The organism is Microbulbifer rhizosphaerae (genome assembly GCF_014191725.1).
Classification (GTDB): Bacteria; Pseudomonadota; Gammaproteobacteria; order Pseudomonadales; family Cellvibrionaceae; genus Microbulbifer; species Microbulbifer rhizosphaerae.
Genome location: NZ_JACHWZ010000010.1, coordinates 1 through 115,343, shown reverse-complemented (window position 1 = coordinate 115,343; position 115,343 = coordinate 1). Strand labels below are relative to the sequence as shown.

The 115,343-nt window shown below is 60.7% G+C and carries 97 protein-coding genes (1 of these 97 running past the window's edge); 34 read left to right on the top strand and 63 right to left on the bottom strand.

Going from position 1 to position 115,343, the window contains the following annotated elements; translation table 11 throughout:
- The 5 genes from gstA to FHS09_RS11825 all read right to left on the bottom strand — a co-directional run.
- On the bottom strand, window positions 1–219 hold the 5' end (the start) of the coding sequence (gstA, locus tag FHS09_RS11845) for a glutathione transferase GstA (protein WP_183460135.1). 390 nt of this gene lie to the left of the window's left edge; only the first 219 of its 609 coding nucleotides appear in the window; it begins with the start codon at window positions 217–219; the stop codon falls past the left edge of the window.
- Between the two features lie 198 nt (window positions 220–417).
- Entirely contained in the window at window positions 418–843 is a 426-nt protein-coding gene (locus FHS09_RS11840; protein ID WP_221191967.1) for a secondary thiamine-phosphate synthase enzyme YjbQ, read from the bottom strand.
- Window positions 844–901: 58 nt separating this feature from the next.
- Window positions 902–1,873 carry a glutathione S-transferase family protein gene (locus tag FHS09_RS11835; RefSeq protein ID WP_183460133.1) on the bottom strand — a complete coding sequence of 324 codons (972 nt, stop codon included), beginning with the start codon at window positions 1,871–1,873 and terminating at the stop codon, window positions 902–904.
- 66 nt (window positions 1,874–1,939) lie between these two features.
- Window positions 1,940–2,341 (bottom strand): DoxX family protein, encoded by a 402-nt coding sequence (locus FHS09_RS11830; protein ID WP_183460131.1) that lies wholly within the window; start codon window positions 2,339–2,341, stop codon window positions 1,940–1,942.
- A gap of 280 nt (window positions 2,342–2,621) precedes the next feature.
- The gene (locus FHS09_RS11825) at window positions 2,622–3,509 is read right to left on the bottom strand and encodes a LysR family transcriptional regulator (RefSeq protein ID WP_183460129.1); all 888 of its coding nucleotides are present in this window, start codon (window positions 3,507–3,509) and stop codon (window positions 2,622–2,624) included.
- A 112-nt stretch (window positions 3,510–3,621) separates the two neighbouring features.
- On the opposite strand from FHS09_RS11825, the gene FHS09_RS11820 reads away from it, so the two are divergent.
- The 3 genes from FHS09_RS11820 to FHS09_RS11810 all read left to right on the top strand — a co-directional run bounded on the left by FHS09_RS11820 (window position 3,622) and on the right by FHS09_RS11810 (window position 7,784).
- Window positions 3,622–4,491 carry a pirin family protein gene (locus tag FHS09_RS11820; protein ID WP_183460127.1) on the top strand — a complete coding sequence of 290 codons (870 nt, stop codon included), beginning with the start codon at window positions 3,622–3,624 and terminating at the stop codon, window positions 4,489–4,491.
- 139 nt (window positions 4,492–4,630) lie between these two features.
- Window positions 4,631–5,923 (top strand): cation:proton antiporter, encoded by a 1,293-nt coding sequence (locus FHS09_RS11815; RefSeq protein ID WP_183460125.1) that lies wholly within the window; start codon window positions 4,631–4,633, stop codon window positions 5,921–5,923.
- 19 nt (window positions 5,924–5,942) lie between these two features.
- Window positions 5,943–7,784, top strand: a complete 1,842-nt coding sequence (locus tag FHS09_RS11810; RefSeq protein ID WP_183460123.1) for a monovalent cation:proton antiporter-2 (CPA2) family protein — start codon at window positions 5,943–5,945, stop codon at window positions 7,782–7,784.
- A 62-nt stretch (window positions 7,785–7,846) separates the two neighbouring features.
- On the opposite strand, the gene FHS09_RS11805 is transcribed toward FHS09_RS11810, so the two are convergent.
- Window positions 7,847–8,323 (bottom strand): AsnC family transcriptional regulator, encoded by a 477-nt coding sequence (locus tag FHS09_RS11805; RefSeq protein ID WP_183460121.1) that lies wholly within the window; start codon window positions 8,321–8,323, stop codon window positions 7,847–7,849.
- A gap of 106 nt (window positions 8,324–8,429) precedes the next feature.
- Between FHS09_RS11805 and FHS09_RS11800 the strand changes: the two genes are divergently transcribed.
- Window positions 8,430–9,377 carry an EamA family transporter gene (locus tag FHS09_RS11800; protein WP_183460119.1) on the top strand — a complete coding sequence of 316 codons (948 nt, stop codon included), beginning with the start codon at window positions 8,430–8,432 and terminating at the stop codon, window positions 9,375–9,377.
- Between the two features lie 66 nt (window positions 9,378–9,443).
- Here FHS09_RS11800 and FHS09_RS11795 read toward each other — a convergent pair whose 3' ends face one another.
- From FHS09_RS11795 to FHS09_RS11735, 13 genes are all read right to left on the bottom strand, one after another.
- Entirely contained in the window at window positions 9,444–10,259 is an 816-nt protein-coding gene (locus FHS09_RS11795; protein WP_425487772.1) for a class II aldolase/adducin family protein, read from the bottom strand.
- A 585-nt stretch (window positions 10,260–10,844) separates the two neighbouring features.
- Window positions 10,845–11,387, bottom strand: a complete 543-nt coding sequence (locus FHS09_RS23395) for a transposase (protein WP_221191966.1) — start codon at window positions 11,385–11,387, stop codon at window positions 10,845–10,847.
- 128 nt (window positions 11,388–11,515) lie between these two features.
- Window positions 11,516–12,040 (bottom strand): hypothetical protein, encoded by a 525-nt coding sequence (locus tag FHS09_RS11785; RefSeq protein WP_183460117.1) that lies wholly within the window; start codon window positions 12,038–12,040, stop codon window positions 11,516–11,518.
- A 4-nt stretch (window positions 12,041–12,044) separates the two neighbouring features.
- Window positions 12,045–13,055: a DUF5675 family protein gene (locus FHS09_RS23260; protein WP_183460115.1), complete on the bottom strand. Its 1,011-nt coding sequence runs from the start codon at window positions 13,053–13,055 to the stop codon at window positions 12,045–12,047.
- Between the two features lie 50 nt (window positions 13,056–13,105).
- The gene (locus FHS09_RS11775) at window positions 13,106–13,603 is read right to left on the bottom strand and encodes an FG-GAP repeat domain-containing protein (RefSeq protein WP_183460113.1); all 498 of its coding nucleotides are present in this window, start codon (window positions 13,601–13,603) and stop codon (window positions 13,106–13,108) included.
- A gap of 614 nt (window positions 13,604–14,217) precedes the next feature.
- Window positions 14,218–16,047 (bottom strand): glutamine--fructose-6-phosphate transaminase (isomerizing), encoded by a 1,830-nt coding sequence (gene glmS / locus FHS09_RS11770; protein WP_183460111.1) that lies wholly within the window; start codon window positions 16,045–16,047, stop codon window positions 14,218–14,220.
- 153 nt (window positions 16,048–16,200) lie between these two features.
- On the bottom strand, window positions 16,201–16,959 hold the full coding sequence (locus FHS09_RS11765) for a DeoR/GlpR family DNA-binding transcription regulator (RefSeq protein WP_183460109.1): 759 nt from the start codon (window positions 16,957–16,959) through the stop codon (window positions 16,201–16,203).
- A 149-nt stretch (window positions 16,960–17,108) separates the two neighbouring features.
- Window positions 17,109–18,275, bottom strand: a complete 1,167-nt coding sequence (locus tag FHS09_RS11760) for a dihydrolipoamide acetyltransferase family protein (protein WP_183460107.1) — start codon at window positions 18,273–18,275, stop codon at window positions 17,109–17,111.
- On the bottom strand, window positions 18,272–19,267 hold the full coding sequence (locus FHS09_RS11755; RefSeq protein WP_183460105.1) for an alpha-ketoacid dehydrogenase subunit beta: 996 nt from the start codon (window positions 19,265–19,267) through the stop codon (window positions 18,272–18,274). The genes FHS09_RS11760 and FHS09_RS11755 overlap by 4 nt, the downstream gene beginning before the upstream one ends.
- Window positions 19,267–20,358 (bottom strand): pyruvate dehydrogenase (acetyl-transferring) E1 component subunit alpha, encoded by a 1,092-nt coding sequence (pdhA, locus tag FHS09_RS11750; protein WP_183460103.1) that lies wholly within the window; start codon window positions 20,356–20,358, stop codon window positions 19,267–19,269. The genes FHS09_RS11755 and pdhA overlap by 1 nt, the downstream gene beginning before the upstream one ends.
- Before the next feature lie 247 nt (window positions 20,359–20,605).
- Window positions 20,606–21,967 (bottom strand): bifunctional UDP-N-acetylglucosamine diphosphorylase/glucosamine-1-phosphate N-acetyltransferase GlmU, encoded by a 1,362-nt coding sequence (glmU, locus tag FHS09_RS11745; RefSeq protein WP_183460101.1) that lies wholly within the window; start codon window positions 21,965–21,967, stop codon window positions 20,606–20,608.
- Window positions 21,968–22,103: 136 nt separating this feature from the next.
- Window positions 22,104–22,769 carry a DUF6515 family protein gene (locus FHS09_RS11740; protein WP_183460099.1) on the bottom strand — a complete coding sequence of 222 codons (666 nt, stop codon included), beginning with the start codon at window positions 22,767–22,769 and terminating at the stop codon, window positions 22,104–22,106.
- Between the two features lie 271 nt (window positions 22,770–23,040).
- Window positions 23,041–24,255 (bottom strand): permease, encoded by a 1,215-nt coding sequence (locus FHS09_RS11735; protein WP_183460097.1) that lies wholly within the window; start codon window positions 24,253–24,255, stop codon window positions 23,041–23,043.
- A 110-nt stretch (window positions 24,256–24,365) separates the two neighbouring features.
- On the opposite strand from FHS09_RS11735, the gene FHS09_RS11730 reads away from it, so the two are divergent.
- Window positions 24,366–25,256, top strand: coding sequence for a cation diffusion facilitator family transporter (locus FHS09_RS11730; RefSeq protein WP_183460095.1), 891 nt, complete (start codon window positions 24,366–24,368; stop codon window positions 25,254–25,256).
- Window positions 25,257–25,262: 6 nt separating this feature from the next.
- Here the strand turns inward: FHS09_RS11730 and FHS09_RS11725 are convergent, their stop codons facing one another.
- The 21 genes from FHS09_RS11725 to rpmH form a co-directional block, all read right to left on the bottom strand.
- On the bottom strand, window positions 25,263–26,060 hold the full coding sequence (locus tag FHS09_RS11725) for a formate/nitrite transporter family protein (RefSeq protein WP_183460093.1): 798 nt from the start codon (window positions 26,058–26,060) through the stop codon (window positions 25,263–25,265).
- Between the two features lie 150 nt (window positions 26,061–26,210).
- Window positions 26,211–27,368: an NPP1 family protein gene (locus FHS09_RS11720; RefSeq protein ID WP_183460091.1), complete on the bottom strand. Its 1,158-nt coding sequence runs from the start codon at window positions 27,366–27,368 to the stop codon at window positions 26,211–26,213.
- Between the two features lie 187 nt (window positions 27,369–27,555).
- Window positions 27,556–28,944, bottom strand: a complete 1,389-nt coding sequence (locus tag FHS09_RS11715) for a DUF1570 domain-containing protein (RefSeq protein ID WP_183460089.1) — start codon at window positions 28,942–28,944, stop codon at window positions 27,556–27,558.
- A gap of 354 nt (window positions 28,945–29,298) precedes the next feature.
- Window positions 29,299–29,718: a F0F1 ATP synthase subunit epsilon gene (locus tag FHS09_RS11710; RefSeq protein ID WP_183460087.1), complete on the bottom strand. Its 420-nt coding sequence runs from the start codon at window positions 29,716–29,718 to the stop codon at window positions 29,299–29,301.
- A gap of 131 nt (window positions 29,719–29,849) precedes the next feature.
- Window positions 29,850–31,247, bottom strand: coding sequence for a F0F1 ATP synthase subunit beta (atpD, locus tag FHS09_RS11705; protein ID WP_183460085.1), 1,398 nt, complete (start codon window positions 31,245–31,247; stop codon window positions 29,850–29,852).
- A 60-nt stretch (window positions 31,248–31,307) separates the two neighbouring features.
- Window positions 31,308–32,168: a F0F1 ATP synthase subunit gamma gene (gene atpG / locus FHS09_RS11700; protein ID WP_183460083.1), complete on the bottom strand. Its 861-nt coding sequence runs from the start codon at window positions 32,166–32,168 to the stop codon at window positions 31,308–31,310.
- A 104-nt stretch (window positions 32,169–32,272) separates the two neighbouring features.
- The gene (gene atpA / locus FHS09_RS11695) at window positions 32,273–33,817 is read right to left on the bottom strand and encodes a F0F1 ATP synthase subunit alpha (RefSeq protein WP_183460081.1); all 1,545 of its coding nucleotides are present in this window, start codon (window positions 33,815–33,817) and stop codon (window positions 32,273–32,275) included.
- A gap of 42 nt (window positions 33,818–33,859) precedes the next feature.
- Window positions 33,860–34,396 (bottom strand): F0F1 ATP synthase subunit delta, encoded by a 537-nt coding sequence (locus FHS09_RS11690; protein WP_183460079.1) that lies wholly within the window; start codon window positions 34,394–34,396, stop codon window positions 33,860–33,862.
- A gap of 12 nt (window positions 34,397–34,408) precedes the next feature.
- Window positions 34,409–34,879 (bottom strand): F0F1 ATP synthase subunit B, encoded by a 471-nt coding sequence (locus FHS09_RS11685; protein WP_183460077.1) that lies wholly within the window; start codon window positions 34,877–34,879, stop codon window positions 34,409–34,411.
- Between the two features lie 72 nt (window positions 34,880–34,951).
- Complete coding sequence (atpE, locus tag FHS09_RS11680; protein WP_020413895.1) at window positions 34,952–35,197, bottom strand: F0F1 ATP synthase subunit C; 246 nt, start codon at window positions 35,195–35,197, stop codon at window positions 34,952–34,954.
- Window positions 35,198–35,262: 65 nt separating this feature from the next.
- Window positions 35,263–36,189 carry a F0F1 ATP synthase subunit A gene (gene atpB, locus FHS09_RS11675; protein ID WP_183460075.1) on the bottom strand — a complete coding sequence of 309 codons (927 nt, stop codon included), beginning with the start codon at window positions 36,187–36,189 and terminating at the stop codon, window positions 35,263–35,265.
- A gap of 47 nt (window positions 36,190–36,236) precedes the next feature.
- Window positions 36,237–36,611, bottom strand: coding sequence for an ATP synthase subunit I (locus FHS09_RS11670; RefSeq protein ID WP_183460073.1), 375 nt, complete (start codon window positions 36,609–36,611; stop codon window positions 36,237–36,239).
- A gap of 218 nt (window positions 36,612–36,829) precedes the next feature.
- Window positions 36,830–37,726: a ParB/RepB/Spo0J family partition protein gene (locus tag FHS09_RS11665; protein WP_183460071.1), complete on the bottom strand. Its 897-nt coding sequence runs from the start codon at window positions 37,724–37,726 to the stop codon at window positions 36,830–36,832.
- A gap of 12 nt (window positions 37,727–37,738) precedes the next feature.
- Entirely contained in the window at window positions 37,739–38,545 is an 807-nt protein-coding gene (locus FHS09_RS11660; protein WP_183460069.1) for a ParA family protein, read from the bottom strand.
- A gap of 55 nt (window positions 38,546–38,600) precedes the next feature.
- On the bottom strand, window positions 38,601–39,251 hold the full coding sequence (gene rsmG, locus FHS09_RS11655) for a 16S rRNA (guanine(527)-N(7))-methyltransferase RsmG (RefSeq protein ID WP_183460066.1): 651 nt from the start codon (window positions 39,249–39,251) through the stop codon (window positions 38,601–38,603).
- 77 nt (window positions 39,252–39,328) lie between these two features.
- The gene (gene mnmG, locus FHS09_RS11650) at window positions 39,329–41,218 is read right to left on the bottom strand and encodes a tRNA uridine-5-carboxymethylaminomethyl(34) synthesis enzyme MnmG (RefSeq protein WP_183460064.1); all 1,890 of its coding nucleotides are present in this window, start codon (window positions 41,216–41,218) and stop codon (window positions 39,329–39,331) included.
- A 658-nt stretch (window positions 41,219–41,876) separates the two neighbouring features.
- On the bottom strand, window positions 41,877–43,253 hold the full coding sequence (gene mnmE / locus FHS09_RS11645; protein ID WP_183460062.1) for a tRNA uridine-5-carboxymethylaminomethyl(34) synthesis GTPase MnmE: 1,377 nt from the start codon (window positions 43,251–43,253) through the stop codon (window positions 41,877–41,879).
- A 78-nt stretch (window positions 43,254–43,331) separates the two neighbouring features.
- Window positions 43,332–44,990, bottom strand: coding sequence for a membrane protein insertase YidC (yidC, locus tag FHS09_RS11640; protein ID WP_183460060.1), 1,659 nt, complete (start codon window positions 44,988–44,990; stop codon window positions 43,332–43,334).
- A 9-nt stretch (window positions 44,991–44,999) separates the two neighbouring features.
- Window positions 45,000–45,233 carry a membrane protein insertion efficiency factor YidD gene (yidD, locus tag FHS09_RS11635; protein WP_183460058.1) on the bottom strand — a complete coding sequence of 78 codons (234 nt, stop codon included), beginning with the start codon at window positions 45,231–45,233 and terminating at the stop codon, window positions 45,000–45,002.
- Complete coding sequence (gene rnpA, locus FHS09_RS11630; RefSeq protein WP_183460056.1) at window positions 45,230–45,655, bottom strand: ribonuclease P protein component; 426 nt, start codon at window positions 45,653–45,655, stop codon at window positions 45,230–45,232. Before rnpA ends, yidD begins: the two co-directional genes overlap by 4 nt.
- 28 nt (window positions 45,656–45,683) lie before the next feature.
- Complete coding sequence (rpmH, locus tag FHS09_RS11625; RefSeq protein ID WP_020413885.1) at window positions 45,684–45,818, bottom strand: 50S ribosomal protein L34; 135 nt, start codon at window positions 45,816–45,818, stop codon at window positions 45,684–45,686.
- Window positions 45,819–46,305: 487 nt separating this feature from the next.
- On the opposite strand from rpmH, the gene dnaA reads away from it, so the two are divergent.
- The 6 genes from dnaA (at window position 46,306) to FHS09_RS11595 (ending at window position 53,629) form a co-directional block, all read left to right on the top strand.
- Window positions 46,306–47,808, top strand: a complete 1,503-nt coding sequence (gene dnaA / locus FHS09_RS11620) for a chromosomal replication initiator protein DnaA (RefSeq protein WP_183460054.1) — start codon at window positions 46,306–46,308, stop codon at window positions 47,806–47,808.
- 34 nt (window positions 47,809–47,842) lie between these two features.
- Window positions 47,843–48,949 carry a DNA polymerase III subunit beta gene (dnaN, locus tag FHS09_RS11615; protein WP_183460052.1) on the top strand — a complete coding sequence of 369 codons (1,107 nt, stop codon included), beginning with the start codon at window positions 47,843–47,845 and terminating at the stop codon, window positions 48,947–48,949.
- 122 nt (window positions 48,950–49,071) lie between these two features.
- Window positions 49,072–50,199, top strand: a complete 1,128-nt coding sequence (gene recF / locus FHS09_RS11610) for a DNA replication/repair protein RecF (RefSeq protein WP_183460050.1) — start codon at window positions 49,072–49,074, stop codon at window positions 50,197–50,199.
- Window positions 50,200–52,620, top strand: coding sequence for a DNA topoisomerase (ATP-hydrolyzing) subunit B (gyrB, locus tag FHS09_RS11605; RefSeq protein ID WP_183460048.1), 2,421 nt, complete (start codon window positions 50,200–50,202; stop codon window positions 52,618–52,620).
- 165 nt (window positions 52,621–52,785) lie between these two features.
- The gene (locus tag FHS09_RS11600) at window positions 52,786–53,046 is read left to right on the top strand and encodes a hypothetical protein (RefSeq protein WP_183460045.1); all 261 of its coding nucleotides are present in this window, start codon (window positions 52,786–52,788) and stop codon (window positions 53,044–53,046) included.
- Window positions 53,030–53,629, top strand: a complete 600-nt coding sequence (locus FHS09_RS11595) for a helix-turn-helix domain-containing protein (protein ID WP_183460026.1) — start codon at window positions 53,030–53,032, stop codon at window positions 53,627–53,629. Before FHS09_RS11600 ends, FHS09_RS11595 begins: the two co-directional genes overlap by 17 nt.
- 76 nt (window positions 53,630–53,705) lie before the next feature.
- Here FHS09_RS11595 and FHS09_RS11590 read toward each other — a convergent pair whose 3' ends face one another.
- Together FHS09_RS11590 and FHS09_RS11585 are read right to left on the bottom strand one after the other, a co-directional pair.
- On the bottom strand, window positions 53,706–54,386 hold the full coding sequence (locus FHS09_RS11590) for a phosphoadenosine phosphosulfate reductase domain-containing protein (RefSeq protein WP_183460024.1): 681 nt from the start codon (window positions 54,384–54,386) through the stop codon (window positions 53,706–53,708).
- A gap of 117 nt (window positions 54,387–54,503) precedes the next feature.
- Window positions 54,504–54,941 (bottom strand): GNAT family N-acetyltransferase, encoded by a 438-nt coding sequence (locus FHS09_RS11585; RefSeq protein ID WP_183460022.1) that lies wholly within the window; start codon window positions 54,939–54,941, stop codon window positions 54,504–54,506.
- A 149-nt stretch (window positions 54,942–55,090) separates the two neighbouring features.
- Between FHS09_RS11585 and FHS09_RS11580 the strand changes: the two genes are divergently transcribed.
- Both FHS09_RS11580 and FHS09_RS11575 read left to right on the top strand, forming a co-directional pair.
- Entirely contained in the window at window positions 55,091–55,735 is a 645-nt protein-coding gene (locus FHS09_RS11580; RefSeq protein ID WP_183460020.1) for a DUF2239 family protein, read from the top strand.
- 443 nt (window positions 55,736–56,178) lie between these two features.
- Window positions 56,179–58,341, top strand: a complete 2,163-nt coding sequence (locus tag FHS09_RS11575) for a TonB-dependent receptor family protein (protein WP_183460018.1) — start codon at window positions 56,179–56,181, stop codon at window positions 58,339–58,341.
- 131 nt (window positions 58,342–58,472) lie between these two features.
- On the opposite strand, the gene FHS09_RS11570 is transcribed toward FHS09_RS11575, so the two are convergent.
- The gene (locus tag FHS09_RS11570) at window positions 58,473–59,651 is read right to left on the bottom strand and encodes an RsmD family RNA methyltransferase (protein ID WP_183460016.1); all 1,179 of its coding nucleotides are present in this window, start codon (window positions 59,649–59,651) and stop codon (window positions 58,473–58,475) included.
- A gap of 157 nt (window positions 59,652–59,808) precedes the next feature.
- On the opposite strand from FHS09_RS11570, the gene FHS09_RS11565 reads away from it, so the two are divergent.
- The 5 genes from FHS09_RS11565 (at window position 59,809) to FHS09_RS11545 (ending at window position 64,881) form a co-directional block, all read left to right on the top strand.
- A complete protein-coding gene (locus tag FHS09_RS11565; protein ID WP_183460014.1) occupies window positions 59,809–59,931 on the top strand; it encodes a S41 family peptidase in 123 nt (40 codons plus the stop codon).
- A gap of 449 nt (window positions 59,932–60,380) precedes the next feature.
- Window positions 60,381–60,758, top strand: coding sequence for a BlaI/MecI/CopY family transcriptional regulator (locus tag FHS09_RS11560; RefSeq protein WP_183460012.1), 378 nt, complete (start codon window positions 60,381–60,383; stop codon window positions 60,756–60,758).
- A 15-nt stretch (window positions 60,759–60,773) separates the two neighbouring features.
- Window positions 60,774–62,516, top strand: coding sequence for an ankyrin repeat domain-containing protein (locus FHS09_RS11555; protein ID WP_183460010.1), 1,743 nt, complete (start codon window positions 60,774–60,776; stop codon window positions 62,514–62,516).
- 296 nt (window positions 62,517–62,812) lie between these two features.
- A complete protein-coding gene (locus FHS09_RS22560; RefSeq protein WP_246394935.1) occupies window positions 62,813–63,328 on the top strand; it encodes an alpha/beta fold hydrolase in 516 nt (171 codons plus the stop codon).
- 269 nt (window positions 63,329–63,597) lie between these two features.
- Window positions 63,598–64,881, top strand: coding sequence for a serine hydrolase (locus tag FHS09_RS11545; RefSeq protein WP_183460008.1), 1,284 nt, complete (start codon window positions 63,598–63,600; stop codon window positions 64,879–64,881).
- A gap of 196 nt (window positions 64,882–65,077) precedes the next feature.
- On the opposite strand, the gene FHS09_RS11540 is transcribed toward FHS09_RS11545, so the two are convergent.
- Window positions 65,078–68,065, bottom strand: a complete 2,988-nt coding sequence (locus tag FHS09_RS11540; protein WP_183460006.1) for a S8 family serine peptidase — start codon at window positions 68,063–68,065, stop codon at window positions 65,078–65,080.
- 452 nt (window positions 68,066–68,517) lie between these two features.
- Between FHS09_RS11540 and FHS09_RS11535 the strand changes: the two genes are divergently transcribed.
- Window positions 68,518–69,693, top strand: coding sequence for an efflux RND transporter periplasmic adaptor subunit (locus FHS09_RS11535; RefSeq protein WP_183460004.1), 1,176 nt, complete (start codon window positions 68,518–68,520; stop codon window positions 69,691–69,693).
- A gap of 12 nt (window positions 69,694–69,705) precedes the next feature.
- Window positions 69,706–72,849: an efflux RND transporter permease subunit gene (locus tag FHS09_RS11530; protein ID WP_183460002.1), complete on the top strand. Its 3,144-nt coding sequence runs from the start codon at window positions 69,706–69,708 to the stop codon at window positions 72,847–72,849.
- A 30-nt stretch (window positions 72,850–72,879) separates the two neighbouring features.
- Here FHS09_RS11530 and gmhB read toward each other — a convergent pair whose 3' ends face one another.
- From gmhB to glyQ, 3 genes are all read right to left on the bottom strand, one after another.
- A complete protein-coding gene (gene gmhB, locus FHS09_RS11525; RefSeq protein ID WP_183460000.1) occupies window positions 72,880–73,428 on the bottom strand; it encodes a D-glycero-beta-D-manno-heptose 1,7-bisphosphate 7-phosphatase in 549 nt (182 codons plus the stop codon).
- 197 nt (window positions 73,429–73,625) lie between these two features.
- The gene (gene glyS, locus FHS09_RS11520) at window positions 73,626–75,707 is read right to left on the bottom strand and encodes a glycine--tRNA ligase subunit beta (RefSeq protein ID WP_183459998.1); all 2,082 of its coding nucleotides are present in this window, start codon (window positions 75,705–75,707) and stop codon (window positions 73,626–73,628) included.
- A complete protein-coding gene (gene glyQ, locus FHS09_RS11515) occupies window positions 75,707–76,663 on the bottom strand; it encodes a glycine--tRNA ligase subunit alpha (RefSeq protein ID WP_183459996.1) in 957 nt (318 codons plus the stop codon). The genes glyS and glyQ overlap by 1 nt, the downstream gene beginning before the upstream one ends.
- A 146-nt stretch (window positions 76,664–76,809) precedes the next feature.
- On the opposite strand from glyQ, the gene FHS09_RS11510 reads away from it, so the two are divergent.
- A complete protein-coding gene (locus FHS09_RS11510) occupies window positions 76,810–77,709 on the top strand; it encodes a lysophospholipid acyltransferase family protein (RefSeq protein WP_343057474.1) in 900 nt (299 codons plus the stop codon).
- A gap of 15 nt (window positions 77,710–77,724) precedes the next feature.
- Here the strand turns inward: FHS09_RS11510 and FHS09_RS11505 are convergent, their stop codons facing one another.
- From FHS09_RS11505 to def, 10 genes are all read right to left on the bottom strand, one after another.
- The gene (locus FHS09_RS11505) at window positions 77,725–78,357 is read right to left on the bottom strand and encodes a glutathione S-transferase family protein (RefSeq protein WP_183459994.1); all 633 of its coding nucleotides are present in this window, start codon (window positions 78,355–78,357) and stop codon (window positions 77,725–77,727) included.
- Window positions 78,358–78,394: 37 nt separating this feature from the next.
- On the bottom strand, window positions 78,395–79,543 hold the full coding sequence (locus tag FHS09_RS11500; RefSeq protein ID WP_246394934.1) for an ABC transporter permease: 1,149 nt from the start codon (window positions 79,541–79,543) through the stop codon (window positions 78,395–78,397).
- Between the two features lie 58 nt (window positions 79,544–79,601).
- Window positions 79,602–80,762 (bottom strand): ABC transporter permease, encoded by a 1,161-nt coding sequence (locus tag FHS09_RS11495; protein WP_183459990.1) that lies wholly within the window; start codon window positions 80,760–80,762, stop codon window positions 79,602–79,604.
- Complete coding sequence (locus FHS09_RS11490; protein ID WP_183459988.1) at window positions 80,759–81,454, bottom strand: ABC transporter ATP-binding protein; 696 nt, start codon at window positions 81,452–81,454, stop codon at window positions 80,759–80,761. Before FHS09_RS11490 ends, FHS09_RS11495 begins: the two co-directional genes overlap by 4 nt.
- A gap of 105 nt (window positions 81,455–81,559) precedes the next feature.
- Window positions 81,560–82,594 (bottom strand): efflux RND transporter periplasmic adaptor subunit, encoded by a 1,035-nt coding sequence (locus FHS09_RS11485; protein ID WP_183459986.1) that lies wholly within the window; start codon window positions 82,592–82,594, stop codon window positions 81,560–81,562.
- 101 nt (window positions 82,595–82,695) lie between these two features.
- A complete protein-coding gene (locus tag FHS09_RS11480; RefSeq protein ID WP_183459984.1) occupies window positions 82,696–84,147 on the bottom strand; it encodes a TrkH family potassium uptake protein in 1,452 nt (483 codons plus the stop codon).
- 76 nt (window positions 84,148–84,223) lie between these two features.
- Window positions 84,224–85,609: a Trk system potassium transporter TrkA gene (gene trkA / locus FHS09_RS11475; RefSeq protein ID WP_183459982.1), complete on the bottom strand. Its 1,386-nt coding sequence runs from the start codon at window positions 85,607–85,609 to the stop codon at window positions 84,224–84,226.
- Between the two features lie 25 nt (window positions 85,610–85,634).
- On the bottom strand, window positions 85,635–86,942 hold the full coding sequence (rsmB, locus tag FHS09_RS11470; RefSeq protein ID WP_183459980.1) for a 16S rRNA (cytosine(967)-C(5))-methyltransferase RsmB: 1,308 nt from the start codon (window positions 86,940–86,942) through the stop codon (window positions 85,635–85,637).
- Between the two features lie 3 nt (window positions 86,943–86,945).
- Entirely contained in the window at window positions 86,946–87,908 is a 963-nt protein-coding gene (fmt, locus tag FHS09_RS11465) for a methionyl-tRNA formyltransferase (RefSeq protein WP_183459978.1), read from the bottom strand.
- 33 nt (window positions 87,909–87,941) lie between these two features.
- The gene (gene def / locus FHS09_RS11460; protein ID WP_183459976.1) at window positions 87,942–88,448 is read right to left on the bottom strand and encodes a peptide deformylase; all 507 of its coding nucleotides are present in this window, start codon (window positions 88,446–88,448) and stop codon (window positions 87,942–87,944) included.
- Between the two features lie 169 nt (window positions 88,449–88,617).
- Between def and FHS09_RS11455 the strand changes: the two genes are divergently transcribed.
- From FHS09_RS11455 to FHS09_RS11440, 4 genes are all read left to right on the top strand, one after another.
- Entirely contained in the window at window positions 88,618–89,685 is a 1,068-nt protein-coding gene (locus tag FHS09_RS11455; protein ID WP_183459974.1) for a LysM peptidoglycan-binding domain-containing protein, read from the top strand.
- Between the two features lie 19 nt (window positions 89,686–89,704).
- Window positions 89,705–90,844, top strand: coding sequence for a DNA-processing protein DprA (gene dprA, locus FHS09_RS11450; protein ID WP_183459972.1), 1,140 nt, complete (start codon window positions 89,705–89,707; stop codon window positions 90,842–90,844).
- Between the two features lie 26 nt (window positions 90,845–90,870).
- Window positions 90,871–91,407 (top strand): tellurite resistance TerB family protein, encoded by a 537-nt coding sequence (locus FHS09_RS11445; RefSeq protein WP_183459970.1) that lies wholly within the window; start codon window positions 90,871–90,873, stop codon window positions 91,405–91,407.
- Window positions 91,408–91,748: 341 nt separating this feature from the next.
- Window positions 91,749–92,645 carry a LysR family transcriptional regulator gene (locus tag FHS09_RS11440; protein WP_183459968.1) on the top strand — a complete coding sequence of 299 codons (897 nt, stop codon included), beginning with the start codon at window positions 91,749–91,751 and terminating at the stop codon, window positions 92,643–92,645.
- A gap of 36 nt (window positions 92,646–92,681) precedes the next feature.
- Here FHS09_RS11440 and FHS09_RS11435 read toward each other — a convergent pair whose 3' ends face one another.
- The 5 genes from FHS09_RS11435 to FHS09_RS11415 form a co-directional block, all read right to left on the bottom strand.
- Window positions 92,682–93,887, bottom strand: coding sequence for a hypothetical protein (locus tag FHS09_RS11435; protein WP_183459966.1), 1,206 nt, complete (start codon window positions 93,885–93,887; stop codon window positions 92,682–92,684).
- A gap of 117 nt (window positions 93,888–94,004) precedes the next feature.
- Complete coding sequence (locus tag FHS09_RS11430; RefSeq protein WP_183459964.1) at window positions 94,005–94,856, bottom strand: outer membrane lipoprotein-sorting protein; 852 nt, start codon at window positions 94,854–94,856, stop codon at window positions 94,005–94,007.
- Window positions 94,837–97,257 carry an efflux RND transporter permease subunit gene (locus FHS09_RS11425; protein WP_183459962.1) on the bottom strand — a complete coding sequence of 807 codons (2,421 nt, stop codon included), beginning with the start codon at window positions 97,255–97,257 and terminating at the stop codon, window positions 94,837–94,839. The genes FHS09_RS11430 and FHS09_RS11425 overlap by 20 nt, the downstream gene beginning before the upstream one ends.
- Entirely contained in the window at window positions 97,254–98,567 is a 1,314-nt protein-coding gene (locus tag FHS09_RS11420; RefSeq protein WP_183459960.1) for an aminotransferase class I/II-fold pyridoxal phosphate-dependent enzyme, read from the bottom strand. The genes FHS09_RS11425 and FHS09_RS11420 overlap by 4 nt, the downstream gene beginning before the upstream one ends.
- Window positions 98,568–98,569: 2 nt before the next feature.
- Window positions 98,570–104,632, bottom strand: a complete 6,063-nt coding sequence (locus FHS09_RS11415; protein ID WP_183459958.1) for a type I polyketide synthase — start codon at window positions 104,630–104,632, stop codon at window positions 98,570–98,572.
- A gap of 270 nt (window positions 104,633–104,902) precedes the next feature.
- Between FHS09_RS11415 and purE the strand changes: the two genes are divergently transcribed.
- Genes purE through FHS09_RS11385 form a run of 6 tightly spaced genes read left to right on the top strand, consistent with a single transcriptional unit; the run spans window position 104,903 to window position 108,666 of the window.
- A complete protein-coding gene (gene purE, locus FHS09_RS11410; protein WP_183459956.1) occupies window positions 104,903–105,415 on the top strand; it encodes a 5-(carboxyamino)imidazole ribonucleotide mutase in 513 nt (170 codons plus the stop codon).
- Window positions 105,416–105,988 carry an L-threonylcarbamoyladenylate synthase gene (locus tag FHS09_RS11405; RefSeq protein ID WP_183459954.1) on the top strand — a complete coding sequence of 191 codons (573 nt, stop codon included), beginning with the start codon at window positions 105,416–105,418 and terminating at the stop codon, window positions 105,986–105,988.
- Between the two features lie 18 nt (window positions 105,989–106,006).
- On the top strand, window positions 106,007–106,912 hold the full coding sequence (hemF, locus tag FHS09_RS11400; RefSeq protein ID WP_183459952.1) for an oxygen-dependent coproporphyrinogen oxidase: 906 nt from the start codon (window positions 106,007–106,009) through the stop codon (window positions 106,910–106,912).
- A gap of 13 nt (window positions 106,913–106,925) precedes the next feature.
- Window positions 106,926–107,372: a hypothetical protein gene (locus tag FHS09_RS11395; RefSeq protein ID WP_183459950.1), complete on the top strand. Its 447-nt coding sequence runs from the start codon at window positions 106,926–106,928 to the stop codon at window positions 107,370–107,372.
- Window positions 107,369–108,247, top strand: a complete 879-nt coding sequence (aroE, locus tag FHS09_RS11390) for a shikimate dehydrogenase (protein WP_183459948.1) — start codon at window positions 107,369–107,371, stop codon at window positions 108,245–108,247. Before FHS09_RS11395 ends, aroE begins: the two co-directional genes overlap by 4 nt.
- 17 nt (window positions 108,248–108,264) lie before the next feature.
- Complete coding sequence (locus FHS09_RS11385; RefSeq protein ID WP_183459946.1) at window positions 108,265–108,666, top strand: hypothetical protein; 402 nt, start codon at window positions 108,265–108,267, stop codon at window positions 108,664–108,666.
- Between the two features lie 135 nt (window positions 108,667–108,801).
- Here FHS09_RS11385 and FHS09_RS11380 read toward each other — a convergent pair whose 3' ends face one another.
- Window positions 108,802–110,244: an MATE family efflux transporter gene (locus FHS09_RS11380; RefSeq protein ID WP_183459944.1), complete on the bottom strand. Its 1,443-nt coding sequence runs from the start codon at window positions 110,242–110,244 to the stop codon at window positions 108,802–108,804.
- A gap of 478 nt (window positions 110,245–110,722) precedes the next feature.
- On the opposite strand from FHS09_RS11380, the gene FHS09_RS11375 reads away from it, so the two are divergent.
- The 3 genes from FHS09_RS11375 to FHS09_RS11365 all read left to right on the top strand — a co-directional run.
- A complete protein-coding gene (locus FHS09_RS11375) occupies window positions 110,723–111,211 on the top strand; it encodes a hypothetical protein (RefSeq protein ID WP_183459942.1) in 489 nt (162 codons plus the stop codon).
- A gap of 111 nt (window positions 111,212–111,322) precedes the next feature.
- Window positions 111,323–112,438: a DUF4062 domain-containing protein gene (locus FHS09_RS11370; RefSeq protein WP_183459940.1), complete on the top strand. Its 1,116-nt coding sequence runs from the start codon at window positions 111,323–111,325 to the stop codon at window positions 112,436–112,438.
- A gap of 1,886 nt (window positions 112,439–114,324) precedes the next feature.
- The coding region (locus tag FHS09_RS11365) for a reverse transcriptase domain-containing protein (RefSeq protein ID WP_221191963.1) at window positions 114,325–115,343 on the top strand (1,019 nt) is incomplete at its 3' end.

Sequence of the window (115,343 nt, the reverse complement as noted above, 5' to 3'; positions counted from 1 at the left end):
CATAAACTGCACGATCGTCGGCCCCTCGGTGAGCACTTCACCGCCTTCCAGTTGCAGGGTGGGGACATACCCCTTTGGGTTGATCTCGGTGAAGTCGGCGCCGCTCTCCAACATGTGGCTCTTCAAGTCCACCTTGCACAAGTCGATATCCAACCCGGCCTCGCGGGCAACGATATGGGGGGAGAGAGAACAAGCGCCAGGGGCGTAATAGAGGTTCATTGCAATACTCCTTTTCAGTGGTGGCTGCGCTTGAGTATAGGCGCTTGCCCAGCGCTAAAAATTGGGGAATCACTGCGGGTAGGAAATCCGGATAGGAATGGCGGCTGTACTGCTGCGTGTGCTTTTCGCATATTTATCGAGGAGATATAAAGGTGCGCAAGGCGCACCCATAGAGGATCGCGCAGGTGATGCTTGCGCTCAATCGCCGATAATTTTTACCAGCACGCGCTTCCTGCGCCTGCCGTCAAACTCGCCGTAAAAGATCTGCTCCCAGGGCCCGAAATCCAGCTCGCCGCCGGTGACCGCAATCACCACTTCGCGACCGAACAGCTGGCGCTTGATATGGGAGTCGGCGTTGTCCTCGCCGGTGTCGTTGTGGCGGTACTGGTCGATGGGGCCGTAGGGCACCAGCCCGTCGAGGAATTTTTCGAAGTCGCGGTGCAGGCCGGGTTCATCGTCGTTGACAAACACCGAGGCGGAGATATGCATCGCATTGACCAGGCACAGGCCTTCGCGGATGCCGCTCTCACCCAGGGCCTCCTCTACCTGTGGGGTGATGTTGATAAATTCGGTGCGTTTTTTGGTGTTGAACCAGAGTTCCTTGCGGTGGGATTTCATTCTCATTGCCCCCTCGGTTGATCGGTGGGCCGAGGCGCTGGCGCGCCCGGCCCAGCCTATCGTATCAACCGCGATGGTGGGGAGCCGAATAGTCCAGCTCCGGCCCCCTGGGCACTACGCCGGTGGGATTGATATTGCCGTGACTGCCGTAGTAGTGGGTTTTGATATGGTAAAAATCCACCGTGCCGGCGACGCCGGGCCACTGGTACAGCTCGCGCAGGTAGCCCCAGAGGTTTTCATAGTCCGCCAGGCACTGCTTGTTGCACTTGAAGTGGCCGTGGTAGACGGCGTCGAAGCGGATCAGGGTGGTGAACAGGCGCCAGTCCGCCTCGGTGATCCGGTCGCCAGCCAGATAGCGATTGTTTCCCAGCCGCTGTTCCAGTTGCTCCAATGTGCTGAACAGCCGTTCGTACGCGTGCTCATAGGCTTCCTGGGTAGTGGCAAAGCCAGCACGATAGACGCCGTTGTTTACATTTTCGTAGACGATGCCGTTGGTTGCATCGATATCACCGCGCAGTTCCCGCGGGTAGTAATCGTCGTCATTGCCGGTGAGCCCATTAAAGGCACTGTTGAACATGCGGATGATTTCCGACGACTCGTTGCTGACCACGCGCTCGCGCTGTTTGTCCCACAGCAGCGGCACGGTAACCCGGCCGCTGTAATCGCTGCGGTTCCTGGTATACAGCTGATGCAGGTAGTCGGAGTCGTAGAGGGCGTCGCCGCTGCTGCCTTCATCGGTATCGAAGGTCCAGCCGTGCTCGAGCATATAGGGGCTCACCACCGACACGCCGATGATGTCTTCAAGCCCTTTCAGTTTGCGGAAGATCAGCGTGCGGTGCGCCCAGGGGCAGGCGAGGGAGACATAGAGGTGGTAGCGATCCTTTTCCGCCGGAAAACCGCCCTCGCCGCTGGGACCGGCACTGCCATCCGCAGTGATCCAGTTGCGCAGCTGCGCGGCCTCGCGCACGAATTCGCCGTGGCTTTTTTCCGTATCGTACCAACGGTCAAGCCACTGGCCTTTCACCAGTAAACCCAAGGCTATCTCCTCGTGAATGGATTGTTCATGGGAAGCGCGCGGGTTTCCGCCCGCGCGCACGGATCGCTATTTATTCTTGCGCCTGAAGATGTGATCCAGGCTGAGCCTGCCGCCACCGACGCAGGCCAGGATAATGAAGCCGCCGGCAATACTGATGTTTTTCATGAAGTTGATCATCTGCATCTGGTCGTCGGGCACATAGTGGAACATCGCGGCGGTGGCCAGGGTGAACAGCGCCAGCAGCAGGGCCGCCCAGCGGGTGAAGAAGCCGAGCAGTACCGCCAGGCCGCCGCCCAGCTCCACCAGGATCACCAGGGGAAGCAGTGCACCCGGGACACCGGCAGATTCCATGTAGGCCTGGGTGTCCGCGTATCCGCCGATCTTGCCCCAACCGGCGAGGACAAACATTACCGCCATCATTGCGCGGCCGAGCAGTTTGCTCCAATCGCAGAAATTTCCTTCAGTCATTGCTGAATCCTCAGTGAGATCAGTCAATAAGTAATAGCGCAACTGCCGTCAGTCTAGTTCTATTTTTTACTGAAAAAACCGCAAAAATTCGCGGAAAACTTTCGATTTAATAGATTTCCTCTTCAGAACAAGAAATTTGACTCCGGCCATCTTTTCTATGCTCCGCCTTTGGTGGCCCACTGCCTGGCCCGGAGGACGCGCCCGCTTTCGCGGGCGCATAGAAATGGAGAGCTTAGGCCGTCGACTATCGGCAAGCGGCCGCTGCCAATGGAATAGGGGCCTAATCCATCGACCCCAGGCCCTGCCGCAGCACATCGATCAGGTAGCCGGCGGCGGGGCCGCATTTGTCGGCGTCGGCGTACACCAGATAGACGGTGACACTGCGCTCCCAGGGCTCCTCGGTGGACAGTGGCAGCAGCCGGTCCGCAGACAGTGAATCGCGGATACGCGTCTCCGGCAGCCAGGCGAAGCCGAGGCCGCGCTCGATCAGGTCGATGGAGGTCTGTACGTTGGTGACCGTAATGCGCTGGTCGGAACCCAACCAGCCGGCATCCTGGCGATTTTTAACCGCCGAATCGCGGATCACTATCTGCCGGCAACTTTTCAGGTCCTTGCGCGCCACCGGACGGCCCAGATGATGCAGGGAATGTTGCGGGTGGGCCACCGGCAGGAAGCGCACCCGGGCCACCGGTTCGCCGACAAACCCCTGGGGCACCCGCGCGGATAGGATAAAGTCCGTCTGTTGCTGGAGCAGCAGCTCCTCGGCCCCGGACAGCACCGTTTCGCGCAATTCCAGGCGGGTGTGGGGAAACTGCTCGGCGAAGCGCTCCACGGCACCCAGCAGGCACTCGTAATCGAAGATCACGTCCACCGCCAGGGTGAGCACCGCTTCCTCGCCGCCGGCCAGGCTGTCGGCCACCGCCTCCAGGGCCTCCGCCTCGTTGAGCAGGCCGCCGGCGCGGGCCAGCAGGATGCGCCCGGCGTCGGTCAGCTCCGCCTTGCGCCCGCGCACCTCCAGCAGCGCCACCCCCAGGCTCTCCTGCAGCTTGTGCACCGCATGGTTGATGGATGACTGGCTCTTGTGCACCGCCTGCGCGGCCTGGGAGAAGCCGCCGTGCTCCACCACCGACTGGAACATGCGCCACTGCTCGAGGGTTACCTTGGCCATAGGGATTCTCTATTCACGCTTTATTAACCGATTTATTCGAACATAAGATGCGAGTATTTGCCATTTTTTATCGAATAAGGCGGCATATACTGGCATCAAACCGGAGGTATTTATGCAAGACTTTACGCTCAGACCCGGTGCCCGCCCGCTACTGCGGGGCGTCGCCAGCCAGGCTTCCGCCGACGGCGCAGGGGTGAAAATCCAGCGCGTGGCCGGCTTCCAGAGCCCGGACTTCAGCCCTTTTCTGATGCTGGACGAGATCCGCTCGGACAACGCCGACGACTATATCGCCGGCTTCCCCCCGCACCCGCACCGGGGCATCGAGACCCTCACCTATATGCTGAACGGCGAATTCGAGCACCGTGATCACCTGGGTAACCGCGGCGCCGTATCCACCGGCGGCGCCCAGTGGATGCGCGCCGGGCGCGGCATTGTGCACTCGGAGATGCCGGCGGCGGGAGAGGGCGGAATGCACGGCTTCCAGCTGTGGATCAATATGGCCGCGGCGGACAAAATGAATAAACCCACTTGGCGGGATATCCAGGCGGCGGAGATTCCGGAACTGCCGCTGGACGGGCAGGGCTCACAGATTCGCCTGATCGCCGGCAGGTGGACGATCGATGGCGAGGACAAATCCGCGCCGCTGACGGACGCGGCGGCCGAGGCGGCAGTGGCGGATATCCGTCTGGCGGAGGACGCCGAGGTGGAGCTGCCGCTACCGGCGGAGCACAGCGCGCTGGTGTTCGTCTATCGCGGTGCGCTGGTCACTGAACGCGGCGCCATTCCGCGGGGCAATATGCTGTTGTACGGCGCCGGCGAATCGCTACAATTGCGCGCCCAAGACCAGGGAGCCGGCCTGCTGTGCCTGCACGGCCTGCCCCTGCGCGAACCCATCGCCCACTACGGCCCCTTCGTGATGAACAGCCGTGAGGAAATCGAACAGGCGCTGCGCGACTACAATAACGGCACACTCACCGACTGACCGCCTTCACTTGTAGGAAAGCGGGCCATGCCCGCGATCGGTTTTTGTTAAAACCACCGCCGATCGCGGGCATGGCCCGCTCCTACAGAGATAGTCCGGCATCCCAGCAACCCCCGAGAAGTGAGCCCGTACGCGCGATATGGAAGTCTATTACACCTTTTGTTTCCTCGCGGCCATCTCGGTGCTCCTGGGCTTCCTCAACCAGTATGTGCTGCGTGCGCAGACCACCATCGCCATCACCGCGGGGGCCCTGGGCCTGTCGCTGGTGGTAATCCTGCTGGGTAAGCTGGACCTGGTGGAGCTGCGCGACTGGGCCGATCAGTTGCTGCCGCTGCTGAACCTGCAGGACCTGCTGCTCAAGGGCATGCTCGGCTTCCTGCTGTTCGCCGGCAGCCTGCATATCGACTTGCTGGAGCTGCGCAACCAGAAACTGGAGATCACTCTGCTGGCGGTGGTGGGCACGTTGATCTCCACCTTTGCCGTGGGTGTGCTGCTCTACTGGTTCCTGCAGTTTGTAGGCATGCCTGTGGCCTTCGTCTACTGTCTGCTGTTCGGCGCGCTCATCTCCCCCACCGACCCCATCGCCGTGCTGGCGATTATCAAGAGCCTCAAGGCCCCGGAGCAGATCGCCATTCAGGTGGAGGGGGAGTCCCTGTTCAACGACGGCTTCGGCCTGGTGATTTTCACGGTGATCTTCGCGGTGGCATTCCAGGGCGGCCAGCCCACATTGCCGGCAGTGGCAGAGCTGTTTGCGGTGGAGGTGCTCGGCGGGGTGGCGCTGGGACTGGCCATCGGCGGCCTGTTCCACTGGCTGATCTGCTCCACCGACGACCACAGCCTGGAGCTGCTGCTGACCCTGGTGATCCCCACCGCGGGCTTTTCCCTGTCCAATGTTCTCGGTGTGTCCGGCGCCCTGGCGATGGTGGTGAGCGGCATCATTATCGGCAACTTCACCCGCGAGCAGGGATTTTCCCGGGTGAGCCAGCACGAGCTGGACAACTTCTGGAGCACCACCGAGGACTTTATGAACGGCCTGCTGTTCCTGCTGGTGGGGCTGTTCCTGATCACCATCAACCTGCGCGCCTTCGACTACCTGCTGATCGCCGCCGCCATCGTCATAGTGCTGCTGGCACGGACCCTGGCAGTAACCGTCCCCTTTACATTCCTGAAGATTCACCGCCGGTACCATCCCTACAGCGAGCGCATCCTGATCTGGGGCGGCCTGCGCGGCGGCCTGGCGCTGGCCCTGGCGATGTCCATTCCCGCCGGCCATATCACCATCCAGGACCAGGACCTGCGCCACCTGTGGGTAGTGATGACCTACGGCGTGGTACTCTTCTCCATCGTGGTGCAGGGCTCCACCATTGCGCCACTGATCCGGCGCAGCCGCGACATCGCCGAGCCGGAGCGGGCCGGCGCCGCCCCCGAATAACACACAAACAACAATCGCTATGGAAAACAATTTCCTGCTGCAGGCAGCAATTTACCTGGCTGCCGCGGTGGTCGCCGTCCCCCTGTCCAAGCGCCTGGGCCTGGGCTCGGTGCTCGGCTACCTGCTCGCCGGTGTACTGATCGGCCCCTACGCGCTGGGGCTGGTGGGGGACGCCAGGGAGGAGATGCACGTGGCCGAGTTCGGCGTGGCGCTGATGCTGTTCCTGATCGGCCTGGAGCTGCAGCCGCGCAAGCTGTGGCAGCTGCGCGGCGCCATCCTCGGTATGGGCGGTGCGCAGGTACTGCTCACCGCCGCCGTGGTGGCCACACTGTTGCTGCTGCTGTTCGCGCAGGACTGGCGCACCGCCGTGGCCATCGGCCTGATCCTGGCGCTGTCTTCCACCGCCATCGTGTTGCAATCCCTGAGCGAGAAAAAGCTGCTCAAGACCCAGGGTGGTCGCAGCGCTTTCGCGGTGCTGCTGTTACAGGATATCGCCGTCATCCCGATACTCGCGCTGCTGCCACTGTTGGCGGGAACCGCGCCGGAAGCGGAGGCCGGCGGACTCGAGGGCTGGCGCTACGCACTGGCGGTGGTCGGCACCATCGCCGCTTTCGCCCTGGCCGGGCGATATCTGCTGGGGCCTCTGCTGCGCCTGGTGGCGGGTAGTGAACTGCGCGAGATGTTTACCGCCAGCGCGCTGTTGATCGTGGTGGCGTCGGCGGCGGTCATGCTGTGGCTGGGGTTGTCCCCGGCCCTGGGTACTTTCCTCGCCGGAGTGATCCTGGCGGAGAGCGAGTTCCGCCACGAGCTGGAGGCGGATATCCAGCCGTTCAAGGGACTGCTGCTGGGGCTTTTCTTCCTCGCCGTCGGTGCCAACCTGAACCTTCACTTGGTAATGGAGTACCCGCTGCTGCTGCCGGGCCTGGCGCTGCTGCTGGTAGTGGCGAAGTGTGCGGTGCTGTTTGCGCTGGCGCGCGCGGCGGGCATGTCCCGCGGTGAGGACTGGCTGTTTGCGCTGTCCCTGGCGCAGGCGGGGGAGTTCGGTTTCGTGCTGGTGTCCTTCGCCGCCGGGCAGCGGGTGCTGGACGGCACTACCGGCAACCTGTTGGTGGCGCTGATCGCCTTGTCCATGGTGCTTACGCCGGTGCTGCTGCTGGTCTACGAGCGCTTTATCCAGCCCCGCTACTTGCGCGGCGGCGAGAGAGAGCGAGAGGAGGAGGAACCGCCAGTGGATTCTGGCTCGCCGGTGATCATCGTCGGCTACGGCCGCTTCGGGCAGATCGCCGGTCGCTTGCTCAACGCCTGCGGCTTCGACACCACCCTGCTGGAACGCAACGCGGAACAGCTGGACATGGTGCGCCGCTACGGTATCCAGGCCTACTACGGCGACGCCTCGCGGGAGGACCTGCTGCGCGCCGCCGGCGCCCGCAACGCCCAGTTGGTGATCCTCACCCTGAGTGACCAGGCGGCCTCCCTGGAAATCGTCGCCCAGTTGCAGAAACACTTTCCCCACCTGGCCATCCTCGCCCGGGCCCGCAACCGCATGCACCACTACGCGCTGATGGAGGCGGGCGTGCCCTATATCTTCCGCGAGACGGTGGACTCGGCCCTGAGCATCGGCGAGAAGGCGTTGGAGCTACTGGGCCTGAGCCCGCTGCAGGCCCGGCGCGTGGCGCGCAAGTTCAAGCAGCACGACCAGCGCATGCTGGAATCCCTGTTCCCCTACTGGCGCGACGAATCCCGGCATATCGCCGAGACGCGAATCTACCGCGAACAGCTGCTGCAGGCGCTGCGCGAGGATCGGCGCGACAAGGACCTGCACCTGGATCACTACTGGGAGGATTCCAGGCCCGGGCTTTAGAGCATACAGCGTGCAATCGTGGCCCTCACGTTTGCCCTGTGAACAGGAAATGGTGCCGGGCGTCATTCCGCCACCGAACAGAAAGGCGGCAGCCTGCGCTCGACAGGAGAGGATTGAATCACCGAGGTGTTGGTCATTGCGTACGGGATAATCCGGTCGATCAACTCTTCTAAGGCTTCCACCGAGCGCACATGGGCGCGCGCGATAAAGCAGTCGTCGCCGGTTGTGCGGTCGCACTCCACAATCTCCGGGAGTTCCCGGAGTATCCCCAGCACCTTGTGCAACTGGCCGGGAACCGGCCGGATACGCAGGCACACGGCCAGCGGCAGCCCGAGCGCTTTCGGGTTGATCCGCGCGGAATAGCCCTCGATCACACCCGCCTCTTCCAGGCGTTTGACCCGCTCGGACACGCTCGGCGGGGATAGCCCGACGAGCCGGGCGAGCTCCGCAACACTGGTGCGAGCGTCGGCCGCCAGTGCGGTGAGCAGCCCGGCGTCGACGGCGTCGAGACCGCCATTTTCATATCGAAGTCTTTTCACCACTTTCTCCTTTTTATTCTGTAAAAATTCACCAGATTCGCCGTTGGATCGATATATATCGCGGCGCTTTCGGCTTTTATCATGCGGCCAAAAAGGAGTGGTGGCCATGCCGCATTGCCGTTCAGTATTCACCCGGGCCGCGGAAGCCGTTCCGCCGCCGGCCTGGTTCGGCGTCAGCGCCGTATTCCACTACCTTGGCCCATCCTTCGCCGTGCTGCTGTTTCCGGCGGTGGGCGTGCTCGGTGTCGCCTGGTTCCGCATTGCAACTGCCGCGCTGATCTTCGCCGCCATCACCCGACCCTGGGTGACGATCCGCAAAGCGGACACGAAAACCCGGCTGCGGCTGCTGGGAATGGGTTCTTGCCTGGCAGTGATGAACACTTCCTTTTATCTGGCCCTGGATCGCCTGCCCATGAGCCTGGTGGCGGCAATGGAGTTTGTCGGCACCATCGCCGTGGCCCTCTATGGATTGCGCACGAACCGAAACGCACTGGCGCTCGCGCTGGCGGTGTTCGGTGTCTTTCTGCTGATCGACGTGAAGTGGGCGACCGACCCGGTCGGATTGATGTGGTCAGCCCTGAACGCCGCACTGTTTATCGGCTACATCCTGCTCGGACACAAGGCGGCGCAGGGCGGCGCGAGCCGCGGGATCGAACAGCTCGGCGCCGCCATGGCGATCGCTTTCGCAATCCTGATGCCGATCGGTCTCGCACAGGCAATCAAGGCTTTCGGCGCCATCGAACTCGTGCTGGCGGGCATCGGGATCGGCATCTGTTCCTCGGTCATTCCCTACGTCTGCGATCAACTTGCGATGTCGCGCCTGCCCAGAGCATCGTTCGCATTATTGCTGTCATTGCTACCGGCGACGGCAACGGTTATCGCAGGGATTGTTCTGGCGCAAATTCCCACGTATCGCGATATTGCCGGCATTGCGCTCGTGATGGTGGCCGTTGCCATACATCGGCAGTCTCCGATGGGAGAGGAGAGAAAAGCAGAGAAGCGGGGCACTGCAACAGGCGGGAAGTCCCCAGCGCCCGAAGAATACCCGAGCTAGCGGGCTCGGCATCTTCCGACGCCCCGCCGTATAGAATTGTGCCTGGATAGAGTTCTGCGCTCCCGGTTATTCAAACATTTCCGGCTGCTCGTCGCAGATCACGTTATATAGCGGCTGGAAGCTGAAAAGTCCCGCCAACTCGGTCCCCACCACCGCCCGGGTGCGGATCGCCACTTCCGGGTCGATCAGCTTCGGCGTACCGGCAGCCTCCGCCAACAGCTGCGCCTGGCAGCTGCGCTCCATGGTGATATACCACCAGGCGGCCTCGTCCACCGATTTGCCCACCGTGAGCAAGCCGTGGTTCTGCAGGATCAGCGCCTTCCTGTTGCCCAGCGCCTTTGCCAGCGCCTCGCCTTCACCCATCTCCAACACCACGCCGGAGAAGGTGTCGAGCAGGCCGTGGTCGCCGAAGAAGGCGCAGGCATCCTGGGTGATAGGGTCCAGCAATCGGCCCAGGGTGGACCAGGCCTTGCCACACAGGGAGTGGGCGTGAGCGGCGGCCACCACATCCGGGCGCATTTTGTGGATATGCGAGTGGATGGTGAAAGCCGCGCCGTTCAGGTAACCGTCCCCCTCCACCACCTCGCCCTTGTGATTCACCAGCAGCAAATCCGACAGTTTCAACAGCTTGAAGGAAACACCCATAGGATTAACCCAGAAGTGATCCTCGTGTTCCGGATCGCGCACAGTGATATGGCCCGCCACCCCCTCGTCGAAACCGAATTTGCCGAAAAGGCGGAAGGCGGCGGTGAGTTTTCGCTTGCGCTCCTCGCGCACTTGGTCCGGCGGCTGGGTAGTCTCTCCCAACAGCATATTCACATCGCCGTTCATCAGGATGGGGTTGGAATCTTCCGTGTTTTTGCTTTTTTCCGCAGTGGTCATAGGCCGGCCCTCTCGTCCAATTTGGGGTACCGCAAAGGTTGGGTTATAGCATGGCTGGGAACGGGGGGCGAGGGACGGCCCCCATCCCTACAAACAGATATACTGCCGCGCAAAATGCCGTTTAAGGAGGAATCGAGTGTCAAGCGCAGAGTACACCGAAGTCGATGAACTGGATTTTCCGAGAGGGCTCACTCACTTGTTGATGAAGCGGCCAATCCGTATTCAGAAGCCAATGGCTCTTGTTCACCGGCAAATAGTCGCTAAGGGATTGAATTTAAAGGAGACAACATTGAGACTTTGAGCCAGAAACACATAAGGCCATCAGAGCGTCAGGCTCGTTTTACTTTGGATTCAAAGCAAAAATGCTGGTTATCTATTTGATTTTAATGAGAAAATTCTTACATATAGTATTATGCGCCAGTATACAAGAGCCTGGTGATAACGAGCCAGTATAACTGTTAGAGCACATGCTTAATTCTCTTATTACATGGTGGAGACGAAAGCAACAGTTGCGTCGCGAGGCGCTCCTTTTCGAGCGCGAGGTATTAGTTACCTTCGACGACGTTGCTGTATCCGTCGCTTACCCTAGTGGCGAGGTTCAAACCATACCGTGGTCGTCTGTCCTGCGCGTCGCCATCGAGACCAATGACAGTGGCCCATGGGGCGCGGACGTATGGTGGCTGCTGGAGGGCGCCGAGGCGCGAGCAACTTGTCCACCGTTGCCCCAGAACGCGCTCGGGCGCTGGACCAAGGCCAATCCCGGGGATCTACAACCAACTTGGCTTTAACAGGATTGAGCTCAACATAGCGGACCGTAGCCAGCAAGTAGGGCTCATCCATCGGAAAGGAATGAAAGCGTTCCTGCCAAAGATGCCCCCGCCAACCTTCGCGGAGATTTATCCGCCTTGTATAGCGACGATGTGTTTCGGAAATAGTCGCGCGCAACCCATCTTCTGACGAAGGCACCAATACCAGATGGACGTGGTTCGGCATCAGGCACCAAGCCCAGACTTCTGTATCGCGCATCCGACAAGCATCCGCCAATAGATCGATATACGCTTGATAGTCCTCGTCGCAAAAGAAGGTTTGCTGACCCGATTTCCCCGCTGGGTGACATGATGTGGACATCCGGGAAGAACCACGCGGGCTATTCGTGCCATCTACCTGTCTCTCCAAATTGACTCAGCTATTACGTATACTGTCCCCGGAATTCGTGTCCCCGGAATTCCCAGTTTTCCATTACATTTCGCCAAGTTTTATTGATCTCTTGAATTCTTTGGTTTCTTTCTGAATGAAAGAATCAGTTTCTCCAATTCTGCTTGACTCGAAACCTCTGAGAAAAGCTCCGCTGCCCGAACACTATCTATCTCTCGAATATCTTTATGAACAGCCCATTTCGATCCGCCTATATATATGGTTCTATCCCACGCTTTCGGATAATTACCTTCCTCGGCGCTAAAAAAATCGTAGTAAGACAAATGCGGATAACTAGGCAAAATTTCGATAATAACTTTTTTGGCATCTAAATATGAAACTTTCTTTCCAATCCAAATACCACCCAGCTCATTATACTCTGGATCTTCTGGAGTAATGCAACATTCCGCTCCAAGCTTCACTACAAACCCTTTTCCCTCTAACATGGGTATAATATTGTTAATATCGGCTATCCCAAATTCTATTACCACTGCAGCGTTAGTCTTATTATCTTTACTCTCATTTCCATGCATAATCGACGGAAAGATAGACGCAATTATGGTTAGAATTATGAAGCAATTCTTCACAAAATCACTCCCCCTTTACAACATTATTTTCAATCCAGATCCAACCATAACTGAATAGAAATTTCCTATTCCCCCCTGTCGAATATGTTAGAGCGTTCTGTATTTCTTTTAATGCAGCTAAAGAAGATGCGCTCGCGTCGCCAGCAAAGGTCCCTGTTTCTCCGGATGTTTTGCCAACTAAGATACATCCAGTAGAACCATACGCTCCGCCAGAGTTGTGGACCAATATCCCGGATCGGCCAAAGCTAGAACTATCTATACTCGGCACATTCTTGTATTTTTGCCATTTATTTGCTCCCGTTATTGAAAACTTATATGTTCCCTCAGGGATTCGTTTAGGGTTGTTAGTGCAAGCTTCACCAGCTTTAGACGGAGTTGATGAATCTGGCCCACCTCTTTCCAAGGTATATCCGCTGAGTTCCAAACCATTAGATCCACCAACTGTATATTCACCACTTGTATAATTTAACTGTTTTTTGCATGTTCCAGAATAATAACTATCTTCATATGTTCTAGTTACATACATATCTACTCTTGTTATGTCCTCAACTTCAGTACTACAAACTTCTGGCTGCGTAACGCAGTGCACGTCGTGAAGCACAATTCGCATAAGCAAATCGTCCCAAAACGGATCATTTTCATCCAAGATATCCTCATCCGGACTTACAATAGGAATTTCTGCACCCCCAATTTCGATATCCATTTTTATTTCTATATCGTCAATCAGGTCCTGGAGCGAACCATGCTGCGCTTTGCCGAAAGTTACGGCGTCTGAATTGAAGTACTCATTGAAATCATCGTATACCAAGGTGTATTCAGTAGCCTCAGCGTAAATGTACCATTCACCGTTTGTGTACCAACAATCATACTGGGTCGAACAACCGTAGGGTTCATTTGCGGAATCGTATATTTCGTCATATTCCTCAAAAAACGATGTGCCTCCCGGGGCCGTATAACCCCAAAACATGAGATACCCCACTCGCCACCATGCCACAAAGGTTTTACCTTCCTCCACGGAATACCAGTCATTTACCAGTGATGCGTTTTCGAAATAGTTTTCATTTTCTATCCACCGATAGGCATCAGCGAAGAAAGTCTTGAAATCAGAGTCAACCTTTCTGACTTTACTCGGTGCGAATTTTGGCCGGTTGGAGAAAAAACAATCTGGTTATATTGACCCAGTACGCTGCCTTCAATCCCACGGATAAAAATGTCTTTGTACCCATCAAAATTCAAATCGCTCGTAAGCACGAGCAATTCCGTGGCAGTGTTCCACCCCAACACTTGGCTTCGCTGTGGGGACGACAGATCACTAACAACTGTATAGCTACCATTAGCCTGTTGCCTCAGAACAAAATCCTTGACTGGTGCTGGCAACACAATTGGCGTGGCGATATCTCCATGCAATATCACTACCTGTGGTTTCTGGCGGATATAGAGATCAGTTAGGCCGTCGCCGTTGAAATCGCCCTTGCGGACTTCGTAGTTTTCGTCGAAACCCTGACCCAGGGACAGGGCCGGGATCAGGCATAGAAGGAGAGAGAGGAGTAGTTTGGTTTTCATGGCAACGGCCTGTCGCTATGCTGCCGCGGTACTCCGTGCGGCAGGGGATTATTGGTTGTTTCCGTTGACGGGCGGGGGCTGCAACGGAGCCCCCACTGTTGCATAAGTTAGTCTGCAAATGCCACAGCTACAATCTTTGGTCTATTGGCGGAGCACCCTCCACCATATATTGCAAGCTTCACCGGTTTCCCCGCTATATAGGCGCTTATCAACATCGACCGCGCTATATCCGATGCATTTGGAGACATATGGTAGCTGGCAGTAGTGGGACAACCTGCGGGATTAGTGAGGCTACTTTGATCGGTTTTAAGGTATACGCCTTCACCGCTACCCAGTTTTCCAAAAAGGTGATTTTAACCTTGCCGGTATTCTGATTAGCGTATGCATTAGCCGAAAAGGTTAGCGCTATTGCGATCACAAGACGGAAGACGGACGCTTTAGACATTTTTATTTCCTTTTTCTATTTTTCGCCTGCAAGCAGGCTCCTGCGGTGATTTTGGCAAGCTAGCAAGCTGCCTATGTTGTAGTCAAGTGTGTTGGTGTCGACGCAACTGGTCGACCTGCTTTCCCTCTCCCCCAACCCCTCTCCCGCAAGCGGGAGAGGGGAGCGTTGGTTACTCCACCGTCACCGACTTGGCCAGGTTGCGCGGCTGGTCCACGTCGGTGCCTTTGAGCAGGGCCACGTGGTAGCTGAGCAGCTGTAGCGGCACGGTGTACAGGATCGGTGCCAGGCTCTCGGGGGCGTCCGGTACTTCCACCACGGTGATGCCCGGCTCGCTGGCGAAGCCGGCTTTGGGGCTGGTGAACACAAACAGCTCGCCGCCGCGGGCGCGCACTTCCTGCAGGTTGGATTTGAGCTTTTCCAGCAGCTCGTCGTTGGGGGCGATGGCGATTACCGGCATATCCGCGTCCACGAGGGCCAGCGGGCCGTGCTTGAGTTCGCCCGCGGGGTAGGCCTCGGCGTGGATATAGGAGATTTCCTTCAGCTTGAGCGCGCCCTCCAGTGCGATGGGGTATTCCACACCGCGGCCGAGGAACAGGGCGTGGTGCTTCTCGGCGAAAGCCTCGGAGGTAGCCTTTACCAGCTTGTCCAGGCCGGTGAATTGCTCCATCAGTTCCGGCAACTGGTGCAGGGCCCCGACCAGTTCCGCCTCCCGCTCCGCGGACAGGCCGTTGGCCCTGGCCAGGGCGATACAGAACAGCTGCAGCGCGACTAATTGAGTGGTGAACGCCTTGGTGGAGGCCACGCCGATTTCCGGGCCCGCCTGGGTCATCAGCGACATTTCCGATTCGCGCACCAGGGAGCTGTTGGGGACATTGCAGATGGCCAGGGAGGCCAGGTAGCCCAGTTCCTTCGCCTGGCGCAGCGCGGCCAGGGTGTCGGCGGTCTCACCGGACTGTGAGATAGTGACGAACAGGGTGCCGGGGCGCACCGCGGTTTTGCGGTAGCGGATCTCGCTGGCCACCTCCACTGAACAGGGCACACCCGCCCAGTCTTCCAGCCAATAGCGGGTCACCAGGCCGGCGTGGTAGCTGGTTCCGCAAGCGACAATCTGCACTTGCTTCACCTGGGGCAGCAGTTCGTTGGCGCGGGTGCCCAGGGCCTCGGCGAGCACGCTTTTCGCACCGATGCGGCCGGCGAGGGTGGCGGCTGCCACTTCCGGCTGCTCGAAGATTTCCTTCTGCATATAGTGGCGGTAACGGCCCTTGTCCGCGGCGTCGTGGCCGCCGTCCAGTTTGTGCACCGGGCGGCTGACTTCCTTCCCACTCCTGTCGCGGATGGCGATGCCGGCGGCGGTGATCTCCGCCACGTCGCCCTCCTCGAGGAAGATAAAGCGGTCGGTTACCTGGCGCAGGGCCATGGGGTCGGAGGCGATAAAGTTTTCCTCGATACCCACACCCACCACCAGTGGGCTGCCGGAGCGGGCACAGACCAGGGTGCCCGGTTCGTCGGCGCTGATCACCCCCAGGGCGTAGGCGCCGTCGAGTTGCCCGATGGCGGTGGTTACCGCCTCCACCAGGCTGTGGCCCTCGGCCGCCAGGGAGTGGATCAGGTGCACCACCACTTCGGTGTCGGTATCGGAGTCAAACTGGTAGCCCCGCGCCTGCAGGTCCACGCGCAACGGCTGGTGGTTTTCGATAATGCCGTTGTGCACCAGGGCGATATGTTCCGAGCGGTGCGGGTGGGCGTTGCCGTCCGATGGAGCGCCGTGGGTGGCCCAGCGGGTGTGGGCGATGCCCAGGCGGCCGATGGCAGGGTCGGCAACGAGCCGGGACTCTAGGTCCGCCACCTTGCCCTGGCTCTTGCGCAGTTGCAGCTGGCTGTCGCCGTCCAGCAGGCAGACGCCGGCGGAGTCGTAGCCGCGGTACTCCAGACGACGGAGCCCTTCCAGCAGGATTTCATTGACATTGCGCTGGGCCAGCGCGCCGACGATTCCACACATGTTCGTTTCCTCTCTCGAATGTTACAAAGTGGCCGCGATCAGGCGTGCCAACTGCAATACCGCTGACTCGTGCCATCCCTGGCACTCACCCTCCGGGCGCCTGCGGCGTCCAAATCGGCTATCCTGCCGATTTGTCGCGGCCATGGGCCGCTCCTACAGGGGGGCGCGGATTACCCGCACGCCTTGGGATTCCAATTTCCGCTGTGCTTCTTCCTGCAGGCCGCTGTCGGTCACCAGGGTGTCCACCTGGCCCCAGGGCAATTCCAGGTTGGGGATGCGGCGGCCCACCTTGGTGGACTCCGCCAGTACCACCACCTCCCGCGCTACGTCGGCCATCACCCTGGAGAGGCCTATCTGTTCGTTGAAGGTGCAGGTGCCGCGCTCCAGGTCGATGCCGTCGGCGCCGATAAAGGCCCGGTCGAAGTCATAGCCTCGCAGCACCTGTTCCGCCACCCGGCCCTGGAAGGCTTCGAAATGGGGGTCCCAGGTGCCGCCGGTCATCAGCAGGGTGGGTTCGTTCTCCAGTTCGCGCAGGGCGTTGGCCACGTGCAGTGAGTTGGTCATCACTACCAGCCCGCGTTTTCGATCCAGCTCGGGGATCATCGCCGCGGTGGTGCGGCCGTAATCGATCACTATGCGGTGGTGGTCGGGAATCAGCGCCGCGCCGGCGCGGCCGATGGCGCGCTTCACCTCTGAGGGGGCCTCCTCTGCCACCATTTCCCGAGGCACCGGAATGGCGCCCCCGTGGCGGCGCAGCAGCAGGCCGGCGCTCTCCATGGCGGTGAGGTCCTTGCGAATCGTAACTTCTGAAGTTTCGAACTGGCGTGCCAGCTGTTCCACACTGGCCTCGCCGGCTTCGTTGAGCTGTTCCAGTATGCGGTGTCGGCGTTGAAGGGTGTTGCGTTTGGACATGATCAGTTAAGTTTCGATTTGAAACTTAACGATAGCAAACCGAAAGAGCAATTCCCACAGCAATTTTTCTGCAACCCGGTGGGAGCCAGCCTTGCTGGCGAAAAGGAGAGGCGGCGGGATTTATCGCCTGCAAGGCAGGCTCCCACAAATCAGCCAGCCAGGGCCCGCATCAGGGCCTTTAGGAAACGCGCCAATTCGCCACCGGTAACCGCCCGGTGGTCGGCGCTGACGGAGAGGGGGAGGAGGGAGCGCACGGCGGGTTTGTCGTCCACCGCCACCACTCCCTGAAAGACTCGGCCGGCTCCCAGGATCGCCACAGTAGGCGGCAGCACCACCGGTGTGGCGTAGCGGCCGGCCATGCCGCCGAAGTTGGACAGCAGTATGGTGGCGCCCTGCAGGTCCTCCCGGGCGATGCCGGTCTCGCGGGCCTGCTCTTTGTAGTCCTCTATCTGTTCCAGCAACTCTTCGTCGGAGCGCGCGGCCACATCCCTGAGTACGGGCACGTAGAGACCGCGGGGAGAATCCACTGCCAGGCCGATATTGACCGTTTCTGAGGGGGAAAGTGAGTCGTTTTCGTAGAGGGCGTTCAGGTTCGGTTCGGCGGCGCTGGCCTCTTGCACGGCGCGGATCAGGCGCAGGGTGGCGGACTGCTCGCCCCACCAGGGGGAGATGTCCACCTGGTCGCACAGGGTCATGGGCGCCACCTGGTCGCGGGCCCGGCTCATGGCCAGGGCCATGGCGCGGCGGGCGGGGGAGGCCTCTTTCGCGGGTGCCTTGCCCGGGCGCTTCTTTTCCTTCTCCTGCTTCGGCTTCCGTTCTGCCAACTCGCGGACCTCGTCGGCGGTGAAGCGCTCTCCCTGGGGTTGGTGTTGGCTGAGATCGACTCCCAGGCGGCGGGCGAGGGCGCGGACTGCGGGGGTTGCGGTGCGGTGCACCGGCGTGCGGGGGGCGGTTTCTTCGCCCAGGGTTTGTCCGCTTTGCTGGATTCTGCCGACTACCGTGCCGGCGTCGGAGGGCTTTTCTTCGGAGGGAGGTTGATCGCGGCCAACGGCCGCTCCTACAGAGGTGGATTGCTCTGCCTTCTCTTCGACGAAGCCCACCAGCGGCTGGCCCACGTCGATGGTGTCGTCTTTGGCGGCGTAGAGCTTTTCCACGGTGCCGCTCCAAGGGGAGGGCACATCCACCAGGGCCTTGGCGGTCTCTACGGTGACCAGGCCCTGGTTGACGGCGACGGTTTCGCCCTCGGCCACGTGCCATTCGCGGATTACCGCATCCTGCAGGCCCTCGCCCAGATCCGGCAGCTTGAAGATTTTCATTTCGCCCCCTCACCTGGATAGTCCATCGTGGCGCGGGCCGCAGTGAGCACTTGCTCCGTGTCGGGCAGGTAGTTGTTCTCCAACTGGTAGTAGGGCATCACTGTGTCGTAACCGGTGACCCGCTGCACCGGCGCCTTAAGCAGGTCGAAAGCGTATTCGCCGATCTGCGCAGCGATCTCCGCGCCCAGGCCGCCAAAACGCGCCGCCTCGTGTACCACCACGCAGCGGCCAGTCTTCTCCAGCGAGTCGATTACGGTGTGGATATCCAGCGGCTTAAGGGTGGCCGGGTCGATGACTTCCGCCTCTATGCCCTCTTCAGCCAGTTGTTCCGCGGCCTCCAGGGTCTCCTTCAGCGAGGCACCCCAGGAGATCAGGGTGATATCGGTTCCCTCGCGCAGCACGAAACAGCGGTCCAAGGGCAGGGCCTCACCGTTGTCCGGCACCTCCTGTTTGGCGGCGCGATAGATGCGCTTGGGCTCCAGGAAGATCACCGGGTCTGGGTCGCGGATCGCCGCCAGCAGCAGGCCGTAGGCCCGCGCGGGGGAGGAGGGCACCACCACCCGCAGCCCGGGAATATGGGCGAAGATTGCCTCGGTGCTCTCGGAGTGGTGTTCCGGCGCATGGATGCCCCCGCCAAACGGCGCGCGGTAGACAATCGGACAGGATAGGCGCCCGCGGGTGCGGTTCCGGTAGCGCGCGGCGTGGTTGAGGATATGGTCCAGACCGGGGTAGATGAACCCCATAAACTGGAACTCGGCCACCGGACGCAGCCCCTGGGTTGCCATGCCCACGGCGATGCCGGCGATCATGGTTTCCGCCAGCGGAGTGTCCAGAACCCGCTCGGGGCCGAAGGTTTTCTGCAGGCCCTCGGTAGCGCGGAAGACGCCGCCGTTGACGCCCACGTCCTGGCCGAATACCACCACCCGGGGGTCCGCTCCCAGTTCGTGGGCCAGGGCCTGGGTGACCGCCTCCAGCAGGGTGATCTGCGCCATCACTGCTCCCCGGCCAGTTGGTCGTACTGTTCCAGAAAGGCCTCCGGCAGCCGGGCGTAGAGGTGGTCGAACATCGCCGTGGGTTTGTCTTTCGCGCGTTCGGAATAGGCGCGCAGCGCTTTCTCCATCACTTCCGCCAGCTCCCGCTGCAGTTCCCCCTCCTGTTCGTCGCTCCACAGGCCCTCGTTGCGCAGGTAGCGGCCGAGGCGGATCAGGGGCTCGCGCTTCCAGGCCTCGCGCACCTCCTCCTCGGGCTGGTAGCGGCTGGCGTCATCGGCGGTGGTGTGGTCGCAGAGGCGGTAGCTGGTGGCTTCAATCAGGGTGGGGCCCTCGCCATTGCGCGCGCGCTCGATGGCATCCGCCACCGCGGAGCGCACCGCGATCACGTCGTTACCATCCACCTGCAGGCCGGGGATGCCGGCGGCAATGGCCTTCTGGGCGATGGTTTTCGACGCGCTCTGGGCGCTGCGGGGCACCGAGATGGCCCATTGATTGTTGTTGATCACGAACACCGCCGGCAGCTTCCAGACACCGATCAGGTTCAGGGCCTCGTGGAAATCGCCCTTGGAGGTGGCGCCGTCACCGGCGCTGGCCACCGCCACCCGCGGCGGTTCGTCCAGCTGTTCGCGCTTGTACTTGAGGGCGAAGGCCACGCCGGCGGCGTGCAGCAGCTGGGTGGCGATGGGGACGCAGAGGGGCAGGTCCTCGCGGGCGTGGCGGAAGTCCTGCCCGCGCTCGTCGCCGCCCCAGATGGCAAGGATCTCCTCGATCTTTACGCCCCGCTCCAGCAGGGCACCGCTTTCCCGGTAGTAGGGGCAGTAGACGTCGCTTTTCTCCAGGGCGCTGCCGGTGCCCACGCCGATGGCCTCCTGGCCCAGGCTGGAGGGGTAGGTTCCCAACTGCCCGGTGCGCTGCAGCTTTACCGCGCGGTCATCCACCAGCCGCGCCAGGGACATCTGCCGGTAGAAGGCGAGCAGGGTGTCGGGAGTGGCGAAGTCCGGGAGTTCCTGGGTGGCCCGGCCCGCCTCATCCAGGTACTGCAGGTGCGCAATATCGAAGGAGGCGAGCAGGTGCATTCTGGGTTTGTGCATCGGGCAATTCCTTATGTTCCCGAAGCGAAAGTGTAACGGATGGGGAGCAGCCCACCGGCCCGATGAAGAGGAGTTTTCCGCCTGATTCGCAGGGGAGAATTCGCCCCTGCGACATATTCGTCATTCCGGCGCAGGAACGTCATGCCGGACTTGATCCGGTACCGAAACCCAGTTGCCACTGAGCTGGATACCGGCCTCCGCCGGTATGACGAATCAACGGGGGCGCAATTTGAAACTGAGCTTTGGCTCAGCTTTTCTTGGAAGGCCGCTGCCAGCCGGTGATGTTCCGCTGCCGGCCGCGAGCCACCGCCAGTTCCTCGTCCCCCACCTCCCGGGTGATGGTGGAGCCGGCGCCCACCGTCGCCCCGGCGCCCACGCTCACCGGGGCAACCAGTGCGGTGTTGGAGCCGATAAAGGCGCCGTCGCCGATCTCGGTGCGGAATTTGTTTACGCCGTCGTAGTTGCAGGTGATGGTGCCGGCGCCGATATTGACCCCCTCTCCCACAATGGCATCGCCCACGTAAGAGAGATGATTGACCTTGCTGCCGCGGCCGATCTGCGCCTTCTTGGTCTCGACGAAGTTGCCCACCTTGGCGCCCTCGGCCAGCTCGGTGCCAGGGCGCAGGCGCGCGAAGGGACCGACGGTGCAGGCTTGGCCCACACGGGCGTCCTCGATCACAGAGTTGGCCTCCACGCGCACGCCGTCGGCGAGTGTGCAGTTTTTCAGCAGGCAGTTGGGGCCGATTTCCACGCCGTTGCCAAGGGTAACCTCGCCCTCGAATATGCAGTTGATATCGATACAGACATCGGTGCCGCAGTTCAGCCTGCCGCGAATATCGAGGCGCGTCGGGTCCAGCAGGGTGACGCCGGCGGCCATCAATGCTCCCGCCTGGCGGCGCTGCAGGGCGCGCTCCAGCTCCGCCTGCTGGGCGCGGCTGTTGATCCCCGCCACCTCCAGCGGGTCGCTGGCGCGCACGCCGGTGACCGCGATGCCCTCGGCTACCGAGCGGGCCACCACGTCGGTCAGGTAGTACTCCTTTTGCGCGTTGTCGTTGGACAGCTGCGGCAACCACTCCGCCAGCAGCTCCGCCGGCGCGGCGAGGATGCCGGTGTTGATCTCGCGGATCGCCAGGGTATCGGCGTCGGCGTCTTTTTCCTCAACAATCTCCAACACGCGCCCGGCGTCGTCCCGCACTATGCGTCCGTAGCCGGCGGGGTTGGCCACCTCCACCGACAGCAGCGCCGGCCCCTTGTCGGAAGCGGAGAGTAGAGATTGCAAAGTGCCGCTCCTTACCAGCGGCACATCGCCGTAGAGCACCAGCACGGTCGAACCCTTGCGGAAGTTGGGGATCGCCTGGGCCACCGCGTGGCCGGTGCCCAGCTGCTCCGCCTGCTCGACAAACTGTACTCCGCTGTCGGCAAATCGCTCCCGCACCAGGTCCGCGCCGTGGCCCACCACCACGGTGATGGAAACCTCGCCCAATAGCCGGGCGGCGTCGATCACCCGTGCCAACATGGGTACGCCGCCAATGGGGTGCAGCACCTTGGGCAGGTCGGAGTGCATGCGGGTGCCTTTGCCGGCGGCGAGGATAACGATATCGATGGTCATGATTGGGAAATAACATTACTGATGAGGGCGCTCATTGTGCAGACTGGGCCGGCGGGGGACAAGTCGCTCCAGCTGGTCCTGATGATGGGGGATTTTCACATGGCGCTACTCATTTAATCCCGCCGCCCCCGCATTTCTATTGGGAAAGCCGCAGGCAGCGTTCATATTCATCCCAGTAGCCGCCCGGCTGGCGGCGGTAGGGGCCAACCATGGCGCGGCGCGACTGGTCGCTGGCTATGCGGCGGCAGGCCGATTTGAGATCGCGATAGCTGCCAAAAGGGCCGCCGTCGCGATAGCGGTAGCGGCCGTAGTTGGGGTAAAGATTGTCACGGTCCGCGCCGTAGTTGGGATAGGACGGGTAGGCCGGGGGTATTTCCTGGGGTTCCGGAGCCGGGGCTTGTGGAGCCGGAGGTTGTGGAGCTGAACGCTTCGGAGCCGGAAGTGCATAGAGTTCCGTCGGCGCAGTGTAGTCGCGCCAGCCAGGGGGCGGGGTGACCACCGTATAGTCGCCACCACGCGGGTCGTACAGGAAAAAGGTGCCGTCGGAGGTAATAGAGTAGCGGTCGCCGCTGATGGTGACATTGCTGGCGCCGCCGGGAACCGAAGGTACCCGCGCACCCAGCGGCGGCTCAACCCGTCGGTAACCGCCATTTTCCGGGCGATAGAAAGAACCGTCCCAATAGTAATAGGTCTCGCCGCGCACCAATAGCTGCGAGGCGCCAGTGGGGACCTCTGGCGCCCCGCCCTGGGGCCAGGCGAGCGCGGCAGTGAGACAGAACAGAAGTGCAATGGCGTAGCGCATAGCGGCATTCCCGCGGTTGCATACTGTTCAAAGTTTATGCTGCGGCAGTGCCAATCCCCAGAATGGAAGAAAGAACCAAACCGACGATAGGTCGGCTCTGCAGAAATCCCCCCGGAGTTTCCGCTGCCTTCCGAGACGGCACGGCCTGATCTCGGTAAGCCGTTCCCCTGGGTTTCTGTACAGGAGCGGGATAGAGGTTCCGCGAAGTACATGAATATCAGATACCGTGACGATATCGATCAATGGCGACAAGTTTCAGTTCTGCCAGCGATCAAATTCCTTCGATCACGAAGGGCAAACTGATTCCACAGATCAACCAAGTAATAGCGATACATGCCAGCCCCAACAGTAGCCTGTCATTCAGGCGATCCGTCTTAAATCCCGGCAGGCCGCGATCCCGCCAACGCCAAACCAGAAAAAACAGGCTCAGCGCGATAAATACCAGATCAAGAAACAGGGTGTAATCGACCGAAAAATACTCCCTGTTGGTGAGACTTCTGGCCGCGTCGGCCTCCGGCAGCATCCCCAGGGCGGCAAAGCCGTAGTGCATGGCAATCGCGCTGGCGATCAGAATAACCAGAAATACACCGAGGATATAAAGCGCCATCTTCCAGCCGTAGTACTGCGCCTGGATGCGCAATACCGGCAACACCACCAGGTCGCTGAAAATAAATGCCATGATGCCGGCGAAGCTGACGCCATTTCCAAACAGTACGGCAGCCAGCGGGATATTGCCCATGGAGCCGATAAAGGTAAAAAAGGCCGCCACCGGCCCCACCAGGCTCTGCAGCAATACTTCCCAGAACGCCGTATCGCCGCCGCCGGCGCCGACGAAGAGCGCCTGGAAGAATTTGCGCGGCACAAATGTGGCGATAATGCCGGCGACGGTAAAACCGATGGTGACATCCCGCCACACCATATGCCATTCCATCACGTAGCGATCGGCCACCCGCCGCCAGCCCTCGCGGCTGCGGATCAGCTTTTTCCAGTCGGGTATTTTCTCTTCATCACCGTTACCCTCCGCTTCGCGGGCCCGGTCGCGCGCCTTATCGATCAGCTTTTTCGGCGCGGTGAGGGAAACCACCAGCCACATCAGCAGGATCAGCAGCAGGCCCCCCAGATATTCCCCGACCACGAACTGCCAGCCGAGAAACAGCGCAATCACGATACCCAGTTCGATCACCAGGTTGGTAGACGCAAGCAGGAAGGCGAGGGAGGGAATAAATCTCGCGCCTTTCGAGAAGAGCGCGCGGGTGGTCGCCAGGGCGGCGAAGGAACAGGAACTGGAGATAAAGCCAAAGAAACCCGCCAGCGCGATATCCCGGGCCCCGGATTTGCCCATGGTCTGCCGCATGCGCCGCCGCGATACGAAGACCTGGATCATACTGCTGATCAGGTAGCCCAGGCCAAAGGCCCAGAACGCCATCCAGAACAATCCCAGGGTAGTGGTTGCCGCCTGGTGCCAATTGGCGAGTAGACTCTGCATAGGCAGGATGCTTTGGATTACCGGGAAATCAATCTGTGAGTGTAGCCATGTCACCAGTCCAGGCCCTCGATATGCCCGGATTGGTAACGTCTTATTAAAGGAGCTAACTGGTGGAAAGGAAGGGCTTGTGGTTGTCGGTACTGGGCTGCCTGGGCATGGCGGCGCTGGGGTTTACCTTCGCACACCTGGCGGACTCTGACGCAATTTTTCTCGACGGCGTCTTCTCGCTGGTGAACTTTGTAATGTCGCTGGTGATGGTCCGCGTGGCGCAGCTGATCAAACGCAGGGCCGACCAGCACTTTCCATTCGGCTACGCCAGTTTCGAGCCGGCGTTCAATGTACTGCAGAGCATGGTGATCCTGGGCGTGATGCTGATGGCATTGTCATCGGCGGTGATGGCGCTGTACGGGGGAGGGCGCTCGTTGGAGGCGGGCATTGCTACCTTTTACGCGGCCATCGCGGCCAGTGGCTGCCTGGCGATCTACCTGATATTGCGCCGCATCGGCAGGGCCAGCGGTTCCTCACTGCTCCAGGTGGACTCCTTTGCCTGGCTGGTGGACACAGCCCTTAGTGTAGTGGTGCTCTGCGCCTTTGCCTTTGTATGGCTGTTCGGGGACCTGCTGGGCGGCTGGCTGCCCTATGCGGACGCCTGGTTGGTTATCGTCATGGTGGCTGTGATGCTGCCGATACCTGCGGGTATTCTGTACAAAAACCTGATGGAGGTTTTGCTGTCCGCCCCCTCCGGCAGGATGCAGCGGAAGATCCACAAGGCCTTCTCCGCGGCCATGGCCGGAATTCCCGGTAGGCGCTGGGAGCTGAGCATGACCAAGACGGGCCGTTCCCTGTACCTGCACGCGCGGATCCTGCTCGAGGAAGACCAATATCACGCGCCGGTGGAACAGGCGGACGCCTGGCGCGAACTGCTGACTGAGCGCATGAACAAATTTGTTGCCGAGCGGGAGTTCGACGTGGTCTTCACCACCGACCCCGACTACCTCTGACACAGCTCACCGCTGTTTGGAAGTAGCGATATAGCCGTATTTCAGCAGGCCAACGAAAATCGAGCCACCGACGATATTGCCGAGAGTCGCAAGGCCCAGGAACCGGAGGATGCCGACAATACCAACACCGCCTTCGGTGCCGAACCAGGCACTGAAAATGGCCACCGCGCCGGCTATGCAGTGCGCCAGGCCGCCAAAGCCGATTAGAAAGGTGATTACGCTGATCACCACTATGCGGCCGATGGTATCGGAGGAGGAGGTGACAACCCAACCCAGCAATCCCATCAGCCATCCCGCAAAAATGGCGCCGAGAAACATACCGGAGTCGCTGTCGACGACCATTTTGGCTTCGTAGTAATCGAAAACACCGCCGTCGATATGTTGACTGAGCGCCACAAAACGTACGAAAATCAGGCTGAAAATCATCGCCCCCAGCATATTGCCGGCGTAAATCACCGACCAGATACGCCCAAGGCTGCGCCAGCGCTGCCGACCATCCAACACCGGGAGAATCGCGAGGGTGGTGTGCTCGGTGAAGAGGTCGGAACGGCCGATAATCACCATCACAAAGCCGATCGGGTAGCTGAGCGAGGTGATAAAGTACAGCATCTCTCTATCTACCTGCGTGTAAAAATGCGTATAGAAAGCCGCCATCAGAAAGAAACTGAACCCTATCTCCAGCCCCGCAGCAATAGACGATAGGAACAACGACCGGTTGTCCCGCTCGTACTCATGCAGACTGGCCTCCATCTGCTCCTGCAGAATTTCCCGGTCTTTTTTCGGCTTATCGGATTCGCTGGACATGGTTGCCACCCGCCTCCAAAGACACCCCGGCGGGGGGGCCGCCGGTTTATCAAAGGTTAGCTCTGTGGGGCTGGCAATGAGATAAAGGCCGGTAGTAGACCTTTCCATAAGGCGCGGAATTTATTCCGCAGGTCAAGTTTCCCGGCGGGATCAGGGGACCATCGTCCAGCGTTGATTGCTGCCGCCCCAGTCCGACCAGGTCCCGACGTTGTCACCGGGATAAGTTCCGTAGCCGTCAATCACCTGCTGTGCCGCGGCGCGCATGGCGATAGAGCCATTGTCATTCAGTGTGAAACGCTGGTGATCATTGCCGTTGCAGGCCCAGATAATCAGGTTGGCGCCATTTTCAAAGACACCGCCGTTGTCCAGGCAGTAATCCGAGTCGTGCTTGCTGCGGATCTCTCCGGTGTCAGCATCGTAGCTCCATTTCTGCCAATTGCTGCCATTGCAGTACCACTGATGGACATCGGTGCCGGACTCCATTGTGCCGCTGGTAATATCCAGGCACAGATCGGAAGCATTGTTCACCAGTTGGACATATTCGTTAACTTCTGGATATCCCGATGGCCGGTATCGGTTTATATCCCTGAGGAAAGAGCTGTTTCTTACCGGGAGGTTGGCCGATCCATAGTCGAATCCGTTCAAGCGGTTGCGCATCTCCCTGTTGTCCAGGCCATCGCCGTAAAACTGGTACCAGCTGACAATCTCGGGGGTCACAAAAGCGCCGTAGGGGTTTTCCGCATATTCGTTGTCCTTGGCGAAGCGTAAGGCGTGGGTGCCGATTCCGTCTTTGTGGTAGACGATTTTCAGATGGCCGTTTTCAAATGGCAATTGGAAGGCGGGAGCAGTGGTCAGCTCTCCATGAGCACTGTAGCTTCCGTGGGTTACCATGCCATTGGTGGTCCAGACCGCGACGTACTCCCAGTCGTGGCGGTGCCCGCTTTTGATGCCGTCGAGTATCTGGTCTTTTTCAAAATACAGCGCATAGAAGTGGCCACAGTAAGTGGCGCCGCCGCTTTCCGTACAGACATAACGATGGACGGTGTTGGAGGTATCGAGAAAATTGCCTGACCGACAGTCCCCGGTAATGCTACCCGTGGGTTTCAGGCCACCATTTTGCTGTCCGTCGCGGCTGATCCCGGCGCTCGGCAGGCAGCCGTCGGTGTCGAAGTCGAATACCGGGGCAATGGAGACGACATCGACCTCTGTGGGCAAGGCTTTGTCCAGTTTTGCAAAGTCGCTGGCGTGGGTCGGTACAGCGATGGTGGCACCAAAAAGCAGTGCAGAAAAGGCCCTGTTGAAGCTCATAAAGATCCCTCCCTGTAGATAAGCTTGAGCGGCAGACAGGCTTTTTATGGTAGAGAGGGAGTATGTTAAAGAGATAACAGTAAATGTAAATCTCCATTACATTTTAAAAACAGTGAGGCAGCCTACTACGTACCCTTAATTTATCGCAAGCCACAATGTAACAACGAGCGCGGAGCAACACCAGGTCTCAACCGGACTTCTTCTCCCCGGCCTCCTCCTCGGAATCGTAGGGCGAGGCTTCGGCTTCCAGGGAATCCAGAATTTTCTTCGCCCTAGAGCGCTGTTCTCCGGAATGACTCCAGGCCACCACATTTTCCAGGAAAGGCCGGGCCAGATCGGCTCTGTCGATAGATTCCAAGTAAAAGCCGAGTTTGGTATTGAGGAACAGGTTGCCCGGCTCACGCTGATAGGCGGCCATCATGGTTTTGAATGCCTCCAAGCGCTCACCGTTCAACTGCTGTGCTATCCAAAGAGCGCGATAACCGGGCAGGTGCGCGGGGTTCATCTCAATCGCGGCCTTTGCGTTCTGCACAGCCCCTCGATAGAGGATGTCATCCCACTCACTAGCCTTTTTCTTCGCATGCAGTTTTCCCGCATAGTAAAGCGCGAGATTGGCTGCTGTGCGGTAGTCTTCAATCTTGGCCGATTTGGTTATATCCGCCATTCGTGCGGCGGCCGGCTCGTCTCCGGTACGGAGTTTGATTTCTGCCAACAGGGCGTAGTTTTCCTGCCAGCCAGCGGATTTCTTATCGGCTTTATTCAGGTATTCCTCCGCCAGTTCACCATTGTCCAGGGTCCACGCCTTTTCCCCCAGTAGAAAATTCCGTTCGTTGTTGCTCAGCTTGCGCGTTTGAATACCCTCTTGGTACTCGGGGATAGTCACCTTGCGGCTGCGCAACTGGCCCCGCGCATACCGGTTCAGCTCCGCCTGCATTTCATCCAAGGATTTACCGTAATGTTCTTCAAAAGCTTTCAATGGATCTTCGCCATTTTTAAGGGCATGGAAGTAATTGCTGGTTTCCTGATCGTAGGATTTTCCTGCGTAACCCGCTCCAAACTGCAGATAGTGGGTGAGGAGCCAGGCCCCCGCGTAATAGCTGTTGGCGTAGAGGGGGCTGTAATTTTCAGTATCCGGTTTCAGTATTTCCCGAAGGGGCAGCGGCCTTGAGCCGGCTCCCTTGCCACTGAAGGCATACAATCTCCACTTGGGCACTTCCCCTATCCACACGCCATCTTTCGTAAGCCTGGCACTGGCGAGAAACTCGGCAAAGCCCTCTGAAAACCACTTGGGGTAGGTGGACTGACCGCGCTGGCGCATAAGGTGATGCACATATTCATGAAAGGTCACTCCGCCATCCGAAAGACTCCCGACGTTCGCTTTTGCGAAAATCAACGGCCCTTCCCAGGTATCAGTATAAATGCCTGCAATATGGTCTTTTCCGACAAATTCCTTGAATTGCCTGGAGCTGTTGAAATAGAAAACCTGCAAGCGCTGATTTTCCAGCGTGACTTCCTGTCTGGTGACAAAAAGAACCGCTTGGCGAAACCTCTCCATATCCCGAAGCAGGTTGCTCACCCGCTTCTCAGAAGCATCAGAATAAACAGTAAAGTACTCAGACCGATATTCGTGCCAATCTCTGGCCGCGGCGAGGGGAGGAAAGAAGGCCGAAAGCAATATAAGGGAAGTGAGGAGGCTTCTGAGAGAACTTTTGCAGCTCATGGACGGACCTATTCTTTTTATTGAAACTCAACGGGTTGCTATTGGGGGCCCATGACCAGCACCCACTCAAATAAAGGTGTACCTTCAGGTACAAAAAAAGCAGCCGAAGCTGCTTTTAATTGCCTGCAAGCAGGCTCTCCTACGGCGGGCCTCTGGCACGCATGCGGAGCTGGAGCCTTCAGCGCTCAAAAAAAGCTCCGCGGTCCCGGGTTACTTACCGGCGGCCTTGCGGATTGCCTGCAGGGTGCGCAGGCGGGCTTCGGCTTCGGCCAGTTGGGCGGAGATGCGGGCGTAGTCGATTTCCGAGGGAGCTTTGTGCAGGGCGTGGGCCGCTTCTTCGCGGGCCTTTTGGGCGGCTTCCTCGTCGATTTCACGCTCGGCGATATCCGCGAGGATGGTGACGGTGCCCGGCTGGACCTCGGCGTAGCCGCCGCTGACGAACAGCACTTCCTCTTCACCACCTTTCTTGATGATGCGCACCGGTCCCGGTTTGAGCGCGGTGAGCAGTTGCGCGTGGCCGTAGGAGATGCCCAGCTCTCCTTCGATACCGCTGACAACCACCATCTCCACCAGGCCGGAGAAGAGGGATTGCTCGGCGCTTACTATGTCGCAATGTATAGTCATAGCCATCAGGCTACCTCATTCTCTGGTTTTAGGCTCTGAACAAATTCGATCGCGGCCATGGGCCGCTCCTACATGCCCTCTCCCGTGCCCGGAAGAGGGGGTCCAGAGTTACTCACAGTTCGCCTGCAGGAAGGCTCCTACTTCTTATTGGCTTTTTCCACCGCTTCGTCGATGGTGCCGACCATGTAGAAGGCCTGTTCCGGCAGGTGGTCGTAGTCGCCATTGAGAATGCCCAGGAAGCCGCGGATGGTCTCCTTGAGGGATACGTATTTGCCCGGCGCTCCGGTGAATACTTCCGCCACGTGGAACGGCTGGGACAGGAAGCGCTCGATCTTACGGGCGCGGGCCACTGTCTGCTTGTCGTCCTCGGACAGTTCGTCCATCCCCAGGATGGCGATGATGTCCTTCAGCTCCTTGTAGCGCTGCAGTACGGACTGCACGCCGCGGGCCACTTCGTAGTGCTCCTGCCCGATTACCAGCGGGTCCAGTTGGCGGGAAGTTGAATCCAGCGGGTCAACGGCCGGGTAGATACCCTTGGCGGCGATGTCGCGGCTCAGTACCACAGTGGAGTCCAGGTGGGCAAAGGTGGTGGCCGGGGACGGGTCGGTGAGGTCGTCCGCCGGTACGTAAACCGCCTGGATGGAGGTGATGGAGCCGGTCTTGGTGGAGGTGATACGCTCCTGCAGAACACCCATCTCCTCCGCCAGGGTCGGCTGGTAACCCACCGCAGACGGCATACGGCCGAGCAGGGCGGATACTTCGGTACCGGCCAGGGTGTAGCGGTAGATGTTGTCGACGAACAGCAGTACGTCGCGACCCTCGTCGCGGAATTTCTCCGCCATGGTCAGGCCGGTCAGGGCGACGCGCAGGCGGTTGCCGGGCGGCTCGTTCATCTGGCCGTAGACCATCGCCACCTTGGATTTGCCGAAGTCCTCAACGTTGACTACGTTGGCTTCCTGCATCTCGTGGTAGAAGTCGTTACCTTCACGGGTGCGCTCGCCCACGCCGGCGAATACGGACAGGCCGGAGTGCTCGGTGGCGATATTGTTGATCAATTCCATCATGTTGACGGTCTTGCCCACGCCGGCGCCGCCGAACAGGCCCACTTTACCGCCTTTGGCAAACGGACAAACCAGGTCGATCACCTTGATGCCGGTTTCCAGCAGTTCGGTGGAGCTGGACTGCTCTTCATAGGTGGGGGCTGCGCGGTGGATGGACATTCTTTCCTTTTCACCGATCGGCCCGCACTCGTCGATGGGGTTGCCGAGTACGTCCATGATGCGGCCCAGGGTTTCGTGGCCCACCGGCACGGAAACCGGGGCGCCGGTATTTTTTACCGGCAGGCCGCGGCGCACGCCCTCGGAGGAACCCATGGCGATGGCGCGAACCACGCCGTCGCCCAACTGCTGCTGCACTTCCATGGTGAGATTCTTGTCTTCCACCACCAGTGCGTCGTAAACGTTCGGCACGGAGTCGCGTGGAAATTCCACGTCGATTACCGCTCCGATAACTTGCACAATTTGCCCGTTACTCATTTCCGGATCCTCAACTTTAAATTCTGTCTTCGGCAGCCCGTTCGCCTGCGAATATCAGGGTCAGACCGCTGCGGCGCCGCCCACAATCTCGGACAGCTCCTGGGTGATGGCCGCCTGGCGCGCCTTGTTGTACACAAGCTGCAGCGCGTCGATCAGCTCGCCGGCGTTGTCGGTGGCGCTCTTCATTGCGATCATGCGCGCGGCCTGCTCGCAGGCCTTGTTCTCCACCACAGCCTGGTACACCTGGGACTCGATATAACGCGCCAGCAATCCGTCCAGCAGTTCTTTCGGGTCCGGCTCGTAGAGGTAGTCCCACTCGTGCTTGAGTTCTTCGTCCTCGGCCTTGGGTAGGGGCAGCAACTGCCGTACCCGCGGCTTCTGCGACATGGTGTTGACGAACTCGTTGGACACCAGGAAGAGGCGGTCGATATCGCCCTCCGCGAAGCGGTCCAGCATTACCTTGACCGAGCCCACCAGTTTGTTGGCCTGGGGCTCATCGCCCAGGTCGCGCAGGGCGGCGACCACGGTGCCGCCGATGGCGTTGAAGAAAGCGGCCGCCTTGTTGCCCACCGCGCAGATTTCCACTTCGGCGCCTTTTGCCGACCAGGCCTGCATATCGCGAATGGCCGCCTTGAACATGTTGATGTTCAGGCCGCCGCAGAGCCCGCGGTCTGTGGATACCAGGATGTAACCGACCCGCACAGTCTCGCGCTCCTGCAGGTAGATATGCTGGTATTCGGTCGAGGCGTTGGCGACGTGGCCGATCACCGAGCGTATGCGCTGGGCGTAGGGACGCCCCAGTGCCATGCGATCCTGAGCCTTGCGCATCTTACTCGCCGCGACCATTTCCATCGCGGAGGTAATTTTCTGCGTGCTCTTGATGCTGGCAATTTTTGTGCGTACTTCTTTTCCGCCTGCCATAGTGATTTACCTTTTTTTGCCCTCTCCCCCGGCCCCTCTCCCGCAAGCGGGAGAGGGGAGGAGATGTGTGCCCTCACCCGCATGGGAGAGGGGAGGGAAAATGATTACCAACTGCCGGTGGCGACGAATTTCTCGATCGCCGCCTTGAAGCCGCTTTCGATTTCGTCGTTGTAGTCGCCGCTGCTGTTCACTTTCTCCATCAGCTCTGCGTGTTCGCTGTTCATGTAGGAGAGCAGGGCGGATTCGAAGTCGAGCACCTTGGCCACTTCCACGTCTTTCAGGTAACCCTTGTCGGCGGCGTAAACAGACACAGCCATCTCGGCGATGGACAGTGGGGTGTACTGTTTCTGCTTCATCAGTTCGGTAATACGCGCGCCGTGGTCCAGCTGGGCCTTGGTGGCCTCATCCAAGTCCGAGGCGAACTGGGAGAAGGCCGCCAGCTCGCGGTACTGGGCGAGAGCGGTACGGATGCCGCCGGACAGCTTTTTGATCACCTTGGTCTGCGCGGCACCGCCCACCCGGGATACGGAGATACCCGGGTTGATGGCCGGGCGTACACCGGCGTTGAACAGATCCGTCTCGAGGAAGATCTGGCCGTCGGTAATGGAAATCACGTTGGTGGGTACAAACGCGGAAACGTCGCCGGCCTGGGTCTCGATGATCGGCAGCGCGGTCAGGGAGCCGGTCTTGCCTTTCACTTCACCGTTGGTGAACTTCTCCACGTAGTCGGCGTTGACACGCGCAGCGCGCTCCAGCAGGCGGGAGTGCAGGTAGAAGACGTCACCGGGGTAGGCTTCGCGGCCCGGCGGGCGCTTCAGCAGCAGGGAGATCTGGCGGTAGGCCCAGGCCTGCTTGGTCAGGTCGTCGTAGATGATCAGGGCATCTTCACCGCGGTCGCGGAAGTACTCGCCCATGGTGCAGCCGACATAGGGAGCCAGGAACTGCATCGCAGCCGGGTCGGCGGCGCCGGCGGCAACCACGATGGTGTGGTCCATGGCGCCGTGCTCTTCCAGCTTGCGCACCACGTTGGCGATGGAGGATTGCTTCTGGCCCACGGCAACGTAGATACACTTAATGCCGGTGCCTTTCTGGTTGATGATGGCGTCGATCGCAACCGCGGTCTTACCGATCTGGCGGTCACCGATGATCAGCTCGCGCTGGCCGCGGCCGATCGGGATCATGGTATCCACCGCTTTCAGGCCGGTCTGTACCGGCTGGTCAACGGACTGGCGAGCGATAACGCCGGGCGCCACCTTTTCCACCGCGTCGGTCAGTTTGTTGTTCAGCGGACCCTTGCCGTCAATCGGGTTGCCCAGGGCGTCCACCACGCGGCCCAGCAGTTCCGGACCCACCGGGGTCTCCAGAATACGGCCGGTGCAGCGGCACTTCTGGCCTTCCGCCAGGGATTTGTAATCGCCCAGGATTACCGCGCCCACGGAATCGCGCTCCAGGTTCAGCGCCATACCGTAGACGCCGCCCTCGAACTCGATCATCTCGCCGTACATCACCTCGGCCAGGCCGTGGATGCGGATGATGCCGTCGGATACGGATACGATGGTGCCCTCGTTCTGGGCCTGGGTGGCCACATCGAGACTGTCGATGCGGCTCTTGATAATTTCACTGATCTCAGAGGGATTCAGTTGCTGCATGCTCTGTTCCTCGGATTTTCCGGCTCGGGCCGGAAAATTAAATTAGGAGTTTATTGCCTCGGCGAGTTTGGCCAGACGGCCGCGCACTGTGCCGTCGATCACTGTGTCACCGGCGCGCACAATCGCGCCTCCCAGCAGGCTTTCGTCCACCGAGCTGTGCAGATGCACCTCGCGTTCAAATTTCGCGCTGAGCGCCCGGGTCAGTTTCTGCGCCTGGGCATCGCTGAGGGAGCGCGCGGAGACGACTTCCACTTCAAGGGTGGCCTCCGCCTGCGCCTTCAGCTCCTCGAACAGCGCGGAAATTTCCGGCAGCAGTTGCAGGCGGTGATTTTCCGCCAGCAGCCGGATAAAGTTCTTTCCGGGCTCGTCGAGGTCGTCTGAACAGATCGACAGGAATTTGTCCGCGCGCTGATCGCCGGTGAGCTGCGGGTTGTCCAGCAGCTCGCGCACTTTCTCGCTCTGGCTGACCGCGGCCGCAGTGGCGAGCAGCGAGCTCCAACCGCCGAGGTCGGAGGCTTGCTGCGCGTAACTGAACGCCGCTTTGGCGTAAGGCCGGGCCAGTGTGCTGAGTTCCGCCATGGGGTTCCTCGCTTACAGCTCGGCTGCCAGTTGGTCGATCAGATCATCGTGTGCCTTGGCATCGACATTGACCGAGAGAATTTTCTCCGCGCCGGCGATAGACAGGGCGGCCACACGGCTGCGCAGCTGCTCCTTGGCACGGTTCAGTTCCTGTTCGATCTCGGCTTTCGCCGCGACCTTCAGGCGATCTCCCTCCGCGTGCGCAGCCTGCTTGGCTTCGTCGATAATCTGGTTGGCGCGCCGGTTGGCGCCCTCGATTATTTCCGCCGCCTGCTCTTTGGCTTCCTTGAGTTGGTCGGCGGCCTTGCGCCGCGCCAGCTCCAGGTCTTTGCCCGCGCGCTCGGCCTCTTCCAGGCCGGTGGCGATCTTCTGCTCGCGCTCCTGCATCACGCCGAGCAGCGGAGGCCATACGAACCTCCAGCAGAACCATACGAAGGCCAGGAAAGTGATCGACTGGCCGATTAGAGTCAGGTTGATATTCACACCGACACCTCTTGCTCTTTGCTCTTTATCAAAAAAGAACTTTGGGGGTTAAGGGCAATTGGAACGATGGAATTACACCAGACCAGGAGCGACGGCGAAGATCAGGTACATGGCGATACCCACACCGATCATCGGAACGGCGTCCAACAGGCCCGCCATCAGGAACATTTTGCCCTGCAGTGCCGGAGCCTGTTCCGGCTGGCGAGCCGAGCCTTCCAGCAGCTTGCCGCCCAGGGTGCCGAAACCGATGGCGGTACCCAGTGCGCCCAGACCGATCAGCAGTGCGCTCGCGATGTAAACCAGACCAAGTGCTTCCATTGTGTTCTCCATCTAAAAGTTAAGAGTTGTTTTAAAGGTTGTGTAAAAAGTGAACTATCAAAAAATTACTGGTCGTGTTCGTGCTCTTCGTCCCGGTGGTGGGCCATCGCCATATACACCGTGGTCAGCACCATGAACACGAACGCCTGCAGGGTGATCACCAGAACGTGGAAAATTGCCCAGCCCATATGCATCAGCATCGCGCCCGCGAAGCCCAGCACGCCCACGCCGAAGACGATGGCGATCAGGATAAAGATCATCTCACCGGCGTAGAGGTTGCCGAACAGACGCAGGCCCAGGGAGATGGGCTTGGCCACCAGGGAGACCACTTCCAGCAGGAAGTTGAACGGAATCAGCAGCAGGTCGAAATACCACTTGCCGGTGTGGAAGGGGTGCAGAGTCAATTCCTTGATAAAGCCCAGGATTCCCTTTTCCCTGACGCTGAAGAAAATCATCAGTGCGAATACCGCCAGCGCCATGCCCAGGGTGGCGTTGGGATCGGTGGTGGGAACCACCTTAAAGAACAGGTGCGGGTTGCCGGACACGCCGGCCGCGGCCCTGGGCAGCCAGTCCACCGGGACCAGGTCCATCAGGTTCATCAGAAAGACCCACACGAAAATGGTCAGCGCCATGGGGGCGACCATGCTGTTGCGATGGGGGAAGGTTTCCTTCACCAGGCTGTCGATAAAGCCGGTAACCAGCTCGACAAAGCTCTGCAGCCCGTGGGGCACACCGGCAGTGGCCTTTCTCGCCGCATAGGAAAACAGGAAGCAGAACACCAGGCCCAGGCCGATGGACCAGCCCAGGGTGTCCAGGTGGACCGCCCAGAAGCCCATGTCCGCGGCTTCCTGGGTGGAGTGGGCGAGAGTCCAGGTGCTCTCACTGAGAACGGTGCCGTCGGCGCGGGTATAGCCCGCGGGCAGCTTGCCGTAAGCCATGTTCTGCAGGTGGTGTTGGATATAATCCGTCGCGGTTTGAGCTTCGACTGCCATAGGTCCTCAGCACTCGTTCGTAAATTGTCTTTTCCGTTGCGCCCGCTTTATTTCACCAAGCGCGCCGCCAATAGCCACTGCACAAGCAGGCAGAGGCCATAGCTGATAAACACTGTGGCCGCGTTCAGCGGCCGGACCGCGGCAAACACCGCGGCAAACCCTACCAGGGTCAGGACAAACTTGCCCGTCTCCGCGTGGTAGAAGGATTCCACTACTTGGCCGGCGGCGCGCGCGCCGCTGTGGCGTCTCTCGCCATGAAAGACGCGAAAGCCGAAATAGGCGTTGGGCAGCGCGCACAGGACACCGCCGATAAAGGCGGAGAGCGCAATCACCGGTTTGCCGCAAAAGTGCAGGGCCGCACTGACCAGCGATACCAGCAGCAGCTGTACCGCGGCAATAACTAACACCGGGGGTTTGTACATAGGCGGGGTAAGCCGGCCCTGGTTACTCAGGTTTTGTGCGCTGTCCGCCCAAGATTTGGGCGTGCGAATTATAGGAGCAACCGTATCGCTGGTTCAACCGCCAAATATCGCCAACTTTGTCAATTTTCGGGGTTTTTCCCCGCGAGAAGCCGGGATAGTGAGCGCTTACAAACCGGGATGCTATGCACGAAAACCGGGCGGCTATTTATTCTTGTGGTTCAGTCTTCGCAATACCCCATGTGCGCCAGTATGCCATCCAGTTCGTCCAAACTGCTGTACTTGAGTACCAGCCGGCCCACGCCCTTGTCGTTGTGGTCGATGGACACCGGCACGCCAACTTTTTCCGACAGGCGCTCTACCAGGCGGCGGATATTCGGGTCTTCGGTTTTGGCGGGAGCAGGGCTCTGCGCCTGTTGCTGCAGGCGGCGCACCAGCGCTTCGGTCTGGCGCACGGTCAACCCACGGTCGACCACCTGGCGCGCCGCGCTGCGCTGGGTTTCCCCGGCGAGCCCGAGCAGGGCCTTGGCGTGTCCCAACTCCAGATCACCGCGCTCGAGAAAGGTGCGCACCTCCTCGGTGAGACTCAGCAGGCGCAGCAGGTTGGTCACCGCACTGCGGGATTTGCCCACCGCCTCGGCCACCTCCTGCTGGGTGAGTTGGAATTCGTCCTGCAGCCGCTTGAGGGCTGCGGCCTCCTCCACCGGGTTCAGGTCCTCCCGCTGGATATTCTCGATCAGCGCCATGGCAATGGCGGCTTCGTCCGGCACCTCGCGCACCAGCGCCGGCACCCGGTCGAGTTCCGCCAGTTGGGCGGCGCGCCAGCGGCGCTCGCCGGCGATGATCTCGTATTTGTGTTCACCGATAGGGCGCACCACGATGGGCTGCATGATGCCCTGGGCGCGGATAGAGTCCGCCAACTCCAGCAGGGATTCCATGGGGAAGTCCCGGCGCGGCTGGTAGCGACCCCGCTGCAGGAATTCGATGGGCAGCTCGCGCAGCTCCCCGTCCACCCTTGCCGCACCGCCCTCGCCGTTGGCCATGGCAATCGCCTGGCTGGCTTCGCCACTGATCAGATGGGATAGATTCTTGCCCAAACCTTTGCGCCGGGTGGCCATAGTGTGTACCTCTTAAACGGCTTCGGCCACCGGGCCGCTGTGACTGGGATTGCGGTTGGCGGCGTGGCGGCGGGTCATCTCGCCGGCCAGCGCCAGGTAGGCGATGGCGCCCTTGGAGTGGCGATCGTACTCCAGCGCCGGTTTGCCGAAACTGGGGGCCTCCGCCAGACGCACGTTGCGCGGGATACAGGTGCGGTAGAGTCGATCGCCGAAATATTCGGACAGTTGGTCGGACACATCGCTGGTGAGACTGTTGCGCGGGTCGTACATGGTGCGCAGTATGCCCTCGATCTTCAGCTCCGGGTTGGCGGCGCGCTGGATCTGGGTGATGGTGTCGACCAGCGCGGACAGCCCTTCCAGTGCGTAGTACTCACACTGCATGGGAATCAGCACGCCGCTGGCGGCACAGAGGGCGTTGACCGTAAGCATGTTCAAGGAGGGCGGGCAGTCGACCACGATGTAGTCGTAGTCGCCGTTCAGATCGCGCAGCGCGCGGCGCAGGCGGGACTCGCGCCCGTCCATGTCCAACAGTTCCACCTCGGCGGCGGATAGATCGCCGTTGGCGGGCATCAGGTCGTAGCCGCTGGCGGTGGTCACAATCGCCTTGCGCGCCGGCAGCCCGGCGACGAGTACGTCATAGCTGGACAGTTGCAGTTCGTTTTTGTCGACACCGCTGCCCATGGTGGCGTTGCCCTGGGGGTCCAGGTCGATCAGCAGGACCCGGCGGCGACTGGCCACAAGAGAGGCGGCCAAGTTGACGCAGGTGGTGGTCTTGCCCACACCGCCTTTCTGGTTGGCCACGGCAAATATCTTGCTCAAGGTTATTGTTCCCTGTTGTTAACAGCGGCTGACAAATATCTGGTCTTGGAAAATTTTAAGCGGGATCGTCGCCAGCTGGGCAGCTGAGCACGATAAGGTGGCGCTCCGCATCGCAACCCGGTACCGACAGGGGGTGCACCTGCTCGACCTTAATCCCTTTTGGAAGCGCGCTCAACTCGTCTTGCGGCAACCGACCCTTCATAGCGTAAAACTTTCCCCCGGGCGCTAGCAAGTGCTCACTTCCCGCAATCATATCGGCCAGGGAGGCGAAGGCCCGGGAAACCACGCCGTCGAACTTCTCCGCCGGTGAAAATTCCTCCACCCGCTCGTTGATCACCTGCACATTGGCCAGCGGCAACTGGCTGGCCACCTGGAACAGGAAGCGTGCCTTCTTGCCATTGCTGTCCAGCAGGGTGACCTGGCGCCCGGGGTGGACTATCGCCAGCGGAATTCCCGGCAGGCCGCCGCCGCTACCTACATCGATCAGGGAGCTTGCGTCGTGGCCGCACAGGTTCACCACGCTGAGGCTGTCGATGATATGGCGCTCAAGCATCTGCGCCGGATCGCGGATGGCCGACAGGTTGTAGGCCGCGTTCCAGCGCGCGAAGAGTTCCAGGTACTGGAGCAACTTGTCCTGCTGCTCCGGGGACAACTCCACCGACAGCTGCCCAGCGGCTTCGAGCAGGCGGGGGCGGAAAGTTTCCATTTGCAGTGAGGTCGTCAAATTTCCAACTCGGTTTCGTGTTGCCCTGTAGGAGCGGCCGCTCCTACACAAGACGGGGGTTATACGGCTTTTTTGCGGGTGAGCAGGCCGCGCTTTTTCAGCTGGATCAGCAGCAGCGACACCGCCGCCGGGGTGACCCCGGGAATCCGCGATGCCCGCGCCAGGGTGTCCGGGCGGGTCTCGCTCAGCTTTTGCTTCACCTCGCTGGACAGGCCGGAGACCGCGCCGTATTCGAAGTCCGCCGGAATAGGGGTGTCCTCGTAGGCCCGCAACCGCTCGATTTCCTCCCGCTGGCGATCGATATAGCCGGCGTATTTGGCGGCAATCTCCACCTGCTCAGCCACCCGCTCATCCTCCACCGGCTCGCCCTTGAGGGCTGCCACATTGGCGTAACCCAGCTCCGGGCGCCGGAGCAGATCCATTAGGCTGTACTCCCGTGCCAGCGGTTGTGGCAGTCGGGTTTCCACCGCGGAGGCCTGCGGGGTATGCGGGTGTATCCAGGTTTCCCGCAGCCGCTGTTCCTCGCGCTCAATGGCCTCGCGCTTTTCGCTGAAGGCCCGCCAGCGGGCATCGCCCACCAACCCCAACTGACGCCCCAGTTCGGTGAGGCGCAGGTCCGCGTTGTCCTCGCGCAACAGCAGCCGGTACTCGGCGCGGCTGGTGAACATGCGGTAGGGCTCCCGGGTGCCGCTGGTGATCAGGTCGTCCACCAGCACGCCCAGATAGGCCTGGTCCCGGCGCGGCGCCCAGGCCTCACGCTGCTGTGACTTGAGTGCCGCGTTGGCCCCGGCCAACAGCCCCTGGGCGGCGGCTTCCTCGTAGCCGGTGGTGCCGTTGATCTGGCCGGCAAAAAACAACCCCTGGATGAATTTGGTCTCCAGGGAGGGCAGTAGGTCCCGCGGATCGAAGAAATCGTATTCGATGGCATAACCTGGGCGGGTGATGTGCGCCTTTTCAAAACCTTTGATCGAGTGCACCAGTTCAATCTGCACATCGAAGGGCAGGCTGGTGGAGATGCCGTTGGGGTAAAGCTCGTTGGTGGTCAGCCCCTCCGGCTCGATAAATACCTGGTGGCCGTCCTTGTCGGCGAAACGGTGCACCTTGTCCTCGATGGACGGGCAGTAGCGGGGGCCAATGCCCTCGATCACCCCCGAGTACATCGGCGATCGGTCCAGCCCCCCGCGGATTACCTCATGGGTCTTCGCGTTGGTATGGGTGATCCAGCAACACACCTGCCGCGGGTGCTGGGCGCGGCGGCCCAGGTGGGACATCACCGGCGTGGGGGTATCACCCCACTGCTCCTCCAGGCCGGAGAAGTCCACCGAGCGGGCATCGATCCGCGGCGGCGTACCTGTCTTCAGCCGCTCGACGCGAAACGGCAGCTCCCTCAGCCGCTGCGCCAGGGCGATGGACGGGGGGTCCCCGGCGCGACCGCCGGAGTAGCTGTCGAGGCCGATATGGATTTTTCCCCCGAGAAAGGTCCCCGCGGTGATCACCACAGTCCTGGCACGGAAGCGCACGCCGGCGTTCGTGACCACTCCGGTGACCCGCTCGCCCTCCACAATCAGGTCGTCCGCTGCCTGCTGGAAGATTTCCAGGTTTTCCTGCCGCTCCAGGATCGCGCGGACCGCGCCCCGGTACAGGGCTCGGTCCGCCTGGGCGCGGGTGGCGCGCACCGCCGGCCCCTTGCGCGCATTGAGCACGCGGAACTGGATGCCGGCCAGATCGGTGGCCTCGGCCATGGCGCCGCCCAGGGCGTCCACCTCTTTCACCAGATGGCTTTTGCCGATGCCGCCGATGGCCGGATTGCAGGACATCTGCCCCAGAGTCTCTATGTTGTGGGTCAGCAACAGAGTAGAGGCCCCCATACGCGCGGCCGCGAGCGAGGCTTCGGTGCCTGCGTGACCGCCGCCGATCACGATCACGTCATAGGTTTTGGGGTAGTCCATAGGTTTCCAGGCCAGGCCCTGCACAAGTAAAAATGGGCGCACATTTTATAGCCAGCGGGTGGAATGCGGCAAACAGTGTAACAGCGCAGGCCGGCGACTTTCTGATTAAATTTCAACCGTCTATTTGCTGTTTATCATTCATACACTAGTTAACTTATACATATCTTGTATTGGTAGAGTTTTATATTAGTTGTTGTTATTAGGGGGGGCTGTTTTCGGTATAACTGAAGAAATATCAATAAAATCAATCGCTTATACTGTATGTCAGGCTGCTGATAACCCCTGCCCCGGAGCGGGGGCAACCGCGGTAGGGGGTTGTGGACCGGCGGGATAACTTTTCCCTGTTTTTCTCCCCCAGGAAGTTATGCCCGCCCGAGCTCTCAGGTTTTGACGGAGTTGTACCCACTTTTATTCACAGCAGACCGGCAAAGCCAGGTGATTGTTGGAAAGTAGTGAGAGTTCCTGTGGGTTGTCTGTGAGCAAGTGGGGGCATCTGGATAAGACTGTGGATTGCTGTGCGCAACTTTTGTGTTCAGCGCGTGGGTTTGGTGGGGGCGGGCTTCGTTCGCCAGGAGCCTGTGGATAGTTTGAGGGTGACGGCGCGCGATTACCCGGTGCCGAGTCCGATAAAAAAATAGGGAAGGGAAGGCTCCCTGGGCTATTTGCCGATGCAGAAACTGCCAAAGATTTTTCCGAGCAGCTCGTCCGCGGTCACCGCGCCGGTGATTTCTCCGAGGGCCTGCTGGGCCCGGCGCAGGTCTTCCGCCAGCAGTTCGCCGGCGCCGGCGGAGCGCAGCTGTGCGGCGCCCTGTTGGATAAAGGCCCGCGCCTCGGCCAGGGCTTCTAGATGGCGGCGGCGGGCGCTGAAGCTGCCCTCGGCGGCGCCGCTGTAGCCCATACAGTGCTTCAGGTGGTCCCTCAGTGACTCCAGCCCTGCACCGGTTCTGGCGCTGATGGCGATTACCGGAACGCCGTCTGTATGCGCCAGCAACCCCGCGGTGTAATCGGTGAGGTCGATCTTGTTCAGCACCAGGGTGAGTTTTTCCGGGTCCGGCAGCTGCGCGGTGAATTCCGGCCAGGCCTGCTCCGGGTCCAGGGAGTTGGCCCGCTCCGCGTCCACCACCAGCAGCACACGGTCCGCGCCCCGTATCTCCTCCCAGGCGCGGGCTATGCCGATCTGTTCCACACGGTCGGGGGAGTCCCGGAGGCCGGCGGTGTCGGCGATATGCAGGGGCATGCCTTCGATGTCGATATATTCACGCAGGATATCCCGGGTGGTGCCGGCGAGTTCGGTGACGATGGCGGCCTCCCGGCCGGCCAGGGCATTGAGCAGGCTGGACTTGCCGGCGTTGGGGCGCCCGGCGATGGCCACCCGCATACCCTCGCGCACCACGCTGCCGCGGCGGGCCTCGGCCTCCACCTGCGCCAACTGGTGCAAAAGGGCGTCCAGATCCGCGGCGACTTTGCCGTCTGCGAGAAAATCGATTTCTTCTTCAGGAAAATCTATCGACGCTTCGACGTAGATGCGCAAATGGGTAAGATTTTCCACTAAGCTTTCTATTTTTTCGGAAAATATGCCCTGCAGCGAGCGCATGGCATTGCGGGCCGCCTGGGCGCTGCCGGCCTCTATCAGGTCGGCGATGGCCTCTGCCTGGGCCAGATCGATCTTGTCGTTGAGAAAAGCACGCTCGGAAAACTCACCGGGCCTCGCCTGGCGGGCACCCAAGTCGATGGCTGCGTGCAGCAGTTGGTCCAGAATCACCGGACCGCCGTGGCCTTGCAGCTCTACCACGTCCTCACCGGTAAAGGAGTGGGGGCCGGGGAAGAAGAGGGCGATGCCCTGGTCGATCAGTTGCCCACGGTGGTGGAAGTTGCGATAGTGCGCGCGGCGCGGCTGCAGCTCCCCTTCTCCACAGATGGCGCGGGCGAACTCCCGGGCTTGCGGGCCGGAGAGGCGGATCACACCGATACCACCGCGGCCCGGGGCGGTGGCGACGGCAGCGATGGTGTCTCTGTGGAGGTTTTGCTCTGGCATGGGCAAAGTTTACTCTACCGGAAAATGCACAGGGGCCGCTTTTGCGGCCCCTGGATGGTATGAACTCGCTACAGGTTACTAAGCGTTGCCAGCCGCCTCTACCTGCTTGTTGATATACCAGGTCTGGGCGATGGAGATCAGGTTGTTGGCGATCCAGTAGAGCACCAGCCCGGCGGGGAACCACAGGAAGAAGAAGGTCATCATCACCGGCATCAGCTGCATGATTCTCGCCTGGGTCGGATCGGTGGGCTGGGGGTTCAGCTTCTGCATAAACCACATTGTGGCGCCCATAATCACCGGCAGAATAAAATAGGGGTCCTTGACCGAGAGGTCGTGGATCCACAGTATCCAGGGCGCGTGGCGCAGCTCCACGGTTTCCATCAGCATCCAGTAGAGGCCGATAAACACCGGCATCTGCAGCAGGATCGGCAGGCAGCCGCCCATGGGGTTGATCTTCTCCCGGCGGTAGAGCTTCATGGTCTCCTCCGCCAGCTTCTGCCGGTTGTCCTTGTACTGCTCCTGCAGCTTCTTCATCTGCGGCGCGAACTTGCGCATGCGCGCCATGGACTTCAAGCCGGCGGCGGACAGCGGGTAGAGCAGGGCCTTGATAAACACCGTGAGCAGGATGATCGACCAGCCCCAGTTGGCGACGATATGCTCGTGGATAAAGTTGAGCACCCGGAACATGGGCTTGGCCAGCCACCAGAGCCAGCCGTAGTCCACGGTGAGGTCCAGGTAGGGGGAGATCTCCTCCAGGCGGAAGACATCCTTGGGACCTGCGTAGAAAGAGGCGCTGAGTTCGCCCTGTTCGCCGGCGGGAATCTGCACCTGCGGCGAGGTAAAGCCCATGCGGAAGAGGCCGCCGGGCAGTTCGCGAAGCTCGAAGGTATTGTTCTCGTCCTGGGGCGGAACCCAGGCGCTGATAAAGTAGTGCTGGACCATGGCCACCCAGCCGCCCTCGATGGTCTCGCGGATGGGCTTCTCGGCAATCTCCTCGAAATCCTGTTTCTGGTAGTTCTCCTCCGCGGTGTGCAGGGCGGCGCCGAGGAAGGGGGCCATGCCGATGCCTACGTCCACCGGCGGTTCGGCGCTATCCCGTTTGATCTGTCCGAACATGGCCGCGGCCCAGGGCTGGGCGCCAGAGTTGTCCACCAGGTAGGAAACCTCAACCAGATAATCGCCGCGGGTGAAGCGGAAGCGCTTGGTGATCCGGGCGCCGTTCTGCTGCAGGGTCAGGTCGACGTCCAGGGTGTCCTCGCCCTCGCGCAAGGCGTAATCCGTTTCCGCGCTGCTGAACAGCGGTCGTCCGGCGGCGCTGTCGGTGCCGTTTTTGCCGATCAGGCCGCTCTGGGCGATATAGGTGTGATCGCGGGTCTGGTTGAGCAGGATAAACGGGCGGTCCGGGGTGTTCAGCTCCTCGTAGAACTTGCGCAGCGCAACCTTGACGATATCTCCGCCGCGAGGGTCGATCAGCAGGCTGAACACGTCGGTCTCCACCCGGATCAGCTGGCGTTCTCCGGCCGCCGCCGGGGCGGTCTCGCCGTCTTGCTGCAGTTGCGGCACGTCGCTGGCGCTGCTGTCAGGTGACTGTTTTGGCGGCACCTGGGTGTCGCTGCGCACGACTGTCTCCCGGTCCACCGCCGGTGCGCGCTGCTCTTTGAATTCGTTCCACTGGAATATCAGTGCCAGTACAACTGCGGCGATGCCGCCCAGCAGCGTGTAGCGTTGCCAATCCATCTCGAGTGCCTAGTGATCTGTGGTGTGTGGGGCGGGGGGAACCGGGTCCATACCGCCGGGGTGCCAGGGGTGGCATTTTATAAGGCGCCGCACGCTTAAATAACCCCCCTTTAAGAATCCGTGGGTTTTTAATGCCTCTTCAGCATAATGCGAGCAACTGGGGTAGAAGCGGCACTGGTTGCCGACCCAGGGACTGGCCAGGTAGCGATAGGCGTGGATCAGCCTGATTGCCAGCCAGTTCACGCCTTCCTCCTCCCGCTGTCCTTTCCCCCACTCTTGCCGTTGCCGCCTTGTGGCTGCTGGGCCCTCTGGGCCAGCTTGCGCCACAGTTTGTCGAGCAGCGCGGCCAGTTCCGCCCGGTCCAGTTCGCCGGCGCCGGTACGCGCGAGGACCACGGCATCCAGCGGCGGAAGCTGGTGCTGGCGCAGGCGGAAGGTTTCGCGGACGATGCGTTTGATGCGGTTGCGGTCGCTGGCGTTGCGGACGTGCTTCTTGGCGATCACCAGTCCCAGGCGCGGGTGGTCGAGATCGTTGGGGCGGGCGAGAATCAGTAGGTTCGGGTGTGCGGCGCGCACCCGGGTATCGCTGAAGACGGCGCGATACTGTGCCGCGTCGAGCAGGCGCAGCGGCTTGGCAAATCCGAAGTCGCCGCGCGTCTGTTGCATAGGGGAACTGCCCCGGGTGGGACAGGACTTATGCGGACAGAACTTTGCGGCCTTTGGCGCGACGGCGGGCCAGAATCTTGCGGCCGTTCTTGGTTGCCATACGGGCGCGGAAGCCGTGGGTGCGCTTGCGCTTCAGATTGCTGGGTTGAAAAGTACGTTTCATTGTCTTGCTACCTGAGACTTTTTTTACCTGGAAATTTGGTCGCGGCCGGCCCCTGAGGGGGGAGCAATGCGCTGCGAAGGCGGCGGATTGTATAGAAAGGGACCTATGAAAGCAACGCGCAGGTCGGGGAAATAAGATTCCCCTGCACCGGCTGCGGAGGGGGATTCTGTCTGTCGCCAGCGCAAGTGGTTGACCTGGCGGCAGTATCCGATCCTGCCCACCGATTGATACCAAGTTATTCACAGATTGTTGTGGATAAGTTTAGGTAAAGTCGCCGGTCTCACTGTTTAAAAACTGTGCAAGTGCTTGATTGTAAGGGACTTTTAGCATGATATTTTTGCTGGTTTGGGCTTTGTCTTGTGGATAACCCGGCGGGCTAAAGGTATACTCGCCCCACTCTTATTCACGGCCTCGCACGGTGGTTCTCGCCGGTTTTGCCGTTATCTCTCTTCTTTATACAAAATGCTCTTGGGGTCTGGGGGGTTTCTTGTCCGAATCCGTGTGGAAGCAGTGTGCCACCTGTTTACAGGATGAACTGCCAGCGCAGCAGTTCAATACTTGGATCAGGCCGCTGCGGGTGAGCCCCGCCACCGGTGCCGGTGAGTTGCGTCTTCTGGCTCCCAACCGTTTTGTGCTGGACTGGGTGGGCGACAAGTTTCTGAAGCGGATTCGCGAGTTGGTTCAGCAGTTTGCCGGTGGCCAGCCGCTGCAAGTGGTGCTGGATATCACCGAGCGGCGCCCGGCGCGCTTCCAGCGAAGCCGTGCGGCGATGGAAAACTCGCAGCGGATCGAGAGTGGCTATCCGTCAGACAGCCAGCAGTCCCGCGTGTCACAGGCCAAACAGATCGCGGCGGAAGAGGCCACCGCGGACCAGGTCAGCAGTGGCGAACTGGCCCTGACCGACCTGCGTCCCGGCCAGCGGACCGCGGAGCCGACCCGCAAGGTGGAGGTGGAGGGCGCCATCAAGCACGGCAGCTCCCTCAACCGGAACTTCACCTTCGCCTCCTTTGTGGAGGGCAAATCCAACCAGTTAGGTCTGGCGGCGGCGCAACAGATTTCCGACAATCCCGGCGGTGCCTATAACCCGCTTTTTATCTACGGAGGCGTGGGGCTGGGCAAGACCCACTTGATGCACGCGGTGGGCAACGCGCTGCTGGACCGGAACCCCAACGCCAAGGTGGTGTACCTGCATTCGGAGCGCTTCGTTGCGGACATGGTCAAGGCGCTGCAGTTGAATGCGATAAGCGATTTCAAGCGCTACTATCGCTCGGTGGATGCACTGCTGATCGACGACATCCAGTTCTTCGCTGGCAAGGAGCGCTCCCAGGAGGAGTTTTTCCACACCTTCAACGCCCTGCTGGAGGGCGGCCAGCAGATCATTCTCACCTGTGACCGCTATCCCAAGGAGATCGATGGTCTGGAGGAGCGTCTCAAGTCCCGATTCGGTTGGGGGCTCACGGTGGCGGTGGAGCCGCCAGAGCTGGAGACGCGGGTGGCCATATTAATGAAGAAGGCGGAGCAGGTGGGGGCAGACCTGCCCCACGACTCCGCCTTCTTTATTGCCCAGCGCATCCGCTCCAACGTGCGCGAGCTGGAAGGGGCGCTGCGCCGGGTGATCGCCAATGCCCAGTTCACCGGCCGCGCCATCGACGATATCCTGGTGCGCGAGGCACTCAAGGACCTGCTGGCGCTGCAGGATCGCCTGGTGAGTGTGGACAATATCCAGCGGGTGGTGGCGGAGTACTACAAAATAAAGGTGGCGGACCTGTTGTCCAAACGGCGCAGTCGTTCGGTGGCGCGCCCGCGCCAGGTAGCCATGGCCCTGGCCAAGGAACTCACCAATCACAGTTTGCCGGAAATCGGCGATGCCTTTGGTGGGCGCGACCACACCACGGTGCTGCATGCCTGCCGCAAGATTCGCGAGTTACAGGAGTCGGACGGGGATATCCGCGAGGATGTGAAACTTCTGACCCGCTCCCTGACCACTTAAAACGAATAATCGACAAGACAAGGCGGAATTATCCATGAAATTTACTGTGAGCCGGGACGGCCTGCTGAAACCGCTACAACTGGTGGCCGGCGTAGTGGAGAAGCGCCAGACACTGCCGGTACTCGCCAATGTGCTGATGCAACTGCAGGGGCAGGAGCTCTCTCTCACCGGTACCGACCTGGAAGTGGAGATCGTCGGTCGCCTGCCGGTGGACGGGGTGGAAATGGAAGGGGAAGTGACGGTCCCGGCGCGCAAGCTGCTGGATATCTGCCGCTCCCTGCCGGACGGCGCCGAACTTAAGTTCGAGCGCGACGGCGAACGCCTGGTGTTGCGCAGTGGCCGCAGCCGGTTCCAACTGTCCACTTTGCCGGCGGCGGATTTTCCGAACCAGGAGGAAACCAGCGCGCAGACCCGCTTCTCCATCTCCCAGCGGGAGATTCGCCGCCTGATCGAGGCCACTGGTTTCGCCATGGCCCAGCAGGATGTGCGCTATTACCTGAACGGCCTGCTGCTGGAGTGTCGTCCCCAGCAGTTGCGCGCGGTGGCCACCGATGGCCACCGCCTGGCGCTGTGCGACCGGGACGCCCCCGGGCTGAATGTGGAGTCACCAATCCAGGCGATAGTACCGCGCAAAGGGGTGTTGGAGCTGGGGCGGCTATTGGAGGATACCGATGCAAGCGCGGAAGTGGTTCTGGGCAACAACCATATCCGGGTGATCTGCGGTCCCTTTACCTTTACCTCCAAGCTGGTGGACGGCAAATTCCCGGACTACGAACGCGTGCTGCCCCGGGCTGCCGGCAATGAGATTTACGCGGACCGCCAGGCCCTGCGCCAGGCCTTCTCCCGCGCTGCGATTCTCTCCAACGAGAAGTATCGCGGTGTGCGCCTGCAGATTTCCGAGGGGTTGCTGCAGATAGTGGCCAATAACCCGGAGCAGGAGGAAGCGGAAGAGCAGTTGGTGGTGGATTATGTGGGGGACCCGCTGGAGATCGGTTTCAATGTCGGCTACTTGCTGGACGTGACCGGCGCTATCCACAGCGAACAGATTCGCATCGGCCTGGCGGATGCCAACAGTAGTGCGCTGCTGCAACAGCCGGAAGAGGGCGATGCGGTCTATGTGATTATGCCTATGCGGCTCTGAGCAGTTGTAGAAGACTTGGCAAATTTCCCTGAGCAAGCCACTGTATCCCAGGATATGGTGGCATTTTGGTATCCACACACCCCCGCCCCCGTTCTTTGGGGTGTTCTCTCGGGGCGACAGTTGTGTCGCTGACCCGCCTGCTGCTGTCCCACTTTCGCAATATAGACAGTGCTGACCTGTCCCTCGGTGTCGGTGCCAATCTTTTTTGCGGCGCCAACGGCAGCGGTAAGACCTCCCTGCTCGAGGCGGTGCATATGTTGGCTACCGGCCGCTCTTTTCGGTCCCGCCAGCACCAGTCGGTAATCCAGCGTGATCAGGAGGAGCTCACCGTCTTCGGCCAGTTGGATAATGGTTTCACCCTTGGGGTGGAGCGCCGACGGGATGGGACCGGGCGTATCAGGATCAATCAGGCCTCGGCGGAGTCCAGTTCCCAGTTGGCGAGCTGCCTGCCTTTGCAGGTTATCAATAGCGACAGTTTCTCGGCCCTTGACGGTGGTCCCGGTGTACGCCGCCGGTTGCTGGACTGGACAGTGTTCCACGTGGAACATCGCTACGCCCATGAGTGGAAAAGTTATCAAACTGCGTTGCGCCAACGAAATGCGCTGTTGCGCCGTGGTAAAATTGCAACCGATCAGCTGTTGGTTTGGGAGCAGCGCATGGCGTATAGCGGCAGCTTTGTGGACCAATGGCGCGCAGAGGTGTTCGAGGAACTGCGCTCTCATTTGGGTGCGTTGATCGGTGAACTCCCTGAGTCTCCCTTGGCCGGGGTGGATATGTCCTACCGCCGCGGCTGGCGTAAGGAATCGCAGTTGTTGGAGGCACTGGCGCAGTCCCGGGAGGGGGACCTCGCTCAAGGGCATACCCGGATAGGGCCCCATCGCGCCGACCTGCGCTTCGCTGTGGAGGGTGAGGTGGCGTATAACATCCTGTCTCGCGGCCAGCAGAAGATGCTGGTCTGTGCACTGCGTACCGCAATGGCCGAGTTGGTACAGCAGAGGCGCGAGAAGCCTGTTTTCCTGGTGGATGACCTGCCATCGGAGTTGGATGAGGAGAATCAGCAGCGTTTTGCCCTCTGGGTTAGCCGCTGCGCCAGTCAGGTACTGGTAACCGGAATCGAATGGGAGACCACCAGCCGCCCCTGGCTGCAGTTGGATTTCCCTTGGAATAGCCCGACAGTGTTCCACGTGGAACATGGTCGAATAAGTGCCAGGCAACATCCGCCGGCAAGCAAAGTTGAATGGAGCGAGTAAATGTCAGAGCAGCAAAGCTATGACTCCAGCAGTATCAAGGTTCTAAAGGGCCTGGATGCGGTGCGCAAGCGCCCGGGCATGTACATCGGCGACACCGATGATGGCACCGGCCTACACCATATGGTGTTCGAGGTGGTAGATAACTCCATAGACGAGGCTTTGGCGGGGCACTGCGACGAAATTCGAGTAACCATTCACCCGAATGAATCCATCACCGTCTCCGACAACGGCCGCGGGATTCCTACGGAGATCCACGAAGAAGAGGGGATGTCCGCCGCGGAAGTGATTATGACCGTGCTCCACGCAGGTGGTAAATTCGACGACAACACCTACAAGGTGTCCGGCGGGCTACACGGCGTGGGGGTCTCCGTGGTCAACGCCCTGTCAGAGGAGCTGAAGCTGACCATCCGCCGTGGGGGCAAGATTCACGAACAGGTCTATCGTCACGGCGTGCCGGAATCACCACTGTCAGTGGTGGGTGATTCGGACAACACCGGCACCACAGTGCACTTCAAGCCCTCCTCGAACACCTTTACCAATATCGAATTCCATTTCGACCAGTTGGCCAAGCGCCTGCGGGAACTTTCCTTCCTCAACTCCGGTGTACGCATCGTGTTGAAAGACGAGCGCTCCGGTAAGGAAGAGGTCTACGAATACGAAGGCGGCCTCAGGGCCTTTGTGGAATTCCTGAACCAGAACAAGACCCCGATCAACAAGGTGCTGCACTTCCAGAGCCAGCGGGATGACGGTACTGCGGTGGAAGTGGCGCTGCAGTGGAACGACAGTTTCCAGGAAAACATCTACTGCTATACCAACAATATCCCCCAGCGGGATGGTGGCACTCACCTTGCGGGCTTCCGCGGCGCCCTGACCCGGGGCCTCAACAACTACATCGAGAGGGAAGGGTTGGGCAAAAAGGAAAAGGTGAGCACTACCGGTGACGACGCCCGCGAGGGGCTCACGGCGATCATTTCCGTGAAGGTGCCGGACCCGAAATTCTCTTCCCAGACCAAGGACAAGCTGGTTTCCTCTGAAGTGAAGTCGGCGGTGGAGCAGGAGATGGGAGTTCACTTCAACGATTACCTGCTGGAGAACCCCCAGGAGGCCAAGTCTGTGGTGGGCAAGATGATCGATGCCGCCCGCGCCCGGGAGGCGGCACGCAAGGCGCGGGAGATGACGCGGCGCAAGGGCGCCCTGGATATCGCCGGCCTGCCCGGCAAGCTGGCGGACTGCCAGCAGAAGGACCCGGCGCTGTCGGAACTCTACCTGGTGGAGGGCGACTCCGCCGGCGGCTCCGCCAAGCAGGGGCGCGACCGCCGCACCCAGGCGATACTGCCGCTGAAGGGCAAGATCCTCAATGTGGAGAAGGCGCGCTTCGACAAGATGTTGTCCAGCGCCGAGGTGGGTACCCTGATCACCGCCCTCGGCTGCGGTATCGGCAAGAGTGAGTTCGATCCGGACAAACTGCGTTACCACTACATCATTATCATGACCGACGCCGACGTGGATGGCGCGCATATCCGCACCTTGCTGCTGACCTTCTTCTTCCGCCAAATGCCTGTGTTGATCGAACGCGGCCATATCTATATCGCCCAGCCGCCGCTGTACAAGGTGAGCAAGGGCAAGCAGGAGCAATACCTAAAAGATGAGGCGGCGCTGACCCAGTTCCTTACCAATGCCGCCCTCGATGGCGCAAGCCTGTTCGTCAATCCGGATGCCCCGGCACTCGCCGGTGAATCCCTGGAAAACCTTGTGGGTGAATACCGCGCGGTACTCGCCACTATCGACAGGCTGTCGCGGGTCTATCCAGAAGAAGTTCTGCGCAGCATGATCTACCTGCCCAGTATCCGGCCGGAAGACCTGCAGTCCGAGGAAAAAATGCAGGGCTGGTGTGGGGCGCTGCAGGAAAAGCTGGAGGAAGAGGGCAATGGCGGCGGGCGCCGTCACCAGGTCAGTGTGCGCCAGGATAGTGAGAGAGGCCTCTACCTGCCCCATATCCATATCGTCGCCCACGGCGTCGGCAGCGATTACCCGGTCAGTCACGAATTCTTCGAGTCCGCTGAGTACCGTGCCATCTGTACCCTGGGGGAAAAACTACAGGACCTGCTGGAAGAGGGCGCTTACATTCAGCGTGGTGAAAAGCGGCAGGAAGTGGACAGCTTCGCCGAGGCCCTGGACTGGCTGATGAACGAGAGCCGCCGCGGCTATGGCGTCCAGCGCTACAAAGGCCTGGGGGAAATGAACCCCGACCAGCTGTGGGAAACTACCATGAATCCGGAGAGCCGCCGCATGCTGCAGGTGACGGTGGAAGACGCCATCGCCGCGGACCAGATATTCACCACCTTGATGGGCGACCAGGTGGAGCCGCGCCGGGACTTTATCGAGAGCAATGCCCTGGCGGTGGAAAACCTGGACGTGTAGCGCGGAGCTCCAGCTCCGCAAGCGGGCCAAACAAAAAACGGCCGTAGACGCGGCCGTTTTTTGTTTGATGTCGTTTCAGGTCGCAATCTCGCCACTATTCCTAAATATCCCTGTACTTTCACCTCCTCGCTTTTTAGTTTGGACAAACAACGCGAGGGGAACTCAATGAAATACGCAGCAATTCTTTTCCTAACAGCCATAGCGACAAGCGCCAGTACTAAAAGTGATTTACTGAACTTGCGCATAGAAGATGAACGCCTTATTGATGTCTGGACGCTAGTTGAAAATTTCTGCGCCGAAGACGGCCAAGCAAAGCCCCGCGACTTACAGCACCCGGATGCGCGTATCAGCATTCAGCTGGAGCAGGTAAGTTGTGTGGATGCCTACAAAGCCCTGAGGAAGTTCGACGGTGCCGCAAAAAAATAAATTGCAGCTAGGCGAGGCGATGAAGTTGGCGCGACTCGAACAAAGGTTGAGTCAAAGCGCTGTGGCAAGGAGTCTTGGTATTCAGCAGTCGTATCTGTCCAAGGTCGAGAATGATACCGCCACGCCCTCGGTGACAGTGCTGCAGAAACTCTGCAGCGCTTATGGTGTTAAAACCCACCGACTGCTGCGTCAGCTCGACCGAGAGGTGCTGCGGAGGAATGGCGCCTACCGGGCGCACCTGCAAAAAACTCTGCGCCAGCGCCGTGCTACTCGGGCAGGCTTGGCTTCGGTGCTTGTTGCTGCCGTATCGCTTTCTGCGCTGTTGCTGGGGAGGGAAACTGCGTCGATACACCGGCCGGTGACCCTGGTACTGGATGAGGTTGATGGCGTCGAAGCGATAGATCTCTTTGCCGCCTATGGGCAGCTAGAGGTCCGCGGGCGTCATCTGGTGGCCGGTAAATCCGTGAGTATCGAAGTGAGGGAGATACCCTGGGATCAGGCCTTCAGCGAGTTGGCCAAGCGCCTGGGCGTGCGGGCGGAGTTTTCGGGCGCCATTGTCGAGCTCAGCCCTGACGCCAACTAGCTGGTTGGGCTGCGCCCCTCGCCAAAAGTGAAAACGGCCGCTCGAAGCGGCCGTTTCTATTCAAGGAGCAGGAAGATCACTTCTCCAATAACAGCCCGCACTCCCTGTGCTCCTCCCCCTTCGTCGGGTCGAAGTAGACATCATTGTCCGGCAAGTCGTTCTCGTAAACGTACTCTTCCACGTCCAGTTCCTTGAGGTGGAACATGGGGGCGACGCGGATGGTGCCGTGGCTGCCGGTGGTGAAGACATCCAGGTTCTTGCGGTGAGCGTTCTGGTCGTGGCGAATACCGTTCAGCCACACATCCGGCTTCAGCTCTTCCATGGCGCGGTTGAAGGGTTCGAGCTTCACGGTGCGCGAGAAGAAATCGTGCTCCGGCGTATCCAGCGCCGGAATGCCGCCGTACACCGCGTTGTAGTGGGCCGCGGACATCTTGGGGGAGTAGGGGAACAGGTTCAGGCCGAGGTCCTTTACCACGCGCTCAATATGGCGGTAGGTTTCCGGGGTATTGTAACCGTGGTCCACCCAGATCACCGGGATATCCGGTTTCGCCCGGGTTACCAAGTGAAGGAAAGCCACCGCCAGCGGGCGGAAATTGGTGAATACCACCGGGTTCTCCGCGTGCTCAACGGTGAACTGCATAATCTCACTGGGCCTGGCATCGTGGAAGCGCCGGTTGAGGGCATCCAGGTCGGCTCCGTGGTGAAAGGTGGGCCCCGGTTGGGCGAGGGCGGCACTACTGCTGGCGTTTAGTCCCATCTGGCTCAAGCTTCGATTGTGGAATTTGAAGCTGCATACTACTGGCCGCCAAGTCCATTTAGAAACAATAAAAAAGAGTGATCACTAAAGTTTTGGTTATATAAAAACCACGGAACTCTATTCGCAGCGGAACTCCATCAACAGCCGGTTCTGCCCCGTCTCCCCGCAGGCTTCCCGGTCCACCTCCACAAAGTGGTGCTTTTGGCAGAAGTAGCGCGCCAGCAGGTTCTCCTCCAGCACCACCACCCACAGCAGGGCTCGCCCCTGTTTGGCGTGGGCCATCAGCGCGCTGCCGGCGCCCCTGTCCCGAGCCCATGGGGCGACAAACAGCGTCGCCAGTTGATCGTCTCCGCCCAGGGCAACGAACCCGGTTATTTCCCGGGATTCGCTGTCCTGGTAGACCCAGGCGGTTTTCCCCTGCAGGCAGGACTCTCGGAAGTAGTCCGACTGACCTTCCCAGTAGCTGCGGGGCACCGAAGGATGCGCATCGCATACCACCTTCAGCCACAGTTGTTCCAATACGTCCCAATCATCGCCACAAACCGCTCGAATCATGGTTATCTACCGCAAGTAACTACTTACTCCAAATCCTAACCTGTGCTGGCGTCGACGACTAACCGCATATTTATACCCGGGTAATATTGACAAATTAATTTAATCCGGGTATATATATATATAGCAAAACTCAACCAGGAGCCGGCGCCATGAACGAAACGACAGAAACAGAGGTCACTGCCTTTCTGAAGGAGTGCCGCATAGCCTCCGGCAGGCTGTCGGCAGTGGCTGCCGAGGTTGTGAAATCGGTGGCGGGGGAACAGCTATCCGATGTGCTGATCTTCGACAACACTGACAGCAGGATTGTCGAAGTGGACTTCCGCGGAGGCAGGGATGAGGTTCTGCGGCGCCTGACTCCGCCAACACCAGAAGCGCCCGGAGACGGCCAAACGCCACGACGCAAACGCGGCCGGCCCAAACTCGGGGTGGTGGCCCGCGAAGTCACATTGCTGCCGCGCCACTGGGAATGGCTGGCCAGCCAGCCCGGCGGTGCATCGGTGGCGCTGCGCAAACTGGTGGAAGACGCCAGGCGCGACAACAGCCATCGGGACAGAGTCCGCCATGCCCGTGAGTCCACCTATCGATTTATGTCCGCCATGGCCGGCGACCTGCCGGGATTCGAAGAGGCAGCGCGGGCCCTGTTTGCCGCGGAGGAGACCATATTTCGCAGCGAGATGGCATCCTGGCCTGAAGATATTCGCAGTCACGCAGAGAAGCTGGCCGAAGTTGCCTTCACCAACGCGCGCACGGCGACGCGTGGAGGAGAGGCGGAAGGCGCATCTGCTGCAGATTGATATGTCGGCAGCCACAACCATTCAGTCGCTCCAGGTCCACGACATTGGCGGCCAGGGAAGTAAGTAACTACTTGCACATACAGCGCTAAGATAAGTCTCTTCTCCCTGTAGGACAGGCACAAGTCGGCAGGATTGCCGATCTGGACGCCGCAGGCGCTGCGAAGCGGGCGAGCGCCCTGGATGGCGCGAGTTAACGGAGCGCAGCGACGTGCCCATCTTCCGGGTTCCGGTGGCGCTACGCTTTGTACCATCCTGCAAAAATCACCCCTACCGCCCCTTAACTTAATGGCTACATTGAGTCCTGACGCTCGTACGCATTGCCCAGCAGCAGTCACAAAAATGTAAAGTTTCGTAATGCGGAAAAATCGTTTGATGGTAAAATACAATCATTCTCATTATTAAGATTGATTAGATAAACCTAAAAGATAATCTGCGGAGACCACATGAAGCGTTTTTCCCTGTCGCCCCTCTCTCTTGCCCTGGCGGCTGCCGTTGCGACCCCGGTCCTGGCCAATGAGCGTAACACCCACCTGGAGACTGTCTCGGTAATTGGCGACACAGAAGCCATCTCCAGCCTCCCGGGTTCGGCGCACCTGATCGATGCGGCAGACCTGGAGCGATTCGAGTTTGTGGATATCAACCGAATGGTGCGCGAGGTTCCCGGCCTGTACCTGCTGGAGGAAGATGGCTACGGCCTGCGCCCGAACCTGGGTATTCGCGGTTCCGGCAGCGGTCGCTCCGGAAAAATCTCACTGATGGAAGACGGAGTGCTGATCGCTCCGGCTCCCTACGCAGCCCCCTCCGCCTATTACTTTCCCACCGCCGGCCGGCTCAACACCGTGGAAGTGCTCAAGGGCCCGGCCACATTGCAATACGGTCCCTTTACCGTAGGCGGCGCGGTCAACATGCTGAGCACACCGATCCCCGGGGACGCCGCGGGCATGGTGCAGCTGGAAGCCGGTGAATACGGCGAAAGCCGCCTGCACAGCTACTACGGGGCGAGCACCGACACCACCGGTTGGCTGCTGGAAACCCACCAGCAGTACGCGGATGGTTTCCGTGAAATCGACCGCGCCGACAGCGCCGATATCGCCAAAGAGGACTATCTGCTCAAGGGCAGACTGCGCTCCGCGCCGGACGCCAGTTACCAACAGCAGTTGGATATCAAGGTGCAGTATTCGGAAGAAGAGTCCGGCATGAGCTACCTGGGCCTTACCGACGCGGACTTCAAAAAAGACCCCAACCGTCGCTACGGCATCAGCGCCCTGGATGAAATGCAAAACCGCCACAGCGGTGTGCAGCTGAACCACAGCATCGCCCTGAGTGACAGCTTCTCCCTGCATACCCAGGCCTACTACAACAAGTTCAAGCGCGACTGGTTCAAGACCAGCCTCGGCGGCCTGATCGATCTGGCCAACGGAGGCGACGCCGAGGCACAGGCCCAACTTGACGGGGGGTTGGATACCGAATTCGGTATCAAGCACAACAACCGGAAATATGAATCCCGCGGCCTGCAAGTGAGCGCCAACTGGCAGCTGCAGACCGGCGGTCTGGATCACGACCTGACCTTTGGCCTGCGTCGCCACTGGGACGAGGTGGATCGCTTCCAGCCGTCGGAAAACTTCCGCCAGACCAATGGCGAACTGGTCTTTCAGGACATCAGTCTGCCGAGCTCCAGCAACAACCGGGTTGAAGAAGCCAGCGCCACTTCGTTCTTTGCCTACGATGAAATCCAGCTGGCGGACAAGCTGACCCTGACCGCGGTCCTGCGCTACGAAGACATCGAAACCGAGCAGCAGCGCTACAACGACCCGGAGCGCAACGAGAAAGGCAGCAGCAAATCCAATCAACTGGACGAGTGGCTGCCGGGCTTGGGGCTGGTGTACGACTTAAATGACCAGTGGAGCCTGCTGGCCGGCGTGCATCGCGGCTTCGCCCCTCCCGGTGCCGGTTCCGACGACGGAGTGGGCGCGGAACTCTCCACCAACTACGAATGGGGTGCCCGTTTCAACAACGGCAGTCTGCGCGGTGAGATGATCGCTTTCTTCAGCGACTACGAAAACACCATACAAAACTGCTCCATCGCGGTACCGTGCCCGAACGACGCCGACAGCGGCAGCTACCAGTTGGGTGAGGCGGAGATCAAGGGTGTAGAGGCTGCTATTGGCAGCGATTGGGGCCTCGCCAATGGATGGGCCATACCATTGCGCGTCAGCTATACCTACACGGATGCGGAAATCACCAAGGATAGCGACGACGGCGACCTGCTCGCTGGCGACAACCTGGCTCACTTGCCGGAAAACGTCTTCGCCCTTTCCGCCGGCCTGGACAGTGGAGCTGCCTGGCGTGTCAATCTGACTGCCGCCTACCAAGACGAGATGTGTGTCAATAACGCGTGCAATCGCGGCGGTACCGACCGGTTCGACCACACCGAATCCCTGTGGGTACTGGACGCCGCCGCCCACTACGATTTCAGCGAAGATCTGACCACTTACCTGAAGGTGGACAACCTGTTCGACGAGCAGGCCATCGTCAACCGCGGTCCGGACGGCGCCCGCGCCAACCGCCCGCGCACTGCGACCCTGGGTATGAAGTTCGTCTTCTGATCCAGACTGCTACCGGCAACCGAAAAAGCCGCGGGCGAACCCCGCGGCTTTTCTATTTCCCCTGTAGGAGCGGCCGTTGGCCGCGATCGATCTTTCCCGATTCTCTGAAATCCGATCGTTCCTACAGGCTATCAACCCAAGTGCACAAAATGCGCCTTCAGGTAGCGCGTCTCCAGAATCGCCGGGTGCACCGGGTGATCCGCCCCCTGACCACAGCTGCTCAGCAAAGCCGCCGGCCGGCGCAACTTGTGCGCCGCGCCGCGCACAATATCCAGCAGCTCATCGGAGGAGAGGTGCATGGAGCAGGAAGCGCTTACCAACAGGCCGTCTTTCGCCAGCAGACCAATGGCCAATTCGTTGATATGGCGGTAGGCGGCGGCGCCCGCCTTTTGGTCCTTGCGCCTTTTGATAAAAGCCGGCGGGTCCAGTACCACAATGTCGAACTTTTCCCCGTCGGCGGCCATGGCCTTCAACACCTCCACCGCTTTGCCGCGCACGGTCTGCAATCTGTCGGCGAGATTGTTGTGCTCGGCGTTGGCTCGGCACCAGTCAAGCGCCTGCTCGGAAGCATCGACACAGGTGACCTGTTCCGCACCGTGGGCTAGCGCCTGTACCCCCCAGCCACCGGCATAGGAAAACAGATCCAAAACCTTCCTTCCTTTCACCCACTGGTTCAGCCGCGCGCGGTTGTCCCGGTGGTCGTAGAACCAGCCGGTCTTCTGGCCCGCATGCACCGGCGCCAGCAGCGGCACGCCGTTTTCCTCGAAGGGCACCATTTCCGGAACTTCGCCGAAGACCACTTCATTCACCAGCGGCATCTCCTCCATGGCGCGTCCCTGGTGATCGTTGCGTAGCAGTACGCCCTTCGGCTGAACCAGTTCGATCAGCATCCCGATCACCTGTTCCTGCAGCCGCTCCATGCCCCAGTTGCTCACCTGCACCACCAAGTAGTCGCCGAAGCGGTCCACCACCAACCCGGGCAGCCAGTCGGAGTCCCCGTACACCAGGCGATAGCTGGGGTGGGGGAAATAGCGCTGGCGCATCCCGAGTGCCGAGTGCAACCGCTGGCGCAGCAGTTCGCCTTCCAACGGGCCGTCCCGTGACACCAGCCGGGCACAGATCAGCTGGCCGGAATTGACGAAAGCGGTACCGAGCGCTTTGCCGCGGCTGTCGAGCACCTGGCATTGGCTGCCGGGTTCGATGCCTTTCAGGGGAGAGCGGCTGGTGTCCACCTCATTGCTGTAGATCCACAGGCGACCGCGTTTGAGGCGCCGGTCGGCGCCGGATTTCAGGATCAGTTGCTGTTGCACGCTCGGGGCTCCGGTTTGCTGCCGGCAGCGCCGGCGAGGGGCGCAATTGTTGGTCGCCGCGAAATGCTTTGCAAGGGGGCAGCGAGTCGGCGGCCAACAGCAAGAGGGAAGCGGGTTAGCATAAGGCAGTTTTTGCTACCACCTTGTCATTTCGGATATGGAGGATTTTGCCGAAGACGTAAAGGACTATCTGGATGACCAGGGTATCAGGAACCTGATTATCGACCTCCGCGACAACGGCGGCGGCGGCTTCTTCGTCGGTCTGGGGCTGGCCGAGTAACGCCGCCCAGTACCGGCAGATACTCAATGCCAGACTGGTGGGGGAACCGACCGGGGGCAACCCGGTGGGCTATCAGGATATGGACAGTTTCTCCTTGCCCAACTCCGGTTGGACTATCACCTACTCCAAGCGCAACTACAGATTCCAGGATAACTATTCTGAGGGCGTCCAGCCGGACGTGCCGATAGAAATCGACTGGGAGAGCTACCGCAGGGGAATAGACAAGCCCCTGGCATGGGTTTTGGCTGATATAGCCAGCAGGAATCCCGGAGGAGCCCATTAGTAGCCGGCACCTGAAGATTTCTGCGTTAGCATACGGCAAATCACTCACCGATCTTATCCCCAGTTAACTTGGGCGGGCTGTATTCTCTAAAAAACTAATTAATTAGTTGACAGCTGGGGGTCACGCTTCTAAAGTTGAAAAAACTAATGAATTAGTAGATTGCTTTATGGCCAGAAAAAAATCCGATCAGCTCACCGACGGTGAGCAGGGCATTATGGAAATACTGTGGGAGCGGGGCGAATCCTCCGTAAAGGATATCGCCCAGGCACTTCCGGCGGACAAGCCTGCCGCTTACACCACCGTACAGACCATGTGCAAAATTCTGGCGGAGAAAGGCTATGCCGATTACCGCAAAGAGGGGCGCGCCTTTATCTACCGCGCCCGAATAAGCCGCACCGAGGCCCGCCAGAGCGCGCTGAAAAGCCTGCTGAACCGCTTCTTCGGCAGTTCGCCCGAACTGCTGGCACAGCACCTGATCCGGGAAACGGATATCGACCTGAAGGATCTCGAGGCCCTGCAGAGGAAAATCGACGAAACGGACTGAACGGCGGGCAACTCCATGCTTTTTGAACTGACACTGTTCACAACCTTTACCCTGCACCACCTTCTGGTCGGGAGCAGCCTGATACTGCTGCTGGCCGCCGCCACCCGGGTGTTGCGACCGAGCGCGGAACTGCAGAGCTGGCTTTGGACCACCGCCTTCGCCATCTGCCTGTTGGTTCCCTTTGCGTCGCTGGTATTGAGCGCGGAGCCGACGGCGGCCGAGCGCGCCGCAAAGGCTGTGTGGACAAACATGGCGGTGCAGGCGCTACCGGTGGACAACGTCAGTGCCGCGCCCCCCGAAACTGCGCCGCGCGCCTCTGCCGCTGGCGATAAATTCCAGTGGCAGCTTCCCGCGCTTTGGGTGAGTGAGGCGAGCACTGGTCTGTACACTTTCCTGCTGATCTGGCTGCTGGGCAGCGCCTGGCGTTTGGTCGGTGTTGTGCGATCGATCCGCCGCACGCGCCGGTTAATCAGATCCGCGGTGCCTTACAGAGATTGCGGGAAACCTCTGGTCCCCTGCCCGCTGCTCGTATCTGCGAGCGCCAGGGCGCCGATGGCTGCAGGCTTATTAGAGCCGGTAATCCTGCTGCCCAAAAATTTTGTCGAGCGATTCGATACCGAGCGGCTGGCGCCCATCATCCTGCACGAGTGGGCCCATATCCAGCGGCGGGATCTCTGGGTGGGCACCTTGCAGGAGTTGGCTGCCATCGTCTTCTGGTGGAGCCCGGTGATGCGACTGATCAATCGAAAGATCCATATTTCCAGGGAGCTGGCCTGTGATATGCGGGCGGCGCGCGCATTGGAGAGCGGCAAGCGGTATGCGCAATCCCTGCTCGACTGTGCCGAGCTGATGATCACCCGGCGACAGAACCTGGTGGCCATGGGGCTTTTCAGTAAGAAGAAGGACCTGAATGAGAGGATAAACGCCGTGCTAACGCTTAAAACCGCAAAAACACCGAAGCTTCTGACCACCGCGACTGCTTGCGCCGTATTTGCCATCGCCAGCCTGGGCGCCGCACGCGAGTATGCGCCCCGGATCGACCTGATTTCCATTAAGGGTGAAGCTCTGTCGCGTGCCGAGGGCGAGCGGCTGATGGAAGTCATCCGCAGAAACGACCTGCAGGCGCTGACGGAAATGCTGAACAGCGGCCTCGATATCAATACGCCGGTGCCGGGGGAGGGTACAGCCCTGATAGAAGCGGTCCGCCATAACAGACGCGAGATTGCGGAGCTGCTGATCGACGTCGGCGCGGACGTGAATTTATCGTCCGCAGGTGATGGCAACCCGATGATCGCAGCCGCATGGCACAACCGCATGCAACTGGCCAAACTGTTCCACCAACGGGGCGCCGACCTGGACGCAGTAGTACCGAGAGACGGCACCCCGCTGATTGCCGCCATTCGATCCGGTCACGACGCCCTGGCGGAGCAGCTGATCGAATGGGGTGCCGATGTCAATCAGGCCGCAGAGCGGGACGGCAGCCCGATGATTGCCGCAGCCATGACCGGCAACCTGGAAATTGCCAAGCGTCTCTATGAGAAGGGCGCGGACATCAATGGTGTGGTTCCGACCGATGAAACGCCTCTGATCAACGCCTCCCATCACGGCCATCTGAAAATGGTCAGGTTCCTGGTGGAGAGCGGAGCCGACGTAAACCTGGGCGTTATGGCCAACGACAATGAATTCAGAACGCCGCTCAACAGGGCGCGCAATGCACAGGTACGTGAGTATTTAGTTGCGATGGGCGCGACAAAATAAAAGTCATCCAGGGGAAAAACAGGCGCATAGCTCATCGTTTTTTCGGCAAGGAACGCCCACTAAACTAACCAGAGACGCAATCAAAAATGCAAACAATAAAGACCCGATTGTCCTCCTATGTTTCCGCATTTGTCGTCTCTCTGTGCGGGCACTCGCCGGCGCTTTCCGCACCGCTCAAAGGCGAAGAGAAATTTACGTTTGAAACCTGGAGCAAACAGGAAGTAGATGGCTACCGAGTTCCCTTGAAGTGCCGGAAAACCGGCACAACAAACACAGTCGCCTGATACCTATCAAATATGTCCGATTCCCCGCAACCGGCGAGCAACCCGGGCCGCCAATTGTCTATCTGGCCGGCGGCCCCGGTGGCTCGGGGATTATGGCGGTCAACTACCGCTTCGACATGTTTATGGCCCCTGCGCGAGTATGGCGATGTTATCGCTCTGGACCAGCGGGGCACAGGCGCTTCCGATGTTCTGCCGGAATGCCGGTCCAGGCAGGTCATCCCACCCACAATTCCTTTGTCCGACCGCCGCTATATCGAATATCACCGCGACGCACTGCGGGAGTGCCTGGCCTTCTGGCGGGAAAGCGGCGTTGATCTCGCCGGCTACAATACCGTCGAAAATACCCGCGACCTGGACGCCCTGCGCCGACACCTCGGCGCAAAGAAAATCGTACTGTGGGGCACATCCTACGGCAGCCACTTGGCCCTGGCGGCGTTAAAGGAAATGGAGGACAGGGTAGAAAGAGTAGTTATCTCCAGTGCCGAAGGACTGGATCAGACAGTCAAGCTTCCCGCTCGCACCGATTAATGAGTGAAAATCGGTCGGCAGCGGCAGGAAAATCCCGGAACAATGAAGAAACCGTTTGATACTGCCGGCATATGCACACGCATTCAGAGGGGAGTATGGGTGAGAACAAAACTTCCCGGTGGAGAATTTGGGAAGGCCTGAACAAGCCGTCATCCCGGCGAAGGCCGGGAACCAGCTCCTGGGACTCATTGGGGCTACTGGATTCCGGCCTTCGCCGGAATGACGAAAGGCTACTTATTCAGAGCCGTAAAAATTAAAAGGAAATTGTCGTGATAAAAAGAAACAGGATTCTGCTGGTAACTGTGTCTCTGGCGATATTTTTAGGCTGGCTTCTGTGGCCCGCTTACCAGTTCTTCGCTTATAACAAGGGATCGCTGCCGCTGTCGCCGTTCGGATGGCTGGAGTTGCCGCGGGACAATCCCTCGGTTCAGGAACTCTACGATCCAGCCTACGCGGTTGCCGGAACCCTGTCACTGGATGTTATCGAAAAACACCGCGAAAAGATCGCGTCTCCGGCAATCTCCGCCGCTGTCTCCGCCTGTGGCAAACTGTTGTGGGCGGGTGCCGCAGGCTGGTCCGATATCGAATCGGGAACGCCGGCGACGCCGAAAACCCGCTTTCGAATCGGCAGTACGTCAAAGGCGCTCACCGGGACCGGACTGGCGCGGCTGGTGGAGACCGGGCGCATTGATCTCGACGCACCTATTTCCAACTACCTGAATCCGCTGCCGAACCCGCAGTGGGCGGATATTACGCCGCGTCAGCTGGCCTCGCATATGGCTGGCCTGCCGGATTACAAAGAGAATCGCGATTGGATGGGGCTCTACCACACTCTGGCACTGCGGGATCACTACGACAGTATGGTGGAAGCGCTGGATGTTTTTGATGGCAGTCCGCTTTTGTACCAGCCGGGGACCCGCTTCCACTACACCAGTTTTCACACTGTGCTGCTCGGTGCGGTGATGGCGAGCGTGGCACAAAGACCCTATCTCGAGCTGATGCAGAAGGAGGTGTTTGTGCCCAGTGGAATGAGTGCCACCATTCCAGCCCCCCTGGGAGGGGACTACAAAAACCATATCGCCACTCCCTACAAAAGTAACGACAAACCCGGTGCGGAGCACCGCGTGCGCGAGTGGCGCCGGGTAGACCTCAGCCATCGGTTGCCGGGCGGTGGCTTCGCTTCGACTTCGTCCGATTTGGTTAAGCTGGGTATGCGCTATCTGGACGACGAATACCTCTCCGCGAAAACCAGGGAGACCTTCTGGACCCCACAGCGGTTGCCGGATGGCAGTGTCAATTCACAGAACTACGCGTTGGGCTGGCGTATTCACGAAATGGAAGTGTTGGAAGCTGGCACGGTTCGCTATGCCAACCACGGCGGTGTATCCCGCGGTGGACAAAGTTATCTGATGCTGCTGCCGGACTATCGGATGGCGGTGGCGGTCAATATCAACCGCAAGACGGATGTGTTCTGGGACTTCGGCAGCGTGTCACTGGAAATTGCCCGGGCGTTTATTCAGAATCGAACTGCCAGCAACTGCTATCAGGGATAGAACAGGTGCTCTCTTCATGCAATCTTCCTCTCCGAGATCTTTGCAGCGACCGCGGTGAAGCGACGCCCCGTTTGTACCGAGCTCTGAATTAACCGCTTGATATTCGCCTGCAAGCAGGCTCCTGAGATTAAAAAGTGATTCGTATTGCCTACAAAAAAATCCCCTCTGCGACCAGAGGGGATTTTTCGTTGTGGAATTACTGGGTGTTAATCAGTAACTCGGTTTCTGCGAAAGTCTGTTCACCATCGCCGTGGCTGAGTATTCCCAGCGCACGGGTACCTGGAGACAGGCCCATCCATTCCACTTCGACACTGCCGGTATTGCCGACTTCGGCAGCGGGCGCTGTTATAACGGTATTACCGGCGTCGCCAGTCAGGTTGAAGTTAAACAGAGTATAGGGAGTCGGCCCTGCGGCGCTGGCAAAATCAATCACGAATACTGCGTACTGACCGGCTGCAGGTGCCGGAATATTGACTTCCTCTTGCGAGGTGGGGGTTCCACTGCTGCCTACAAACGGAAAATCGGGTCCGGGGCCGAATACCTGCAGGTCAAGGTCGTCGGAACCATCGCCAGCACCCACATCTTCATCGAACAAAGCCACTCGGGCCAGGTTGGTGCCCTCGGGGATATCGAAGAAGATCAGGTTGTCTCCACCGTCTTCCACTGCGCCCGGGAAAGGCACACCTTCGGCGAGGCCATTGATATTCACCTGATAGGCGCCGTTGTAGCCGAACTGCACGTCGAAGTTCAGAGAGCCTTCAATACCACTGCCGGTCAACTCCACCGGCGCCGCAAGGGGAACCGGGCGCACGGCGATGGGGCTGCGCACTGAGTGGAAGCCTGCGAGGGAACTCCAGGTCAGGGAACCGAAGGCCCAATCTCCGAGTATCGCACTGTCGGTGGCAGTGAAAGTGACGGTGTAGCTGGCGGTTTCCCCTTCTCTGAGGTGCATAAACCGCGGGCTCACCTGCACATCCACCCCCGCCGGCGCGTCCACCCAGGCCCAGTACCAGCCGGTACCCGGTGCCACGTTGGTCACTTTGCGGGTAACGGTCTGACTGCCGATCAACTCGCCGACACCGATAGACGCCAGGTTGAGATCACTGGAATCGAAGGAATAGCCTTGCGATGCGAGGCTGTCACAGTCGATAAAATCAAACTCCGGTTGATTTTCCGCGCCACACAGGAAGGCCAAGTAGTCCACCAGGCCTGCGTCGTACACCAGCCCGGGGAAAAGCGCCGAAGTCGCCTGCACCATTCCGGCGCCCATATCAAAGGGATTGGCAGCTTCCGGTCCGAAGGACTTACGCAGATCCGTACGCGCGGTGGTCATCAGCGCGGACTTGGCCATGGCCGGGGTCCAGTCCGGGTGGACCTGTTTCAGCAGCGCCATGATGCCCGCGACGTGGGGGCTGGACATGGAGGTGCCGTTCTTTGAATCGAACAGGTTGCCACCGCTCAGTACCGGGCTGGTGCCGGCGATGATGCCCACGCCGGGGGCGGTCACATCCGGCTTGATGATATCCGGCGCGCCGGCGTTGGCGCCGCGGGAGGAGAACTCGGCGATACGATCGGCCCGCGCTATCTGGATTTCCGGGCTCAGGGTGCCGGCGGTATCGGCGGTTTCGGCGATCAGTGCGCCATCCATATAACGGATCATAATGCCGGGGATAGTGGTGTCCGATGCCGACATCACCAGCGGGTCTACGCGGTCCGGTGCGGTGCCGTCGTTGTACACGACGATAGCCAGGGCACCGGCGGCGGCAGCCTCGTTGTACTTGGTACTGAAGGAACAGCCACCGCGAATCACCAGCGCTATCTGCCCGGCCATGGCGTCGCCGTTGGCCAATGGTGTACAGGCTTCCAGCGGTTCCGCGGCCACCACCGCGGCAGAGATGGCTCCGCTATCGGCCAGGGAGACGGGGCCACTTCCTTCCAGGCCTTCATAGGTGGCGGCAATTTCCGCCGGCGCCTCCACCCGCAGGCCGGTACCGAAACTCTCATCGTCCTCGGCGGCAGCCACTGAGGTTACCCAGGGCGCGCCGGACGGGGTGCCGATGGTTTCCGGCCCGGGGCCCTCATTGCCTGCGGATACGGAGACAAAGACGCCGGCATCGGCGGCAAACAGGAAGGCGATATCGTCCGGGCCGTTGAAAGTGGTGCTGGGGCCGCCGATGGAGAAGTTGATCACGTCCACGCCGTCGGCTACCGCCTGGTCGATGGCGGCCATGGAGTCGGAGGAGAAGCAGCCGCTGTCGTCCGGGTCCGGTGCGTCCCAGCACACCTTGTACACGGCGATGCGCGCGCGCGGTGCCATACCGCTGACAGTTCCCGCGGGCTCACCGTCGATCTCAGCCTCTACGCCGTAGTTGCCGCCGGCAGTGGTGGCGGTGTGGGTACCGTGGCCGTCGGCGTCGCGGGCGGACAGGAATTCATAGTCCGCCAGGGTGTTCGAGTTCAGGAAGGCGTCGGAAAAGGACTGAGCCTTGAGCAGTTTGTTGTTGCACTCGAAGGGCTGGTCTTCTCCATTGGCGTCGGTATTGCCGAAATCGCAGCCGGTGCCGGTAAAACTTTCCGGTGCTGCATCGTAGGGAATCCTGCGGCCGCGATCGCCTCTTTTCCGAGTAGGGACATCTGCCACACTCGGGTGCTCCGGGTGGATGCCGCTGTCGATCACACCGATTACCACGTCCTCGCCGGTCACTCCCCAAAGCCAGGGGCCGTGGATGCCGGTGAGGCCGAGAAAGTCCGGGGTGGAATTGGTGTGCGGCTTGAGCAGCCGGTCTTCCCAGACACCGAGCACATCCTTGCGCGCACGCAGGGCTTCCGCCTCCTTGGCGGTCATCTGCGCAGCGAAGCCGTTGAAGGCTACTTTGTAGTCATAGATCTTGCGTGCGCCGGGCACTGCGGCCATGGCTTGCTGGCGGCGCGACGCGAGGAAGCCGGCATAGTTTCGGACATTGGTGCTCTGCAGGTTGATCTTTTGATTTTTCGACGGCTTGGTGGCAGCGAGACCGGGGATGCTGCCCTCGTAGGCCGCCAGCGGCTTATCCGCCAGTTGGACGATATAGACCTTGTGGCTCTTTTCGGCTTTCGGCGTCAAGGACGCCTTGCCGGGCTCGGCGAAGCTGCCGGCACTCAGCAGCAGCCCCGCGAGCAGGGTGGATACAGCGATTATTTTCATTTTGGATTGTCCCATGTTGGATTTCCGTTGGGGAAACGGAAGCGATCGATGGCATGGGCAATTCGGAGAAAACAACAACCGACGCTAAAGATGGCTGGTTTCACTCGGTACAGCGGGCCAGTCCATCAACCCTTCCTCCGTAGCTCTCATACTCGTTATGGGTGAGCTGGCGGATTTTTATTTCCCGTTCTGTGCTTTTACTGCAATGGGGCGCGCAATTCAATGCGTTGGCGGAGGATTAGTCTTCTATCGGTGAGGCCTGTCAATTCTGCTGAATTGCCTGCATCCAAACGCGGCCCCAAGGCGTCAATTGAGCGGTTCGCTAAGCGGCTTGCTGCTGAACGGACTTTTTGGCTTTCGGTCCATGTGCAACGCGGAGTATCGTGGTCTTATCGGGCTCACTCGATGTCAGCGGCCGCTACTGGCGACTTTCGTAAATCAGGAAGAGACGAATGTATAAAAAATATCTAAAAACCGCCGCGCCCGTTCTGGTGCTGGCGCTGGGTTTTGGCGCTGTACAGATAATGATTGCCGCTAAGCCGGCGCCGGAAAAAAAGGAGGAGGAGCAACGCCTGGTATCGCTGCTCTACTCCGAGGCCCGGGAGGAGACCGTGCATCTGGCAGTCGCCACCCAGGGTGAAGTGCGGCCCCACACTGAAATCGACCTGACTCCCCAGGTGGCTGGCAGGATTGTCGCCATTGCGGAAAATTTTGCGGAAGGCGCGGGGTTTGAGGCGGGCGAGACACTGATACAACTGGAAGATGCCGACTACCGCCTGGCCCTTGCCCGCGCGGAAGCCGATGTGGCGGAAGCGGAAGTATTGCTGCAGCAGGCCCGCGCGGCGGCCGCCGTAAAACGCCGGCAATGGGCATCCATCAACCCCGACCGGGAGCCCACCCCACTACAGGTAAACCGGCCCCAGGTGGTCGAGGCGGAAGCCAGGATGCGCTCCGCCCGGGCGGCACTTGCGGATGCGGAACTGAACTTGGCTCGCACACGGATCAAACTGCCGTTCCAGGGCCGCGTCATCAGTCGGGATGTGGGGGTGGGTCAGTTTGTCACGGAGAGCACGCCATTGGGACGCGTGTTCGCCACCGACCGTGTTGAAGTGCGCCTGCCACTGACGGATTCGCAATTGCAGGAACTGGACCTGCCCATGGGCTTCGTGGCCACTGGCGGAAATCCGGGGCCGCAGGTGACGCTATCGGCCCAGGTCGGCCGGGAGCGACGCCAGTGGCAGGGACGCATCGTGCGCACCCAAGCGGCCGTGGATGAACAGACACGGCTGATTTACGCCGTGGCCGAAGTGCAGGACCCCTACGGGAAAGGTGCCAGCGAGGGGGTGCCGCTCGCTGTGGGGCTCTTCGTCTCCGCCGAAGCGGAGGGGGTGCAGGCGCACAAGGCGCTGGTACTGCCGCGGGACGCCCTGCGCAATGCCGACGAGGTATACGTGGTAGGCCCGGACAATCGGTTAAATATCCGCACCGTGGAAGTATTGTCCACTTCCGAACAGCGGGTGGTCGTCGCTTCCGGTGTGGCGGAGGGCGAGCGGATTGTCACTTCCGCGATAGCCAATGTGGTGGATGGCATGGAGGTTCAGCCCATCACCCAACTGGCTCGGCAATAACGGAGTGCGAGCATGAACAAGTTGATCGAATGGTGGGCGCGCAACAGCGTTGCCGCCAACCTCGCCATGGTGGGCATATTCGTGGCCGGCATCATCGGTTTCGGTGCTATGGAGCGGGAGATGGATCCCCAGGTGCGCTTCCCCGGCCTGCAGATCCAGGTCGCCTGGCCCGGTGCCGCGCCCCGGGAAGTGGAAGAGCAGATAGTCGCGCGTATTGAGGAGGCGGTCAGCGACCTGGACAACATCGAGTGGGTGCGGTCGACCTCGGCTGAGGGCTGGGGCGAGGTATATATCCTGGCGGAGCAGAGCGTCGATTTCTCCCGCTTTATGAACGACGTCAAAATGCGCGTGGACGCCATCTCCTCGTTTCCGCGGGACATAGAACCACCCCGGGTACAGCAGTGGGTGAACCGCGAGGAGTTTATCCGCGTCGCGGTGCGCGGCGACCTGGGCGAGCGCGAACTGAAACGCCTGGCGGAACAGTTGCGGGACGAGGTCGCCGCCCTGCCGGCGATCTCCGTGGTGCAGCTGTTCGGCACCCGCTTTGAGGAAGTATCCATCGAAGTCAGCGAGCTGGCCCTGCGCCGCTTCGGCATGACATTCCAGGAAGTGGCCGATGCCATTCGCGCCAGTTCCCTCAATCAGTCCGCCGGCACAGTGCGCACTGAAGTGGGCAGTTATCAACTCAAGGTGCGCAACCAGGCGGACACGGATCGGGAATTCGCCAGCATCATCGTGCGCCAGACCGCCGATGGCGGCACCATTCGCGTCGGCGATGTGGCCACCGTGGTAGACGGCTTCGAAGACAACGAAATTCTCGCCACGCTCAACGGCGAGCCGGCGGTGCTGCTCCAGGTGATGAGCACCGAGGTTATGGACATCGTCACCGCCTCCGAATCCATCCGCAAATGGATCGCCGAGCGCAGCGAGACCCTGCCCGCCGGCGCCAGGCTCACGCTCTGGACCGACAACGCCGAGGAATTCAAAGGCCGGATGGCCACCATCGGCAACTCGGCTCTGCTGGGGCTGATTCTGGTGCTGCTGGTGCTGGTGCTCACCCTACGCCCGAAGGTGGCCTTTTGGGTGGCTGCGGGCATCGCCATCGCCTACGCCGGTGCCTTTGTGCTGCTGCCGAGCGTCGGCGTTTCCCTGAACATGCTCTCCACCTTCGCTTTCCTGCTGGTGCTGGGCATAGTGGTGGACGATGCCATCGTGGTTGGCGAGAGCATTCACACCGAATCCCACAACCCCGAACACCAGCACCTGGGTGGTGCTGTGGATGCCGCGATACTGGGCACCCAACTGGTGGCCAAGCCGGTCATCTTCGCGGTGGTCACTACTATTTTCGCATTTCTGCCGTGGATTTTTATCAGCGGCTCCACCAGCGAATTCACCCGGCATATCACCTGGGTGGTGGTGCTGGCGCTGGTGTTCTCCCTCATCGAATCCCTGTTTATTCTGCCGGCGCACCTCAGCAGCCTGAAACCGCGCACCCGCCTCGGCCGCTTTGGACGCATACAAAAGCGGATCGCCGACGGCATCGTCTATTTTGCGCAGAATCACTACCGCCGCATCGGCCAGTGGGCGGTGGATCGGCGCTACCTGACCCTGAGTATCTTCATCTCCGCACTCATGATTGGTTTCGGTCTGTTCGGCAGTGGCTGGGTGAAGAAAAACTTTATGCCGGAAATCGAATCCGACCAGATCGTTGTCAACGTGGTCATGCCCGACGGAGCGCCCTATAGCCGTGCGCTGGAAGTATTGGCGCAGCTGCAGGATGCGGAAAAGCGCCTGGAGGAAGAGGTGAACCAGCGCACCCAGGGTGAAGGGATGCTGATCGAAAACTGGTATACCCGCTCCCGGCGGGACAGCGTGATTGCCATCGTCCAACTGGCCCCTCCGGAAGTGCGGGACATGTCTGCCAAAGAGGCGGCCTTGCGCTTGCGCGAGCTGATGGGAGACGTTCCCGACGCCAAGGAGGTCTCGGTGAATTACTCTTTCAACAACGGCGGCCCCGGATTCGAATTGTCCATCCGCCATCCGAACCTGGAAGTGCTGCGCGCTGCCACCGCCGAACTGGAAGCCCAACTGCGCACTTACGAGAGTCTCTACGACGTGCGCAATAACCTGGAGGGGGCCTCGGAGGAGATTCGCATCAGCCTCAAACCCGGCGCCGCCAGGCTGGGGCTGACCTTGGCGGAAGTCAATCGCCAGGTGCGGCAGGCCTATTTTGGCGAAGAGGTTCAGCGGCTGCCCCGGTCGGGCCAGGATGTGAAAGTGATGGTGCGCTACCCGCTGGCTTCCCGCCGATCCATCGAAAGCCTGAAAGACTTTCGGGTGCGCACCGCCGACGGCCACCAGATACCCTTGCTGGCGGTGGCCGAACTGGAATTTGCGCCGGGTATCAAGCGCATCCAGCGCTGGAATGGCAACCGCGCGGCGCGGGTGATGGCTGACCTGAAAGACGATGTCCGCGGCGAGATCATGGAAGACCTGAACAAAAACTTTTTCTCTGACTGGGAAAAACGCTATCCGGGCATCATCCGCGGCGCCGTGGGCCAGGCCGAGGGCGAGAAGCGATTCATACAGGAAGTGATCGGCCTCTACACCATTGCGTTGTTCGCCATGTACAGTCTGCTGGCGGTGGCTTTCCGCAGCTATTTCCAGCCGATACTGATCCTGATCGCCATTCCCTTCGCTTTCGTTGGCGCGATTTTCGGGCACGGGGTCCTTGGGATGACCATGGCAATCTTCAGCTACTTCGGTATCGCCGCCGCCGCGGGGGTGGTGGTCAATGACAACCTGGTGCTGATGGATCGCTGCAGCCGACTGCGGGAGAAAGGCATGGAACCGCTGCAGGCCATCGTGGAAGCGGGTGTCGCGCGCTTTCGCCCGATATTGCTGACCACCGTCACCACCATCGTCGGTCTTATGCCGATGCTGTTGGAACGCAGCATTCAGGCGGCCTTCCTGCAACCCATCGCGGTGGCGCTGGCCTTCGGGGTCTTTGTGGCCTTTTTCGTAACGCTGCTATTGGTGCCGTCGCTCTATGCGATTGGCGTCGATATCACTACGAGTGTCGCACGGGGCCGAAACTGGCTGCTGGCCCGACTGCCCGGAGAGCGTTTGCGGGAGAGTACTGCGTCGGGGGAGTAGAAGCCGCTCGGAAAACCCGACAGGCAATTGTCAGCCCAGCAGGAACCGGGCAAATCCAGCCAGATCGTCAAACACCGCGGTATCCGCCAGCCGCGGCTCCGGCTCGGCGATCAGCTTTTGCAGCGTCTGTTCGCCTTTGCCGGTCTTGACCAGTACCGGTTTGCAGCCTTTTTCCAAACCTGCCTGCAGGTCGCGCAGGCTGTCCCCCACCAGCCAGCAATCGTGCAGGCTGGTGTCGAACTCCGCCTCGATGGCGTCCAGCAGGCCGGGTTTGGGTTTGCGGCAGCGGCAGTTGTCGTCGGGGCCGTGGGGGCAGTAGAAGATCGCGGCGATTTCGCCGCCGGCATCCTCTATTAGTGCGCGCATCTTGGCGTGCATGGCTTCCAGATCGTCCAGGTCGAAATAGCCGCGGGCCAGGCCGCTCTGGTTGGTGGCCACCACGATCTGGTGGCCGACGCGGCTGAGGCTGGCGATGGCCTCGATGCTGCCGGGCAGGGGGACCCACTCGTCGACGGTTTTTATATAGTCGGCGGAGTCGTAGTTAATGACCCCGTCCCGGTCCAGCACAATCAAAGCCATGGGTTCAATCTACCGGGGTGGGAGCCAGCCCTGCTGGCGAAAAAGCGGGTATTGAAGCCGGAGCCGCCATCCATGGCGCTACAGCGTCGCATCTGATCCGGCCCCGGTCCCGCCTTCCATGGCGGGTCGCCAATCCGCGCACAAGGCGTTGCCTTGTAAACGCGCGGCTTGGCCCTGCAGGGCTGGCTCCCACAAAGTCATTTAGCCGGTACCAGCAGGGAGATATCGGCAACCTCGAGGAACAACGAACGCAACTGTGCCAGCAGGGCCAGGCGGTTGTCGCGCAGCTTTTCGTCGTCGGTCATCACCATCACGTGGTCGAAGAAGCTGTCCACGGTTTCCCGCAGGCCGGCGAGGCCGGCGAGACCTTCGGTGTAGAGCGCTTCGGCGTAGAGGGGCTCCACCTGGGTACGGGCATCCTTAACCGCGATGTAGAGGGCTTTTTCCGCATCCTCCTGCAGCAGGTTTTCATCCACTTCGGTCGGTGCGGGGCCCTCCAGCTTGGCGAGAATATTCGATACCCGCTTGTTGGCAGCGGCCAACGCCTGGGCTTCCGGCAACTGGCTGAAGGTGTGCACCGCGTGTACCCGGTTGTCGATATCCAGCGGCCGGGAGAGATTGCGCGCAGCCACCGCCATAAACACTTCCGCGGCGATGCCCTGATCCTCGTAGCGGGCGCGGAAGCGTTCGAGGATATAGTTCAGGGTCTGCTCGACCACAGTGCTGTACTCGCCGAGGGCGGTGCGTGGGTAGCCGTCGCGGGCGAGTTCCAGCAATTGGCGCAGGTCCACGTCGATGTTCTTTTCCACCACCAGGCGGATAACCCCCAGGCTGGCGCGGCGCAGGGCGAAAGGATCGCGGGAACCGCTGGGGGGCTGGCCGATGCCGAAGATACCCACCAAAGTATCCAAACGGTCCGCCAGGGCGATGACGGTGCCGGTGTCGCTCTTAGGCAGCTCGTCGCCAGCGAACTTGGGCATGTACTGTTCGTACATGGCTTTGGCCACGTCCAGGGGTTCGCCGTCGTTCTCCGCGTAGTAGTAGCCGGCGATGCCCTGCAGGTCGGGGAATTCGAACACCATCTCGGTGACCAGATCGGACTTGCACAGCCGCCCGGCGCGCTCGGCCCGGTCGGCATCGCTGCCGACGTGGCCGGCGATGGCGCGGCCCAGGGTGGCAACCCGCTCGGTCTTGTCGTACACCGAGCCCAGGTGCTGCTGGAAAACGATCTGGCGGAGTTTCTCGCGACGGGATTCCAGGCTGGTTTTCTTGTCGGTCTCGAAGAAAAAGGCGGCGTCGGAAAGCCGTGGGCGGATCACCCGCTCGTTGCCGGCGATCACCTGGGCGGGATCAACGCTCTCGATATTGGAGACGGTGACGAAGAAAGGCAGCAGCTGGCCGTCTGCGTCCACCACATGGAAATACTTCTGGTGTTCCTTCATCGACGAGATCAGCGCTTCCGCCGGCACGTCCAGGAAGCGCTCCTCGAAGCGCCCGGTGAGCGCCATCGGCCACTCCACCAGGGCGGTGACTTCGTCGAGGAGATCGTCGTCGATCACCGCCACGCCGTTGACGTTGTGTGCCTCGGCAGTCACCTGCTCGCGAATGGCCTCGCGGCGTTCGTCGAAGTTGGCAATCACATAGCCGGGATCACGCAGCTGCTGTACGTAGTCGCTGGCAGAGTGGATCTCGAGCTCGCGATTGCAGTGGAAGCGGTGGCCGCGGCTGGTGTTGCCGGCCTTCAGGCCCAGTACCTCGCCGTCCACGACTTTGTCGCCGAACAGCATCAGCAGCCAGTGGACCGGGCGCACGAATTCCTCCCGGCGCGCGCCCCAGCGCATGCGCTTGGGAATCGGCAACTGGGCCAGGGATTTTTCCACGATCCCGGCGAGCAGGCGCTCGGTGGCCTCGCCCTTCTGTTCGCTGACAAACGCCAGCCGCTCGCCCTTGTCGGTCTGTACACGACTGAGCTGGTCGACGGTGGTGCCGTTGCTGCGCGCAAACCCTTCGGCGGCCTTGCTGGGGTTGCCGTCTTTGTCGAAGGCGGCTTTTACCGCCGGTCCGAGTTTCTCTATCTGTTTGTCCTGTTGCTTTTCGGCGAGGCCGGTGACGGATACCGCCAGGCGGCGCGGGGCGGCGTAGGCCTTTACCTCGCCGAATTCCAGTTCCGCGTCCTGCAACCCCTGCCGGATACCCTGGGCGAAAGCATCCATCAGGGTGCGCAGCGCCTTGGGTGGCAGCTCTTCGGTGCCCAGTTCAACCAAAAAATCCCGAGCCATTACTGCACCTCCTCTTTCTTGGTTTCCTGGGCGAGAACTTCATTGCGGATCTCTTCCGCCGCCAGCGGGAAGCCCAGCGCGTGCCGGGCGTTGTAGTAGGCCTGGGCGACTGCGCGAGCCAGGGTGCGCACGCGCAGAATGTAGCGCTGGCGCTCGGTGACCGAGATGGCGTGGCGGGCGTCCAGCAGGTTGAAGGCGTGAGAGGCCTTCATCACCTGCTCGTAGGCGGGCAGCGGCAGACCCAGCTCGATCAGCCGGCTGCTCTCGCGCTCGCAGTGGTCGAAGGTGGCGAACAGGAATTCCACGTCCGCGTGCTCGAAGTTGTAGTGGGACATCTCCACTTCGTTCTGGTGGAAAACGTCGCCGTAGGTGACCGGGCTGCCGTCCGGATTGCGGGTCCACACCAGGTCGTAGAGGGACTCCACCCCCTGCAGGTACATGGCGATGCGCTCAAGCCCGTAGGTGAGTTCGCCGGTGACCGGATAGCACTCCAAGCCGCCCACCTGCTGGAAATAGGTGAACTGGGTGACTTCCATGCCGTTCAGCCAAATCTCCCAGCCCAAGCCCCAGGCGCCGAGGGTGGGGGATTCCCAGTTGTCCTCCACGAAGCGGATATCGTGCACCGCCGGGTCCACGCCCATGGCGCGCAGGCTGTCCAGGTAGAGGTCCTGGATATTGTCCGGGGACGGCTTCATCACCACCTGGTACTGGTAGTACTGCTGCAGGCGGTTGGGGTTATCGCCGTAGCGGCCGTCGGTCGGACGGCGGCAGGGCTGCACATAGGCGGCGTTCCAGGTCTCCGGACCCACCGCGCGCAGGAAGGTCGCCGGGTGGAAGGTGCCGGCGCCCACTTCCATATCCAGAGGTTGTAGAATGACGCACCCTTGGCGCGCCCAATAGTCCTGCAGGGCAAAAATCAGGCCCTGGAAGGTGCTGAGGTCGTGTTGCTTGGACACCGCGTTCTCCGGATCAAAGTGTGCTTTGGGCAAAGGGCCGCAATTATACCGGCAGCGGGTGACGCACTAAAGGCGCCCGGGTCGCACAAATCTTGACGATACTGAAAAAAGGCCGATAGTTAGCCGGCCTGGTGGCAAAGGAAGTAGTGACATTGGATATCAAGGGCCGGCTGGCGGTTGCCGTGCTGAAACTGATTGGGAAGTTGCCGCTGCGCTGGTCGCGCCGGCTGGGCTGGCTGTTCGGCCAGCTGGCGGTGCTGACCCGCAGCGACAGCCTGCACATCAGCCGTATCAATCTGGCACTCTGCTACCCGGGCAAGAGCGCCGGCGAAAGGGAGAAGCTGGCGCGGCGCAGCGTGATCAACACCGCCATGACCGGTTTCGAGGTGGCCACCATCTGGCACCAGCCCTGGAGCCGCAGCGAGGACCAGATAGTGCGGGTGCGCAACCAGCAGTTGCTGTGCGACCGGGTGGATGAAAAGCGGGGGGTGCTGGTACTGATGCCTCACACCGGCAACTGGGAAATCTTCGGCATGTACCTGGCCACCCTGGGGCCTTGCACCGCCCTCTACGCACCGCCGAAAATCGCCGCGCTGGACCCCCTGATCCGCGCGGGCCGGGAGGCCACCGGTGTGCAGATGATGCCCACCGACGTGCGCGGCGTGCGCGCGCTGCTGAAGGCTTTGAAGGCCGGCGGTATCGCGATGGTGTTGCCGGACCAGGAACCGGACACCAGCGGCGGCGACTTCGCGCCCTTCTTCGGCAAGCCGGCGTTGACCATGACCCTGGCCCACAACCTGATCCGGCGCACCGGCTGCCGCTGCGTGTTCGGTTTCGGCAAGCGGGTAAGCGGCGGCTTCGAACTGATATTCCAGCCCGCCGAGCAGGCGATCTACAGCGAGGAGCAGAAAGTCTCCCTGGCCGCGCTCAACCGGGGCGTGGAAGCCTGTATCGCTGAGGCGCCGGAGCAATATCAGTGGGAGTACAAGCGGTTCCGGCAGCAGCCGGAAGGAAAAAGCAGCATTTACAAGAAAAACCCCAGATAGAAAAACCGGAGCTGATCAGGAGGGCAGCAGCTCATTGCGGCGCAGTATCTCTCCCAGCGTTTCGATCTGGTCCACCCGTCGGGCAATCGCAAACAGCTTCGGGCACTCCCGCGCAAACCACTCCCGCCGCGGGCGCCAGCTGCTCATTACTGCCACAAAGATATCCAGCGCGGTCATCTCGTTCCCGCAGACCCAGGGGCCGTCCAGCTCCGCTTCCAGTTGGCGCCACAGTTGTTGGCAGCGCTGCTCGGTGGACTCGCGCAGCTGGCGCGCGCCCTCGTCGTTGGCCACAAAGCGTTCCGGATGGTCGCCGTAGGTAAAGGTGGGGTAGACGGCGGCCACCAGCCACACCAGGCGGCGCAAGAATTCCGCGCGGTGCGCATCGTCCGCCGGTGGCACCAGCCCACAACTGGGAAAGCGGTCTCCCAGCCACAGCGTAATGGCCGCGGTCTCGGTAAGGATTTCGCCGTTCGCCAGACGCAGGGCAGGGATTTCGCCGAGCGGATTTATCGCCAGCAGCTCCTTGTCAGGCAGCTGTTCCCAGGAAAAATATCTAACCTGGTATTTCTGACCCGCCAGCGTGAGCAGCGCCTCCACTATCGCGGAGCCGCCGCCTTTGGCGGCATAGAGAATCAACTCATCACTCATCGGCTTCCCCTCTCCCCAACCTTCTCCCCAGCGTCAATTATGCTGCGTTGCGAAATGCCACGATCACCGGCATCCGCGCCGCGCGCCAGGCGGGGAAGAAGCCGCTGACAAAGCCGATCAGCAGCGCCAGAACCGCGCCCTGCACAAATAGGTCCGGCGACATCTCGAAGCTGAACACCACCTGGGTAAAACTGCCTCCCAGGGTGGAGGCGTTCATGCCGTCGAAGAATACAAAGGCGGCCAGGGAGCCCAACAGGCCGCCGGCGATGGCCAGCACCAATGCCTCGGCGATGGTGCCGCAGAAGGCGGAGAAGTTACTGAAACCCAGGGTGCGCAGGGTGGCGATTTCCTTCGCCCGGTCGGCCACCGAGGTATACATGGTATTGAGTGCGCCGGCGAGGGCGCCCAGGGCCATGATAAAGCTGATCACGCGGCCGAAAATGGCCATGTACTGCAGCTGCTTGCCCTGTTCGGCGAAGTAGTCCGCCTCGGTCTTGAGTTCCAGATTAAGCTGCGATTCGGTATCGAAATACGCCGTGAGCGGCTCCAGGTCGCCGGGATTTTCCAGTTGCGCGCGGATGGTCTGGTAGCTGCTGCCGCGGTTGTAGTGGCTCTGGATCATCTTGGCATCCGCCCAGAGTTCGCTTTCGAACACATTGCCGCCAGTGGAGAAAACGCCCACCACCGTCCACACATTTTTGCCGAAGCGTATCTCGTTGCCGAGCTGGAAGCCGTCGAACTCGCGCAGTATGCCGCTGCCTACGATCATCTCGTTGGTGCCGGGGGTGAACATGCGGCCTTCCAGCAACTGCATGTTGCCGCGCATGGCCATGCCGCGCTTGTCCAGGCCGCGCAGGGGGATATTGGCCTTGCTGCCGGTGCTTTTCTTGATGCCGTCGACTATCACATAGAGTTCGGGAGACACCAGCGGGCCCTCCGCGTCCCGCGCTATGCCGGGCGCTTCCTCGACCAGGTTGACCTGGTCGCGGCTGATCACGCTGTTCAGCTCCGCCTGGGAACCCTCGCGCATCATCAGCGCCACGGCGTCCGAGCCGGCGCCACTCATGGTGGCCTCGAACCCCTTGGCCATGGCCAGGAAGGCGAGCAGTATGGCCACCACCACGGCGCTGGCCAGCACCATGGCCAGGGACATCCACAGGCGCCGGGGCAGGCTGCGGATATTCATCACCGTAACCGCGGCCGTCTGTGTAAACAAAGAGCGCGAAATAAGAGATCTCATTGGCTTACCCCCGATTGAATGCAGTGACGATATTCAGGCGCAGCGCGTTGAGCGCCGGCAGCAGCCCGGTGATCAGCCCCAGCAGCAGCATAAATAGCAGCGCCTGCAGGGCTATGCCGGAATCCAGCATCAGGTTGGGCAGGAACTGGGCCATGGTGCCCTTGGCACCTTCGATAATCAGCCAGGCGGCGCCCAGGCCGGCGAGGCCGCCGATCAGGGCGATCAGCAGGGACTCCGTCAGAACCATTTTGAAAATGCGCGGGGCGGGGAAGCCCAGGGTTTTCAGCACGGCTATCTCACCGGTGCGCTCGCGCACCGCCAGGGCCATGGTGTTGCCGACCAGGATCAGTATGGTGAAGAAAGCCATGAACACCACGCCGAAGATGATCAGGCCAATATTGCCGATCTGTTCGATAAACGCCTTGCTGAAAGCCTCTTCGGTGCTGGTATCCGTTTCCGCCTGTGAATTGGCGAAGCCGTCGTCGATTGCGTCGGCGATGCGCTGGTTCTGCGCCGCGTCCGCAGTGGTGAGGGTGATCCAGCCTATCCACTCGCCGCCGAAGCTCTGGGTCTCCATAAAGTACTTGAAATGGAGGTACATGCTATTGGTGTCGTGCTGCGGGTCGCTGCCGGTAAAAATACCCTCCACTACGAAGTCCCAGGTGTGGCCGCCGTCCTTGTGGGAAAAAATACTGGAGGAGACCGGCACCCGGTCGCCGATCTTCCAGCCCAGGCGCTGCGCCAGGCTTTCGCCGACGATCACGCCCTGGCGGTTGCCCAGCCAGGCGGCGCGCCGTTCCGGCGACAACACGATTTCCCGCTCGTATACCTGCAGCCAGCTCTCCGGCTCCACTGCCATGGCCACTATCTGGTTGCGCGGCTCCTGATAGTAGCCGCCGAACCAGTTGGCGTAGGTGACATTCTCTACGCCGTCCACCGCCGCCACCTTTTGCGCGTAGGCAATCGGCAGCGGCTGGGTGAAGTTGATCTTGTTGACCACTACCAGGCGGTTGTCCGCGGCCAGGTCGATGCCGGCGTCCAGCGCGCTTTTCAGGGTGGTGACCGCACCGAAAATCAGGAAGGCGATAAAGATGGCGAAACAGGTGAGAAACAGCCGCAACGGCTTTCTCGTCATGTTTTTGTAGATTAAGTAGAGATCGTTCATGCCGCCACTTCCCTCTGCACGAATTTGCCCTTGTCCAGGTACAGTGTCTGACTGGCGTACCGGGCCGCCGCCGGGTCGTGGGTGACCATGACGATGGTCTTGCCGTGCTCGCGGTTGAGCAGCTGGAGCATTTCCAGGATTTCGTCGGCGGTTTCCCGGTCCAGGTCGCCGGTGGGCTCATCGCACAGAATCAGTTTGGGATCGGAAACGATGGCGCGGGCGATGGCCACCCGCTGTTGCTGGCCGCCGGACATTTCGCTGGGCATGTGTTTGGCGCGATCGCTGAGACCCACCAGCGTCAGGGCGGTTTCCACGTTGGCCCGGCGCTGTGTCTTGGAGAGTTTGGTGAGCAGCAGCGGCAGTTCCACGTTGCGCGCTGCGTTGAGCATCGGCATCAGGTTGTAGAACTGAAAGATAAAGCCGATATTGTGCGCGCGCCAGCGGGTGAGTTCGCCCTCGCTGAGACTGTCGATGCGGGCGCCGTCGAACCAGATTTCCCCGCCGCTCGGCTGGTCCACGCCGCCGAGCATATTTAGCAGTGTGGTCTTGCCGGAGCCGGAGGGGCCCATAATGGCGAGAAAATCGCCGCGTTCGATGGTCATATTGAGATCGTCGAAGATGGAAATTTTTTCCTTACCCTTGACGAAACTCTTGCTGACTCCGTTGAGTTGAAACAGTACGTCCTGCGACATCGCCAAATCCCTCCAGTGTTTTTATCAATATTTTTTGTGGGAGCCTGCCCTGCAGGCGAATTACTGCAAGCTGAAAAATATCGCCTTGGGTAGGCTCCCACATGGTTATTCGCTATTCCCCAAAAAAGCTACCTTGACCCCCATATCCGGCAGGATGCGCGGGTCTTTCTCATCGATACCGATACGCACCCGCACCGTGGCCTTGGCGCGGTCGGCGGTGGGGATAATCGCCTCCACGGTGGCGGGAATATCCCAGTCCGGGTAGGCGTCCAGGTTGGCGCTCACCTTCTGCCCCGCGGAGACGCGACCGATAAAAGCCTCGTTTACATCCACCTCGATCTCCAGGGAATCCATATCCACGATGGTGCAGATGCCGGTGCGGGTGTGACCGCCGCCGGCGGAGGTGGGGGCGACTATCTCGCCGGGCTGGGCATTTTTCTGGGTGACCACGCCGGCAAAGGGTGCGCGGATGGTGTGGTCCTGCAGCCGCTCCTGTTGCCGCTGCACTTCCAGGCGGGCCACCTGGATATCCGCCTGGGCGCTTTTCAATTGTGCCTCCAGGCTTTCCACCGCGGCCTCGCTCTGGCTGAGCTCGGCGCGGCTGGAATAGTGCTTGTCGATCAGCCCCGCATGGCGCACCTGTTGGCGCCGGGCCTCGGCCAGCTCGGCGCCGATACTTGCCACTCTGGCTTCCAGCACCCGGACCTGGGCCTTGGCAAAATCCAGGTTCACCCGCGCCTTGGCGTCGTTCAGGCGCGCCAGCACCTGGCCCTCGGCCACCTGCATGCCCTCTTCGACATCCACACTGGCGATCAGGCCCATGACTTCCGCGGACACTGTGGCCACACGTCGGGGGGTAATATAGCCGGAGGCGTTGAGCACGGTTTCCCGTTGTGCGGAGGGCGCGGGCAGGTCGACGGGTGCCGCGGTGGAGGCAGACTCGATGACGGGTTGTTGCGGCGTCGGTTCAGGCGCCTCGCCGGTAAACTGAGCGGTGGCCAGGACGCCCACCAGTATGCCCGCCGCGACTCCGATACTGGCGGCGACGACGATAGTGCGTGAGGATAGGGTGCTCGTCTCGGGGACCGCGTCGCGGTCAATTTTCAGCTGGCCGAGGAGCTCGCTGGTGTTCTTTGCCATTACTGCCTTGTTCTTATTAGTTACTTCCCGGTAACTATCTACTTTGGCAGAAAAAACTTACCTTGACTATCGCACCGCGGCGACGTGTGGGGGCTTTGCGATTAATGGCGCCAGAAAGCGGGCGTGAAGAGTACCAGCAGGGTGAAAATCTCCAGGCGCCCCATCAGCATCGCCAGGATCAGGAACCATTTTGCCACCCCGTTAACGTCGCCGTAGTGGGCCGCCGCCTCACCCAGGGCCGGGCCGATATTGCCCAGGCAGGAGCCCACAGTGGAAAAGGAGGTTTCGAAGCTCTCACCGGTGGCCATCACGACCATCGTGAGCACGAAAAACGACAGAACATAGACTGCGAAAAACCCCCACACCGCGTCGGTCACCCGCTCCGGCACTAGTTTGCGATTGACCTTGATGGGCACCACCGCGTTGGCGTGCACCAGGCGGTCCATTTCGCGCAGGCCGGATTTCACGATCAGCATAATGCGTATCATTTTGATGCCCCCGGAGGTGGAGCCGGCGCAGGCACCCATGAAGCCCAGGATCAGCAGCACATAGGGCAGGAAGGCGGGCCAGGCGTAAAAACTTTCCGAGCCGAAACCGGCAGTGGTGCCGATGGAGACCACCTGGAAGACACCGTGCAGAAAGCTTCCCTCGGGGCCGAACACCCCCCGGAGCCAGAGGTAGCTGCTGATCAGCAGCGCGGCCGACACGGTGAGGATGATGTAGAAGCGGAATTCGGAGTCCCGCCAATAGTGGCGCAGGCTGCGATTGTGAAAGGCGAAAAAGTGCAGGCCGAAGTTGATACCGGCTGCGAGCATGAAAAAAATACAGACCAGCATGATCGCGTGGTTGTTGGCAAAGAATCCCATACTGGCATCGTGGGTGGAGAAGCCGCCGTTGGCCACGGTGGAAAAGGAGTGGCCCACCGCATCGAATATCGTCATGCCGGCCCACCAGTAGCCCAGGGCACAGAGGATGGTGAGAATGATATAGATCACCATCAGCGCGCGCGCGGTCTCGGCGATGCGCGGGGTCAGCTTGGTGTCTTTCACCGGCCCGGGAATTTCCGCCTTGTACAGCTGCATGCCGCCGATCCCCAGCATGGGCAGGATCGCCAGAGCGATGACGATCACGCCGATACCCCCGAACCACTGCAACTGCTGCCGGTAGTAGAGAATTGCCGGCGGCAGGGTATCCAGCCCGGTGATGGTGGTAGCGCCGGTTGTGGTCAGCCCCGAAACGGATTCGAAAATCGAATCCGTAATACTCAAAGCTGGCTGCGGGCTGACAATAAAGGGCAGGGCGCCGAAGCTGCCCAGTACCAGCCAGAACAGGGAGGTCACCACGAAGCCGTCGCGGGTGCGCAACTCCTGTTTGAGATCGTGCACCGGCAGCCACATAAACAGCCCGGTGACCAGGGTGATGGCGAAGGCGATGACGAAGGAGGTGTGAGTGTGATCGTCGTACCACAGGGAAACGCCGATCGGCGGCAGCAGGGTCAGGCTGAACACCGTCAGAAGAATTCCGAAAATCCGCGCAATGACCGCTATCCGCATCGAGACGATTCAGCCTTTTGTTAACTGCCTACTCCTGTAGGAGCGGCCGCTCCTACACAGAGGCCCGTACAATTTGTTAGAAGAAACTAAAGCCCACTTGGAACAATTGTTCCACATGGCGCGTATGGCGGCGGTTCACCAGGAAGACGATCACATGATCGTCGGTATGCACCACCACATCGTCGTGGGCGATCAGCACTTCGCTGCCGCTCTCCGTCTCGCGCACTATGGCGCCGATGGCGGCGCCCTCCGGAAGGTCGATGTCCTCGATCCTTTTGCCCACCACCTTGGAGGTGCGGCTGTCGCCGTGGGCGATCACCTCGATGGCCTCGGCGGCGCCGCGGCGCAGCGAATGCACATTGACCATGTCGCCGCGGCGCACATAGGTGAGCAGGGTGCCAATGGTGGTCTGCTGCGGCGAGATGGCGATATCGATATCGCCGCCCTGCACCAGGTCCACATAGGCGGGGTTGTTGATCAGGGTCATCACCTTGCGCGCGCCCAACCGCTTGGCCAGCAGCGAGGACATGATATTGGCCTCGTCGTCATTGGTGAGCGCGAGAAACACATCGGTGTCGTCGATGCTCTCCTCCAGCAACAGGTCCTGGTCCGAGGCGCCACCGTGCAACACGATGCTGTTGGAGAGCTCCTCAGAGAGAGCCACGCAGCGCGCGTGCTCCTGCTCGATGATTTTTACCGAATAGCGGTTTTCCAGCTTGTGCGCCAGGCGCAGGCCGATATTGCCGCCGCCGGCGATGGTGATGCGTTTGTAGCCCTGCTCCAGGCGGCGCAGCTCGCTCATCACCGCGCGGATATCCGCGCGCGCGGCGATAAAAAACACTTCGTCGCCGGCCTCGATCACCGTGTCGCCCTGGGGAATGATCGGGTTGTTGCGCCGGTAGACGGCCGCCACCCGGGTGTCCACCCGGGGCATATGTTCGCGCAGATAGCGCAGCTGGTGCCCCACCAGCGGGCCGCCCTGCACCGCGCGCACCGCCACCAGCTGCACGCGGCCGTCGGCGAAGTCCAGCACCTGCAGCGCGCCCGGGTGCTCGATCAGTCGCGAGATATATTCCGAGACCAGCTGCTCCGGGCTGATCAGCACGTCGATGGGGATGGACTGGGGGTCGAACAGTTGCGGATACTTGAGGTAGGAGGCAGCGCGCACGCGGGCGATCTTGGTGGGCACGCGGAACAGCGAGTGGGCGACCTGGCAGGCGGCCATATTGGTTTCGTCGTTGTTGGTCACCGCCACCAGGATATCGGCGTCCTCGATGCCGGCGTTCAGCAGGATATCCGGGTGGGCGGCGTGGCCCTGCACCACCGCGATATCGAGCCGGTCGCGCAGTTCGCGCAGGGCTTTTTCCCCGGTGTCCACAAGCACAATATCGTTGCGTTCCGAGGCCAGGCTCTCCGCCAGCGAACCGCCCACCTGGCCGGCGCCGAGAATTACGATCTTCATAATATGATTGGCCCGAGCTGGCCTTTTATTCGGCTTTGTTCAACAGAGCGTAGTAGAAACCGTCGCCACCTTCGGGCTCGGGGAACAGCTGCACACCCGCCGCCTGCGGTTCGCCCCAGGGTTTTCCGCCCAGTTGCTGCGGCGTATTGTCGCGCGCATCAGGGGTCGCCGCAACGAATCCCGCGACCACCCCGGCATTCTCTTCCGGCAGTATGGAGCAGGTGGCGTAGAGCAGGGTGCCCCCGGGCTTGAGCAGCTTCCACAGAAAGCGCAGGATTTTCGCCTGCAGCGCCGCCAGCTCTGCAATATCCGTCTCCCGGCGCAGCAGCTTGATATCCGGATTGCGGCGGATCACGCCGGTGGCGGAGCAGGGCGCGTCCAGCAGTATACGGTCGAAGGGTTGGCCGTCCCACCAGGCATCCGGCTCGGCGGCATCGGCGCAGATCAGTTCCGCGCTGGCGCCGATTCTGGAGAGGTTCTCCGCTACCCGGTCCAGGCGCTCCTCCTCGATATCCAGTGCGCTGAGCTGCAGGTCCGGCTGCTGTTCGAGCAGGTGGCAGGTCTTGCCGCCGGGGGCAGCGCAGGCGTCCAGCACCCGCTCGCCGGGGCCGGGTTGCAGCAGCAACGCGGCCAGCTGGGCGGATTCGTCCTGCACGCTCGCCAGCCCCTGCTCGAAGCCCGGCAGTTCCTGCACCGCGCGGGGCGCCTCCAGGGTGATCCCCACCGGCGAAACGGCGCAGGGGCGCGCGGCGATTCCCACCTGTTCGAGCCGGGCGAGGTAGTCGGCGACAGTGACCAAGGCGGTGTTGACCCGCAGGGTCATCGGCGGGTTGGCGTTGTTGGCCCGGAAAATCTCCCGCGCGCTGTCTCCCCAGGCGGCTTTAATACGCTGCTGTAGCCATGCCGGGTGGGCGGAGCTGAACTGCGGATTGCCGGAGAGTTTCCTCTCCAGTTGTTCGCGGCTGCGCTGGTAATTGCGCAGCACGCCGTTGATCAGGCCGGTGGCGTGGGGGTGTTCCAGTTGGCGCGCGGCGTTTACCGTGGCGGAGATGGCGGCGTGGTCGGGGATTCGGGTGTATTCCAACTGGTAGAGGCCGAGCAGTACCAGTGCGCTGATCTCTTTATCTGCCGGCGGCCTGCGCAACAATTTGTCGGCCACCAGTTGCAGGCGCGGCGCGGTGCGCGCGCAGCCGTAACAGAGCTCGCGCAGCAGCGGGCGGTCGCGCTCGGAAGTGCGGGCTTCCGCCTGTGGCAGCAGTTTCGACAGGGAGCCGCGGCCGTCGAGCAGGGCGGCGATTACCTGCGCGGCCGCTGCGCGCGTATCTGCGGCCACCCTTTATTGCCCCAGCCGGTTGCCGGGGGCAAACAGCTCGCGGTGGCCCTTGAGGATTTCCGCTGCCGGCAGCGCCTTCCTGCCCGGCAGCTGCAGCGACTGCAGGCGGAGCGCCTCGCGGCCACAGGCTACCAGAATGCCCTCGTCGTCGACGCCGAGAATGGTACCGGGCGCATCGCCGTGGCAGCCGCGCTCCAGTTGTGCTTTGTAGATGCGCAGGCGCTGCTCGCCCCTGTCGTCGGTAAAAGTAGTCCAACACACAGGGAAAGGATTGAAGGCGCGGATCTGCTTTTCCAGTTCCTCCGCCGGGCGCTGCCAGTCGATGCGCGCCTCCTCCTTGCTGATCTTGCCGGCATAGGTGGCGGCGCTGTCGTCCTGGACCCGGGGTTCGGCGGAGCCGGCGGCGAGCTGTTCCAGCGCCCGCAACAGCGCCGGGCCGCCCAGCTCCGCCAGCTTGTCGTGCAGACTGCCGCCGGTGTCCGCGGGCGCGATCCGGCAGCGGCTCTCCACCACTACCGGGCCGGTGTCCAGCCCCGCCTCCATTTGCATGATGGTCACACCGCTCTCCGCGTCACCGGCCTCGATGGCGCGCTGGATCGGCGCCGCACCGCGCCAGCGGGGCAGCAGCGAAGCGTGCACGTTGATGCAGCCCAGTGGCGGAATGTCGAGCACCACCTGCGGCAGAATCAGACCGTATGCGACCACCACCATCACATCGGCGCCCAGGGCCGCCAGTTCCTCCTGTGCGGATGGGTCGCGCAGGCTCTGGGGCTGGTAGACGGGAATATCGCGCCGCTGGGCCAGTTGCTTGACCGGACTGGCGAGCAGCTTCTTGCCGCGGCCGGCGGGCCTGTCCGGCTGGGTATAGGTGGCGATCACCCGGTGTTCGCTGTCCAGCAGTACCTGCAGGTGCGCGGCGGCAAAGTCCGGGGTGCCGGCAAAAACAATCTTCAGAGGTCGGGTCATAAACCTGGGATTTGTGTGATGGCGCGCCGGTCGTCAGGCGCGCTGGCGGTGAGCCTTTTCCAGTTTGGAGCGGATGCGATTGCGCTTGAGCGGGGAGATGTAGTCCACGAACAGTTTGCCGTCGAGGTGGTCCACCTCGTGCTGGATGCACACCGCGAGCAGGCCCTCGACCTCCAGGGCGAAGGGTTCGCCATCGCGATCCAGCGCCTTCACGCGCACCTTGCGCGGGCGCTCGACGGTCTCGTAGAAGCCGGGCACCGAGAGGCAGCCCTCGTCGTACTGGTGGTGTTCCGGGTCGAGCACCTCGATATCCGGGTTGATGAACACCAGCGGTTCGCTCTGATCCTCGGACACGTCGATCACCACGAGACGCTTGTGCACGTTCACCTGGGTGGCGGCGAGGCCGACCCCGGGGGCTGCGTACATGGTTTCGAACATGTCGTCCACCAGCTGGCGCAGTTCGTCGGTCACCTCGGCAACCGGTTTCGCGACCTGGCGCAGGCGGGGATCGGGGAATTCGAGGATTTCGAGTTTGGCCATAACACCTGTGACAAACTTCTGGTCTTTGTGGAAGATGCGCTGATAACATAATGATCGCGCTGGACTTTTTGCCGTTTCTACCGCGTTACCGTATTTCACTGTTTTCCGCCCTGTGCGGACAGCGACCGGCGCTGTGAATTATAAGCGATAAAAGCATGGGAATGCTTCGATGAAAAAAATTCTTCTGGCCGCCGCTGTCCTGCTGGCGGTGACCTTGGGCCTTCAGGCCCAGGATGTACGCCTCAACCCGGACCACCCGGATGTCTATGTGGTGCAGGAGGGGGATACCCTGTGGGATATCTCCGGTAAATTCCTCACCCAGCCCTGGTTCTGGCCGGAGATCTGGCAGGTGAATCCACAGGTGGATAACCCCCACCTGATCTACCCCGGCGACCGCCTGCGCCTGGTCTACGTCGAGGGCCAGCCGCAGCTGCACCTGGAGCGCGGCCCGCGCGCCTACAAGCTCTCTCCCGTCGCCGACGCCAGCAAACTCTACCCCAGTGTGCGCCGCGAGCCGGTGGGCCAGGCGATTCCGGCGATTCCCCTGGATGCTATCAACGCCTTCCTGTCCCGCACGCGGATTGTGGGGCCGGATGCCTTCAAGGGCACTCCCTATGTGATTTCCGGCGACGACCAGCGCATCCTGATCGGCGCCGGTGACAAACTCTACGCCCGTGGCGATTTCAGCATGCCACTGCCTTCCTACGGCATCTACCGCCCCGGCGACCTCTACGTGGATCCCTACACCGGGGAAACCCTGGGTATGCAGGCCCTGGACGTGGGCTCGGTGGACCTCTTCCAACTGGACCCGGATCACCGCGAAGATTTCGCCGTGGCCACCATGGAGGTGACCCGCACGGCCCGCGAAATCCGCCTGGAGGATCGCCTGCTGCCGGTGGAGGAGCGCTCAATTGCCGCGCTGTTCCAGCCTGGCGCACCGGCGGTACCGGTGGAAGGGGTCATCCTCGGCGTGGATGAAGGGGTCACTAACATCGGCAAGTACGATGTAGTGGTGATCAACCGCGGCGAGCGCGAGGGTCTGCAGCCGGGTCACGTATTGTCCATCTACAAGCGCGGTGCCATGGTGCGCGATCGCATCGAGCGCGACACCGTCAAACTGCCGGACGAATACGCCGGGATGCTGATGGTCTTCCGCAGCTTCGAAAAGATGAGCCTGGCGCTGATACTGGAGTCGGACCGCCCGCTCGAGGTCATGGACCTGGTCCGCAACCCGTAATTCAAGAGATGCCCGACGCATGGATGCGCTCACCGCCACCCTCGCCCTCCTGCGCCTGGAGGGCATGGGGTCGGCCCGCTACTGGCAACTGATCGAACGCTTCGGCAGCGCGCCCGCCGCGTTGCAGTCCCTTCCCGACACTCTCCTGCAAAAACTCCCCGAACGCGCACAGAGCCAATGGCGCGAGTACCGCAGCCGCGGCGAGCGCTGTGAACTGCTCGCCTGGGCGCAGGCGGAACGGGAGCGCTGTGGCGAGATCGGCGTGCAACTGGTGCTGTGCGGAGATGACGAATACCCAACCCTGTTGGCGCAGATCGCCCGCCCGCCGCCGCTGCTCTATCTGCGCGGCAATACCGCCGCCCTCCATCTGCCGCAGATCGCCGTGGTGGGCGCGCGCCGGGCCAGCCGCGGCGGTCTCGATAACGCCCGCGCCTTCGCCGCGGAACTGGCCGGCGCCGGCTTCGCCATCACCTCCGGCCTGGCCCTTGGGGTGGATGCCGCCGCGCACCGGGGAGCGCTGAATGCCGGAGGTGCCACCCTGGCGGTGCTGGGTAGCGGCGTGGACCGCCTCTACCCGCGGCGCAATATCCCGTTGGCGGAGGAGATAGTCGAAAACGGCGGTGCGGTGATCAGCGAGTTGCCCATGGGCAGCGGCGCCGAAGCGGCCAACTTCCCGCGCCGCAACCGCATTATCAGCGGCCTGTCCCTGGGCATACTGCTGGTGGAGGCCGCGGTGCGCTCCGGCTCCCTGATCACCGCGCGCCTGGCCGCGGAGCAGAACCGCGAGGTGTTCGCCATTCCCGGCTCCATCCACAACCCCCTGGCCCGCGGCTGCCACCGAATGATCAAGGAGGGTGCGGCGCTGGTGGAGACCAGCGCGGACATAGTGGAACAACTGGGCGGATTGCTGGCCGAGCCGCAATCGCAAAACCCCGACGCCGGTCCGCAGCTGGCGGAGGACCAGCTTCGGGTAATCGCCGCTCTGGGCGGCGACCTGCGCAGTATCGAACAGATTGCCCGGGATACCGGCGAAGACGCCGGGCCGCTGATGGCGACCCTGTTGCAACTGGAGCTGGCGGGGCTGCTGGAGCAACTGCCGGGAGGCTACCAGCTAACCGGGCAGGGCGCCCGGTTGCTGCGCCAGCTGTTGCCCGGTTGACGGCGAGAACAACAAAGAAAAAGGCAATGCATATATTGATCGGACTGATTACCGCCATCGGCGGCCTGGTCTGGGCGCTGTACCGCCTGCAGAATGCGGGCGTCGACCTAAATTCCTTCAACCCCTTCTACTGGTTGCGCAGAAGAAACTGGCAAAAGCAGCTGGGCACCAAGCCGCTGCACCGCCTGGACAGGCCGATGGATGCCGCCGCGGTGCTGCTGGTGGCCATCGCGAAAGCCGAGGGGGAAATTTCCCGCGAACAAAAAGCGCAGATCACCGATATCTTTTCCAGCGAGTTTAATCTCACGGAGCCCCAGGCCGCCGAACTTTTCGCCTCCTCGGCGTATATGCTGCGGGAAGTGCTGGATGTAGAGGCGGAAATCAAACATATACTGGAACCGACCAAAGCGGCCTTCACCTCGGATCAACGCGAGTCGCTGCTGCAAATGCTGGCCCGGGTTGCGGAACTGGAGGGCAATATTGGGCAGGCACAGCAACAGATCATCTCCGCTGTCAGCAGGGAGTTGGGGCAAAGGCCGGAAACGACAAAAAAGTGGCAATAATTATGAACCCGGGGCAATGAAGGCCCGAGCCTGCCGGTCACGGAAGCCCACTTCGCAGAGCCGGAGACGCTTGATATTCGATTGAGAGGAGAAGGTCCCTTCCTCCCTCCGTACCCAAACCCGCGACTATATGACCGGCACTGGTCAATTCGGGCCTTTTGTCCTGGGGCTGGGAGTTGGCAAAAATACCGGTTTGCAATCCCTGGCCCGAATATTGCGTCTGAAGTAAAGGATAAAATAACAAAATAAACGACGTATTTTTACAAAAGTGTGCTGTTGTCGTGGTTAAATCGGACGCTGGGAAGTGAGGGAAGACACATCCAGGGGGCGGAAGGCGTTAAATGGAACATTCGTTTGCCAAGATCAAGACTTTTGTTGCGGTTGTGGAGTTCGGGTCCATCAAGGCCGCATCGGAAAAAATGGATTTGGACCCGTCGACCGTCAGCCGCCAACTGAGTGGCTTGGAAAGGGACCTGGGGCTTTTACTGATCAGGCGCTCCAGCCGCAAACTCAACATCACCCGCGTCGGCCATCGTATTTTTGAACATTATAAAGCCGTTTTGGATCAACTGAAGCAGGTGGATGAAATCTGCCAGGGCGCCGAGCGCCAGAACGATATCTACATGACCATGCCCTGCAGTTTCGGCAATTGCGCGGTAATGCCGTTGATGCAGGAATATATTGCACAAAACCCGCATATCCGCGTCCACGTAGATTGGTCGGACGAACAGCGGGACCTGATTTCCGACCATATTGATGTGGGCATTCGCGGCGGTTTTCTGCAAAGCGACAATCTGGTGGCGGTGAAACTTGAGGAGCTGAAATTAAGTTTTGTCGCCAGTCCGAAGGTATTTCAACGCCACCCACCCCCCGATCGCTTTGAGGATCTGGTGCTGTTGCCTTGGATCAAGATCAACGCACCGGGAAAGTCCAAGCTGCCGCCACTGCAAGGTGGCTACTCGCTGAACACCAGTTTGATTTGCAATACCCCGCTGTCGGTCAGCGGCCAGGAAGCGGCCATTGAGGCTGCCACGCGGGGGTTGGGCGTTGCGGTGGTAGAGAGAGTGGCGGTGGCCCAGCGCCTAGAAAGCGGCGAGCTGGTCGAGCTGTTTCCCGAATCGATACTGCCGCTGGGCCATTACTGGCTGTATGTGCCGGAGGGCCGTTGGATGCAGCCCCATGTGCGCGCATTCACCCGCTACCTGATCGATAATCTGCGGCAACTGGAACCCGCATAGTGATGCACCAACAAGCCTGCAGCAGTGGGAGACGGATCACAGGTACCAGACAAGCTTGAAATAAATGTGGCTGTCGTTTTCAAATCCGCTCAGGGCGATATCCCGCGAGTCCGTGGAAAACCACTGTAGTCCCGCCTCGTATTCCAGTTGTGGTAACAGCGAGCGGGTTAGTTGCAGGTAACCGGACAGGGAGCCCAGCTTTACATCCGCAACCACGCCGGCCTCCAGTTCGCTGTTAGCGTTGTCGTTAAAGTTGATTCGCCCCCCGGCGTAGAGATCACGATCGAAACTGGAGGGCAGGTTGCCACCGCTACCATCATCATCGGCGCTCTGTTCCTGAAGATAGTAACTCTCGAGAAACAGGTTGCTGTCGGCGCGGCTGCCGAACAGGCCGTAGGTCTGCCAGGCAAGGCCCGCCGCGGCACCAATCAACTGTCGCTGCGGCGAGGAGCGGAAGTAGACATCGGCCTTCAGCGACAGATTGTCGAGCAGATAGAGCGCGCTGAAACCGGCCTGGTCGATGCGCTCGTAATAATCGATCAGCGCGCCGGGTTCCTCCGCACTGGGGCGCACCAGTGACTGCGGCGACAACCCGTGCCACAAAATCCCCGACAGTTCCCAGTTGCCGCTGAAGTAGTCCCAGCGCAACTGCGCCGAAACATCGCTGCCCCTGGCGTACTCCTCGTCGCTGGCGACAAAGCCACCGCGGCGAAAACGGCCCTTTTCCCCGGCCCACTCCTCCACCTGTTTCAACGGCATCAGGTCGGCGTGCAACAGCCAGGATTCCCGTCGGTAGATGGCGCCCACGGAAAAGCGGCCCTGGGACCGGCTGTCGAACAGCCCGCGGCGATAGCTCTTCGGGTTGTAAAGGTTGTTGATTTGCTCCGCCTCCAGGTGGCCCACGGGCTTTTGCTGATAGCCTGCGGCAAAGGTCATCTGATCAAGATCGACGTAGTAATGCAGGTTGCGCGGGTCGAACCAGGATTCTGCGGCCGCGGAATCGTAATCACCGTATACATCGATATCGATGCCGGAGTCGGCCCCGGTTGGCAGCAGACAGCTCAACTGCAGAGCCGCCCGCCCAGTGGTTTTGTCCGGCGTCTGCCCGGGCCAGCGGGCCTGCTCTGCAAAGTGGTTGAGCTGTAACTGCAGGCGCCCCTCGGCGCCGTCACAAGCGCTGACAACCCCCGGGGCGAGCAGCGTTGCGACACAGCACATGGGTGAGATAAAGCGAGCTTGCACGGCGATACCCTTTTATTAATCTGGTAAACAATCGACCTGGCAATTCCCTGTGCCGCGTCCCGGTCGACCTGTTTGCCGCCGGGTTAGTGGCTGTTTCTCCGATAAGCCGGTGGTTGGTTATCTCTTCAGGCGGACAATATTGGTCGGCGATACCTGCTCCGGCGTATAGCCGCTGGCCACCTGGTAGTTGTCCCAGAAGATCTCCGATTCATCTCCGCTCTGCAGGTTGTGCATGCGCATATACATGGGACGCCAGTAACGCTCGGAAAATTGCCGGTACTTGGTGAACTCCAGCGCTTTGACCAACTGGTTGGCGCCGTCGTAGTACTCGATGCGCCGCGGCTGGTAGATCTCCGCATCCAGCCATTCCAGTTGGCGCGAATAGCCGGAGTGCTGGTAGGCGGGGGTATTCTCGATCAGGTGACAGCGCCGTTCGCCCTGCGCGCCGCAGGCCTCCTCGCGGATATAGCGGTAAGTGTATTTCTCCACCTGCCAGGGGCTGATGTCTTCCAGGGTCAGCTCGCTGCTGAGGAAGCGCCCGGTCTTGTCCCGGGCCGAGATGCGCCGCAGACGCGGTGAGCGCGGCAACAGCACCCATACATCGTCGGCTTCAAGTGCGTGGGCGTGGGAGAGAAAGAGGGTACCTTTCATCGAGGCCGGCGCGGTAACCTTGACGAAACGGCGGTCGCCGTCATCGTCCATCTCCACCGTGACCATTTCGAACACCCGGCGGTTGCTGGCACCGTTTGCACTTTTATTGATGATTTCCCCGGTGGCGACTATGTCGCCGAAGCCGGAGTCCCGCAGATCTGTCTCCCGCGCCAGCGCCAGGCCTTTGTCGATAACCTCGCCATTGGTCGCGGCAACCGTCACTGGATTGTGCGGTGTGCCGGCATTGGCCGCGGCTACCTGACCCGCGAGCGCGGCGGCGAGCAGGGAGAAAAGGGTGCTAAGCAATCGGTTCAACATGGGGCAATTCCTTTTGTATGGTTGGGGTGTTGGCGGCGGCTGCAGCGGGTTCAGGCGCGGTCACCGGGAGTGGGGCTCTGTCGAAGCGCAGCAGTACCACGGGTAAGACCAACAGGTCGAACAGCAGCGCGAGGACCACGGTGGCGGCGACCACCAGCCCCATGGAGGCATTGATCTGGAAGGCGGACAGGGAGATCAGCAGAAAGCCCACCGCCAGTATCAGGGTGGTCACCACCAGTGCCGGCCCGACCTCCACCAGCGCCCGATGGATGGCGCCATGGCTGGTTGCCCCCCGGCGCCGGTGCAGCAGATAGCGGTGTCCCAGGTGGATGGTGTCGTCAATCATGATCCCCAGGGTCACTGCGACCACCGCCGCGCTGCCCATGCCCAGGCGGCCCACCAGCAGTCCCCAGAGTCCCAGGGTGGCCAGCGCCGGCAGAATATTGGCCAGGGCGGCGCTGGCGGCCACGGCGGGCACGCGGAAAATCAACCACAGTAGCAGGCTGGCCATAAGGAACAGCAGCCCTGTTCCGTACAGCATGCTGTAGATATTGTTCAGCCCAATGTGGGAAAACAGGATGCTGGTGCCGGTGGCCGCCTGGCCCTCAGTATCCGATTCCGCGGCGAAGTGGGCGTGTCGCTGCAGCCACTGCCCGGCACGTCGCTCGAGGGCGACAATTTCGCTAATGGACAGGTTGGAGAGATACAGGGTGACGCGGCTGCTGCCGCGGTCGGCGGATACCCGGTTGCGGAAATCGAAATCCGCGGGCACCGACATTTCGTAGAGCATGCTGTACTGCTGGATCAGGTCCCTGTCGCCGGGCGCGTGGCGATAGCGCTCATCGTCGTTGTTGAAGGCGCGGTGCACCTGGGCGATGGCGTCCTCGACGGTGTCCACACTGCGCACCCCGGGCTGCTGCAGAGCCCAGGTGGAGAAGTCGGCGAGTGCCTGCAGATAGGGCTGGGTAAATACCTCTCCACTCTGTGCTTTCAGGCTGTACTCCAGACTGTGAATACCCGAGAGTTTGCGATCGATAAAATCCGAATCGCGACGGAATTCAAAACTGCTGTCGAAATACTCCACGTAGTTGTCGTCGATTTTATTTAGCGCAATGCCACTGGCCAGGGCCACCATCAGCGCGCTTACCATCAGTGCGCAGCTGCGGCCTCGCGGGCCCAACACAAAGTCGGCCAGCGCGCCCATGGCCCGCCGGGCAAAGCCGTCGGTGCGCGCGCCGGACTTCATAAAGCGCAGCACTGGCGCGCCCAGCAGGAAGGTGTAGAGAAAGGCTGCGCAAACGCCGACGGCAGCGATATTGCCCAGGTGGCGAAATGGCGGCGTGGCACTGAAATTCAGCATCAGCAGACCGCAGCAGGTGGTCAGCGCGGTGAGCAGCGTCGGCACCAGCACCTTGCCGAGTGCCGCGCGGCTGCGCTGTTGGCGGTTGCCGCTGCCGGAACCTTCATTGCCGCTGGCCACGAACAGGTGCATCAGCCCGGCGATGGCGAGGATGATGACGATCACCGGCGAGGTGATACTCACCGACGACAGCGGAATACCCGCCCACCCGGCAAACCCCAGGCAGGACACTGTGGCCGCGCCCACTACCAACGATAGCGCCAGGTAGAATAGCGGGCTGCGAAACAGCAGCGCCGCGAGCAGCAGCATGGTGGTTATCGCGGCGGGAAACAGCACCGACAGATCGTACTTATTGGCCTCTTCGAAGGCGGCGTCCAGGGCGGTGGAGCCGGTGACCCGGAAGCGGTAGTCCGGATAGCGCTCGCGGACCTCCGCGAGCAGGGTCCGGGTTTCGCTCCAGGCCCGCTTGGCGCTCTGCGCGCGGCTGTCGTCCACAAACACCAGGGTGGCTAGAACACCGGCGGTATTGCCGTCGGCGGACAGCAGCTTGTGTTTAATCGCCGTTTCCCGCAGCAGTCGCTCGGCCATTTCATCCGGGGTGTGTTGGGTAACCACAGCGCCGTCTTCGAGATAGTAGGCGGGGGCGATATGAATATCGTCCGCCGCGGCGTCCACCAGCGGATAGTTGGCAATGGAAACCAGCCGCCGCACATAGGGCAGACTTTGGGCCCGATGGGTAAGCTCGCCGATGGCCGCAAGGCCTCGGTCGCCGGTCAGGGGTTCGCCCGCCGGGGCACTCACGGAGAAAAACAGGGTGTCCTCGCGACCGAACTCGTTCTGGAAGGCCCGGAAGCGCTGGATTTCCTCTGCCTCGGGGGCGAAGAAGACCTCGTAATCGGTCTCCAGACGCAACTGACTCATGCCCGCGGCCATGGCCGCAGTGAGCAGCAGGCCGGCGATAAACGCGCGGCCGGGTCGGCGGCTGAGCCATTCGGCGACGGCGTCGGCGAGGCCGCCGCCGGGGGATTGCGGGGTTGTCATGGCTGCACCTCCAGGATTTCGCGCATGACTTCACGGGTCAGCGTCAGTGCTCGTCGGTACTGATCCTCACTGTGCTCCGCGGTGAGGAAGAAGCGCAGGCGGGCTTCATTGCGCGGTACCACCGGGTAGGTGATGCCCACCACGTGGATACCGCGACGGAACAGCTCGCGGGTCACCCAGGCCATTTTTTCCACCGAGTCGCCGGCGGCACCCAGCATCACCGGCACTATGGGGGTGGTGTCGGCGAGGCCGGTATCCAGTTCCAGTTCGCGGGCGATGGCGCGGAAGCGGGCGGCGTTCTGCTGCAGCTTCAGCACCTGGCTGTTGTCGGTGGCGAGTATCTGCAGTACCGCCAGCGAGGCGGCGCAGGAAGTGGGAGGTATGCCGGCGCTGTAGAGCAGGAAACCGGGGGCGATATAGCGCAGCAGGCCGGTGAGGGCGCGGCTGCCGGCGATAAATCCGCCGCAGCTGGCCAGGCTTTTGCTCAGGGTGCCCATCAGTATGTCCACTTCCCGCGGGTCCACCCCGGCGTGTTCACAAAGCCCCCGGCCGCGCTCGCCGAGCACGCCGATGGAGTGCGCCTCGTCCACCATCAGGTAGGCGTTGTGGCGACGCTTGATATCCACCAGCCGCGCCAGGTCCACGATGTCGCCGTCCATGCTGTACACGGATTCCACCACGATCAGCGCGCGACGGTGCTGGTTGCGCTGGCTGGCGAGGAGTTTTTCCAGGTGATCCAGGTTGTTGTGGTGGAACTGCATGCGCCGCGCTTTGGACGACGCACAGCCTTCGATCAGGCTGTTGTGACAGTACTCGTCGAACAGGATCAGATCGCCCTCACCCATCAGGAAGCGGATGCAGGCCACGTTGGCGATGTATCCACCGACGGTGACAATGGTGTCTTCGCTGCCCAGGTGCGCCGCCAGCGCCGACTCGAGTTCGCGGTGGATGTCGCACTCGCCGCCGGCCACGCGACTTGCGGAGGCGGAACTGCCGTGGCGGCGCAGGGCCCGGATCACCGCCTTCTCCACCGCCTGCGAGCCGTTGTAGCCCAGGTAGTTATAGCCGCAGAAGGTGTCGTAATCACGGCCGGCGATGGTGACCTGCCTGCCTATAGTGCCTTCGCGCGGGGCGCAGTAGGGATTTTCTCCGGCGAAAAACCCCTCGATGGCCGCTACCTGCCGGTACTCGGGCCAGTCGCGAAAATCACCGGCCTCGAGCGGCGCAATCGCAGCGTTGGCGGCCGTTACCTGCGCGACGTTGGCCGCGGAATATTTATTGCGAATTTTTTCTAACAGTTGCGCGTCCATGATTAAGCTTCCAATCCCATTTTGTTGAGTTCCGTATCAGCCAGCTTGCGCACTGACTGGTTTTCGCCGATCAGGTTGAGAATCGACACATCCATGCCCAGGATCTTTTTGAGCAGCCCCTGAAGCTCCGCCGCCATCAGCGAGTCGATGCCGAGGTCGGAGAACTCGCTGTGTAGGGGAATCTCCTCCGCCGGCAGGCGCAGCACAGGCGCGAAGGCGTCGCGGATAAGCTCGCCGACGATGGTCTGGCGCACGCCGGGATCGGTGCCGGCGAGGTCCTGGCGCAGGTTCTGGTAGATGTCTGTGCCGCCGGAACCCACATCGGCCAGCACTTCGCGGAAGCGGGGTGCGCGGGCGGCGCCGACTTCCAGTTGCGACCACTGCTCCCAGTTGGGTTCGCCGGCGGCGGTGACCACGCTGTCGCCGCGCAACAGGGCGTGGTTGATGCCCACGAACAGGCTTGCGGAACTGATCAGGCTGAGCCCGGTATTGTTGATGTGCTGTCGCAAGCGCCGGTCGCGCTGGATCATGCCCACGTCGCGTATGGCGCCCACGTGAACCACCAGGCTGTTGACTCCCTGCCGGCGCAGGTTGCGCCCTATGTTCTCCAGGTACTGGTTAGCGGCACAATAGTTGGCTTGGCGCGAGTTACCGGTCACCAGAGCTATGGAGGAGAAGTTGATCACCGTGTGCAACTGCTTCACCGGCAGCGCGCGCAGGATATTGTTGATGCCCGCGGCCTTGACCCGGATCACGCTGCGGAAGGCATCGCTGCGCATTTCCGACAGCGGGCTGTCGTCGATAATCCCCGCCAGGTGGGCGACGGTGGTAATCGCGCCGCGATCGCGCTGGAAGTCCTCCAACTGCTCGACAAAACCCGGATCGGCGATGTCCCCCCGGATGTAGGCCAGCTCCACGCCGTCCAGCGCGAGCTTCTGCCAACTGGGATGCGCCGTGACCTTGCTCTCCGCGCTGCGCCCGGCAATGACGATCTTGCGCACCGATTGCTCGGCCAGCCATTGGATAAACTTCTCGCCGATACCGCCCAGACCGCCGGTTACCAGCATCCAGTGACTGCTGTCCCAGTCGTAGCGGGAGGGAGCCGTGGCCGCGGCACCTTCCTCCGGGATGCGCCAGTCGAGAACAGGCTGATGCTGAAGATCGGCGCTGGCGAGCTTCTCCATCCCGCCCAGGCGCAGCGCCTTGAAGACCGGCGGCCGGCCGCCTTCGCCAAGCAGGCGCTGCAGGGTGGATTCGAAATCGGCGCGATAGCGGCAGAGTTCTTCCACTGCCAGGCCCACGCCGGCGGGCAGGTGATCCGCTCGGCGCAGATCGGTATTGACCAGCTTGCCGCCGGGGAGCAGGCAGCTGAAATCGTGGTGGCGACACCAATCGCCCAGAGGTGCTGCGATCAGTGCGAAGCCGCCGGACGACTGCTGCGGTTGATCCACTGTACTAACTTCCGCCTCAGCGGCGCGGGCGGCATCGGCGATGGCGCAGCCGAGGGGGCTGGTGTCCGTCAGTACCCGGTCGCCAGCGACCAGCTGCTGGCGCTGCACAATCACCTGGCCCCAGGCGGCGAACGCTGCCTGCATCACCTGCCCGGCGCTCAGGTTTTCGTCGTCCACCGGCAGCCAGGGGGCCCCGGCCGCTGGTATCGGCGCTACATTGCCCTCGCCCAGGGGGGCAACAGTGACGCAGCGTTTTTCAAGAATGCCCAGCTCGCTGGCCACTTCCTGCCGTCCCACGATCAGGCTGGGCACGGTGGCGGCGGTGCGGGCGAATTCGCTGCGATCGCCGCCGGCACTCAGCTCCACCACAATGCCGTCGATCAGGCGGTCCCGCTGCAGGGGAAGTGCCTCTTTCAGCCAGTTGTGTCCCGTGGGCAGCCAGCGATAGGGTTCACCCGGGGCCAGTTGTATCGAGCTGCTGAACAACGGCGCCGGTTGGTTGTGCACCAGGGATTGAAAGCGCTGGCCCTGGCGAAAGGCGACCTCGTCGCACCAGTTGCCATTGAGCAGTTCGCCCAGCAGCAGATAGGGATCGGTATTAGCCATGTCGTCCAGGTCGATCAGCCGCACCTGCACGTCTTCCATTTCCGACCAGATCACGCGCAGGGCGCCGAGGATGGCGCCGGACTGGGGGGAGAGGATTTCCCCCCCGGTAACCGCGGCCGCGTTTTCCACTATTGCGCTCAGGCGGGGCGGAGACCCGCTGTCCCTGCGCATGGCCTGGGCCAGGGCGCACACCGCCTCCGCGGCGGCCGCCGGATTGCGCTCTTGCAGATCGGCCCACAGGACTACCGAATCGTAGTCGCGGAGGGACAGTTCCTCGGCCAGCGCTGCCCTGCCGTCCAGTTCCATGGGGGTGTCGCCGACGTGCCAGGCCGGGGAAAGATCTCGCAGGCTCAGCGTACGGCTGTCCACCCGGGCCCCGTCCTGGGTGAGCAGTGCGACGAGTTCTGCCAGCGGCTGCTCTTCGCTGGCGAGCAGCAGAATCCGGTTACCGGAGGCGCTGGAGAGTACCAGTTCGTCCGTGGCCTGCCACAGGCTCTGGTAGTTGCCGGCGGGCAACAACTGGGCGTCGTCCACTTCCTTGATGCGCTTTACCGTGAGGCCGTTGATCTGCATCAGCACCCGGCGGCTGTCGACGCAGAATACCTGCAGGTCGGCGCTGACGGTGTCGCTGTCGCGGTGGCGGAGGCTGCCGTTGACCCCGACCCTGCGCGGCGATACCGCCGGTGGCTGAAGCAGTATCTCCTGCACGGAAACGGGAATATAGGCGCTGCTGGTGTCGGAGATGAAAGCCGCGGTGGACTGGAATATGCCATCGAGCAACGTGGGGTGAAAAAGATAGCCGTCGCACTCGAGGCGGCTGTTGACCTCCACCAGGGATTGGAAGCGATCCCCGGGGATATTGTGGCGCAACTCCAGCACGGTCTGGAACAGCTCATCGCTGTGCAGGCCCACATCGTTGAACATGGTGTAGAGGCTGGGGATATCATCGGCCACCGGGCAGTCGGGTGCGTCGGCCCGGCCGAGGTCGCGGTTGCAGTGCTGCAGCGTCATCTGCGCCATTTCGGTTTTAAAAGCGCCGGCGCCGCGCTCGGCCGCGCCCAGCACCGTCAGCTGCTGCTGTTTGTGCTGGTGGCGGATCAGCAACTGTTCGCCGCGGTCGTCCAGTGCCAGCGTGCGCATAAAGCGGGCGTCGGCAATACGAAGGGTATTGCCGTCTGTGCGCTGCAGACGAGCGGTTTCCAGGGCCGCCTCCACCACTGCAGCGGCGGGAATCACCGGACTGCCGTCCACCACGTGGGATTTGAGGTAGTCCAGGTGGTAGAGGGAGAGATCGGTAAGATATATACCGGGCTCCTCGCCGGTACGCTCCAGCATCGGCGAGAGAATTTCGCCGCAGCGGTCCGCGTGGGTTTGCGGCGACTCGCTCCAGACTTCCTTTTTATCCCACGGATAGGCGGGCAGCGACAGGCGTCGGTGCCTGCCCAAAGGTGTGCGCGCAAAGCCGTTGCTCTGGCTGTAGAGGTGCTTAACACACTGTTTGAGGGTGGTGATTTCATCCTCGCCGCGGCGCAGGACGAAGCCGTTGGTGCAATCGGCTTCCTCGAACTGCGCGACGGTTTCCTGCAGTGAACGCGCCAGCACCGGGTGCGGCCCCACTTCCAGGAAGTACTCGCAACCGGCATCCACCATGGCTTCGATCGCTTTGCGAAAGCGCACCGGTTGGCGCACGTTGCGGTTCCAATAGCTGTTGTCAAAGGGCCCCTGGAAGGCGCCGCCGGTGACGGTGGAGAAGCAGGGGCGGCGGAGCGGACGGCAGTCGAGGTCGGCGAGCCGCTCCTGCAGTGCACCGTGGATTTCGTCCATCACCGGACTGTGGTAGGGCACTTCCACGGTGAGCATGCGGTGGAACAGGTCCCGCTGCTGCAACACTTTGGCGATGGCCCCTAACTCCGTCTCGGGGCCGGCGAGGGTGACGCTCTGCGGGCTGTTTTCCGCCGCCAGGGAAGTGTTTTCCGCACCGGTTTGCGCGATCAGCTCCAGCGCTGTCGGCTCGTCGACGGCGGCCGCGAGCATGCTGCCGCGGTTGCGTAGTGTGCCCTGCAGTTGGCTGCGGGCGAGGGACACGCGGATGGCGTCGTCCAGCGACAGGCCGCCGCTGACGAAGGCGGCGGTCACGTCGCCGACGCTGTGTCCGGTTACCGCGTGGGGCTCGATGCCATAGGCCCGCAGGGTATGGGTCAGGGCAACCTGAATCAGCAGGTTGGCCGGCTGTGCAAACTCGGTTTCGCCTATGCGGGAACTCTGCTCGTCTTTTTGCATTTCCTGCAGGATGGAGAAACCGGCAATGGCCTTGAAACGCTCGTCGAAGTCCAGTGCCGCCTCGCGATAGAGGGAGTTCTCCCGGTACAGCTGTTGGCCCATGCCGTACCACTGCGGTCCCATACCGGTGTAGACGAAGCCGATTTTGCGTCGGGGTCGAGTGCAGACTTCAATGTGGGGTTCCGGCTCGTCGAGAAAATCGTTGAGCTGCGCCAGCAGGTCGATATTGTCGCGGGCGATGAAGCACACCCGCTCTTTGCTCAGGCTAGCGTGGCGGGAAAAGCTTTTCACCACATCGTCGATTCGCTGTGGGTGCTGGGCCAGCAAACGCAATGCCTGGCGCGCGCGCTCGAGCAGAGCCTTGCGGGTGGCGGCACTGAGCAGCAGTATCAGTTGGTCGCTCTGCTGCTCGCTGTCACTGGTGGCCTCGAGTTCAGCGTCGGCGCTGTAGTGTTGCAGCACCACATGGGCGTTGGTGCCGCCGTAACCGAAAGAGTTGATGGCGACCATGGGCTGTTTGAAAGAGTCGCCTATGGAGCGCAGTTGATCCGCCAGCGCCATGCGGCGCTCGTCCAGTTCGATTTTCGGATTGGGCTGGTTAAAGCCGGCGATGGGGGGAATGGTTCTGGTTTTGGCGATCAGCGCCGCCTTCAGTACACCCACCAGGCCGGAGCCGGCCTCCAGGTGGCCGACGTTGCTTTTCGCCGAACCTATGTAGCAGATATTGCCCTGCCTGCGCCGGCCGTAAACACTGCTGATCGACGCTGCTTCTATGGGATCGCCGGCAGCCGTGCCAGTACCGTGGGCCTCCACATAGGCTACCGCATCCGCGTCTATGTTGTGGCGCTGTAGCACATCCTCCATCAGTGCGGTCTGAGCCTCGCCGCTGGGCAGGGTGATGCCCGGGGTGCGCCCGTCCTGGTTGACGCCGGAGCCCGCATGCAGTGCCCAGATGCTGTTGCAGTCGAGCTTGGCGTCCTCCTCCCGCCGCAGCACCAACACCACGCCCCCTTCGCCGCGGCCGTAGCCGTCGCCGCTGGCATCGAAACTTTTCGAGCGCCCGTCCGCGGCGAGAAAGCCGCCCTTGGCCATGCCGATGGGGTATTCCGGGCGCATCATCAGGTTGACCCCGCCCACTACTGCGATATCGCAGAGGCCTTTGCGCAGATCCTCGCAGGCGTAGTGGTAGGCCACCAGCGAGGAGGAGCAGGCGGTATCTATGGTGAGACTGGGCCCTTGAAAATCGAAGGTATGGGAGATGCGGTTGGAGAGCATGGTGAGCGTGGAGCCGGAGGCGGTGTGCACGCCGATATTGGGCCGGTTCTCCGCACTGAACTGTCCCAGGAAGTGATCCATGGTGAAGCCGCCGACGTAAACCCCCACTTTACGGCTGGGCAGGGCATCCAGGGTGAACCCGGATTCCTCCATGGCCTGCCAGGTCAGTTCGAGCAGCAGCCGCTGCTGCGGATCCAGGCCCTCGGCCTCGCGCTTGGAAATGCGGAAGGCGTCGTAATCGAACTGGGCCAGATCCCGCTCGATAAAATGCCCCCGGGACATATAGGTCTTGCCTGGTGCGCTGCTGTCCGGGTGGTAGAAGCGCTCGCTGTTCCAGCGGCTCTTGGGCACGTCGCTCGCCATATTGTTGCCGGCGCAAAGCGATTCCCAGAAATCCTGTACTGTTTCGATACCTCCGGGCAGACAGCATGAAGCCCCAATTATTGCGATCATCGTCCTGTTTCTCCCAATTTGTGGTGTGGGGTTTTTGGTGACGACTCACTATCGTTCACGCGGGAGCCAAACGGAATGACGTCGACTGCATAGCAGCCTTGTAGTGGTTGCATGAATGGGGGTGGCACGGAGAGTTCGAGCGGGGAGTCGGGTTCCATGGTGATTTGGCGGGCGGGTCGGGGAAAGTGGTCCGGGGCTCACTTGTGCTGGCCCTTTCAATCCGCTAGATTGCCGCGCTTCCCGCTTCGACTACGTAGAGAGAGCTGAAAAATGAGCAAGCCTTTTGTAGCCATTCTGATGGGTTCCGATTCCGACCTGCCGACCATGGAAGCCGCCTTCGGCGTGCTGGAGAAGTTCGGTATCGACTACGAGGTGAAGGTCTCTTCCGCCCACCGCACGCCCAAGGCCACCCACGACTATGTGACCGACGCTGATCAGCGCGGCTGCGCGGTCTTTATCTGTGCCGCGGGCATGGCCGCGCACCTGGCCGGTGCGGTTTCCGCTACCACCCTGAAGCCGGTGATCGGCGTGCCCATCAACTCCTCCCTGGACGGCCTGGACGCGCTGCTGTCCACCGTACAGATGCCCGGCGGCATCCCGGTGGGCACGGTGGCCATCGGCAAGGCCGGCGCCAAGAACGCCGCCTACCTGGCCGCGCAGATCATCGGCGTAGCGGACGCGGAGATGCACAAGAAGCTAGTGGACGAGCGTCGCGCCAATGCCGAGGCGATTGTCGCCAAGGACGCCGAGCTGCAGAAAAGCCTGCAACAGCGGAAGGCCTGATTGGCTGTCTCGCCCCTCGCCGTACAGTGGGCCGCACGCGCCCTGGCCGCGGGGGGCGTGATCGCGCACCCCACGGAATCCGTCTGGGGCCTGGCCTGCGACCCCTTCAACCCCCGGGCGGTGGAACGGCTTCTGCGGCTGAAAAACCGCCCGCTGGAGAAGGGCCTGATCCTGGTCTCCGGCGACGAGTCGGATTTCGCCGGGTTGCTGGAAAGCCTCAGCGGACCCCAGTTGCAGCGATTGCACGAAACCTGGCCCGGCCCGGTCACCTGGCTGGTGCCCCATTTCGGCCGCGTGCCCCCCTGGATCAGCGGCGCGCACCACTCGGTCGCGCTGCGCTGCACCGCCCATCCCTTCACCGCGGCATTAACGCGCGCCTTCGGCGGTGCTATCGTATCCACCTCGGCCAACCCCACCGGCTGCCAGCCCCCCAGGCAAAAATACCAGGTGCTACGCTATTTCGGCGATGCGCTGGACTTTGTCGGCGGCGGCGCCACCGGCGGCCGACAGTCCCCCAGCGAAATTCGCGATCTGATCAGTGGCAGCGTGTTGCGCCCGGGGTCCTCCCAGTAAAAAAGAAAGTTTCCCAGCATGAGTGAACCGGACATCCAGGCCGTCAAATCCTATCTGCTCGACCTGCAGGACCGTATCTGCGATGCGCTCGCCATCGAAGACGGCGACCGCTTCCGCGAGGACAGCTGGGACAGGCCCGGCGGAGGCGGCGGTCGCACCAGGGTGCTGGAAGAGGGTGTGGTGATCGAAAAGGGCGGGGTGAATTTCTCCCATGTGTACGGCGACGGCCTGCCGCCCTCGGCCACCGCCAGCCGCCCGGAACTGGCCGGGCGCTCCTTCGAGGCCATGGGCGTCTCCCTGGTGATCCACCCGCGCAATCCCTACGTGCCCACCAGCCACGCCAACGTGCGCCTGTTCGTGGCGCAGAAGCCCGGTGCCGAACCTGTGTGGTGGTTCGGCGGCGGCTACGACCTCACCCCCTACTACGGTTTTGAAGAGGATGCGGTGCACTGGCACCGCACCGCAAAGGAAGCCTGCGCGCCCTTCGGCGAGGATATCCATCCGCGCTTCAAGCAGTGGTGCGACGACTACTTCTATCTCAAACATCGTCAAGAAGCCCGCGGTGTAGGCGGGCTCTTTTTCGACGACTTCAATCAGGGCGGTTTCGATAACGCCTTCGCGCTTATGCGCGCGGTGGGCGACAGCTACCTGGACGCCTACCTGCCTATAATGCAAAAACGCAAGGACACCGACTACGGCGAGCGCGAGCGGGATTTCCAACTGTACCGCCGCGGTCGCTATGTGGAGTTCAACCTGGTGTACGACCGCGGCACCCTGTTCGGGCTGCAGAGCGGCGGGCGCACCGAGTCCATTCTGATGTCGCTGCCGGCGCTGGTGCGCTGGCGTTACGACTGGCGGCCGGAACCGGACTCCGCGGAGGAGAAGCTGTACACGGATTTCCTGCCCGCGCGGGATTGGGTCTGACGAGGAGGCTGTTTTGCACAAGGCACGGCTGGAAGAAATCAACAAACTGTTCCTGCAGTACCGCCGCCATTTTGAAATCGGCGATGCGGACCAGATCGCGGACTTCTATCGTTTTCCGCTGCACTATTACCGCGAGGATGGCAGCAAGCAGACAGTGGCGCGGAGCGAATTCATACCGCAGGTGGACAAGCTGCTGCACACCTACCGCCGCCTGCAGGTGAGCCAGATCGTCGGCACCGTGACCGATGTGATCGAACTGAACGGCAACAGCAGCCTGGCGACCCTCAACTGGATACTGCTGCGTCCGGAGGGAGACAAGAGCGCGGAACTCTACACTGCCACCACCCGCTACTTGGTGAGCGAAACCGCAGACGGGCTGAAAATAGACAGTATGATCCTGGTAGACGAGGCCACGAAAATCCGCGGCGCAGTGCGCGCGCACAAAAAGGCGGCTCCATGACAGATCACTATGCGGTCGTCGGCAACCCCATCGCCCACTCGCTGTCACCGCGCATTCACCGGGCTTTCGCCGCGCAGACCGGCGAGGATATCCGCTACGAAAAACAACTGGTGGAAAAGGACGGTTTTGCGGAGTTTGCGCGGAATTTTTTTACCGCCAGTGGGCGCGGGCTGAACGTCACCGTGCCCTTCAAGCTGGATGCCTGCGAATTTGCCGACGAGCTAACCGAACGCGCCCGCGCCGCCGGCGCGGTGAACACCCTGGCGAAACAGGATGACGGCAGCGTGCTCGGCGACAACACCGACGGCGCCGGCCTGGTGGCGGATATCCTGCACAACCTGCACTGGCCGATTCGCGGCAAAAAAGTGTTGCTGGTTGGCGCCGGCGGCGCCGCCCGCGGCGCTATGCTGCCACTGCTCGGCGAAGAACCCGCGCTGGTGCATATCGCCAACCGCACCATGCAGAAAGCCGAACAGTTGGTCGCGGAGTTTGCCGGTCACGGCTCTCTAAATGGCCGCGGCGCTCAAAATAGCCGCGGCTCTCAGAATGGCTGCGGCGCCCTGAGCGCCGGCGGCCTGGAGTTTTTTCCCGGCGGCTTCGATCTGGTGATCAACGCCAGTTCCGCCAGCCTGGGCGGCGAACTGCCGCCGCTGCCCCCGGAGATTATCGGTCCCGGATGCAAAGCCTACGATATGGTCTACGGTGCCGAGCCCACGCCGTTTATGCGCTGGGCCCGCGACTGCGGCGCCGAAGTGGCGGACGGCCTGGGCATGCTGGTGGGCCAGGCCGCGGAATCCTTCGCGCTCTGGCGGGGAGTGATGCCGCAGGTGGCGCCGGTGCTGGCGCAGCTGCGCACCGAACTGCAAAAAAAATAACGGAGTAGCCAAAAACGATGCGCGAGTTTCTGCGGAATCTATCCTTCTGTTTTGCCGCCGGCTGTTTCGGCGGCCTCTGCTACGCCCTGGGCCTCTGGGCCATGGGGTACCACGGTTTTACCCGCTGGCTGGGCGTGGATATCGCTCCCCATCTCTCCAACGCCTACCTGTACCAGCGCATTGTCTGGGGCGGTATCTGCGGCCTGGTTTTCCTGCTGCCCTGGCGAAGATCCTGGCTGGCGCGGGGCTTTTTCCTGTCGCTGATTCCGGCCGGCATCCTGTTATTGCTGCTGTTGCCCATGCGCGGCTACGGCATCGGCGCACTGCGCCTGGGTGCGCTCACGCCGCTTGTGATCGTGCTGGCCTGCGCCATCGGCGGCATCGCCGCCTCCGGGCTGCTGCGCGCGCAGGGAAAGTAGAGCGTCTAAATCCAATACTGTTGAGTTAGGGAGAAACTCCCTGTAGGAGCCTGCTTGCAGGCGAACGGCTACGGAGCTCCGCACTTGTTGGCTTGCAAGCAGGCTTCTGAATGACATAACTCAACAATATTGCACCTACACCTCGCGGGTCTTCCATCCGCCGCGCGAGAAGAGCCACAGAGTAAACAACCCCACCGAAGTCTCGGTAATAAATACTCCCCAGAAGACCCCCGAGTGCTGCCAGTCCAGCGGCACCGCCAGGTACCAGCACAGCGGAATCTGGATCAGCCAGAAGAACACCAGGTTGATCTTGGTGGGAGTGGCGGTGTCACCGGCGCCGTTGAATGCCTGCATCGAGACCATCCACCAGCCGTACACGAAATAGGAGTAGGAGAGAATCCGCAGCCACTCGCCGCCGATGGCGATTACTATCGGGTCCGCGGTGAACAGCTCCATCAGCTCCCGGGGGTACACGAAATAAACCACGGACACGCCGAGCAGGAAACCCATGTTGTACAGGCCGATCAGCCACACGGAGGATTCCGCGCGGCTCGGCTGTCCGGCGCCCAGGTTCTGGCCCACCAGCGTGGCGGCGGCATTGGACAGGCCCCAGGCGGGCATCAGGGTGAACATCATGATGCGCACGGCGATGGTGGCGCCGGCCACCGCCTCGCTGCCCGCGTCGGCGAGAATGCGCATCAGGAAAATCCAGGAAGTCATGGCCACGATCATCTGGCCGATACCGCCCAGGGAGGTGCGCACGATATTGAGCGCCACTTTCGTATCCCAAACCAACTGCGAGGCGAGCGCGCGAATATGCTTGCCGCCGCGGAAGAGTATCCACAGTTGCATCAATACGCCCACGCCGCGGCCGATATTGGTGGCGATGGCCGCGCCCTCCACGCCCAGGGCGGGAATCGGCCCCAGGCCAAAAATCAGAATCGGATCGAGCAGTATATTGATGCCGTTGGCGATCCACAGCACGCGCATGGCAATCGCCGCGTCCCCGGCGCCGCGGTAGACGGCGTTGATCACGAACAGCAGCACGATCACCGCGTTGCCGCCCAGCATCCACTGGGTATATTTATAGCCCTGCTCCAGGCTCCAGGCATCCGCGCCCATCAGTGCCAACAGCTCCCGCGCGTAGAAAATGCCCGCGCAGGCGAAGGGCAGTGAAATCAATAGCGCGATATAAATCGCCTGCACCGCCGCGACCCCCGCCTCGTGTTTTTTCTTCTCGCCGACGCGCCGCGCCACTATCGCGGTGACTGCGGTGGCCATGCCGATGCCGATGGCGTAGAGCAGGAACAGGTAGGTTTCGGTAAGGCCCACGGTGGCAACCGCCGAGGCCCCGAGCTTGCCCACGAAGTAGATGTCCACCACCGCAAAGGTGGCCTCCATCACCAGTTCCAGCATCATGGGTACCGCAAGCAGAAATACCGCGCGGCGCATGCCGATACGGGTGTAGTCCGCCTCGGTGCCGCGGATGGCGTCACCGAGTTCGCGCCACATGGAGCGTGTGGGTGTGGGGGCGGGGGCCGGACTGGTAGAGAGGCTATCGGCGTTGAGTTCGGTCATGGTCGGGTGTCCAATGCGTTGTCCGGGTTATACCTCCGGGCGGATTCCCGAGGGAGTACGGGCTGATCGATTCCGCCTGCGGTCGATCGACAGCCGGCGGGAGAATAAAACCTCGAGCAGACTCCAGGTCAAGCCTGGGTGGTCATTCATCCATAGGTCACTTCATATTACTGACTATATATACAGCCTTGGCCTAAATGTCACATATCACTAGCAAAATTCAGCAGCAGCTTCGTCTATCTACGGAGAATTCCCGCTAATTCGTTGACTTTTAAGGGGTTCCAAATATGATCAAAAGCACTTTCGTGGGAGAGATATAAAAGCAGCGCTGCACTATCTCTCTGTTGAAAAATCCGCCAGCGCGACATAACTTTTTGATTTCTCAGAAAAATTCCGGTAGCGGCAACGCGAGAGATTTTTAGATAGTGAGCTGGTAGATATAAAGCAGCGTCTTTTGAATTAACTGTTAGCACCCATTATGAATCGAGCACTTTTAACAATAATCACAATATTACTGGCTACAAGCACTATGGCAGGCCCTTACACCTACGACATCCAGCAAGCAGGCTATGACTTTGACCAATATGATCTCAAAGGTGAAGCCACCTATGAAATTTTCATAGAAGAGTTTCGCAGGTTTCCATGGAAAGAGCAGGTAGGCAAAAACACAGGTGGTTCAGAACCAACCATCTCTGTCAAAAATAAAGAGAGTAAAATTGATTATTGGGTATCAGTTATCGGCAAGCCCAATGAGTACGCCTACTTAGTGGGCATTGTTCAGCCGAAAATGGTTAAATCCATGTTTGGCTTTGGCAAAGAAAAAGAGGTGCGGTGGCTGTCTATTTATGTCGCCGAGCAACAACAAACAGTAGAGAGTACGTTCAAGCTTTACTTTGCTGGTAAAATTCAAGATCTTAATCAGGAGTTTTCTAGGCTCCCTCTATTTACTGAGCAAGAGGCAAGGTAGCAGTGCTAACAAGGCTAGGCACAATCGCCCCTTCGGGGCTGGACCTCCGCACTGCGTGCTCCGGCCTGTGCTGGCGGCGTTAGGATTTTTCTGGAACTCGAAGATTAAGAGATGGAAAAAAGATATCAAGTATTTGTCAGCTCAACCTATGCGGACTTATCCGATGAGCGGCAGAACGTATTTAGGACACTAATGGAAATGGACTGCATGCCAGCAGGCATGGAGCTGTTTCCGGCGGCTGATGAGGAACAATGGGATTTCATAAAGAAAATAATCGATGATAGCGATTACTACTTGATAATCATTGGTGGAAGATATGGATCTTTAACCGGAGAAGGAATTAGCTATACGGAAAAGGAATTTGATTATGCAGTTGAAAAGGGAATAAAAGTAATAGCGCTGATACATGAGTCGCCTGACGATTTGTCACTTTCAAAATCAGAGAAAGATCCAGACTTAAGGGAAAAGCTTGACGCTTTTAAAGATAAGGTTAAAGATGGAAGGTTGGTAAAGTTTTGGAATAGGGCAGAAGAGCTGTCAGGGTTGGTGGCGCTCAGCTTAACAAAGACTATGAAGGCGTATCCAGCAGTCGGATGGACTAGAGCCGACTCCCTGGCCTCTGATAAAGCAAATCGCAAGATACTTGAGTTACAGGATGAAATAGAAACATTGCGGAAAAAAATAAGCTCGTTATCTTCTGAGGCCCCTGAAGGGGCAGAATTATTAGCTCAAGGAAGCGATACTTTCGTGATGAGATTAAAAGCAAACTATTCAAATAGTCATTTACCACATCATGATCCCGATAAAGGATATCCTTTGGAGTTTGATTTATCGATTTCTTGGGACGAGCTCTTCAGTATGGTAGGGGTTCCAGCACTACACCCGGTTCGAGAAACGAAGCTCAAATCACAGCTATGCACTGCCATAAAGGATTCCTATATTAAACAGTTGCTAGAGCAATGCGACGAGGGATATCGACTCACAGGAATTTCTATAAGTGAAACAATTTTCCAAACTATAAAGTATCAATTTTCAGCTCTCGGGTATCTCAATACTCTTCAAGAAGTGAAATTAAGCAAAGATACCGAGAAGGAAATAAGTTTCTGTGAGCTGACTCCATACGGAAAAAGAAAACTTATGGAGGTCCGTGCAATTTACAGAGATAGCAAGCCTAACAGGTCAAGTCAGAAGGACGCGCTGACGCGCGCTCTGCTTGAGGCGTTATGAGTTCTGAACCATGAAAATAGACGTCACATGTCCGCAATGTAAAAACATGGCACTATCAAAGCTAAGAAAACTGACTGTTCCTGGCATAATATTTATATGTAAATCCTGTAAGGCTGAGCTGAAAATAGAAAGACTTTTCTCTACTATAAATCTGGTTCCAATTATGATTCTGGTGCCGAACCTTAAGTTATTCTCGAGTCCAGTTTTACATTGGATAGCTTGGCCGGTACTGTTGGCTGGGTGTACCTTTCATTTAGCAAGAGTGCCTCTAAAGGTTGTAAACCCTGGGCCAAATCATGCCAAGTACCACTCATAACAATCGCAGGCTCGTGCCGAGATAAATCCGAAGTCTTGGGACGAATTTTTATAAATTCGGAAATTGGCTAATGTTACCCAGTGGGTGCAGGTCAGGGCTCACGCCTGGACCCCAGTCCCACCATGACCAAAGCCTAGCCAGCAGGTCAGTAGTGAAGCCCGGGTGCGATCTTGGTAACAAGGTGTGCGGAGCAAGGGTGGAGCGAGAGTGTAGGCCATTTATTGAGCCCCGAAATATTGTAGAGTGGCGGTCATTTGGATAACCATTGATAGATGGGAAAGCTAACGGTTTGCCTGTGTGCCGGAAAGCAGCAGTCTCAGTAACGCCTTGGCAAGTTGCTGCGACACCGCCGGGGTCTGAGAACATGGCATGCGCTTACAGGGGTAGCTCGGGAACTCGGGAGATCCGATTGAGTCCTGGCTCAGATAACCGGCAATGGTGGGCCGGTCAATAAATACACCGGGCTTCGCGAAGTGATCTGCTGCACATCGCGGAGAGTCCAAACCGGAAATACGAACAAACAGCGGAGAGAAACCAAGTATTGGGGGCCGATAGCGAGAGTGAAGAAACCCAAGAAGCGAGGTCGGAAGTCTTAGTCGACAATAGTACCGCTAGTAGGTGGGGAACCTTTTGTCCGTGGGACCCACTGTAGGGAAGTGAAGACCGGAGAAGATGGCTTGATCATGGAACCAGGAGAGAGACGTTGAGCTCGCAAATCCTGTCACTGTAAATGGTCATATAGGCGAACAGAACGTTTGTCGCGCAGCTTGGAGCACAATGAGCGATGGGTGTTGCTGCAGGACACAAACATCTTCTAACAGGGAACGTGCCGAAGAACCGGATGACTTAAAGGTCAAGTCCGGATCTGTGGGGGGCGTCGCCCGAGAGGGCGGCTCCTACCCGGAAGTTTGCTCCGGCCCTTCGGGCCTCCGCGGGACGCCCAACGCTGTGCACATATTGTGCTGGTCGCTGCGCTCCCTTTTTAGCACAATATGTGCACAGCATTGGTCGCCCTTGCTGCGGGCGTTAATTGCGACATGAAGTTGCATAAATATATGTTGTAATTCGAGGTTTTTCGCAGTTGATGAGTTCGTGCACTACTGGCGAATTCAACAGAAAAGTTTTCGAAAGCGCAACCTGGTGTTCTACCACCAGTATCCTACCCACCATGCGAAACGGATTTGGTATGAAGCGCTGGGGACAATGAACCCTGTTAAGAGGAACCGTGAGGGGAATCGGAACTGCCAGTGTCAGGCGGTCGGGGGCTAGGATGGAGTGACATGATGAACATATGTGAAGAATCGTTGACGTTCCGTGAGACGCCAGATCTGCCAAAGACGCTGACAGGCAGTCACTAAAATGGTAAGCAATCTCGGTCGTAATCTTGATAACGTGGATTGCGCGTAGACACCGCATTGCCGGGATACAGACTCCATCTAACTCGCTCGTTAAGGTATTTATGCAGAACATGGCAATGTCGTAGAGCCTTCACGGAGGAAGAAGGTAACCAGTGATGGAGCCGGAGACTCTGCGTCCATGAGATGGGGGAAAAAGCGAATGATTTTCTGTAATGGAGAATATACGGATTCAAGATTTGTCCGGCACGAAAGTGAGCAGACGTCCCCTCGGTGCTTTGTTGCGAGAGAATTTGCAGAATGGATTTTATGAAGGAAGGCAAATGATGGCTGAAAAAGCTGGTGCACCTTCAAGCGATGCCCAACGATGGCTGGCGATTGACTGGCCGGAGGTGGAAAAGCATGTTTATCGACTGCAAGTGCGTATCGCAAAATCTATACGCGAACAGCGATGGGGTAGAGCTCGCGCTCTGCAACACCTGTTATCGCGCTCGTTTGCAGCGAAAGTGTTGGCTGTCAAACGGGTCATATTCAATAAAGGAAGCCGCACAGCGGGTGTTGACGGGGTGCTCTGGACGTCACCGGGTCAATACTGGCGTGCGGCGCAAAAACTAAGGACAGCCGGTTATCAAGCGCAACCGCTGCGCAGGATCTATATTCCGAAAAAGAACGGCAAGCGCCGCCCTTTAGGAATACCTACCCTTCACGACCGGGCAATGCAAGCGCTCTATGCGCTGGGGCTTAAGCCGATAGCGGAAACTACGGGAGATAAACATTCCTACGGTTTTCGAGAGAAGCGCAGCCTGCACGATGCCTGCAAGCAAGGTTTTATTGTTCTGGCCCAAAGGACCGCAGCACAATGGGTTCTGGAAGCTGATATCAAAGCCTGCTTTGATCGTATCAGTCATGAATGGTTGTTGACGCACATTCCGCTGCCCAAGCGGGTGTTAAGGCAATGGCTTAAAGCGGGGTATATGGAAAAGGAGGCACGCTACGAAACGGAAGACGGCACCCCGCAAGGTGGCATTATCTCGCCGATCCTGTGCAATATGGCACTGGACGGTTTGGAAGAGTTGGTCGTTCCTGCCTCGCGCAGTCGTGGGCGCAGTAAACTGCACGTCATTCGATATGCAGACGACTGTGCGCCACGAAGGCGCACTGGAGGATTCAGATCCTCCGTGCAGCCGTGCTGCACAAGAGATGAGGGCGGGCCCCTCGGAGCCGCCGTGCAGGC

Excerpts from the sequence above, each read along its gene's own strand:
- FHS09_RS11495 (WP_183459990.1), bottom strand. The coding sequence starts at position 80,762 with ATGAACGATCTCTACTTAATCTACAAAAACATGACGAGAAAGCCGTTG.
- rsmG (WP_183460066.1), bottom strand. The coding sequence starts at position 39,251 with ATGGAAACTTTCCGCCCCCGCCTGCTCGAAGCCGCTGGGCAGCTGTCG.
- atpA (WP_183460081.1), bottom strand. The coding sequence starts at position 33,817 with ATGCAGCAACTGAATCCCTCTGAGATCAGTGAAATTATCAAGAGCCGC.
- FHS09_RS11440 (WP_183459968.1), top strand. The coding sequence starts at position 91,749 with ATGGAACATTCGTTTGCCAAGATCAAGACTTTTGTTGCGGTTGTGGAG.
- dprA (WP_183459972.1), top strand. The coding sequence starts at position 89,705 with ATGGATGCGCTCACCGCCACCCTCGCCCTCCTGCGCCTGGAGGGCATG.
- FHS09_RS11580 (WP_183460020.1), top strand. The coding sequence starts at position 55,091 with ATGAACGAAACGACAGAAACAGAGGTCACTGCCTTTCTGAAGGAGTGC.
- FHS09_RS11575 (WP_183460018.1), top strand. The coding sequence starts at position 56,179 with ATGAAGCGTTTTTCCCTGTCGCCCCTCTCTCTTGCCCTGGCGGCTGCC.
- glmU (WP_183460101.1), bottom strand. The coding sequence starts at position 21,967 with ATGACCATCGATATCGTTATCCTCGCCGCCGGCAAAGGCACCCGCATG.
- rnpA (WP_183460056.1), bottom strand. The coding sequence starts at position 45,655 with ATGCAACAGACGCGCGGCGACTTCGGATTTGCCAAGCCGCTGCGCCTG.
- atpD (WP_183460085.1), bottom strand. The coding sequence starts at position 31,247 with ATGAGTAACGGGCAAATTGTGCAAGTTATCGGAGCGGTAATCGACGTG.
- FHS09_RS11485 (WP_183459986.1), bottom strand. The coding sequence starts at position 82,594 with ATGGCAAAGAACACCAGCGAGCTCCTCGGCCAGCTGAAAATTGACCGC.
- FHS09_RS11665 (WP_183460071.1), bottom strand. The coding sequence starts at position 37,726 with ATGGCCACCCGGCGCAAAGGTTTGGGCAAGAATCTATCCCATCTGATC.
- trkA (WP_183459982.1), bottom strand. The coding sequence starts at position 85,609 with ATGAAGATCGTAATTCTCGGCGCCGGCCAGGTGGGCGGTTCGCTGGCG.
- FHS09_RS11445 (WP_183459970.1), top strand. The coding sequence starts at position 90,871 with ATGCATATATTGATCGGACTGATTACCGCCATCGGCGGCCTGGTCTGG.
- FHS09_RS11810 (WP_183460123.1), top strand. The coding sequence starts at position 5,943 with ATGGAAAACAATTTCCTGCTGCAGGCAGCAATTTACCTGGCTGCCGCG.
- atpE (WP_020413895.1), bottom strand. The coding sequence starts at position 35,197 with ATGGAAGCACTTGGTCTGGTTTACATCGCGAGCGCACTGCTGATCGGT.
- aroE (WP_183459948.1), top strand. The coding sequence starts at position 107,369 with ATGACAGATCACTATGCGGTCGTCGGCAACCCCATCGCCCACTCGCTG.
- pdhA (WP_183460103.1), bottom strand. The coding sequence starts at position 20,358 with ATGCACAAACCCAGAATGCACCTGCTCGCCTCCTTCGATATTGCGCAC.
- FHS09_RS11735 (WP_183460097.1), bottom strand. The coding sequence starts at position 24,255 with ATGCAGAGTCTACTCGCCAATTGGCACCAGGCGGCAACCACTACCCTG.
- FHS09_RS11415 (WP_183459958.1), bottom strand. The coding sequence starts at position 104,632 with ATGATCGCAATAATTGGGGCTTCATGCTGTCTGCCCGGAGGTATCGAA.
- purE (WP_183459956.1), top strand. The coding sequence starts at position 104,903 with ATGAGCAAGCCTTTTGTAGCCATTCTGATGGGTTCCGATTCCGACCTG.
- rpmH (WP_020413885.1), bottom strand. The coding sequence starts at position 45,818 with ATGAAACGTACTTTTCAACCCAGCAATCTGAAGCGCAAGCGCACCCAC.
- FHS09_RS11755 (WP_183460105.1), bottom strand. The coding sequence starts at position 19,267 with ATGGCGCAGATCACCCTGCTGGAGGCGGTCACCCAGGCCCTGGCCCAC.
- FHS09_RS11760 (WP_183460107.1), bottom strand. The coding sequence starts at position 18,275 with ATGAAAATCTTCAAGCTGCCGGATCTGGGCGAGGGCCTGCAGGATGCG.
- FHS09_RS11380 (WP_183459944.1), bottom strand. The coding sequence starts at position 110,244 with ATGACCGAACTCAACGCCGATAGCCTCTCTACCAGTCCGGCCCCCGCC.
- FHS09_RS11800 (WP_183460119.1), top strand. The coding sequence starts at position 8,430 with ATGCCGCATTGCCGTTCAGTATTCACCCGGGCCGCGGAAGCCGTTCCG.
- FHS09_RS11765 (WP_183460109.1), bottom strand. The coding sequence starts at position 16,959 with ATGTCCAAACGCAACACCCTTCAACGCCGACACCGCATACTGGAACAG.
- FHS09_RS11420 (WP_183459960.1), bottom strand. The coding sequence starts at position 98,567 with ATGGACGCGCAACTGTTAGAAAAAATTCGCAATAAATATTCCGCGGCC.
- FHS09_RS11740 (WP_183460099.1), bottom strand. The coding sequence starts at position 22,769 with ATGCGCTACGCCATTGCACTTCTGTTCTGTCTCACTGCCGCGCTCGCC.
- FHS09_RS11690 (WP_183460079.1), bottom strand. The coding sequence starts at position 34,396 with ATGGCGGAACTCAGCACACTGGCCCGGCCTTACGCCAAAGCGGCGTTC.
- FHS09_RS11375 (WP_183459942.1), top strand. The coding sequence starts at position 110,723 with ATGAATCGAGCACTTTTAACAATAATCACAATATTACTGGCTACAAGC.
- FHS09_RS11530 (WP_183460002.1), top strand. The coding sequence starts at position 69,706 with ATGAACAAGTTGATCGAATGGTGGGCGCGCAACAGCGTTGCCGCCAAC.
- FHS09_RS23395 (WP_221191966.1), bottom strand. The coding sequence starts at position 11,387 with ATGTCCACATCATGTCACCCAGCGGGGAAATCGGGTCAGCAAACCTTC.
- gmhB (WP_183460000.1), bottom strand. The coding sequence starts at position 73,428 with ATGGCTTTGATTGTGCTGGACCGGGACGGGGTCATTAACTACGACTCC.
- FHS09_RS11825 (WP_183460129.1), bottom strand. The coding sequence starts at position 3,509 with ATGGCCAAGGTAACCCTCGAGCAGTGGCGCATGTTCCAGTCGGTGGTG.
- FHS09_RS11455 (WP_183459974.1), top strand. The coding sequence starts at position 88,618 with ATGAAAAAAATTCTTCTGGCCGCCGCTGTCCTGCTGGCGGTGACCTTG.
- glmS (WP_183460111.1), bottom strand. The coding sequence starts at position 16,047 with ATGTGTGGAATCGTCGGCGCGCTGGCCCAGCGCAATGTCAATGAAATC.
- FHS09_RS11370 (WP_183459940.1), top strand. The coding sequence starts at position 111,323 with ATGGAAAAAAGATATCAAGTATTTGTCAGCTCAACCTATGCGGACTTA.
- atpB (WP_183460075.1), bottom strand. The coding sequence starts at position 36,189 with ATGGCAGTCGAAGCTCAAACCGCGACGGATTATATCCAACACCACCTG.
- FHS09_RS11540 (WP_183460006.1), bottom strand. The coding sequence starts at position 68,065 with ATGAAAATAATCGCTGTATCCACCCTGCTCGCGGGGCTGCTGCTGAGT.
- mnmE (WP_183460062.1), bottom strand. The coding sequence starts at position 43,253 with ATGCCAGAGCAAAACCTCCACAGAGACACCATCGCTGCCGTCGCCACC.
- FHS09_RS11565 (WP_183460014.1), top strand. The coding sequence starts at position 59,809 with ATGGAGGATTTTGCCGAAGACGTAAAGGACTATCTGGATGACCAGGGT.
- FHS09_RS11710 (WP_183460087.1), bottom strand. The coding sequence starts at position 29,718 with ATGGCTATGACTATACATTGCGACATAGTAAGCGCCGAGCAATCCCTC.
- glyS (WP_183459998.1), bottom strand. The coding sequence starts at position 75,707 with ATGGCTCGGGATTTTTTGGTTGAACTGGGCACCGAAGAGCTGCCACCC.
- FHS09_RS11385 (WP_183459946.1), top strand. The coding sequence starts at position 108,265 with ATGCGCGAGTTTCTGCGGAATCTATCCTTCTGTTTTGCCGCCGGCTGT.
- dnaN (WP_183460052.1), top strand. The coding sequence starts at position 47,843 with ATGAAATTTACTGTGAGCCGGGACGGCCTGCTGAAACCGCTACAACTG.
- FHS09_RS22560 (WP_246394935.1), top strand. The coding sequence starts at position 62,813 with ATGTCCGATTCCCCGCAACCGGCGAGCAACCCGGGCCGCCAATTGTCT.
- mnmG (WP_183460064.1), bottom strand. The coding sequence starts at position 41,218 with ATGGACTACCCCAAAACCTATGACGTGATCGTGATCGGCGGCGGTCAC.
- FHS09_RS11670 (WP_183460073.1), bottom strand. The coding sequence starts at position 36,611 with ATGTACAAACCCCCGGTGTTAGTTATTGCCGCGGTACAGCTGCTGCTG.
- FHS09_RS11425 (WP_183459962.1), bottom strand. The coding sequence starts at position 97,257 with ATGACAACCCCGCAATCCCCCGGCGGCGGCCTCGCCGACGCCGTCGCC.
- FHS09_RS11725 (WP_183460093.1), bottom strand. The coding sequence starts at position 26,060 with ATGTCCAGCGAATCCGATAAGCCGAAAAAAGACCGGGAAATTCTGCAG.
- FHS09_RS11840 (WP_221191967.1), bottom strand. The coding sequence starts at position 843 with ATGAGAATGAAATCCCACCGCAAGGAACTCTGGTTCAACACCAAAAAA.
- FHS09_RS11830 (WP_183460131.1), bottom strand. The coding sequence starts at position 2,341 with ATGACTGAAGGAAATTTCTGCGATTGGAGCAAACTGCTCGGCCGCGCA.
- FHS09_RS11775 (WP_183460113.1), bottom strand. The coding sequence starts at position 13,603 with ATGAAAACCAAACTACTCCTCTCTCTCCTTCTATGCCTGATCCCGGCC.
- FHS09_RS11535 (WP_183460004.1), top strand. The coding sequence starts at position 68,518 with ATGTATAAAAAATATCTAAAAACCGCCGCGCCCGTTCTGGTGCTGGCG.
- hemF (WP_183459952.1), top strand. The coding sequence starts at position 106,007 with ATGAGTGAACCGGACATCCAGGCCGTCAAATCCTATCTGCTCGACCTG.
- fmt (WP_183459978.1), bottom strand. The coding sequence starts at position 87,908 with ATGACCCGACCTCTGAAGATTGTTTTTGCCGGCACCCCGGACTTTGCC.
- FHS09_RS11430 (WP_183459964.1), bottom strand. The coding sequence starts at position 94,856 with ATGTTGAACCGATTGCTTAGCACCCTTTTCTCCCTGCTCGCCGCCGCG.
- def (WP_183459976.1), bottom strand. The coding sequence starts at position 88,448 with ATGGCCAAACTCGAAATCCTCGAATTCCCCGATCCCCGCCTGCGCCAG.
- atpG (WP_183460083.1), bottom strand. The coding sequence starts at position 32,168 with ATGGCAGGCGGAAAAGAAGTACGCACAAAAATTGCCAGCATCAAGAGC.
- FHS09_RS11555 (WP_183460010.1), top strand. The coding sequence starts at position 60,774 with ATGCTTTTTGAACTGACACTGTTCACAACCTTTACCCTGCACCACCTT.
- FHS09_RS11815 (WP_183460125.1), top strand. The coding sequence starts at position 4,631 with ATGGAAGTCTATTACACCTTTTGTTTCCTCGCGGCCATCTCGGTGCTC.
- FHS09_RS11490 (WP_183459988.1), bottom strand. The coding sequence starts at position 81,454 with ATGTCGCAGGACGTACTGTTTCAACTCAACGGAGTCAGCAAGAGTTTC.
- FHS09_RS11505 (WP_183459994.1), bottom strand. The coding sequence starts at position 78,357 with ATGAGTGATGAGTTGATTCTCTATGCCGCCAAAGGCGGCGGCTCCGCG.
- yidC (WP_183460060.1), bottom strand. The coding sequence starts at position 44,990 with ATGGATTGGCAACGCTACACGCTGCTGGGCGGCATCGCCGCAGTTGTA.
- FHS09_RS11585 (WP_183460022.1), bottom strand. The coding sequence starts at position 54,941 with ATGATTCGAGCGGTTTGTGGCGATGATTGGGACGTATTGGAACAACTG.
- FHS09_RS11795 (WP_425487772.1), bottom strand. The coding sequence starts at position 10,259 with ATGACCACTGCGGAAAAAAGCAAAAACACGGAAGATTCCAACCCCATC.
- FHS09_RS11480 (WP_183459984.1), bottom strand. The coding sequence starts at position 84,147 with ATGCGGATAGCGGTCATTGCGCGGATTTTCGGAATTCTTCTGACGGTG.
- FHS09_RS11500 (WP_246394934.1), bottom strand. The coding sequence starts at position 79,543 with ATGAATATCCGCAGCCTGCCCCGGCGCCTGTGGATGTCCCTGGCCATG.
- FHS09_RS11560 (WP_183460012.1), top strand. The coding sequence starts at position 60,381 with ATGGCCAGAAAAAAATCCGATCAGCTCACCGACGGTGAGCAGGGCATT.
- FHS09_RS11820 (WP_183460127.1), top strand. The coding sequence starts at position 3,622 with ATGCAAGACTTTACGCTCAGACCCGGTGCCCGCCCGCTACTGCGGGGC.
- FHS09_RS11600 (WP_183460045.1), top strand. The coding sequence starts at position 52,786 with ATGAAATACGCAGCAATTCTTTTCCTAACAGCCATAGCGACAAGCGCC.
- gyrB (WP_183460048.1), top strand. The coding sequence starts at position 50,200 with ATGTCAGAGCAGCAAAGCTATGACTCCAGCAGTATCAAGGTTCTAAAG.
- FHS09_RS11590 (WP_183460024.1), bottom strand. The coding sequence starts at position 54,386 with ATGGGACTAAACGCCAGCAGTAGTGCCGCCCTCGCCCAACCGGGGCCC.
- FHS09_RS11720 (WP_183460091.1), bottom strand. The coding sequence starts at position 27,368 with ATGAGCTTCAACAGGGCCTTTTCTGCACTGCTTTTTGGTGCCACCATC.